This is a genomic window from Pontibacter rufus (assembly GCF_015694705.1).
GTDB classification, from domain to species: Bacteria; Bacteroidota; Bacteroidia; order Cytophagales; family Hymenobacteraceae; genus Pontibacter; species Pontibacter rufus.
The window spans coordinates 1-115,343 of sequence record NZ_JADQDR010000006.1; the positions used below are offsets into that span (position 1 = coordinate 1).

Here is a 115,343-nt window from a genome sequence, read left to right on the forward strand (position 1 = left end):
CTGCCCTTCTTTCGGAAAGCGGATGCAAAGGTACAACTTCCTCTTTATCCCGCAACACAAATTAAGAAAAATATTTTTCAGCTGCCCTGCCGGCCCAAGCGGGCTGCAAAACTACAAACTCCTGCGCCAAACACAAGCACAAGCCTTCAATTTATTTTTTCCCTCTCTGCCCGCTATCCCGCTAAACCCCGCCCCTGCTGAACCGGAATGCAAAAGTAACACTTATATGTCCGAGTGCAAGCAAGTATAAAAGAAATATTTTTTCAGCCTTTCAGTTGAATTTTATTTCCGAATACATGATAATACCCCCTTTCTATTAAGGCAGGCTACATTGTATTCCTTATACTCTATTCTCCTTATAATCTCGGTTTTTCAGACTCCCCTTCCTGCTAAAGGGGATGCAAAAGTAGCATCTGTTTCCGACTTTCAAAACAATTCCGGAAATTTTATTCCAATAATTTTCTCTTTAAAAAGAACAGGCTACCGCTTGCAAGCGGTAGCCTGTTCTACTGCTGCGTTTTATACTTCTATACTTCCATCTTTTCTCTGATGAGCGTGCTCTTCCTGTCAGGGCCAACAGATACGATGGTTACCGGCACCTGCAGGTGCTGCTCTAAAAAGCGAAGGTAATTCACAAAAGCCTCCGGTAAATCTTCTACTGTCTCTATCTGGTTGAGGTCAATTTTCCAGCCCGGCAGTTCCTCATAAACAGGCTCAATGATCTCGGTTTCCATGGCATGCGGCACCCTGTCTGTTATTTCGCCGGAAGCCAGTTTATACTTGGTGCATACTTTGATGGTGTCGAAGTCTGTCAGCACATCCGCTTTCATCATGTTAAGCTGGGTTACACTGTTCAGCATGATGCTATACTTCAGCGTTGGCAGGTCTATCCAGCCGCAACGACGCGGACGCCCGGTAGTAGAGCCGAATTCATTTCCAGCCTTTCTTATCTTCTCTCCTTCTTCATCCAGCAGTTCTGTCGGGAAAGGCCCGCTGCCTACACGGGTACAGTAGGCTTTAAAGATACCGTATACTTCACCAATATGATGCGGCGCTATTCCCAGTCCGGTACAAGCTCCTGCTACCAATGTAGTAGAAGATGTTACAAACGGATAGGTACCAAAATCAACATCCAGCAACGAACCCTGTGCACCCTCTGCCAGTATGCGCTTGCCGGCGGCAAGGGCATCGTTAATCATGTACTCACTATCCACCAATTTCAGGGTACGCAGGTATGCCACGGCATCAAAGAACACCTGCTCCTGATCGCCAAGCTCCAGGGTCTGCCCATAATATTCCACGGTTTTGCGGTGGCGGTCCAATAATTTATGGTAGCGGTCTTCAAAATCTTCGGCCAGTATATCTCCTACCCGCAGGCCGACGCGGCCAATTTTATCCTGGTAAGTTGGCCCGATGCCTTTTAGTGTAGAGCCTATTTTACCGCTTCCGAGCGCCTCCTCCGACACGCGATCCAGCACTTTGTGCGACGGAAGTATAAGCGATGCTTTTTTAGAGATAAACAGGTTTCTGGCAGCATCTACGCCTCTTGCCTGCAGTTTCTCCATCTCGGCACGGAACACAATGGGGTCCAGCACAACGCCGTTGCCAATGATGTTCTGAATATGCGGATGGAAAATACCGGATGGGATTTGGTGGAGGACGTGCTTGGTGCCTTCAAACTCCAAAGTATGCCCGGCGTTGGGGCCGCCCTGAAAACGTGCTACAATGTCATAGGTTGGCGCGAGCACGTCTACGATTTTACCTTTGCCTTCGTCGCCCCACTGCAGGCCTATTAATATATCAACTGCCATGTATGTTTTAATAAATTGATTTCTTTGAGAATTGCGCTGCTTAATACCCTGATTATGCACAAAGCATAAAATCCTGAACTATCAAGCCACTATTCTTAAAGTCTGATTCCGAAATAAGTAATCGCTTTTACGCCCAAATGTAGCAATATTATTAATCAGGATTAAAAATCTGAGGAGAAACTTGAATTCGGATTGATTAGGTAAGTTATCGAAGCAGACGTGTAATCGAAAATACTACGTGTTCAATAGCTCCCTGGTGGCTGGCTGTCACTTTCCTTTCTATCAGAGATCTGTTCAGAATAAATATTTTATGCAAGCGCAGGTAGCTCTTGTAAGGCAAAGGTGGTCCATCAAAATCTCCTTCATTGAGCTCAAGCGACAGCGAATCACCTTTATTTACGTGCGTGATCATCATCAGCAAATAATCACCTGTTTTATTGACCATGTGATTGGAGATGATTAAAGCCGGCCGTACTTTCGTCCTGGATAAGTCGGTGAAGGGAAAAGGCACCCAAACAATATCGCCCTGCTGATAATTAAGAGAGACATTAATATCAGCATCTTCTATCTCAGCCATAGCAGCTATGATTGAGAGGTAGAATCTTCAGCCGATTTGGTTTCCTTGTAGTATTGGTCCCAAACTGAATCTTCCTCGCTATCCCATTCTTCAGCCAGTGACGGTTGAGACATGAGTGTTACTTCATCAACAGTATAAGGAATTTGGGTTTCAACATTAGGTTTATGTACCTGATTATACTTATTGCCTGTTACGTCGATACGCTCCCTCTTCTCCTCAACATCCTTCTCAACAATTGACTTTACAATATCTATATGCTGAAGAATGTGTTTCAATGTATGGTAATCCTGATCCTCAACTATGATTTCTAACTTTCTCATAATTTGAATGTATGTTTTAGCCGAAGCGGTGTTAGAATTTATCCGATGACCAGAAAGAGGTTGTTTATAATTACCGCCGCTTAGACAGATGATAGCATGATCTCCGGAACGCTAATAAATTGACTCTTTCAAAAACTGCGCGGCAAATTCATCGTTTTCTGCAACAGTGAAAATAGCGTTCAGCTTGGTAACAATCAGAAGTTTGCGGATGTGGTCGGATGGTTTGATGAGTACCAGTTCGCCACCCTTGTTGCGGAACTTGGTGAGCACCGACACCAGCACACCCATACCACCGCTGTCGATGAAGCGCGCATCCGAAAGATCAATGGCACACAGCTGCACGTTGGTACGTTGTGCGTTGTCCACCTCCTCCATCATTGCCTGCGTATCGGCGCCTGCTATCAGGTCGCCTTGCAGCCGGATAAACAGGATATCATCCTTCAGTTCTGCCTGATATTTCATGTTGCTGTTCTAGTGTGGCCTTTTTAGCGCGGCAGTCGCCGCAGATACCGTACAGGTTAAGCGAATGATGCAAGATATGAAAATTCAGCAAGTCGCCTACCATAGTTTGGATGGTATGAATGCGCGGATCGCAGAACTCCACCACCTTGTGGCACTCGGTACAGATTACATGGTCGTGCTGGCGGTAGCCGTATGATTTTTCGTACTGTGCCAGGTTGCGGCCAAACTGGTGCTTGCTCACCAAATCGTTTTCTACCAGCAAATCCAGGGTGTTGTACACCGTGGCGCGGCTCACCTGGTAGTTCTTGTTTTTCATGCTGATGTAAAGCGATTCCACATCAAAGTGGCCGTCGCGGGAGTAGATCTCCTCCAGAATAGCATAGCGCTCCGGCGTTTTACGCAGGCCCTTGCTCTCTAAGTAAGCCGTAAAGATCTTCTTTACTTCCCCAAACTTAACTTCATTTAATGCCATAGTTACTATCTTAGTATAAGATGAGCGCGCTCTTACTCAAAGCGCTCCACGGTAAGTATACCGGGTACTTTGCCCATCCGCTGAATCAGCTTGTCCAAATGATTGGTGTCGTTGACGAACACCATGATGTTGCCCTCAAAAATTCCGTCGTTCGAGTCGATGGTAATAGAGCGCATATTTACCTTCAAACTCGTAGAGATGGCTTTTGTTAAATCATTTACCAATCCCATCCGGTCGGTGCCTTTTATGTGGATACCTGCCAGAAAAGCCAGCTCCTTCTGATCTGTCCACTTGGCGCGCACAATGCGGTTGCCATAGTTGGACATAAGCTCGATGCCACGCTTGCAGTTGGTGCGGTGGATTTCGATATCCTCATCGCCTGTCTCAAAACCAAACACATCATCGCCAGGTATAGGATTGCAGCATTCCGCCACTTTATAGTTCATGTTAGAGGACTTCTCACCTATCACCAGCATATCCGGGTTCACGCCACGTATCTTCTGCACCTCTTTGTCAAAGAGCTTGGGCTCCAGCATTGAGTTGGTTTTATCAGAAGCTGCAGTAAAAATCACTTCTTTGATGTGTTTGCTATCGATGTAGCCGGTAGCTATCCTGAAGTATAAATCCTGCAGCGCCGGCACATTAAAGAAAGCCATCAGTTTGTTCAGGTTCGCCTGGGTGCACGGAATATTCAGCTGTGCCAGGCGGCGGTCAAGTATAGCTTTGCCCTGTTCTGCCTTTGTCTTGCGTTCCTCGCGCAGGGCATCTTTTATACCTGTACGTGCTTTGGATGTAACGACATACTGCAGCCACTCCTCGTTCGGCTTCTGCTTCTGCGAAGTCAGGATTTCTACCTGATCCCCGTTTTTGAGGCGATAGCTGAGCGGCACCAGCTTCTGGTTTACCTTGGCCCCGAGGCACTGCAACCCAATATGGGTATGAATCTCAAAGGCAAAATCCAGGGCGGTGGCTTTATCGGGAAGTATAATCAGCTCGCCTTTGGGAGTAAAAACGAACACCTCCTCCACAAACAGGTTCTTGCGGAATTCGTCCATAAACTCCAGGGCGTTGCCGGTGTTGTTTTCCAGCATGTCGCGCACCTTGTTTATCCACTGCTCCAGCCCTGATTCGCTGCCCGCCACACCACCGGCTTTATACTTCCAGTGGGCGGCATAGCCCCGCTCGGCAATTTCATCCATGCGCTTGGTGCGTATCTGCACCTCTACCCACTGGCCCGATTTACTCATCACAGTGGTATGCAGCGATTCGTAACCATTGGCTTTGGGTGTGTTTACCCAATCGCGCAGGCGGTCGGGGTTGGGCTGATAGAAGTCTGTTATAATAGAGTATACCTGCCAGCAGGCGGCTTTCTCGTTTTCCAGGGGCACATCCAGTATAATCCGGATCGCGAACAGGTCGTATACTTCATCAAACGTAATGTTCTGTTTCCTGATTTTTTTCAGGATAGAGTAAATGGATTTCGGCCTGCCTTTAATCGCAAATTTAAATCCGTGCCTGCGTAGTTCCTCTTCTATCGGCGCCGTAAAATCTTTGATAAACTTGCTGCGGGCGGCGCGTGTCTGCCGGATTTTGTTTGAGATATCTTTGTACGTGTCGGTATCGGTATACTTCAGGTATAGATCTTCCAGCTCCGATTTAATGGCGTACAAACCCAGGCGGTGAGCCAGTGGGGCATACAGGTACATGGTTTCGGAAGCAATTTTGAGCTGCTTGTGGCGCGGCATGCTATCCAGTGTACGCATGTTGTGCAGGCGGTCGGCCAGTTTGATAAGTATAACGCGCACATCGTCTGAGAGCGTGAGCAGCATTTTGCGGAAGTTCTCGGCCTGCTGCGACGAACCGTAGTCGAACACGCCCGATATTTTGGTGAGTCCTTCGATGATGAGCGCCACGCTCGGCCCGAACTCACGCTCGATATCGGTTATCTCCATTTCCGTATCCTCCACCACGTCGTGCAGCAGCGCCGCTACAATAGAGGTGGTGCCGAGGCCAATCTCTTCCACGGCAATCTGCGCCACGGCCAGCGGGTGCAGAATGTAAGGTTCCCCGGATTTGCGGCGCATGTCTTTGTGCGCTTCCAGCGAAGTATTAAAGGCTTTTTTGATGATCTTAGGATCGTTGTCCTGCAAAAAAGGCTTGGCGTACCTGAGTAATCTGCGGTAATGTCTTAAGATTTCTTTGCGTTCTGCTTCCGGATCAATCATAACTCTCATGCTATGCATTTGCCTGTACCAGATTGCCGCTTACGGGCATCTATAAGTATAATAAGGCTGTGGCGTTATAAGTTTCAAATATAACGGAATATTAGGCTGCAACCAACGCGCCGCCACAAGCCCACATCAGCGATTATATATAATTAAAGCTATAGGCATGTTTGGGCCGCTATTGCCTTAAGGTATAAATTTTTGTCTTTTTTTGGCTTGGGTCTTGTATTTAAAGATATGCTGCGTAAATTTGCACCGTCGTTTAAAAGCGCGCATGCGGATGTGGCGAAATTGGTAGACGCACTAGACTTAGGATCTAGCGCTGCAAGGCATGGGGGTTCGAGTCCCTCCATCCGCACCCGAACAAACCCTCAACAACTTTGTTGGGGGTTTGTTTTTACCAGATGTTCCAACTAAAAATTTTTAAGCCTTGAATATTACATTAAACCAAACCGACAGCACCAACGCACAACTGAAAGTGGTGCTGGAAGAGGCAGATTACGCTCCGAAAGTAGATCAGCAGGTAAAAGAATATAGCAAAAAAGCCCAGATCAAAGGCTTCAGACCTGGCAAAGTACCGGCTGGCCTGGTAAAGAAAATGTATGGGAAGAGCATCCTGGTAGAGCAAATCAACAAAACACTGCAGGAGGAAATCACCAAGTATATCCGCGAAAACGATGTAAAACTGCTGGGTGAACCACTTCCGGAGCCTAACCAGAACAACATTGACTGGGATAACCAGAAAGAATTTGAATTTACCTACCAGGTAGGCCTGCTGCCGGATTTCAACCTTCCGCTGGATAAAAGCGTAGAGGGATACACCGTAGAGCTGGACCAGAATACGATTGACGAGGCTTACGAAAACCTGAAACGCCAGTTCGGCAAAACCACGAACCCGGAAACATCTGAAGCCGGCGACTTTATTTATGGCGACCTGAAGCAGGTGGAGGGCGATGTGGAAGTGAAGACGCTTATCCCGACGACGCGCGTGGTAGAAGGCCAGGACAAATTTGTTGGCGTGAAAGCCGGTGATACCATCCGCTTCGACATACGTAAAACCTTTGGCGACGACAATGCTGCCCTGGCCCATGTAACCGGCCTGAGCAAAGACGACGCCGCCAACCTGAACGGGGAATTTGACTTTGCAGTAGAAAAGATAAACCGCACAGAGCCGGCTGAGCTGGACCAGGAGCTTTTTGATAAGCTTTTCGGCAAAGATGAGGTGCATTCGGCAGAAGAGTTTGACGCCAAAGTGCGCGAGACCATTGAAGAGAACTACAAGACTGAGGCCGAGAACCTGCTGAACCGTAACATTATCGACTCGCTGGTGGACAACCTGGATGCGGAATTGCCAACCGAGTTCTTTAAGCGCTGGCTGCTGGTAACCAACGAAGGCCGTTTAACTGCCGAGCAAATCGACGAAAACTTTGACAAGTATGTGCGCGAGCTGAAGTGGTCGATGATCAAGAACAAGCTGGTGGCTGACAACGAGCTGAAAGTAAGCAACGAGGAAGTAGTAGAAGCTACCAAGCAGAAGATGCTGGCCCAGTTTAACATGCCGGAGATTCCGGAAGAGCTGGCAGAAAGTATGAACAGCTACGCCCAGCAGCACCTGAACCAGGACAATGGCCGTAACTACATACAGGAATATGAGCAATTGCTCGCTGAGAAAGTGCTTGCAAAACTTAAAGAGCAGATAACTGTTGTAGATAAGAAAATAACAGCTGAGGACTTCAGAAATATGTCGTTTTAGTATAAGCGCATATAAAATACAATCTTACAAAAAGTCCTTTTTATAAAAGGACTTTTTTATTTTTGAATAAACCGTAAACCTAAACAAGATATGTTTAACAAAGACGAGTTCCGGAAATTTGCCGTAAAAGGCCAGGGCATGAGCAGCCTGGGCGTAGATCAGTATCTCCATCATGTGGAAAGCAAGGCCATGCATACCATCGAAAGCATGACACGCTCTGTAATTGAGGAACGCCCCACCAACTTCCGTGAGATTGACGTGTTTTCGCGCCTGATCATGGACCGCATCATTTTCCTGGGCACACAGGTAGATGACTTTATTGCTAATATTATTACTGCGCAGCTGCTCTTCCTGGAGTCGGCTGACGCCAAGAAGGACATCCTGCTGTACATCAACAGCCCCGGCGGTTCGGTGTATGCCGGCCTGGGTATTTATGATACCATGCAGTACGTAAGCCCGGATGTGGCTACCATCTGTACCGGCCTGGCCGCCTCGATGGGTGCGGTGCTGCTGGCTGGTGGCGCTGCCAACAAGCGCTCGGCCCTGCCCCACGCCCGCGTTATGATTCACCAGCCGATGGGCGGTGCGCAAGGCCAGGCCTCTGATATCGAAATCACTGCACGCGAGATTCTCAAGCTGAAGAAAGAATTGTACGAGATTCTGGCGCAGCACTCCGGCAAAACCTACCAGGAAGTATACGATAACTCTGACCGCGACTATTGGATGAAAGCTGAGGAAGCGAAAGAGTATGGCCTGATAGACGAAGTGCTGGTTCGCAAAGCGTAGCCGTATAACGACTAAACAGCAAAGCCCGTATTGGTAATACCAGTACGGGCTTTTTTGCACTTTTCTCACAACTTCATATCACAAACAAGCCCCATTACAGTAAAAGTTAAAAAAACTAAAAAAAATTATCAACAGGTAGTTGTGGATATATACTTGCTATAAACTGCTATATAACAGACACATACGCAAAAATATAAAAATATTTATTTTAGAATCTTTATACTTCTTTTAGCGCTATATCACCATTTGCGAAAAAAAAAATATACCTATAAAGTCTTTCAGTTTTGTATCTTTGTCCCATGCAATGGTTTAAGTAGCCGGAGCTGTCCAGTTTCAATTACTTTATATGGCTGAAATTACCTGCTCATTTTGCGGAAAGAACAAAAAGGATGTATCGGTGATGATCTCCGGTATCAATGCACACATCTGTGACCGTTGTATCGGGCAGGCGCAGCAAATCCTCAACGAGGAGAATAAAATACGCGCTAACAGCCGTACACCGAAGTTTAACCTGATGAAACCCAAGGAGATGAAAGCTTATCTCGACCAGTTTGTGGTGGGCCAGGATCAGGCAAAAAAGGTGATGTCGGTGGCGGTGTATAACCATTACAAGCGCCTAATGCAGCGCACCAACGAAGATGATGTGGTAATTGAGAAGTCCAACATCATTATGGTGGGCGAAACGGGCACGGGCAAAACATACCTGGCGCGTATGATGGCGGGTATTCTGCAGGTGCCGTTCTGTATAGCTGATGCCACTGTGCTAACCGAAGCCGGTTATGTGGGCGAGGATGTGGAAAGTATACTTACCCGCCTGCTGCAGGCTGCCGATTACAATGTAGAATCTGCCGAACGCGGCATTGTATACATTGATGAGATTGACAAAATTGCCCGTAAAAGCGACAATCCGTCTATAACCCGCGATGTGAGTGGTGAAGGTGTGCAGCAGGCTTTGCTGAAGTTGCTGGAAGGTACTGTAGTAAACGTGCCACCGCAGGGCGGACGCAAGCACCCGGAGCAGAAAATGATTACGGTAAACACTGAGAATATCCTCTTTATCTGCGGCGGCGCTTTTGTCGGCATCGACAGGGTAATCAAAAACCGCCTGAACACGCGCCCTATCGGCTTCTCTAAGTCGAAGATGGATGAAGTGGAAGAACAGGAGAATTTCCTGAACTACATAACAGCACAGGATTTGAAAAACTTCGGCCTGATACCAGAACTTATCGGCCGCCTGCCGGTACTCACCCACCTGGACCCACTGGACAAAGAAACCCTGCGTCAGATCCTACTGGAACCCAAGAACTCTATTGTGAAGCAGTACAAGCGCCTTTTTGAGATGGAAAACATTTCGCTTTCCTTTGATGATGACGCCCTGGATTACATTGTAGAAAAAGCATCGGAGTATAAGTTGGGTGCCCGCGGCCTGCGTTCTATCTGCGAAGGCATTATGACCGATGCCATGTTCGAGCTGCCGTCTGATGATGCAGGTGCCCAGGAACTGGTGATTACCGGCGACTACGCCCGCAAGAAATTCGACAAATCCACGCTGAAGCAGCTGCGCGTTGCCTGAGAAGTATAAAGCAAGTATACCATATATAAACAGAAAGCCCCGGCAAATGCCGGGGCTTTCTGTTTATACTTACCCGCTGCCGCAAGTTTGAGTGCAGCGATAATTTATCGTTTTTCATGAGGCAAGTTATCAACTTGCGCGTATTCATAGTATAATTTACGCAAGATAAAACTTGCGGCCATTTACAACCACATTGCCCTATCGCTAAACTTGCGGCATAAAAAATCTTTCTATCCTTCTTGCAGATACTTGACCATCAGTTCGGCAGCACGCTCGGCTGTTCTGTAGTTTCCTATTTTGCTGCGCACCAGGGCATATCCTTCTTTCTGCTTCTGTATAAAGTGTTTGTCGAATAGTATCTCTTTCAACTCATGGACGATCTTCTTAGGAGTGAAATCCTCCTGAATCAATTCTACCACGACGGGCTTGTCCGCAATTAAATTTACAAGCGAGATATAGGGCACTTTAATTACCATTTTGGCGATAGCATAGGAAATGGCGCTGGTTTTATAGCATACTACCTGCGGCACCCCAAACAGGGCTGTCTCGAGGGTGGCGGTGCCGGATGTTACCAGCGCAGCTTTGGCATGTGCAAGCAGGTCGTAGGTTTGGTCGTATACTATCTTGATGTTCGGGTCTTTGTTATACTGCTCGTAATAGGCTGCGGAGAAATTGGAAACGCCTGCCACCACAAACTGGTAATCGCGGAATGAGGGTAGTACGCGCAACATCACATGCAGCATATTTTCTATCTCCTGCTTGCGGCTGCCCGGCAGTATGGCAATAATGGGCTTGTTGTTGTAAAGTTTGTTCCGGGATCTGAAGTCGGTGCTGGCTACGTGATCTGTTACCGAATCGTTCACCGGGTTACCTACATAATCCACTTTATAGTTAAAGCGGCTGTAAAATTCCTCCTCAAAAGGCATGATCACGAACATCCTATCCACATGCTTTTTGATGTTGTTGGCACGTCCCTGATTCCAGGCCCAGAGTTTAGGGGAGATGTAATAAAACACTTTCAGCCCACGGGCTTTGGCGAAACGGGCGATGCGCATGTTAAAGCCAGCATAATCTACCAGAACCACCACATCCGGCTTCCAGCGCTGGATATCGGCCTTACAAGCCTTAATAAAGCCAAGAATTTTGGGCAGATTACTTACTACTTCGGCAAAGCCCATAAAGGCCATGTCCTGGTAATGCTGCACCAACTCCATACCCGCAGCCTGCATCATATCGCCGCCCCACCCGCGTATGTCCGCTTCAGGATCTTGTACCCGCAGCTGCTTTATCAGGTTGGAAGCATGTAAATCGCCGGAACGCTCACCGGCTATAACATAGTATTTCATGGAGATGTTGTGCTTTTAGAGCTGCCGGTGCAGGCAAAAGTATAAGCGGCTTACCGCAACCAATTGCTGCTTACTCGCCGAAATACTCTACGTAGTTGCGGGGGGTTTCGTATAGTTTAAGGCTATGCAAGGCAGCATTTTTATCTGAAATCTCAGCAATACGCGGCGCCAGTATTTTCCAGAACTCAATTACCAGGTTTTCTGTACTAGCCATCTTGTCTTCCATAAACGCGACATCCAGGTTCAGGTTTTTGTGGTCTACCTTGTCGATAACGTGCGTGCGGATAAGCGTGCTGAGCTTTTTGAGGTCGATTACAAACCCGGTGTCCGGATCAGGCTTCCCTTTCACGGTTACAATCAGATCGTAGTTGTGGCCGTGCCAGTTGGCATTGGCACAGGGCCCGAAAACCTCCTTGTTCTTAGCCAGCGACCAGTTTGGGTTGTGCAGTTTGTGGGCTGCGTTAAAGTGCTCTAACCTGCTTACGTAAATCATGCTAACCTCTGAAGTTGTAATTTTTTCTGAACAGCAAATATACAAAGAAAGGAACACCAAAGAACGAAGTAATGATTCCAATTGGTAATCCGGCAGGCGGATAAATCAGGCGGGAGAGCAAATCGCAGAGCAGCATAAAAAAACCGCCGATAAATGCGCAGAACAGCAGGTTCCAGCGGCCTGTAGTACCCATCAACCCGCGCGCTACATGCGGTATGATTAAGCCAACAAAACCAATCGGTCCCGACGTGGCTACCGCAAAACCTGTTACTACAGATATGGTAGCAAGTATAATCCAGCGGGTGCGCGCTACCCGTACGCCCAGCGCCTGCGCCCGTTCCGCGCCCAGCAAAAGTATGTTAAGTTGCTTCTGGTAAAAAGCAAACAGCAGTAACGCCAGCAGCAGCGCCGTTGCCGGGTAAGGCAATAAATCCCAACTGGCGCGCTCAAAGCTGCCCATCGACCAGAAAATAACAGCCTTTAACTTACCTTCGGAGTCGGACAAAAAAGTGAGCAAACCCACGATGGCGGTTCCGAGAGAACTAATAGCAATGCCGGCCAGCAGCAGTTGCGCCGGAATAAGCTGCCGCTTGCGGTAACCCAGCATTACCACTACCAGCGTAACGATGAAAGCACCAGCCAGCGCGAAAACGGGCGGCATATAAATTCCGGCCAACGTCATCGGCACAAAGCCAAAGAAAACAATTACCGCTCCCAAGGAGGCACCGGAAGCGGTACCGAGCAGGTATGGGTCAGCCAGGCCGTTGTTTACCATCGCCTGCATCAGGTATCCGCAAAAAGCCAGCGAAGCGCCTACCACCAGCGCCAGCAACAGCCGTGGCAGCCGCAGATGTATGATGGCAAAATGCGTGGTGTTATCGGCATTGTAATGAAGAAATGCATTGGCAATCGTAGCCGCATCAGACTCAAAAGACCCCACCTGTAAGCCCAGCAGTAAAATTATCAGGACCAGCAGCAAGGCAAGTATAAAGTATGCAGCCTGCCTCATGGGTATAAAAACCGCTCCAGTTCCAGTATGGATTCTACCACGCGCGGACCCGGGCGCTCCAACAGGTTCCCGGTTGGTTCATAGAGTCGTTTATTTTGATAAGCCTTGATTCTGCGCAATTCCGGGTAGAGGCTGAAGAACTTTTCCTCGAAAACTTCAGGCGAATCGCCCAGCAGCACATCCGGGTTCAACTTCAGAATATACTCGCGCGTCAGGGCGGGGTAAGGCTGTTCAAAGACTTCCTGCACCGCGTTTTCCGCTCCCAGAATGTGCAACTTGTCCGTAAAAATCGTATTCTGCCCGTACACGTAAATCGGGTCCTTCCACGTAATAGCCAGCACGCGCTGCGGATCTTTCTCCTGCTGATGGCGCTTCCGGATTACAGCCACTTGCTCCCGCAGCGAATCGGCCAGATGCTGCGCCTGCTGCTCCCGGCCCATTATCCGCCCGATGTCTTCGAGGCCGGAGAAAATATCTTCCACCTTTTCATACTTCTGATAGTATACCGGTATGTTCAGCTCCTGGAGCCGGGCTGCCACATCGAGCGGCGTGATGCCTTCTATCGTAAAAATTATATCAGGCTTCAGGCGCAGCACCTGCTCGTAATCTACCGGATAATTGTTTACGACAGGCTTGCCCAAAGCGGCAGCCGGGTAGTCATCGTTCTGCGTACGGCCTACGATATTGGCTGTATCTACCACAGCAAACAGCATTTCCGTCATAGATGAGGCCAGCGCCATCACCCGCTTTGGCGGTTCTGACAGGCGGATTTCCCGGCCTAAATCGTCGTGCAGTACTATCTTACTCTGTCCTGCTTTTTTCTCATGGCTGCAGGCCGCTAAAAGCAACACCAAGAAAAGACACAGCAGGCAAAGGCTTCTGAAGTATGATTTTGTTTTTTCTTTCAACGTATAGCAATGGCAGCGCTGCACAAGGCAGTCCGGCACCGGATTATTTTCGTAAATTTAGCGTAATTTACGTTACAGGCTTTAAAACTAAACTATGATTGTAGTAACCGGCGCCGCAGGCTTTATTGCCAGTTGCCTTGTAGGCAGGCTAAACGAGGATAATTTTAATGACATTGTGGTGGTGGACAATTTTTCTGTCGCCAAAAAAGAAAAAAACTTAGAGGGCAAAAAGATAAAGGAGTTCGTGGATCGCGATAACTTTTTCGATTGGCTGGATGAAAACTACGAAGGCGTGGAATTCATTTTCCACCTGGGCGCACGCACCGACACCACCGAGACAAACCGGGATGTGCTCGACCTGCTGAATCTCAACTACTCCAAAAAAGTATGGAATGCCTGCTGCGAATACCAAATTCCATTGGTATACGCCTCTTCAGCGGCTACCTACGGCGCAGGCACGCTGGGCTATGATGATGATGAAAGCATCATTCCGCTCTTGCAACCGCTTAACCCGTATGGCCGGTCAAAAAATGATTTCGATATCTGGGCGCTGGAGCAAACGGCAAAGCCTTTCTTCTGGGCCGGCCTCAAGTTTTTTAATGTGTATGGCCCTAACGAGTACCACAAAGGAAAAATGGCTTCCGTAATTTTCCATGCTTACAACCAGATTATGGAAAAAGGCCGGCTGGCGCTGTTCCGCTCCCACAATCCGGAGTATGCCGACGGCGAACAGATGCGCGATTTTATTTATGTAAAAGATGTGCTGGAAGTATGTATGTTTCTGATGCACCACCGCAAGAATTCCGGCATCTATAACTTAGGCACAGGCGAAGCCCGCACTTTTATGGCGCTGGCCCTGAACACCTTTGATGCCATGAACGCAGAAGCCAACATCGACTTTATAGACATGCCCCTGACCATCCGCGACAATTACCAGTATTTTACCGAAGCCAACATGCAAAAGCTGCGTTCTATCGGCTATGATAAACCTTTTTATACTTTAGAAGAAGGCGTAAAAGACTATGTGCAGAATTACCTGATGACAGGCAGGCAGCACTAAGTATAAAGTAGAAAATATAAAGTATAAACCCGGTAGGTTCTAAAACCTACCGGGTTTTGCTATTTTTATCTACAATACTAAAACAGCACCGACACCTGTGTACGGCCGGTGTGCACGGCGCCTATGCCATTGGCTTTGCGGCCGTCGTAGTTAAAAGAAAGATTCAGGCCGTTGCTCAGGCGCTGTTGCAGGTTCAGCGACCACGTCATGTTGTTGCCGGGACGTAGCGCGTTCAGTATTTCATAGCCTACATAGGAGTTCATGTCGCCGTCAAAAGCAATGTTTACATAGCGGATATTGCCTGACATAGTGCGTTTGTTTACCTGGCTTAGCTTGGTTTCCAGCCCGAGCTCATGAAAGATGCCTTGCTGCTGGTTATCTGAAGCAGCCAGCACATCCTGCCGGACAGCGAATTGGTACGTACCGGTAAAGCGCAGCTTTGTATTCGGCTGATAAGCCAACTCCGGGGTCAGTTGTTTTGTTTCGATTCTAAAGTTTTTCGAATCAAGAAAGTTAGACTGGTTTTCCCGCACGTTCAGCTCTGAAATTAGTTGTGCACTCAGCACCTCGTTCAGGTTCAGGCGGCCAGTTAAAGTATGGCTGCCTACAATGCGTGTTTCGGTGCCGTTGGCGAGCAACGATTTCTGCTGGTTTTGCTGGAAAGTATACTCTACACCATAGTTGGGATTGCTGCGATTGAAGTATACCGTATTGCGCAGCGACTTAGCCAGTGAAATCAACGACGCATCCTCAAAGCTATCGCTAAAAGGATTGAAGCGGCTTGCCAGGTTATTGTCTGTTGTTTTCTTGTCGATGCTGACAAAGGTAAGTATGGAAAAACGCGATGCAAAGGCCTTCATTCCCGGCTTGCTATGCCAGCTGCGGGGTGTATTGGTAGTCAGGCGGTACGTGAAGTTATTTGTATAGGCATTCACGTATTCGTCGGTGGGCAGGAATATTTTGATGTAGCGCCGCTGGTCTGTGGTTTGCGCCTCCAGGTAATCGTTCAAGTTGTTGGGGTCGCCGCCCTCGCGCAGGTAATGCGTGCCCTGCCCCGGCAGTGTTTCCCGGAAAATAAAGATCTTCTTCAACTCCCGTCCCGTCCCCACCGCATAACTCAACTCCGACCGGAAAGCGCCATCCAGAACGCCCGTGCTCCAGTCTACGCGCGACTGTATGGTTTCCTCCTGTTTGCCATTTGCCAGTTTCAGCTTTCGATAGGTTGCCTGTAGCGCAAGCCTGTTTTCCGGGTTAAACTCAGTTTCCATCAGCGCATTGTAGGTCTGACCAATTTCCGGCAAGCCCATATGCCCGTCGATCGTAGGCTGCCAGTCGGTGCGGTAGCTGTAGTCTGCCCGGAAGCGTGTGCGGGTTGTGTCGCTGCTCTCCACATACAGTAAGTGCTCCTCAAAATACTGCGCAGAGCCAATCACCGAATCCGAACCAAGCGCCGTAATCTTATTCTTATCAAAGCGGTACGTATAGCCCGGCGAGAATTTGCCAAAGTTATACTTCGCCCCCACATCCCCACGATACCACGTAGATTGCCGCTGCGGCTGCTCGCTATCCAGCATAAAAAAGTGGCTCAACAGTTCTAACCGGCCCAGCTGTTTCAGTACATCAACATAATGCTGCACACCATCCACCTGCCCGGCACGGTAGCGGCGGCTAACACGATAGTTGTACAGATTGGCCGCATCTTTCGCAGCTCCTACTGAAAAGTTAAAAATGTGATCGTCGGCTTTGGCTTCGGTATTGGTCAAACTCCAGTCGCGGTCAAATTCAATGGGGCGGTAACGGTCTATCGATGTGAAATTTTCATCCGTATACTCATAGTTCAGCACACTGTTCAGCCGATAGGATTTCAGAAAGGGCAGCAGTTTGTCCTGTACCGTATAGCCGACGCGCACCGCTTTGCCATTATCATCCTGCGCATCTAAGTCAGAAAAGCGATTAACATCGTTTTGTGAACTTGCTCCTTCCACGTAAAAGTTAATACCTTTCTGCAGCTCGTAGTTAGCACCCAGGTTCATCATCTGCTTCTTTTTAGGCGTTGGCAGCACGCGGACCGGTGCATAATTTCCCTGCGGAACGCCGTTGAGGGGCGCCACCCACATGTATACGCGCCCGTTAATGGCACTTGTTGATACCACGTAATCGCCGCGCCCCTGCCCTACTTCCGAGAAACGCATGTTGTAAAAAGCGGAATCCGGGCTGGTTGTGTATACATAAATGGCAGCCATACTTTGCCCGTTGTTGTAGCTGGTATCGCGGCGGGCGTACAGCACCTGGCTTGCATCATAGGGCACCTGTTCGGCACCAGAGGTTACGGCCAATTGCAGGCTGTCGCCTATACTTGCCAGCAGGCGTTTTTCCGAATCGCCCAGGTCCAGGTTCAGCAGGCTGTTGGGGTTATCCGATTCGTTGTAGTAATTGGCGTACACGTTCAGTTTGCCGAGCTGCTGGTAATGGCTCAGGTGATAAATGCCGCGGCTATAGTTCTGGTCCGAATATTCGAAATCGACTTTGATGCGTGTATTTTTGGTGATGACGTGGCGGGTGGTAAAAGTAATCTCGGCCTGATTGTAGTCTATCACATAATCATAGTCGTAGCCACGCATTAGCAATTTACCATCCAGAAATACGCGTTCCGAGTTGGCCAGCACAATGATGAAGCGCTCGTTGTTTGGCCCGGTGAGGCGGTAAGGGCCCAGCACGCCTTCCTGTGTTTGCAGGGTTTGCGAAGCGAATTTTCCTTTTGAAACAGAGGCCGCCACTGTCGTGATTCCCTCCCGCTCCGGCGATTTTCCATTGGTAAATTCAAAAGCGCCGCCCTGCACATTTTTGTAGAACTGCATAAAGTATGACGGCCGGTTGCGCAGCACCACATCTCCTGCCGTGAGCTGCCAGAGCCGGTGTTTGAGCGTGATGTATACTTTGTCGAACTCCTGCAGTTGCTGCGTGTTGCCCTCCGGCTGAAACGGGATATTCTGGTCTGTAATGGCGGCGGTTATACTGATGTCGTCGGTTAATTTACCATCTAACTGTAAATTTAAGGCGGAGTTCACGAATACGTTCTGCGTGTTGCCAAACGAAATACCGCGCGAAATGCTGCCCGTTTTGTTCAGGCCCGGCGTCCGGAAAATCTCCTCTTTGGTGGTTAGGTCCTCCTGGTAGAAATTTTTCTGAAAAGAACTCATCTCCAGTTTGGCCACATCGCGCTTAAAAGCTGGTTTGGTGAGGTTAAGCGGCAACACCCTGAAACATACTAGCACCGAATCCGGCAACGGCATCATTGTCCCTAAAGAATCTATCGCTACCGAATCGGGGGCCGGAAATTGCGTTAACCTAAACTCGTTTGTGGTATAGTTGTAATCAAAAGCGAATTGTTCCTTGCGGGGATGCGAAAACGTTACCGATTCAGGCACCAGTGTAAGCGAATCGAGCGCCTGCGGCTCTGCGCGCACACGCAACCAACGGCAGCGCTGGTTGTTCAGCGGCTGTTGCGCCAACAGCGGCATACTGAACAAATGCAGCGTCAGGAGCAAGTATAAGCCCCGCCTGTTCATACTACGGCCAGCGGCAAAGAAATATAAAACGTGGTGCCCTTCCCTTCCGCCGACTCAAACCAAATGCGGCCTCCTGCATTTTCAATTCCTCGTTTGGCTACTGCCAGGCCAATGCCGGAGCCGGTATACTTGGTGCTGAAGTTTGGAATAAACACTTTACCGCGTATTTCCGCCGGAATGCCGCTGCCATTGTCGCTGATAGAAATCAGTACGGCATTTTTTGCCTCTTCTACCTGCAATGTTACTTTCAGGTGCGGTTTCCGGCTGGCTGGCACTGCTTGTATGGCATTCAGCAGGAGGTTATTAAACGTGCGCACCAGCAGGCTTTCATCTGCCATTACAATCACTGCCTCATCTGGTATCGTGGTTGTCAGTACCGCCGTGGCCGGGTCGTTGTGCAGATCAACGGCTTTTTGCAATGCCGCCGCCACATCCATCAACTCTGATTTGGGTTCAGGCATGGAAGTAAAGCTGGAAAAAGAGGTAGCGATATCGCTTAGGATGTTGATTTGCGTAATGAGCGTGTGCGCTATTTTACTGATAAGCTGTTCTGTATTCGGTTTTTTCTCAGCGATGGCTTTTTGCAGGTACTGTAGCGAGAGCTTCATCGGTGTGAGCGGGTTCTTGATTTCGTGGGCCACCTGCCGGGCCATCTCTCGCCAGGCGGCCTCCTTCTCCTGCATCGCCAGGTCCACCTTGTTCTGCTCCAATGTCAGCAGCATGCGGTTATACTCATTTACCAGCATGCCGATTTCGTCCGCGCCTTCGTAAGCCAGCATTTCATTTTTGCCTGTTAGCGAGGTGCGCTTCAGTTTGCCGGCCAGCATACGCAACGGCACTGTCAGCGCCCGCGAGGCGAAGAATGTCAGTGCCATAAAAAAGATAAACATCACCGTAAAGATGTTCATGGTGGTCGTGATAAGCTCAATCAGCTTCAGATCGAGTTGCTTTTCGGAATCAAAGAATGGAATACCGATAAATCCTTCCAATTCGCCGGGGTTACGTTCGGAGCGCAGTGGCAGGTATACAGCATTAAACCGGAGGTTACCGGCCTGCTCCTCCAGCAACACCCGCAGCGCCTGCCGCTCCGACAAGGCCGCAAAAGCTTCCGGGTTTATCAGTTTGGATAGCAACCCCGCCTCAAAAATGAGCGGCTGGCTCGTAATCTGCAACCTGCCATTCGGGTCGTATAGGTTTATGTCTGCTTCCGAAATAGAAGCCACTTCCTCCACCTTCTCTTTCAGTTCGTCCTTCTCCAGTTTGCCATCGAGCAGCTTGCCCAGGTTTTCCTGTATGGCCTCTCCGCGCTGCTCATAGGTGTTCATCAAATCTTTTTTGTATGAGGCTGTTACCAAACCCGCTGTGGTGATGCTTACCAGCAACAGCGGCAGCAGAATACCAAAGTTGAGAAATATCTGGATTTTAGTGCTGAAGTTAGGGCTGAACTCCTGAATGCGGCGGTGCTGCAGCAACAGGTATAAAAAGCCACAGCCTATCAGGCCTGCAACGAATACCAGAAACAGGAACGAGAAATTAGAAAGCACCTCACGCCCGCCATACTTTTCGGTAGTGATGATCAGGGTTTGCCCGTTTTCTCCTCTGACGCCCAAATGATGGTAGCCTCCCTCGCTGGTTCCCTGCTGGAACAGTTCGGGCTTTGTCACTAATTTCCTGTTAAAGTTGGTTGCATAATCATACTCGCCTTCGCTGTAGCGAAGCTTGGTGCCATCGTAAATAGCATAGCTGAGCATGTCCATCCAATAAGGCTCATTATCCTGATGATCTACCAGAAGCTCCGGTACCACGCTGTTGGGCAACAGCTTTTTTAGCGTAAGCTGCAACACAATTGTACCTTTCTGTACATTGTTTATCGGTACTTCAATCAGTTTCAGGTAAATGCGTGCGTTGAGGCGGGTAGGATCTTTTATCAGGAAAAGGTTATGCCGTTCGGTACGTGTTTGTGGGTTGTCATACTTCCGGCGCAGTTCCTGCAGGGTGGCTGCGGTGGTGTCGGCACTTTCCAGGGTTCTGCCCCGGCTATCAAAAAGCAGCACGCTGGTTTCATACTTGTCGAAGTAATTACGCAGGTATTGCCTCGTGATTTTCCGCTTGATAAAGTCTGCATCAACATAGGGGCCCATCATTTTCATCTGTATCAGGGCATCCGCCGCAATGCTGTCGGCCACATGCTCTATCAGGTATTCTCCCAGCACATCATTGTCTTTCAGCAGCTTATAAGCAAAATCCTGCTTGTACATTTTCAGCTCGCTCTGGTAATGATTGTAAAGGGCGAAAGCTCCCGTCAGGGCACTGATAATCATCACCAGAAAAAAGAACAGGTAGGTGCGGTACGGCGAATTAATGGTATGGCGGTGCTGTGCCGACAACACGATGAGGAACCAGAACAGGGAGCCCAGCAACATTACCGGCAGTAATGGTGAAGCATAAATGGCAGCGAAGAGTATCATTATACCGGCAACCAGGCCAAGCAACTGGTAAGGCCATTGCCCTGCTTCGCGCTGCAGGAGCACCCATAACACGGTAGCCAGCATGTAGGTAAACATACCCAGCGCTATAGTGTGCAGCAGCATCACGCCGTAAATAATAACTTTATACTTTGTAAACGTAAGCGACTGGCTCACATCCAGCACCAGTGGCGAGTTGTGATACACGCCGAAGTAAAACCGGTACAACACCACCAGCAGCAGGTAAAAGCTCACAAAGCACCCCAGCTGCAGCCAGCGATTGTTCGCCGCCGGCAGTTGTTTGAGGTGTGCAAGAACATTATTTTTCCGGAAAAGATATAATCCGCACCCAGCTGTGGTAGCCAGCAACAGCATGTTGAGGGCCAAATCGCCTATGGAGGGCGACCAGAAGGATGCTGCATAGAGTTTCGGATCAAACAACGCCGTTTCGGCAATGGAGAAGGGCAGGTTGAGCAACAATAGCGCTACCCTGAAGCAGATCAGCAGGCTGAGCAGCACGGCCACTCCTTTGTTATACTGCCTGCGCCGCAAAAAATGCCTGCTTAAAACTACGCTGAAAAGCACAAACAAGACAGTACCCAGCGTGAGCAGCCCGAATTGCAGCATCTCGGTACCCGACTGGTTTTTGCCTGCTTTAAAATCAATAGCAAACAGAAAGTGGTTCTGGCGGGAGTATACCTGCGGCAGCCCGGCCCGTGGCTCCAGCACCAGGCGCAAATCCGCCTGCTCAAAAATCTGTTGATACAGCTTTGGGGTGAGATAATTGTTGGTGATACTATAGTTTACCTGCAGCGGAATGTAAACATAGATGGAATAGTAGGGCGTCTGATGAGGCACCACGATAAAGGCGCCATACTTGTTACTGACAACTGCTGGCTGGTGGTAACTACCGGCTAAGTCAAGTTCCGGTATAATGGTGTGGTTAGACCAGAAGATGAGGCGCTTGCCTTTGTAGATAAAGGTGGGATAATGCGTCTGTTGCAACAGATCGGAGAAAGAAACGGTATGCTCTTTTAGCTGGCGGCCTATTCTTTTGGCTTCGGCGCTGGCTTTGTCAATACAATGCTGTGTTCGCTGTGCTATTTGTTCTGCTCTGGCTGTATTATCAGCATAACCGGGCTTGGAAATGAGATTGAAGTGAAGCGCGGCTGTGGCTGCAAAACACAGGAGCGCAGCAAATAAAATTACAATAAGGGCTATCTTCCGGTTCAAATCAGGTTCTTTTATCCACCAATTTAAGCAAAACGCAAGATAACCACCAGAATTTCAGCTCCGGATTAGCGCTTGCTGTCGACCGGGTTATACTTTATCCCTCCAAAGAAATAGAGCATCAGAATACGCGCATACCGAAACAGCACAGGCGTAGAAAGAACGATGATGGTGGTTACCACCGCCAGGTATACCCACATAGGCGGATCGTTTGCCAGGTAGAAGAGCAAAATTCCGGCCACGAGTACAATGCCTACTGAAAAACCGTAGCTGATGTACATGGCTCCCCAGAAAAAGCCAACCTCCACTTCGTAATACAGGCCGCATACAGGGCAACTCTCATACATGTGATCAAACCTGCGCAGGTTCCAGGCAGCATGCGTAAACACCTCTCCTTGACGGCAACGCGGGCAACGACATTGAAGTATAGCTACTACCGTAGAGCGGTTGCTCATGCTTTCTTCTTATGGTTGCTTCTATACCACAAAAAGCCAACAATGCCAATCAGCACGTAGGGCGCCACCATCAGGTACAGAATGCCCGTGTTCAGGCCTGTGCCCACCTGGTTATCTGATTCCTCATGACCCTTTCCGGCATTGGATTCTACCGTTGCCTGGCACATGGCGCACTGGCTGTAAGCATCTGTGGTCTGAAATGTCAGTACAAATACGGTGGCAAGTACAAAAATAAATTTATTAAGTAGCTTCATCTTTTGTTAAACATTTAAAGTAGCCAACAGGTTTCAGGCATAGTATGGCGAGATGAGCAGGTATACGAGTACGCCGGTAACTGCCACGTAGAGCCATATCGGGAAAGTCCAGCGGGAGATGCGGCGATGGCGCACCAACTGATCCGTGATGCCGTAGTATACCGACAGCAGCACCAGCGGCACAATCACTACGGCCAGTACAATATGTGTGAGTAGTATAAAATAGTAAACATACTTCAGCAGCCCTTCCCCGCCATACAGCGTCCTTTCGCCCAGCAGGTGGTACACCACATACGACACCAGAAAAACTGCCGACAAACCGAAAGCCGTCAGCATAGAAGCACGGTGCACTTTGATATTTCCCCTTCTGATATTCACGTAACCTGTCACCAGTACTATAGCTGTCAGGAAATTAACAGACGCATAAAAAGGAGGCAGAAAGGACACATCAACTTTAGCCCCTCCATCTTTGGGTATAAAAAACAGAAGCGCAATCAGCACCGGAATAACGACAGAGAGCGCTGCAATCAGGGTCAGGAACTTACGTTCTCTGGCCGGCGTAATCTTATTTGCTTTTACTGTATTCATCAAGCAGCACGTTTATTTCCATTATCAGCCTGTCTATTTCGCCAGTGTCGGTACCATCATAAATTCCGCGTACATGATGGACTCTGTCCACCAGCATAACTTTCCCGCTGTAAACTGGCGCTTTGGGCGCCATTGGTAACGAAAACCCTTCGCTGGCCAGGCGGTATATCTTTTCGCGGGAGCCGGTTAAAAATAGCCATTGCGCAGGCTTTGCACCATACTGAGTAGCATACTTCTGCAGCACTTCCAAAGAATCCGGGTCCGGCTCAATCGTGAAGGATGCAATCCTGACCTGTGGTTTATTTTCAAAAGTTTCCTGCACGCGCATCAGTTGCGAGGCCACCTGCCGGCAAACGGATGAGCAGTTTGTATTGAAGAAGCTTGCTACATACAGTCCGTTACCTGCCAGCTCCTGCTGCGTTACAACTTCTCCTTTCAGGTTGGTCAGCTGAAAGTCGGGAACACGACTGAATACGGTATCTCCCTTTGCTGTGCGGACCACTTCACCGGCCTGGTTGTATTCCGGCAAATAGGTTCTCAAGGTGAAATGCTGTTCGCCGAAAATAACGACAAATGCAAAAAAAAGAAGAGGCACTAATAACAGCGTTGCCAGTATTAGTGCCTTGAGGTTCTTCATGTAAGGATAGTTTATCTATTTGAAGTAGTTGGTGACTGATTCGAAGTAATAACTTCCTTCAGAAATCAGGGCTACCATCAGCCACGTTATAAGCGCCATCGGAAGAAGGATTGTCCAGATCAGGGACTTGGTTTCATGCTTCAAATGCATGAATTCTCCTACAATGTAAAATGCTTTAAGTATGGTAAGAATAATAAAAATAGAGTTTCTTACAGTACTGGCCTCCATGGTAAAAGCAATCACGAACTCAAGTGCCGTAATGGCTACCAGTATAATAAAAGTCCGCCAGATGGCTTTCGTTTGTGGCTTTGGAACCTCTCCTGTATGCTCAAAATCGTGTGCGTGATCAGTATGCATGGCCATAGTGTTGCTATTTTGTTTAACCCTTTGTATTGCGTTTTTACTTTTATAGTTTACGAAACAAACGGCTCAGGTTTTAAAATCTTTATTAAATCAGATAGAAGAAAGTAAATACAAATACCCATACCAGGTCTACAAAGTGCCAGTAAAGGCCCACTTTTTCTACCATCTCGTAATGACCGCGTTTCTGGTAAGTGCCATTCACCGTATTTATAAACATAATGATCAGCAGGATAACACCGGAAAATACGTGTGTACCGTGGAAGCCTGTAATGAAAAAGAACAGGTCGGCAAACAAAGGCGGGCCATACTGGTTTATTGTTAAATTAGCGCCAAATATATGCGTTCCGTTAGACAAAATCATGCCCTCCTCTGTACCGGATATAAAGTGAGACCATTCCAATGCCTGGCAACCCAGGAAGGTACTTCCAAACAATATTGTCCACAACAACCACTTCTGCACATCGTTCTTATCCATACGATGACCGGCTTCTACGGCAAGCACCATGGTTACAGAGCTTAGGATCAGAATCATGGTCATTAATGCCACAAAAGCCAGAGGCAGGTCTAAGCCATGAAATCCGGGGAAAGCATTAAAAACCTTCTCCGGGATGGGCCACCATTCCTGCGAAAAGGTGAATGCTTCCGGTGTGCCTGTATATGGCAGGTTTTTGTGGCGCGACAGACCATAAACAATAAGGAATGAACCAAACGTAAACGCATCCGACAGCAGGAAAAACCACATCATGAGTTTTCCATAGCTCGCTTTGAATGGCTCGTTACCGCCATCCCATGTGCCTGTGTTTGGCTTTTCCAGCGTAGTTGAAGTAGACATAGTTTATATAATGATAAAAGCGTGTTTAGTGATTAAGCAATAAGAAGAAGTACAAATATAGCCAAAGTCCTCCTAAAAAGTGCCAGTATATGGTACATAACTGTATACGCAGCATTTTCTTAGAGTGTATCTTATACCTCAGGCTCGAGGCCAGCACAATCAGTAAAAAAATCAGGCCGGTAATAATATGGAAGCCATGCACTCCCGTCAGCACATAAATAAACGAGCCGGCAGGATTTGCGCCTGAACCACCAAAATAGATGTTGTTTTGCACCAAATCGCCCCAGGCATACCATTGCCCTATCAAAAAGGCAGTACCGAGCCCGACCGTCAGGAGGAGCATCATTTTAAGCGTACCCAGGTTATTCTTTTTTGCTGAGAAATAAGCCAACTGCATTGTTATACTGCTCAGCACGATAATAGCACTGTTCAAGGCCAGGATAGACGGTAAATCAAACTCCAGCCAGTTTCCCTCCGCACGTCTTACTATGTAGGCGCTTGTGAAGGCTGCAAACATCATAATAATACTAATAATAATCAACCAAAGGGCAAATTTTAACGGGTGCACACCGGCTGCGTCGTTGGCATCCTCATTAATTTTGGCAACCATACTCATATATTTACTTTATCTAAAACAAAAGCTATCTGCACAATCGGCAGGTATAAAAAAGAACCGAACATGATGGTCATAGCTGCTTTTTTAGAACAGGTACGCATCAGGTAAAATGTTTGCGCCAGAAACAGCACCCCGCATACTACCGCAATAAGCGCTGATGTGGGCCCCGTCATGCCAAACTGCAACGGGAGCAGGCTCAGGGGAATCAGCAGCAACGTATAAATCATTATCTGGATAGCTGTTTTCAGGTTTTTGCCACCGGCCATCGGCAGCATCTTAAAGCCTGCTTTCTTATAATCATCATCCAGCACCCAGGCAATAGCCCAAAAGTGCGGAAACTGCCATATAAATTGTATTCCGAACAATATCCATGCCTCTACTCCTATTACACCAGTAGCAGCAACCCAACCAATCAGGGGTGGCAAGCCGCCGGGAATAGCGCCGATAAAGACGCAAATCGGGCTCACGCGCTTCATCGGCGTATAAACGAAGCCATAAAGAATGAGCGAAACAAGCGAGAGCACTGCCGTGAGCACGTTAAAGCACAGGGCAAGTATAGCCAGCCCCGCTATACCCAGCAACACACAGTAAACGATAGCTTCTGTTATGGAGACCTGACCTGCTGGCAGCGGGCGTTTGGCTGTACGCTTCATCAGCTTATCCAAATCGCGCTCCAGTACCTGGTTGATGATATTTGCCGAACCTGTAACCAGCAAACCACCCAGCATCACCAGGAAAATATTCAGGTAGCTGGCATTAGTCTGGCCTAACACATACCCGATGGCACTCGAAAAAGCAACTACTAAGCTTAATCTGAACTTCAAAAGTTTAAAATACGCTGCCGCTTTATGTACCATAAAACTTAGTGGCAGTAGCGATTCCGATTGTTGCGTTAACATTAATGAGAAATTACCACCGACTTATTAAATGCCTTTTGTGAGGCATAATGATTTATAATCAATAACTGAAACTGCACGCCAAACAGCAATGCTGCTACAGTTAAATGTACGGGCTGCAGCACTGGCGGGATAGCAAAATAAGCCATGATGATGCCTGCCAGTATCTCCATGCCTACCAGCACCAGCATCAGGCTCGCCAGTTTAGATATACTATGATCCTGCAACTTATAGATGAGAAAAGCCAGGTATACGTGCAGTCCCAATATCACAATAGAAAAGGACCGATGGATGTAAAAATCCATTCCGAGCTTATCTATCCATAGATCTCTGTTTGCCCCATTCAGGTTATAAGCTATTAGATCTACCTGCTCGCGCACCTGTGTTCCCAACAGAATCTGCCCGAAAGTTAAAATGGCTACCACCCATAACAGACGCTGCACCTTGGGTGAGTAGCTGAAGTGCTTTATCAGCTGCTCCTTACCGGCTCTGGCTACTGCATATTGCAGCAGGGCCACCAGTATCAGCGCCAGCGCCATGTGTATGGTAACCGTTACTGGCAACAGATTAGTAGAAACGACAATGGAACCCAGCCACCCCTGCAATATTACAAGTATAAAACAGGCTAGCGCGATAAAGAAAATAGCGCCATCTGCTTTGAGGAATGGATAAGCATAAACCAGCGTCAGGAAAATAAAGATGCCGATAAGAACTCCTACCAGCCTGTTTATGTATTCAATCCAGGTTTTAGTCGGGTTAAATGCTGTTTCCAGGTATTGGCTTGGGTGTGAAAAGATAGCTGCAGAAACCTTCTCAAACCCCAAATTATGCAGGCTTGCCGCTAACCGCTGGTTCTTTTCTATACGCTTCTGCTTATAAACCTCCAGGTAATCAGCAGGTAATTGCGAGACATCAGTCGGAGGAACCCAGTTGCCAAAGCACCTGGGCCAGTCGGGACAACCCATGCCGGACCCGGTGCTTCGCACGATTCCTCCTACCAATATCAAAAAGTATACTGCAATAACGGTCAGTATGCCGATATTCTTGAATCTTTTTACCTGGAAAGGTTTAATAGCCATGCCCAGCTTATTCTAAGTCTCTCTCCTGCGGCATATTAGACGATTGCGTCTGGGAGAAAGGAACTGTTTGCGGAATATAGTCTTCTGGCGCACCCGGCTTGCTATAGTCGTATGGCCACCTGTATACTGTTGGAAGCGGTCCCGGCCAGTTACCATGACCCGGAAGCACCGGAGTAGTCCACTCAAGCGTGTTGGAGTGCCATGGGTTCTCGGTTGCCCGGCGCCCTCTCAGAATACTGTAAATAAAGTTGAACAGGAAGATGAATTGTGCTGAAAACCCAATTATTGCCGCAAGGCTGATAAAAGTGTTCAGGTCTGTAAACGTGTTGAATGATTCAAAACCTGTCCAAGCATAATAGCGTCTTGGGAAACCGGCAATACCAATATAGTGCATCGGCATGAACACCAGGTATACCGCAATAAATGTCATCCAGAAATGCACGGCACCTAATTTTTCATCCATCATACGGCCAAACATTTTCGGGAACCAGTGGTATACGCCTGTAAACATACCGAAGAAAGCCGCCGCACCCATTACTAGGTGAAAGTGAGCTACTACAAAGTATGTATCATGCAGTTGAATATCCAGTGCAGAGTTACCGAGTATAATACCTGTCAATCCACCGGAAATAAACAACGATACGAAGCCTACTGCGAACAGCATGGCCGTAGTGAAACGGATATTTCCTCTCCACAGCGTAGCAAGCCAGTTAAAGACTTTTACCGCAGACGGCACCGCAATAATCAGCGTCAGGAACATGAAAACTGAGCCCAGGAACGGGTTCATACCTGTAACGAACATGTGGTGCGCCCATACTACGAAAGACAGCACAGAGATGCCCAACAAAGAGCCGATCATGGCACGGTAACCGAAAATAGGCTTGCGCGAGTTAGTTGCAATTACTTCTGATACAATTCCGAAAGCCGGCAGAATAACAATGTATACTTCCGGGTGCCCCAGGAACCAGAACAAGTGCTGGAACAGGATTGGGGTACCACCAGAGTGAGCAAGTGCTTCTCCAGCAATGTATATGTCTGATAAGAAAAAGCTGGTACCGAAGCTACGGTCAAAAATCAACAGCAGGGCAGCAGAAAACAGTACCGGGAAAGACAATACACCTAATATTGCTGTGAGCAGCAACGCCCATATTGTAAGCGGCAGCTTCGTCATCGACATACCTCTTGTCCGCAGGTTGATAACGGTTGTAATATAGTTAATACCTGCCAGCAACTGCGATACAATAAAGAGAGCCATGCTTATCAGCCACAGTGTCATACCTGTGCCCGATCCTTTTATAGCCTGCGGAAGAGCACTAAGTGGCGGATATACTGTCCAGCCACCGGCAGCTGGACCTGTTTCGATAAATAAAGAGGAAAGCATGATAATGCTGGCCAGGAAAAAAATCCAGAAAGATAGCATATTCATGAACCCTGATGCCATATCACGGGCGCCAATCTGCAGCGGAATTAAAAAGTTTGCAAATGTTCCGCTCAGGCCAGCTGTCAGCACGAAAAATATCATAATGGTACCGTGCATGGTTACCATAGCCAGGTAAAATTCCGGATCTATTTTACCGTTTGTTACCCAGCCCCCCAGAATCGGCTCCAGGAAAGTATAGGTTGCTTCGGGCCATCCCAGCTGCATGCGGAACAGGATAGACAGGAAACCACCTATAAAGGCCCACATAATTCCCATAAACAGGAATTGTTTGGCAATTACTTTATGATCCTGGCTGAAAATATACTTTTCGAAAAAATTCTGGTGGTGATGTTCTTCATGCTCCTCATGTGCATGATGTACATCTGTATTGATAGATAGATCTGTACTTGCCATTTCTAGGTATTTAAATGCTACAACGCTGTTTTAACTTCTTCTGCTTTACCTTCAGCTCTTTTCTCAAGAGCTAATTGCTTTTTAGCACCATCAGAGAATTTAGCCAGTAAGTCCGGGTTTTGCTCCACAAAAGGCTTTTGTTCTGCCTTCCATTTTTCATAATCTTCCGGCTCATCTACAACCACGACCATGCGCATGGCAAAATGGCCTCGGCCACAGACCTCTGTACAGGCCAGTTCATAGATAAAATCCGGGTTTCCGGTTTCAGTCCGCATCTCTTCTGTTGTTTTGGTCGGCACAAACCAGAACTTGGTTGGCATACCAGGCACTGCATCCATTTTCAGGCGGAACTGCGGCATAAACACACTATGGATAACGTCTCTGGCTCTAATCTTGAACAATACGGGCTTGCCTTTGGGCACATGCAGTTCCAGTGCCGTAAAGTCGTCCATAGAGTTTTTATCGCTGAAGTCTATGCCAAATTCATTAACAGCATCTATCAGCGTATACTTGGCCACTCCTAACTTGCCATCTGCACCCGGGTAGCGGATCATCCAGTTAAACTGTTTTCCCATTACTTCAATCACTTCAGCATTCTCAGGAGAAGCACTGGTGATTTTAGTCCAGGTTTTCCAGCCACCAAACACCAGCAAGGCCATTACTATAGCAGGAATCATCGTCCAGACAATTTCCAGCTTGTTGTTATGCGGGTAATAGTACGCGCGCTTGTCGTCGCGGTGCTGATACCGGTAAGCATAGAAAAACAGCAGCACCTGCGTAATGACAAACACAATGCCGATGATGATCATTGTGGTCCAGAATAGGCTGTCAGTCCACTCGCCATGCACCGAAGCGATAGGCTGGTTCATATCATCCCAGGAGGCACTGAACGACCAGATAAAAGCGGCTCCTCCCAGTATAAGGAAGAGCAACATCAAGGTACTATTTACACGATTACTGGTTTTGGTAGTACCGGCCGCCCGCTCAGAAGAACCTCTGAAGATAGAAGCCAATGTACCTATCCTAAACAGCAGGAACAGGATAACCAGTAATAAGAAAATGGATAAACCTATAGCGAATGCAATCATTATATAAAGTTTTTAGTAAGATCCCTAAACATGATGGTGAACACTCTCTTCCAGGAATGGGTGGTTAACCGGCACAAGTGAAGCTTTGGTTAATCCTCTGGTGAACACCAGTAAGAATACTCCCAGGAAAACGAGCGCAGTACCAAACTCAATAAATCCGAATCCTGATTCTGCACGTAATGTGCTCGGCATCATCATCAGGTAAAAATCCAGCCAATGCCCCGCAAGAACAGCTATACTTACAATCTTCAGCATAATCATCTGCCGTTTTGCATCCCTTGTCATGAGAACAAGAAATGGGAAAGCAAAGTTTATTATCAGATTCAGAAAGAATATCGCTTTGTAGTGACCATTGTTGCCCCCCAGGCGATCGATGAAATAGAGCGCTTCTTCCGGAATGTTGGCATACCAGTAAAGCAGGAACTGCGCAAACCAGATGTATGTCCAGAAGATAGAGAAGGCAAAAACAAATTTACCCAAGTCGTGCAGGTGGTTGGCATTTACCAGATGAAGGTAGCCATTCTGTTTCAGGATTATAACGGCTAATGTAGTAGCAGCAAGAGCGGTAACAAACCAGCTCGAAAACACATACCAGCCAAACATGGTCGAGAACCAATGCGTGTCCATCGACATCACCCAATCCCAGGCAGAAGTAGAAGAACTGATACCGTAAATCACCAGGAAAGCGCCCGACAACACAATGTTTTTGTCGTAGTAGGTAGTACCGCCATACATGTCTTCGTTAATAGAGTTTTTTCTCAGCAGCCTGGCAAAAAGTATCCAGAGACCGAAGTAGATTATCATGCGGATAAGGAAGAAGGTAAAATTGAGATACCCCTGCTTTCCTGCTATTATCGGATCATACTCCGGGCCTCCCACTTCATATAACCCTTCGTGGGTCCAGTGGAAGATGTCATGACGCCCTATCAGAAACAACAGCAGCATCACAATACCACCTATCGGCAGGTAATAGGCCAGTGCTTCCGGTATTCGCTTAACTAATACATACCATCCGCCATAGGCCACATAGTGCACAGCAACAATAAATACCGCCGTTACAGCTATACCTGAAAAGTAGACATTATTCAACCACAGGTTCACGATCAGGCGCTTGCTCCAGCTTACTACATCATGCGCTTCACCATGGCCTTCTCCATGACCGGCTCCACCGCCTATGGCCATAAATATTATTCCGGCTATAAGCATTACTACACCTATAGCTATCATTAAGAAAAACCTGTTGTTTGTTTTTCTGGAAATGATGAGTCTTTCTTCTGTCATTATCCTTATATCTTATGCCTTAGACTTACTTGTTAGGAGTTTCGGAAGCAGGAGTTCCGGTTACCGGATTGTCCGTGATAGCCTCTCCTCCGGCTTCGTTTTCTGCCTGTTCATCCGCAGATACCGCTACATCGGTGATGCCTTGCTGCAGTTGCTGTACATACATTACAATTTTCCAACGCTCGGTCGGGTTCACCTGCGTGGCATAATAAGGCATCCGGCCTCTGCCTTTTGTAATAACATGGAAAATGTGCCCTGCCGGCAATGAAGCCACACGGCCCGCTGTAAAAGAAGGCACCCCTTTAAACTTGACGCCTACCAGGCCCTGGCCGTCACCTTGCTCTCCGTGGCATGGTGTACAGAAGCGCGAGTACAGCACTTTACCCTGTGCCAGGTTTTCTTCTGTCTGGGCGAGCGGGTTCGTCAGTTCCACACCTGCCACTTCTGCGGTATCCACAGACAAGTATAAGTTATATCCTTCCATGCCGCGTGCTACCGTGCCTTTGGCCGGTTGCCGCATGTTCATGCCGTACGGGTTAAACGGGTTCGGCTTTATCTGAGAATAAGGATCCAGGGCAATAGAATAATACATGTCCGGGGCGTAATCCAAACCCGGCTCCTTTTCATTGCCACAGGCAATAAGGGATGCAGCAGTAAAAAGAAAAGCGGATGCTTTGAGTCCTAGTTTCGAAAATCGTTTCATTATTTTACAACCTCCTTCTCATTAACCTCAATTGCGCCACTGGAGCGAAGCAGGTTATTTAGCGCTTTCATATCTGTAACACCTTCTTTTACTTCGATTGCCATTACAAACTTGTCGTCTGTAGAGCGTTTATCGAATACGTTTACCCGGAATGTCGGTATCATTCTTTCTACTATAAAGAAGGTCCATACCATGCCGAAGGCAGAAAACAGCACTGTAAGCTCAAACGTAATCGGGATAAAAGACGGCAGCGCAATGTGCGGCTTACCGCCAATAATCATCGGCCAGTCGAAGCCCATCATCCAGATCATCATCCAGAGTGCGAAGCTCATGCCGCACAGTCCGAAAATAAAGGCTGCAATTGGCAAACGTGAGCGTTTAATACCTAATACATCATCGATACCATGTACCGGGTAAGGCGAGAACACATCGTATATTTTAGTACCGGCAGCCCGGATTTTTTCGATGGCATCCAGCAGGATATCCTCGTCATCGTAGATCCCTAGAATGTATTTCTTATTCATTGCTGTGCGTTGTATTTGTGTTCGAATCCGTTGCAGCGCCATGTATGACGTTTGCCTGTGGGTGATGCCCGTGGTGCGTTACGCCCGAAGATGACTTGAGAATAGCTTTTACCTCGGCCATGTTGATAACAGGGAAGAACTTCACAAAGAGGAAGAATAAGGTAAAGAACAGTCCGAAGGTACCCACATACACGCCAACGTCAATCCAGGTTGGGTAAAACATGGCCCACGAAGATGGCAGGTAATCCCTGTGCAACGAAATTACAATAATTACGAAGCGCTCGAACCACATACCAATGTTCACGAAGATGGAAATGATGAAGGTCAGCACCAGGCTTCTTCTGATTTTCCTGATCCAGAACAGCTGCGGTGTTACCACATTACAGGTCATCATCGTCCAGTAAGCCCACCAGTAAGGGCCTGTGGCACGGTTGATGAATTCGTACTGCTCATAAGTAACGCCCGAGTACCAGGCGATAAAGAACTCTGTCGTATAGGCGATACCTACAATCGACCCCGTGGTCATGATAATCTTGTTCATGGACTCCACGTGCCCTACCGTAATGTAGTCCTCCAGCTTAAACACCACGCGCGTAATTAGCATTAGGGTAAGCACCATGGCAAAACCCGAGAAGATGGCACCGGCCACAAAGTATGGCGGGAAGATTGTTGTGTGCCAGCCCGGAATAACTGAGGTGGCAAAGTCCATAGATACAATGGTATGCACCGAAAGTACGAGCGGCGTAGCGACACCAGCCAGAATCAACGATACAGTTTCATACCGGGACCATGATTTTGCTGAACCTGTCCAGCCAAGCGACAGAAAGGAATAAGCCCTTCTGGCAATCGGGCCGGTAGCACGGTCACGGATGGTGGCAAAATCCGGCACAAGGCCAATATACCAGAACACCAGCGACACCGAGAAGTAGGTTGATATAGCAAACACGTCCCAGAGCAGCGGTGAGTTAAAGTTTACCCAAAGGGAGCCGAAGGTATTTGGCAACGGAAGCACCCAATATGCCAGCCAGGGGCGGCCCATGTGCAGTACCGGGAACATGGCGGCACAGATTACAGCGAAAATTGTCATCGCCTCAGCTGCACGGTTAATAGAGCTGCGCCATTTCTGACGGAAAAGCAGCAGTACGGCTGAGATAAGCGTACCGGCGTGGCCGATACCTACCCACCACACAAAGTTGGTGATATCCCATGCCCAGCCAACGGTCTTATTCAGGCCCCACTCGCCAATACCGAACCACAGGGTACGGTATACGGAATAAAAGAAAATAGCCAATCCAATTAAGGCGACACCGAAGGCAGCCGCCCATCGCGGGTTGGGCGCTGCCTCCACTTGCCTGCAGACATCTTCAGTGATGTCGTGGTATGTTTTACCCCCCGTTACCAGAGGCTCTCTTATCGGAGATGTATGCTGCATAACGCTATATTATTTAAGCTAAGTTTCTAATTTTTGTCAGGTACGTTACGTTTGGCTGAACGTTGAGCTCTTCCAGCACATGGAAGGCGCGTTCACCCTGTTCGCGGGCCAGTGTTTTTGAAATCTGGCTTTCCGGATCCAGCATATCTCCGAAGATAAGGGCGTTGGTCGGGCATGACTGCGCGCAGGCAGTTACAACTTCGCCATCTTTGGTTCTTCTGTTTTCCCGCTTTGCCTCCAGCTTACCCAACTGTATACGCTGCACACAGAAGCTGCATTTCTCCATTACGCCTCTGGCACGCACCACCACATCCGGGTTCAGCACCATTTTACCGAGATCAGTCTGCATCGTTGTGTTGATGTTAACAAACTTCTCGTTGTTAGGATAAGCGAACCAGTTAAAGCGACGAACTTTATAAGGGCAGTTGTTAGCACAGTAGCGGGTACCTACGCAGCGGTTGTACGCCATCTGGTTCAGGCCCTCAGAGCTGTGCATAGTTGCAGCAACCGGACAAACTGTTTCGCAGGGAGCGTGGTTACAGTGCTGGCAGAACATCGGCTGGTAGATAACGGACGGGTTATCCGCCGGGTCTTCCATTTTGTCGTAGCGCTCCACCACTCCCAAATCCTTGGTTTCCATATCCACATTACTGCTGTAGTACCTGTCGATACGCATCCAGTGCATTTCGCGGCGGTTCAGCACTTCTGCTTTTCCTACCACCGGAATATTGTTTTCTGCCTGGCAGCTGATAACGCATGCGTTACACCCGATGCAGGAGTTCAGGTCAACCACCATTCCCCAGTGATGATCCTTATACTCGTAGTCGTCCCACAGCGAGATAGTGGCGGGCTTGGCAGGACCTTCATGCGTGGCTATACGCACATACTCTGTTACTGATTTTGGTTCCTCCTTATACTTCGCCAGGGTACTCTCCTGTACTATCAGGCGGCCCATAATGGTATGGTGGGTCTGCGTTTGCGCAATTTCAATAACGGCATCTGTCTTCTCCAGCTTAACAGGGCCGGTAAAGAACACCGTGTTATCTACTACAGTAGCAACCGGGTAAGCATTGGCCCCCACACCTATGGCCACAGGCATAGACTCCAGTTTTCGGCCATACCCTACAGCAATCGCCACTGTTCCGGGCGCCTGACCTGGCTGCACCAGCGCGGGCAACTCTATTACGCCGCCGTTTGGCATCGTAACCTTCAGCACATCGCCCTGCACTACCTGCATCTCTTCGGCCATACTGCGTGGCATGGCCACATAGTTGCCCCAGGTTGCCTTTGAGATAGGATCCGGCATTTCCTGCAGCCATGGGTTGTTCGACATGTCGCCAGTACCGACGGCCTTCTCGTACAACACGGCTTCAATGCCGGTTGGCTTGATTACCTTGATTACAGGAGCTGCGGGAGCGACATTGGTGTTAACCAGCAACATGCTGGTGCCATTTTCCAGCACACCATCATGCACCGTATGCTCCCAGAACTCGTTAAAATCACCTGTCGCGACTTTTCGCCAGTTATTGCGGATGTACTCGTAAAAATCTGTGTTGCTTCCACTCCAGATCAGGAGGCTTTCCTGCATCTGGCGGGTAGTAAAGATAGGATTGATGGCTGGCTGAGACAGGCTCAGGTAGCCTTTTTTCGGTTCAAAGTCATTCCATGATTCCAGATAGTGGTTATCCGGCAATACATACTCTACCAGGGCAGCTGTTTCATCTACTCTGTCGGCAAATGAAAGTGTAAAGTTCACTTTTTTGATGCCGCTGGCTACTTTCTCTGAAAGCGGATGATCATACACGGGGTTGGCATTATAAAAGAGCACCGCTCCTACACTGCCTGCATTCATTTCGTTGATCAGGCGGATCATCTGCGGATCATTGCCCTGCTTGGTATAGTATGGCGCCGCCACATCAATGGTAGTGCCTTCGGCACCGAGTGCGCGGTTTATAGCGGTTACCATGGCCTGTGTGCCTGGGTCGTTGGAGCCGGCTACCACAAGCGCTTTGCCCCTGTTTGCCTGTAGCTCCTTGATTGCCGCAGTCACAGCAGCAGCGTTTGAGATAGAAGCGGCAGAAGAACCCCCACCTGTTACGGCATTATAGATGGCTGTGATAACGGCAGCCTCTTCAGACGGTTTAATGGGCACGCGCACATCGGCGTTTGCCCCCGTCATGGAGAAGCGCGTTTCGAACTGGTAATGACGCGACATCGTCGGGTTTTCTGACGACACTTTTCTCGTCTGGATGTATTGCTTGGCAAACGGAATCGGCGCAACCCAACTTCCCAGGAAGTCGGCGCCTATACTTACAATAACATTTGCCTTGCTGAAATCATATCCCGGAATCACGCCACCGTTGGCACTCAGCAAGCCCCAGGACGAATTAGCATCGTACATTACGTGCTCGAAGTTGGCAAAGCGGGAGCCAAATTCATTGATCAGTTGCTTGGTAGACGGACTGATAATGGTAGAAGAAACAAAAGCTACTTTCCCGTTCACTTTGCCCAGGCGCGACATGATCTCCTTGTCTACTTTTGTCCAATCGGCCTCATTGTTCTTAATCAGCGGGTAACGCAGCCTGTTGTTGTCGTACAAACCCAGCAACGAAGCCTGCGCCCTCGGGCTGGTGCCGTAGGACGTTAAAGAAGACAGGTTGTTGGGTTCTATTTTGATTGGGCGGCCTACCTGTGTCTTTACCAGAATGCTGTTGTAGTCGCCATTCTGAAAGAAAGTAGAAGCATACCAGTTGGGCACGCCCGGCTCTACGTCTACAGGTTTGTTAAGATAGGGGATAGCCTTTCTGACCGGCGCCTCGCATGAAGCCAGCGACACGGCAGCCATACTAAAGCCCAGCAGTTTCAGGAAGTCTCTGCGGTGGGTTTTTCCGGTGGCAGGCGTTCCTTCAGCATTGGATTCGCTAACCGGCAGGAATTCTGGAAACTCGTTATGCGCATGTTTCTCGAATTCGGGAGCGTTTTCCAACTCCTCAATTCCCTTCCAGTATTTTATTCTGTCTTGCATATTATATTTAAGAAAACTCGAATACTTAAATTGTCAATAGAATTAATAGTGGCACTTGGCACACTCGGTACCACCATTTGAAGCCACTGTGAAGGCACCTGAGCTTCCCATGTCGTGCAGCTTCACCAGGTTGTCGTAGTAAGCATTACCTTTTGTATTCAATGGCGTCTCACGGTGACAGTTAATACACCAGCCCATAGTAAGCGGAGAGTACTGGTACACGACATCCATTTCCTGGATAGGGCCATGGCAGGTCTGGCACTCAATGCCGCCTACCTGCGTGTGCTGCGAGTGGTTAAAGTATGCCAGGTCAGGCAGATTGTGGATGCGCACCCACTGAATAGGCTCGTTACGCTCCACCGCTCTGTAGATTTTCTGAATCTCAGGCGATTCCGTTTTAATCTGACTGTGGCAGTTCATACAAATATTGACGGAAGGAATACTGGCGCTCTTGCTCTTGTACACCGTGGTGTGGCAGTAGTTACAGTTAATCTGGTTGTCGCCGGCATGTATTTTGTGAGAGAAGGCAATAGGCTGGGTTGGCTTATACCCCTGCGAAACACCAATACCCATCAGGGAGTCCCATCCTAAATCCAGCAGCACGACTATAAAGATTAATCCTACCAGCACACGAACAGGCGTGGACTTATATATTTTAGAGAAGTCGAAGCGCTGGTTAACAACTTCGTTATCATACTCGTTGAGTTGGCGGTTCTTATTGAGGTAGTTCTTCAGCAGCGAGGTAATCAGCAACAGCGTCACTACCAGCACAATCAGCACCACAATCAACACCACCAGCACGATGTCCAGGTACGGCCCTATCGCTCCGATGGCATCTGTACCAATGTTCTCTCCAGGCTCGGTTCCGGGCACGCCCCCAACAGTAGTTGGCACGGCAGCCGATGTAGAAGCTCCCTGCCCTGATTCGAGGTAAGCCAAGATAGAGCTGATTTCATCGTCCGTGAAAGGGAAAGAAGGCATAGCCTGCTTGTTAAACTTCTCGTAGATAGCTACCGCTTCTGCGTCACCGGACTGGATGAGGGCCTGCGAATTGTGTATCCATTTATGCAGCCAGGCATCGCTATGGCGATCCGTTACGCCCTGCAATCCAGGACCAACTATAACATCGCTACCGGCAGAGTGGCAAACAGCACAGTTGTTTTTAAACAAAGCAGCTCCCGCATCTATCACGGCTGGATCAGCGGCTGCTGCATCTCCCGCAGCTGCTGCACCTTGTGTAGCACCTGGCTCTACTCCTTTCGCTGCAACATCTGCCTGTTCACTTGCTCCCTGGGCATTAGCGCCAAAAGAAACAGTGAGTGCCAGCAAAAAGGCAACGACAATTTTGTGTTTGGTTCTAAGTATACAGCTAATCATAGCCTGGGTTACTTGTGTTGAGTTATGGTGAAAATCCTTTATGGGCACAAATCTACTGTGCGAATTCCATTAATCAAACATAATAAGTTTATTTTTGGACACACCACGAAACCCTCCTCTTTATACTTATAATAAATGCCAAAAACCTGCTTAGGATAAAAATTAAGTAGTTTTATTTAGAATTATTTTAAATAGATAACAGCCGGATATCATCTTCTTCTCTTTTATAAATACAAACTCCTGCCCGATAGGTACAAAGCAGGATGAACCAGACGACTTTATACTTCATGCACTTTGCCCGGCTTACATTGTTTAAGTAATATCATGGATAAGTGCAGATTTCCGGATGATGGCCGTACACACTATATAATATAGACATAACATGGACGCCTTTACAGCCGGATAAAGCAGGCCAAAGCTATAAGGCAGGTACAGCGGTATGACACTATAAAAGAGCGAAGTATACCAGAAGCTATACTTGCTTTTGCCAAATATCTGTCTTAAATTTGCAACCTTATTCAAAAACTATAATTAATTCTTAGTCGAACCGAATGGAATTGAGAAATTACGAAACGATCTTCATCATGACCCCGTTGCTGAACGACGGTCAGATGCAGGAAACGGTCGAGAAGTTCAAGCAGGTGCTTAAGGAAAATGGCGCCGACATTATTCACGATGAAAACTGGGGCCTCCGTAAGCTGGCTTACCCAATCCAGAAAAAATCAACTGGATTCTACCACCTCATCGAGTTTAAAGCGCCCACTACTGTTGTGGATGTACTTGAGTTGGCTTATCGCCGTGATGAAAAAATCGTCCGCTTTCTGACTACTGCCTTGGATAAGCACGCCGTGGCTTACAATGAGCGCAGAAGAAACGGAGAGTTTAAATCACAAGCTAAAAAAGAGGAGGTAAAAGCAGCATGAGCTTAGTAAACGAAAGAGTACACAAGCAAGACAACCGTCAGAAATACTGCCGTTTCAAAAAGAGCGGTATCAAGTATATTGACTACAAGGATGGCAACTTCCTGCTGAAGTTCGTGAACGAGCAGGGCAAAATCCTTCCAAGGAGATTAACAGGCACCAGCCTGAAGTTTCAGCGTAAAGTATCTCAGGCTGTTGCGCGCGCGCGTCACCTGGCTATTTTGCCTTATGTTGCGGATTCTTTAAAATAAGGAGGAACAGATAATGGAAATCATACTTAAAGATGACGTAAAAGGCCTGGGCTACAAAAACGATATCGTAAATGTAAAGCCAGGTTATGGCCGCAATTACCTGCTGCCGCAGGGACTGGCGGTTATCGCTGACAAATCAAGCAAAAAAGTGGTGGCCGAGAACATCCGCCAGGCAGCACACAAAGCAGAGAAAGTAAAGAACGACGCGCAGGATCTGGCCAACAGCATCGGCGGCACCGTACTTGAAATTCCTGCCAAAGTGGGTGAAACCGGTAAGATATTCGGTTCTGTAACTACCCTGCAGCTGTCTGATGCCCTGAAGGCAAAAGGCTTTGATGTAGACCGCAAGCGTATTTCATTTGACCAGGACGTGAAAACTGCCGGCGAATATACCGCTACCATCAACCTGCATAAAGAAGTGAAGCACCAGCTTCGCTTTAACGTGGTGGCTGAATAAGCACGACTCTCTCGCAAGAGATATTACTACCCAACAGCGCCCTGCCCGAAAAGCAGGGCGTTTGTGTTCCTACTGTTTGCCACACACCTTCGCGCGGGCAGGTCGCGACCTGCCCGCGCGAAGGCTGGGTTATAAAACATTGCAGTAAGTATAGCAATTGGCCACTATCTGAAAGTATAAACTGCCATTTGAAGTATGGAAATCCTGTTTTGATTTAATTTGAATAGTCTTTCACGAGAAATCATCCCCTACCCCCTTCAAAGGGGGACACTCGTATAAATCCTGTTCATCCTCGAATCCCGTAAATCCTGATTCAGACAGCCCATGTACAATTCGGATAGGTCGCGACCTGTCCCTACGAAGGAGATGATGCAGTTAAACCCAGGTATAACCGAAGTATAAACGATGTTCCGAACCGAAGTACCCGTAGCCGGCACAAACCTTAACCTCTCGCTGCAGGACAAAGTCCTAACCATCGGCTCCTGCTTTGCAGACGTGATTGGCGCGAAACTGTATCAAAACAAGGTTAAGGTGTTGGTGAATCCGTTCGGAACCATTTTTAACCCGCTTTCGGTATGCCGCTTGCTGGCGGCAGGCTGTGGCGTGAGCTATAACTTTGAAGAGCACCTGGTGCAGAATAATGGCATCTGGCACGCCTACGACCTGCATTCCTCCTTGTCTTCTCCGGACAAACAAACCTTACTGAACCAGATAGGCGAGCGGCTACAGCAAACAAAGCAACAATTGCAACAGGCGAAGCTGCTCATCATTACGCTCGGCACGGCCGTCGCTTACAAACTTAAAAGCACCAGCGAGGTAGTAGCCAATTGCCACAAGCTGCCCGCCCGCAACTTCGATAGGATATTGCTTCCAGTAGCAGAAATGCAGTCGGCCTTTGAGCAGGTGTACGCGCAACTGAGAGCGATAAACCCGGATATAAACGTGCTGCTCACCGTAAGCCCCGTGCGCCACCTGAAAGAGACGCTGGAGACGAACAGCGTAAGCAAAGCGCTGTTACGTGTGCTGTGTCATCAACTGACAGAAGCCCACGACAATGTGCTATACTTCCCGGCCTACGAAATCATGCTGGATGACCTTCGCGACTACCGTTTCTACAAACCCGACATGCTGCACCCCACCGAAGTAGCTGAGGATTATATCTGGCAGAAGTTTGTGCAGGCCTACTATACGCCGGATTTTCAGGAATATATACTTGCCTGGGATAAAATGCAACGCGCCCTCCGGCACCGCTCCTTCCACCCGCAATCCGAAGCACACCAGAAGTTCCTGAAAAACACCCTGCAGCAACTTGAGCAACTGGCCAGCAAGCATAAAATTGATGTTTCGGAAGAAGCACGCATGCTGCACCGGCAGCAAGTATAAATGCTGGTTTATACTTGCCATCCAAACACCTCTTCCTAATTTGCCCGTAGAACAGCAAAAAGAAAGGGAATTCCGCATTTTGGCTACAGGGCAAACCCTTTAGCCATGTGCACATTACGACACTCCACTGTTCGAGCGTTCAGCGAGTGGAGGTAGGAGCCCTCGATTTGGAGGGTCCCCGATATGCATCGGGATGCTCCACTTGATTCTTTTGCACTCCCCTCCTTTTTTCAAGGAGGGGTGCCGCAGGCGGGGTGGTTTATCTCATCAAGGAGAAAAGTGAGGCCCAGCCGACGAGGCGAAAACCTATTCAGCGCCTTGTAGTTGAAGTATAAAGTTTACGTCTATTCCGAACTAACAAAGTATAGCATCAGCAACCTATGAACAGCGATAAAACCCCAAACCGCCTCATCCATGAAAGCAGCCCTTACCTGCTGCAGCACGCCTATAACCCCGTAGACTGGCACCCCTGGGGCGAGGAAGCACTGCAAAAAGCAAAACAGGAACAGAAGCCCATTCTGGTAAGCATTGGCTATGCCGCCTGCCACTGGTGCCACGTGATGGAGCATCAGTCATTTGAGAAGGAAGAGATAGCGGCTGTGATGAACAAGCATTTTGTGTGCATCAAAGTAGACCGTGAGGAGCGCCCCGATGTGGATGCCGTGTACATGGACGCGGTGCACGCGATGGGGCTGCAGGGCGGCTGGCCGCTGAATGTGTTTCTGAATTCGGATGCCAAACCTTTTTACGGCGGTACCTACTTTCCGCCAAAGCAATGGGTGGGCCTGCTGCAGAACATCGCGGAAGCTTATGAAAAAAACCGGGCGGAGTTGGACGGCTCGGCAGAGCAGTTTGCCGAGCACCTCAACCGCAGCGAACTGGCCAAGTATGGCCTGAACCAGAGCAACTACCATGTGCGCGAAGATGATTTCCGGTTGATGGGCTACAACCTGAGCACCCGCTTCGACAAAGAAAAAGGCGGCCTGGGGCAGGCGCCCAAATTCCCGATGCCCACCAATTATATGTTCCTGCTGCGCTATTACCACCACACCAGCGACCATACCGCTCTGAATCAGGTACACCTCACACTGCGCGAAATGGCCTACGGTGGCATTTACGACCAGGTGGGCGGCGGCTTTGCCCGCTACTCCGTAGACGCCGACTGGCTGGTGCCTCACTTCGAGAAAATGCTCTACGACAACAGCCAGCTGGTAAGCCTCTATTCCGAAGCCTACCAAGCTACCCGCGAAACCTTGTACCACGAGGTAGTCTATGAAACTATTGCTTTTGTAGAGCGGGAACTGATGAGCGATGAAGGCGGCTTTTACTCGTCGCTGGATGCTGACAGCGAAGGTGAGGAAGGCAAGTTTTATACCTTCACCAAAGAAGAATTGCAGGATATACTCGGCGATGAAGAGCCCCTTTTCTCCAAGTATTACAACGTTACCGCTGTGGGCAACTTTGAGCATGAGCGCAACATCCTCCACCGCCGCATTTCCGACGAAAAATTTGCACAGGAAAACGAACTGGAGTTGGACGTACTGCAGGAGATGGCGCAAGGCTGGAAAGAGAGAATCATGGACGTGCGCGCCAACCGCATCCGCCCCGGGCTGGACGATAAAATCCTGACTTCGTGGAACGCGCTGATGCTGAAAGGCCTGGCCGATGCCTATTATACGTTTGGCAACAAGCACTTCCTGGAACTGGCCCTGCGCAACGCTAATTTTATACTTACCAGGCTTAAGCAAGGCGAGAAGCTCTACCACAACTATAAAAAGGGCAAGGCCACCATCGACGGCTTCCTGGAAGATTATGCCTTGCTCATCCGTGCCTTCACCAGGCTTTACGAAGTAACATTTGATGAAAAATGGCTGCAGGAGGCTAAAAACCTGACGGATTATACTTTAGCGCACTTCTTTGACGAAGCTGAAAGTATGTTCTTTTTTACAGACAATAGTTCCGAAAAGCTCATCGCCCGCAAAAAGGAAATCTTCGACAACGTGGTGCCTTCTTCCAACTCCGTGATGGCCACCAACCTGCATTTCCTGGGTTTATACTTTGATGAGGAACGGTATACTTCTTTGTCGGATGAAATGCTGAGCAAGGTAAAGGATTTAGTCGTGAAAGAGCCGTCGCATTTAAGCAACTGGGCCATGCTATACTTCTACAAGCTCACACCCACCGCCGAAGTCGCCATTGTGGGTGAAGAAGCCCCGGAGATGCGCTCCGAACTCAGCGCCTTTTTCCTGCCCAACATGCTTTTGCTGGGCAGCAATGGAAAGAACGGTGCTACGACCAACATCCCGCTGCTGGAAGATAAAATTACCCTCCAAGGCAAAACCACGGTATACGTGTGCTACAACAAAACCTGCCAGCTGCCCGTGCATACCGCCGCCGATGCCCTGCTGCAGCTACAAAATAAAGAACAGCAGGATAGCAAGTTCCCGGCGCTATAGGGACAGGTCGCAACCTGTTCTTACAAGCTCTTCTACCGCAAGTTTGAGCGCAGCGGCAACTTGTGGTAGATATGAAGCCAGTTTATAACTGGCGAAAGTATAGCTGCGAAGATTGGCAGCTATACTTCCATCAAGCGCTATTTAATGCAGCATAGCCCCGCAATTAGTAATCCACGCAAGTTACAAACTGGCCTCATGAAAAGCCACAAGTTGCCGCTGCACTTAAACTTGCGGCAGAGAAACTTTTAGCAACCTCCTCCCCCTTTCACCTCTCCCGCTAATTGCTTAACTTGTAGCACAAACCAAGTTAAATCACCCTTTCAATGAACAAGCGTACTTACCTGAGTATGTTTCTGGCGGCAGCGCTGGCCCTCCCTTTCAGCGCGGCCCATGCCCAGGACAAAAAAGAAACACCCAAGTGGAAAGTGGAAGATGCCCACGGTCCGCAGAAAGACGTCACCATCACCACCGACGAAGGCACCTGGATGAGCGTGGACGTGAGCCCGGACGGCAAGGAAATCGTGTTCGACATGCTCGGCGATATTTACCTGATGCCTATCACCGGCGGAAAAGCAAAGCTGCTCACCGGCGGCCGCGCCTTTGACGTACAACCCCGTTTTAGTCCCGATGGCAAACTCATTTCCTTTACTTCGGATAGAGCAGGTGGCGATAACATCTGGGTGATGAACCACGACGGCTCCAGTCCGCGCCAGGTAACCAACGAGAATTTCCGGTTACTAAATAATGCTGTCTGGACGCCCGATGGCCAATACCTGATTGCCCGCAAGCACTTTACCGGCACCCGCTCACTGGGCGCAGGCGAAATGTGGATGTACCATATTTCCGGGGGCAGCGGCGTGCAGCTCACCAAGCGCAAAAACGACCAGCAGGACGCCGGCGAGCCCTTTGTATCGCCGGATGGCAAGTATGTGTACTTCTCCGAAGACATGAGCGGCGGCAATACCTTTGAGTATAACAAAGACCCGAACGGCCAGATTTACGTGATTCGTCGCGTGGACCGCAACACCGGCGAAATTGACAATGAAGTAACCGGAACCGGCGGTGCCGTGCGCCCTACTATCTCGCACGATGGAAAACGGCTGGCTTTTGTGCGCCGCGTGCGTACCAAATCGGTGCTGTTTCTGCATGATTTAAAGACCGGCGAAGAATGGCCGATTTACGACAAGCTGAACCACGACCAGCAGGAAGCCTGGGCGATTTTCGGCGTATACCCCAACTTCTCCTGGACGCCCGACGACAAGAGCATCGTGTTCTGGGCCGGCGGCAAAATCAACAAAGTGGATGTGGCGACGCAAAAAGCAACCGTTATTCCCTTTGAGGCCACCGCTACGCACCACATCACACAGGCCGTGCGCCACGATTTCAGCAAAGAAGGCATCTCTCCAAAGCAATTCAAAGCCAAAGCTATTCGCCATGCAGTTACCTCGCCGGATGGCAAAACGCTGGTGTTTAACGCAGCGGGTTACATCTATAAAAAGGAACTACCCAACGGCAAGCCCGAGCGCCTTACCAAAGGCCAGGATTTCGAATTCTACCCGGCTTTCTCACCTGATGGTAAGTCTATCGTGTACTCTACCTGGGACGATGAGAATTATGGTGCTTTAATGAAACTCGACCTCCGCAAGAAGAACCCGAAACCAGAGAAGCTGACCACTGAGAAAGGGTTTTACGTGGAACCGTCGTTCTCGCCCAACGGCAAGTATATCGTGTATAAAAAGGACAGGGGCAACAACCACATGGGCTATGCTTTTGGCAAAGATGCCGGCATTTACTATATGGCGGCGGATGGCAGCAAAGCAACGCTTGTAACAGAGCACGGCTCTACCCCACTCTTCAACGCCACCTCCGACCGCATTTTCTACACAGGCTCGGAAGGCGACAAGACTGCTTTTAAAAGTATAAACCTGCAGGGCAAGGAAGAAATCACACACTATACTTCTAAGTATACCACCGAATTCCACCCAAGCCCGGACAACAAGTGGCTGGCCTTTGTGGAGTTGTTCAATGGTTATATTGCCCCGCTTACAGCCAATGGTGCTGGTCTTGATTTGAGCGCCGAAACCAAAGCCGTGCCCGTAGCCCGCTTCACCCGCGACGCCGGCACCAGCATTGGCTGGTCTGCAGACAGCAAAAAGATACACTGGGTACTGGGCGACGAATACTTCACCAACGACCTGAAAGACCGCTTCAAGTTTGTGGCAGGTGCACCCGACGAACTGCCAGCCACCGATACGACAGGTATAAAAATCGGCCTGGTGCTGCAAACTGATGTGCCGGAGGGCAAAGTAGCTTTTACCAACGCCCGCATCATCACGATGAAAGGCGATGAAGTGATTGAAAACGGTACTATTGTAGTAGACGGCAACCGTATTGTGGCGGTGGGTAAAGGTATAGCAGTGCCGAAGGATGCCAAAGTGATCGACGCCGCCGGCAAAACCATCATGCCCGGCTTTGTGGACGTACATTCGCACATGGGCACCTTCCGCAACGGCATGAGCCCGAAGAAACAGTGGGCTTATTTTACCAACCTGGCTTACGGTGTTACGACAACGCACGACCCTTCTTCCACTACCGAAATGGTGTTCAGCCAGTCGGAAGCTGTAAAATCAGGAGTTATGGTAGGGCCGCGCATTTTCTCTACCGGTACGGTTTTGTATGGTGCCGATGGTGATTTTAAAGCCGTTATCAACAGTGAAGAAGACGCGATGTCGCACCTGCGCCGCATCCAGGCTGCCGGCGGTTTTTCGGTGAAGAGCTACAACCAGCCCCGCCGCGAGCAGCGCCAGCAGGTCATTGAAGCCGCCCGCGCTCTGGATATGACTGTGGTGCCGGAAGGCGGCTCGACCTTCTTCCATAACATGACGATGGTAATGGACGGCCACTCCGGCGTGGAGCACAACATTCCGATTGCCCCGGTCTATAAGGACGTAATTGAGTTCTGGAGCGCCAGCAACACTGGCTATACCCCTACTTTGATCGTAAACTATGGCGGCAATTCCGGCGAGAATTACTGGTACCAGCATACCAAGGTATGGGAAAAAGAGCGCCTGCTGCGCTTTACGCCCCGCTCCGTTATCGACAGCCGCTCGCGCCGTGTGGTGCAGTCGCCGGACGAGGAGTATGAAGGCGGCTACATTGCCACTTCCAAAGCAGCAAAAGCCCTGAACGATGCGGGCGTAAAAGTAAACCTGGGTGCCCACGGGCAGCTGCAGGGCTTGGGTGCACACTGGGAACTCTGGATGTTGCAGCAAGGCGGCATGACGAACATGGAGGCCCTCCGCGCCGCTACGCTGAACGGGGCGCAGTACCTGGGCATGGGCAGCGACATCGGCTCGCTGGAAACAGGCAAACTGGCTGATTTAATTGTGCTGGACAAGAACCCGCTGGAGAACATCCAGAATTCCGAGAGCGTGAAGTATACCATGGTAAACGGCCGCTTGTATGACTCCGAAACCATGGCCGAAATCGGCAACTATAACCACAAGCCAGGCAAATTCTTTTGGGAGAACAGCAAAACAGGCTCCTCCTTCGACTGGCACGAGGAAACTGAAGCTGCCGGGTTGATCTGTGATTAAACAGTAAGTATAAATAAAAAAACAAAGGCTACTTCTGCTTAGCGGAAGTAGCCTTTGTTTTTTTATTCTCTCCGGCGCAAGCGTCCGCTTGTGCCAACGATGCAAGAAGGGATTCCAGCTTCCCCTACTACAAGAGCAAGCCGCAAGCGGATGCTTGCGCCAGGAAAAGGAAATTGTGCTGAACCTGAACTGAAAGTCTGAAAATTTGCTCTCATGTACCAGCACAAGTGATGCTTTGCTTCTCACCTGCGCTAGTGAAGGTAATTTATACTTTAAAAATCCTGTGTTCTGATACTTGTATCCTTACCTACAGCGATTTACTCTTCGAAGCTACTAAAGTAACACAAAGCCCCATAAAAGCGATGATGCAGTACGACACCCGCAAACTGGTGGCGCCCGCGACAAGACCTATCAGCGGCGGACCAAGCAGAAAACCCAGGAAGCCAATCGTGGAAACCGCTGCCAGTGCTGCGCCTGCAGACATGACCTTCGTTTTTCCGGCTGCGCTATACACCAGGGGCACTACCGACGATACGCCTGCCCCCACCAGCAGGAAACCAACAGTAGCCGTTATAATGTTCGGAAAAGCAACCGCCAGCAGCAAGCCCGAAGCTGTCAATATGCCGCTGCCTTGCAAAATGGTTTTCATACCGAAACGGCTCGTGAACCAATCGGCTACAAAGCGTCCGGAAGCCATGGTACACATAAAAGCCGTATAACCCAGGCCCACCCATGCATTCTCTGCCAGCACCACCTTTTTGAAGTATACGCCGCTCCAGTCGAACATAGCGCCTTCGCAGATAAGGGAACAAAAGGCAATGAGCCCCAGGTTTAGCAATGATTTATCCGGCATAACAAAAACAGGCTGCTTTTTATCTGCGTCGATATCTTCGGGAAGTATAAACCGGAACGCAGCCACAGCAGTTATAGCCGACACCACGGCAATTAATGTGAAATGCTGCTGCGGCAACACGTTTTCGCCAATCATCAGCGTACCCACCGCAGCGCCGGTAAAAGCCGCCAGGCTCCACAATCCGTGAAAAGAGGCCATAATCGAACGCTGGTATAACGCCTCCACGCCCACTGCCTGTGTATTGATGCCAATGTTTACCAGGTTACCTGCTATACCAAACAAAAAAAGGCCTGCCACCAACTGCATCCTGGTGGCTGCCATGCCCAGCGTTACAAGAACAAGTGCATAGAGCAACACCGCCACCGTTACCACCTTCCGGCTCCCCGTTCTGGCAATTATCCATCCCGAAAAAGGAAGCGACAGCATCTGCCCCGCCGGTAAAGCAAACAGCACCAGTCCCAAAGCCGCCTCCGACAACCCCAGCTTCTGTTGAATGGTAGGGATACGCGCTCCCCAGCTGGCAAAGCATAACCCCTGCAAAAAGAAAACTACCCCGACAGCTATCCGATGGACCCTTTTGGGGAGCGTTGTATTTAAAACGTAAGAAGAAGACATGAATAAGGCATACGAAATTTACAAGACACCGGCCCGGCATCAACAGCAAAGCGCCAGCGCAGGATTAATAAACCAATGTAAGTATAAATCAGGGCTGTTGCTCTGCAAAAGAACTTAGCAGCGGTAGCAAAGCCCCTGTTTCAAGCCGCCAGGCCTACTTTCAGGACGGCAAAATCAGCACCTATACTTATTATAAATTAAACTTATTTCTACTCCTGCACTGCTGCGAGCACGCGTTTGATCAGCTCGTTGGGATTGCCATAGTGCCAGCGCCATACCAGCACAATGTCATGTTCCGGATCTACCCAGATAGTGTTGGGACCGGCACCCAGCGCAGCGTAGCTCGTGGTGGGCGCATCTGGCCAAGCTTTGCCTTCGGTGTTCAGCCACCACAGGTAGCCGTAGTCCGGGCCAACCGGGCCGCGGCTACCTGTCGCTTTTGTCACCCATTCCGCCGGCACCAGTTGCTTGTCTTTCCAGCGGCCATTGCGCAGATACAGGTATCCGAACCGGGCTTCGTCGCGGGCACTTATCCAAAGGCCGCCGCCCCAGCGCGTGCCGCCACTCACCGAAGGCATTTCTTTGCCATTTATACTTACCTTGGAATTATAATAAGGCACCCAGCGCCAGGTGCCGGAAGCGCCAATGGGGTCCATAATTTCATCTTCCAGCACCTCCGGCAGCGGCTTTTCCCATAAACGCAACAGCGACAAAGCCAGGCGGTTAATGCGCACATCGTTGTACTCGTAGTAGGTGCCGGGCTCCTGCAGTTCGCGCGGCTTGCGCTCGCCCTTGCCAAAAGCCTCATGCCCGATAAAGTTGCTGTTCTTGCCCCACAGTTCGCCTTCCCACTCGCTCGTTTGCCGCGCGTGGTCTTCCCACGTTATCTTGCTGTTATGAGCTGAGTCGTAGCCGCCGTCGTGCACATATTTGGCTACCGGGTCGGTTATACTTTGGATCATGCCGCGCGCTATGGTCAGGCCAAGTATGGTAGACAAAAAACTTTTTGCTACACTGTAAGTCGGGTCTACGGCTTTGGTATCGCCCCACTCAGCTACGATGTAACCATCTTTCAGAATAATGCCGTTGGTGCCGGCCCTGTCGTTGGGAATAGGGCCGAGCAGTTTGCCGAAGATCTCTTCCTGTGTCGAGAAATCCTTTTCCATTTGCGTGGTTTCCTGGGTTTTCGCCCATTCCACGGCTTGTTGCAGTTTGGCTGCATCCAGGCCCAGCTGCTCCGGCTGCCTGTGCTCCCAGTTATCGCCTTTGCCAGGGTAGTATACTTTGGTTGCTACCGGGTTATTTTGTGTTGCTGTTCCGGCATTTGTTTGCGGCTGCTGCCGGCACGCCACCAGGCTGAGTGCCAGGCAGAGCGTGGTAATGATGTATCGAATCATACTTGCTTGTTTTCGCTACCAAGCTACTAAAAAATAAGCTGCATTTTTACCTGCCTCCAAACAAAGCACAGCAGCAGCGGGTAAAAAGATATACTCAAATTAAATTTATTATTGATGTTACAGATAAAAGTATATTCGGATTATGTTTGCCCCTACTGCTTTCTGGGTGAAGTGGTGCTGGAGCGGGCGCTGCAAGGTATGGAAGATAAAGTAGCCATAGAGTGGATGCCGTATGAGCTGCGCCCTTATCCTACGCCAACGCTCAAGCCTGAAGAAGACTACCTGCAAAGCACCTGGCAAAGCTCCGTGTACCCCATGGCGCAGCAACTTGACATACCCATTGTGCTGCCCAACGTATCGCCACAGCCGCACACGCACCTCGCTTTTGAAGGATACCAGTATGCCCGAGAGCAGGGCCTGGGCGAACAGTATACGCATCGTATGTTCACCGCTTTTTTTCAGGAAGAGCAGGACATCGGCAACACAGACGTACTGGCCAGGCTGGCAGCAGAAGTTGGCCTGGATGAAGCTGAATTCAGGAATGCGCTCCAGACAGGCAAGTATAAGCAGGCACACCTGGATGCCCTGAAATCAGCTTATGAAGATGTAAACGTAACTGCCGTCCCCACCTTTATCATTGGAAATAAAAAAGTGCTTGGCTTATTGCGCGCAGATGATTTGCGCAGGCTCATTGCGCAGGAGCTGAACGCTTTGGATGATTAGCTTATACTATAAAAGGAAGTAACGTTGCAAAACGCCACTTCCTTTTATAGTATAAGCTACTTTACCTCGTCTGCGCAGCTTGTTTATAGTTATCGGGATTTCCGCTGAGGCCATCTATAAATCCTCGTTTTAGTATCCTGCCAGGCAAAGGCTAATGCAATCAAAAACATGGCCAGCATACCCAGCAGGAAAAAGCAGATGTTACAAAGCATGTATACTATACTACGTACCGATGATTATCAGGTGCTTACCAGCCACGGCGTCTGCCACCAAACAAGCCTCCCAGTAAAGAACCTAGTCCGCCGGAACCCATACTGCCGTAGCCGCGCCTGCCGTTCAGGCCGCCAAGTATAGAAATAATAGAGCCTAGTCCGCCGCCATACCCCCGGCCGCCGTACATGCCTCCGCCCGTCATGCCGCCACCCAGTAAACCGCCGAGCAAACCGCCGCCCATACCCATGCCGCCGCCGTAATGCCTGCGCCCGCCGCTGAGCATACTTCCGATTACGAGTGGTGCCAGTACACCCAGTATGCCAGTTACCATGCCCGGTGAAATGCCTGCCTTTTTAAACATATCACCAAAGCCGCTTTTGTTCAGGAAAGATTGCGAAGTCGGATCTTCACCGTGCTGCCTGGCCTCGCCTGCCTTGTTCACAAACTCGTCCAGTATACTAAACTGGTTCTGGTCGATGCCCAGGTAATCGGCCATTTCTTCAATTTTTTTCTGCTCCTCCGCCGAATACTGCCCGTCTGCTTTGGCAAAGCTGATAATATCGGTTACAAAAGCGAAACGAAGCTGGCTGCCTTTCAGCACATCGAGGCACTTGCGCAGATCGATAACGGATGGGCTCTTTGCAATCTGTATCACCTCCTGCTGTACTTTGTCGGATAATTCGGCCGCTTCGCCCATTAGTTTCAGAAACTCGAGTTCTTCTTCCGATGCATGGCCGTCAGCAGAGGCCATGGTAGCCAGCGCCCCAAAATAAGCGCCTTTCTCCTCTTTGGTATAGTTTTTTAGTAAAGTTGTATGTTCCTGTTCCATGATGTCTGTTGATTAGTTGCCTCCTAATAACGTGCCATGGCGCAGCCGGGTTGGCTGCGCCATGGCACGTGTTAAAAACCTTCTTCAGGATCTTACTTTGTTATTTCGAGTGTTACCCGCCGGAAAGCAGGGTTAGCAGTACCGCCCGACTCCACTTCACCGGCATGTGCGGTCGTAATGCGCGTTGCGGCTATTCCCTGAGCTTTCATAAAATCAGCAACGGCCGCCGCTCTTTTGCGGCTTAGCACCATGTTATACTTCGCATCGCCTGTCTGATCAGTATAACCGGTTAGGTTCAGTTTCAGGTCCGGGTTAGCTTTAAGTAGGGCCGCCATAGCAAGCAGTTCGTCGTAACTTGCAGCAGGCACCGTTGAAGAATTTAACCCGAAGAACACGTTGGCTGTGCTGGCCACATCTGCTCTTACAGGTGTGGCGGCTTCTGCAGCATGCAACCTTTGCAGCTCACTTTCATAAAATCCCAGCCGGTGCATGATGCTGTCGTTCAGTTTTGCCTGTTGTTGCATGTACTGCAGCAGTTCTTCATCCACAACGGTTACGGGCGCACCTTGCTGCCGGCCCTGGCTGGTATCAACAGCTGTGGCTGCCTGAAGGGAATCAAGCCTGCTGCGGAGCTGGCGGTTATTTCTGTTTATTGCATCCAGTTCTCTTCTGTCCTGTTCGAGCAACAACACAGTATTTGGATCAACCTGGGAGGCACGGTTTCCATCCACCCTGATAGTTCGTGTGTCGGGCACATACACTGTACGGGGTCTCTCCTGTGTTATTCTTATCGGCTCCTGTACCCGTGTTTGTTCTACACGGGCACGCTCCCGTTGTTCAGCAGGCGTCAGCCGCCCTGCTGTATTATCGCGTGCGCGCTCCTCCCTTATTCCTGCTGCTTCATCCAGGGCGCGTTCCCGGGCATCCAATTCCCGCTCCCGCGCTTCCTGCTCCCGGTCTCTCACGTCCTGCTCCCGTTGCCTTACACTTCGCTCTCTTTCCCGTAACCTCATTTGCTGCTGCCGCAGGTTTCTGCTTGTCATGGTATCAGATAACATTTCAATAGCGGGAGCAAGCTGCGTAGTATCTGCCTCTACTATCTGCTCATCCTCTTCCGTTGCGCGTTCATCCGCTATGCGATAGGCCCTTTCTACATCGACAGTCCGCCTCATGCTATCTACATCAACAGAATCCGGCAGCTGTACAAGCTCCTTTTTACTGCGTAAGCCGGTAGTATCCTGCACCAGTTGCAGGCTGTCTATTTTTATTATCGGAATGGTGTCGTATACGGCGAGCCGATCAGTTGGTACCCGAAGCGTGTCCGGTACGGCGACGGGCTGTACCCGCCGGGCAGCCTCTACCAGGCTGTCTTCCGGAGATAAGGTATTGAGCTGCACTTTTCTGGGCTCCAGTTCCAGTATATAATCCAGCATACTTCTGCGGGCAGGCCTAGCCGGACCGGCAACAGGAGCGGGCGGCGGCAGGAAGCCTGCGTAAAGAACAGGCGCTTTGAAGGTAGACTTTTTAAACCCGAAACTGTAAGCCAGCGACAAACCGGTGTGCAGGATGGTGTTGTTATAGTCGTTTTGCTCCGGAGCAACTTCGGTAAGGTGCGCTTTTGTGTTATACACGGCTTCGGTATGCAGGTCGAGCTGCCATCTTTCCGCAAGCCTGAACTTCAGGCCTAAGCCAAATGGTACCACCTGCATCTGGTTTGTTTCGCGGCTGGCGCCGTTATAGTCTGTTTGCAGCGTACTCAGGCCGTATCCGCCAAAAAAGTAAGGCGACACAAAAGCCGAGGTGTTAAGCAGCCAGCCATTATCGGTATAAAAGTATAAGCGTACAGAAGCCATCCGGGCTTCTGTCGTAAAAGCTTCGCCTGCCTGCCCGAGGCCCCGTACATTTCCATAAGTAACACCTGCCGCCAGTCCTAACGTATTGCCCAGGCTCCTGCCGACTTCGAAACGGTATAACAAATTATCATAGGCTTTAAAGTAATCGTCGGTGTTTTTGGCGGTATTGTAATAATTGGCAATGCCGGTATAGCCTTTCAGCTGCCAGTTATACAAATCGTGCTGCGCGGCGGCACTCAGCCAGCCAAGCAGCAAAAGAACAGTTATACTAAGCTGCTTCATGACTAACGATTTAGGTTCAGCCACAGATTAACTTCGATGCTCAGCCCCACAAATGGCCTGACATACATTCTGTCGAAGTTAAGGTCTGAAATAGAGTTACCGCCCTGATCGTTTTGCAGCAAAGTAGCGCCCGCGTTGACACGTATAAAAGGCAGTGCCCGGTAGCCCAGCGCCAGAAAAATGGGGCGTTGTACCAGCGGCCCGGTAGCCACCGCATTCTCGCCAAATTTAAAGTTCTGCAGGAACACGCCCGTAGAGATGCTGGTTCGTTCCCAGAAAGCAGAAGAAAAAGGCGCTTTGCCAAACGGAATCGAAATGCCTACATACGGAGCAGTATCCGAGGAGAAGTTGTCTACATCGCCGGAGTAGTAAACGCCGCCGTAGCCGGCATTGATGGCGATAACGTTCTTGGTTTTCTCGGTGGCATAATCCGCCATCTTTTTGGTGTCGGTCAGCACGTATAGCTGCCTTCCCACATACTGCGCCACCTCCTGGCTCACCATTGTTTTAAGCGCCTCCAACTGCTCCTGCGCATAACGCAGCCGTAAGGTTTTAGCATCCTCCTTTTCTCTGGAGAAAACATTGAAGCGGGCTTTGCTAAGCCTTAAATCTTCAATCTGATCCAGCTTTTCAAGTATAATATCAGAAAAGCCGCTGAAATCGGTGTTAAGCTGGTTCCGGTAGAGTAAAAGTCCCTGATTTACAATAGCATTCATGTCGCTGCGCATAATCCTGGGGTGTTTCCGCAGTTCGATGCTGCTTCGGTTTACCTGGTACGACTGGTCGATGTATGCCCACAAAGCGGCGTCGAGCTGCTGTAAAAGCTGTTGCTGTTGCCGGGTAGGAACTTTAGAATAATAGTTCAGCACGAACGTATACTCCTCGTTGCCCCGCAAAGGCTGGTTTACAGGAACTGTAAATATGTTTCTGCGGCCCGATAGCTGTTCTGTCCAGCCATTCTGGTAGAGCGGTTTTTCGTCTGTGTCGGCAGAAGCATATACTTTTACCACCACCATACCAATGCGGGGAGGCACATCGCCTGTAATGATAAATTTGCTTTCGGCAGGCAGGGGTTGCCCATCGTTGAAATAGGCCCGCTCATAATTAAACATAACAGTTTTGTACTGAGCAACTACAGGCAGGCTACTTATCAGAAAGACGGCAAGCAGGTAAAATTTTAATTTCATAGCTTTAGTTAAATAGTGATTGGTTTTGGTTCAGGACAGGTTCGCTCGCTGCTATACTTATCCGGTTTTCATGACACTTGAAGTAAACAGGGCAACTATTATTAATGTTTAATACTCTGAACAGAGATTATTGTTCTACCTTTTTATTGATTATCAATACTTTATAAATACAATTTATAGAATATAAAAACTACCCGGGCCGGCAGCAAGCTTTTTATGTGCGGAACGGGGGAGCTTTTTGCAAAGTAGTTTTTTGTACTGAAGGCCTATAGCAGACACGTTTTACCTGCTGCAGCGATAATAGCCCAGCCAAATAAATTACAACTCAGTCACCTTCTGGTTATAGGATACTTTTATACTTTAAATTAACCCGCTAAACCACACGTTCACCTCACAGGTGGCGTAAACCAGTGACATACGTTTGCAGCATGACCACCGAAGCGGACTGAGGAAAAGAATTTATACTCTCATGAAAATGACCGGTGATCAGCGCTTTGCCAGCCGCTGATCTGAAGTGCTGACGGATGGCATAACGCTGGCTGGCGATTAGCGGGGTTGCTTACCACTATAAAACAGAAAGAGCCAGGCATTTTACCTGGCTCTTTCTGTTTCAAAGGATGGATTTGTTACTGTTTCAGCATCTTAAAGGAATTATGCAGGTCGCCCATTTGGGTATGTATAAAATACATGCCTTGCGGCAGATGCGCATCCAGCATCAGTTTCCCGGGATTAGCTCCTGGCTGCACGGATATTTTGCGCTGCAGCAGCTGCCTTCCCAATGCGTTGGTTACCGTGACAATAACGGTTCCTGCCCGCGCTGCTTCAATATCGAGGTTAATTTCGCTGCTGAAGGGATTAGGGTATACCTGCACCCGGTTGGCTGCAGCTCCGAAGTTTACTGTTTTGGGGCCGAAGTAGGCGGTAGTGCCATCCACGTCTACCTGCCTGAGACGGTAATAGCGGGTACCTTGCTTGCCTCTTTCCCTGTCTGTGAAAGTGTAAAGCTGCTCTACCGCGGCGTTGCCGTTTTTGCTTTCTACAAAGCCCAGGCTTGTGTAGCTCAAACCGTCTGTAGACATCTCCACAAAAAAGCCTTTGTTGTTTTCCTCCTGCGCCGTCGCCCACTCCAGCACCACGTTGCTGCCTTGTTTGCTGGCCTGCAGGTATATGATTTCGACAGGGAGAACAATCAATTCTGATTCGATTGTATATGCCCCTGTTGTTGCACTTAAGTTTGTGTAGCAGTTATTTGTATATATAGGTGTAATGTCGCATCTTACCTGTAGTAAAGTTGTAGGCACTGAAGTTATTTCTAATGTTTTAAATCTTCCGGTTTGATTATCTATAGGCACAAGTTTCCATTTGTCCTCACCGCTGCCCCCTTCGTTGGTATACCATTGATATGATCCTACATTTCCATTCTCTATGATATTGGAATCCACAGTAAATTTGCCGGCCTTTCCAGCTATAGGATTTTCCGGGTCAGATTTTATGCTTCCTATAGACTTAGCAACCGGATTAACCTTAAGAATAATCTCAGCAGGTGTAGAAGTATAACCATCGTTGGTAGCTGTAAACCTAACGGTTACACTTCCGGTACCAAATACATGAACCTTCGGTGTAGTAGTAGTAGGATAATCTATATCTACTCTTGTTATTCCACTGCCTTCTTCATAGAATGCTTCCCATTTTAATATACCATTTGCAGCATTCTTGGTACTACCAGTAAGGGCAAATTCAACAGACTCATTTACATTCGGATTACCACATTGATTTTCTCCGGGATTCACCTTCTCTATTGTTGCTTCAGGCAATGCCTTAATATAAGCTGCAACGTCAGATCTGATGCTACTTTCGCACCCGGCGGTGCTAACAGTAGCTACATAGTATGTTGTAGTTGGTTGAGTTAATTTAGGGGTATCATAAACAGCAGCAGTTGCACCGGCAATAGGTTCTGCAGTAGTATTAGAGACATACCAAGGGTAGCTGCCTCCTTCAGGTGCTCCGGAAGCTGCCCATTGAACAGAACCAGGGCCGTAGCGAGTGACTGCAGTCGTAGCAGGTTCCTTCGGCAAAGGATAAATTTCTAAACCAAGACTTGACATAGCTGCAGATTTGTCTCCACATCCGTTTACAGCCGTTACTGTTATGTTTCTGTTTCCGCTTGCAGCATCATTAAAATCAACCGTAATTTCGTTGGTTTTATCACCAGTAATGATTGAGGCACCTTCAGGCAATGTCCATTCATAAGTATAGGAAGCATCTCCTGCAGCAACCGAATATACCACGCCACCAGCACCGTAACAAACTTGCGTTGGCCCGTCGATTTCACCTGGATCTGCTGTTGCTTCACAGTCCCCCCCGCTCTGAGCTGAGACCTCCGTAAAAATACACATCAAAACCACCAGCAGCATCCCTGTAACAAACCACGACAAACATTTGCCAGGTATGGGTGAAAGCAAGTGGGTAATCCTTTTATTCATAATCGGCAGTAGCAGCATTAAGGGTTAAAGATATCGGGTTCGGCCGGGAGGCATCAGAGCTTGCTCTGCTGGCACCACAAAGGGCTAACAAAATCTAAGAATGTTTTCATACAGGCATTACAAATCCCTGTTGCATTTAAGGAAGCAGCTTTATCCAGCAGGTAATCCAGCCAGGTTTATGGCTACAACTACCAGTAAATGAAAAGCAGAAACAAATCATTGCTACACAGCTATTTGATTCTACTTTGTACCCGAAGTATGGCATTAAAAGACATATTCAGGTATTTTCATCTTACCTAATATCTAATTTAGCATTGCAATTATACTATAAAATTCACTAATAGTTCTTAATTATAGAACCCTATTTATAAATTATTGTTTCTTTTATATTTTTATGCGAAAGCTAAAACACTGAAGTTACAACCAGGAACCGGCTGTATATGTAAGCCCGTTTTTGCCGGTGCCGGCAATCCTTTTGCTCACGTGTAAAATTTTCAGGAAGGTGCGTAGCCGGGAGTTATATTACCGCAACATGGGATGTGTTTGCAACTTATGCTGCCTCCGGAAGTGGGTTGCACCTTTAGCGGGAAGGCCTTTTCTGGTGGCATTAAAGTAACAGAGCGCTATTGCCGCGCATTCGTTCACACCTAAGATTATACTGCAGGACGAGCTTTAAATTCTGTACCCGTCAGGCCCACTGCATATTATACTTCAGTTCTATACTATACCCTAATCTGGTCGGGATAAGCTACGCTCGTAACAAAGACGGAATAGTTGCTGTTGCCACATGTTGGCGGGTATTCTGGAGGGCCACTGCATAATCTTATAAAACACTCTACCGCCACTGCTGACACACGACGCCTGGTGGCTACTTGCCTGTACTACTTAAATCCTGTTTAAATATTTTCTATCAATACCTTTCCGCCCTGGCAATAAGATAATTTTTTTTATCCAATGGTTCTTCATAAGACAATTTATTGTATGTTTGTTAAAGCTTGATGGAACATATTGCTTTGTAAAGCACAAATTTACTTATAACAAAAGCAAGTATAACAAAGGCTTGAAAGGCTCAAAAACTATATTGTTAAAGTATAATTCCAAAGCCTCTAAGTTGTATAGCGCCAGACAGCTGCAGGCGGAAATTTTATACAAAGAATATGTGCTGCAACAGCCGGGTTTTATCGCCTTCGGCTAGAATGCCCGGAGCCGTGAAGCATCAGTTTGCAAGATAGTTGAGAGAAATGAGAAGAATTTTACTGGGAGCCATACTTTGCTTGATAACTGCTGTTGCTGCGCTGGCACAGCAGCGGCCACAATACAGCCAATATGTGCAGAATAATTACCTGACTAACCCGGCTGTTGGCGGCATTGAGAGCTATACAGATTTTCGCCTTGGCTACAGAACGCAGTGGGCAGGACTGGAGGGCGCACCTACCAGCTTTTATGCCACGCTACACGGATCGCTGGGTAATAACGGAATCGGGTCCTCCAACTCCAGCCGCGGAGGCTTTTCGAAGCAGAACAGGTACAAGCGCGCTGTACCGCACCACGGCGTGGGGATGCTGGCCATGGTGGACAAGGCCGGGCTCCTGCGCACCTCTACCCTTAACCTGAGCTACTCGTACCACCTGCCTCTGAACCGCTATCTTACGCTCGCCAGCGGCATTTCCAGTGGTATCACCCAATTTGCTTTGAACACACAAAACGCTGCTGTCTTTGATCCGGGTGACCCATACTTGTCCGGAGCGGTGCAGAATGCGACGAAAGCAGATCTGGCGCTTGGCTTCTGGCTTTACAGCCCGGACTTTTATGTGGGCGTATCGGGCGGGCAGCTGCTGCGCAACGGCAGCGACTTTGCGCAGGGCGGCACCATCAGTCAGCCGCACCTGCGCCAGCAGCCACACTTTTATGGCACCGCGGGGCTGCGCCTGCCACTCAGCAGCGACCTGTCTGTTGTTCCGTCTGTGATGGTGAAAGCCACGGAGTCAGCTGCGCCTGCTATAGACTTTAACCTGCGGGCCTTGTATCTGCAGCGCATATGGGGCGGCGTATCTTACCGGCACCACGATGCAATGGCCGTAATGGCAGGCATAAACGTGAGTACGCTGCTGGACATTGGCTATTCTTATGACCTCTCCACCTCCAGCATGAACCAGGTAAGCGCCGGCAGCCACGAAGTAGTGGTTGGCTTTAAGCTCAACAACCGCCGCAAAGTTATCTGCCCTACCTGGGTATGGTAAGTATGGATGGCAGCTGTCTGTAACTACATGCGTTTGATTTCGCGCCCCTCAAAGCAGGTTCACACCACTCCCGGATTATACTTTATCTTATCCGGGCTTTCTTTACGTGCAAAACTGCAGTTCATCAGAAACTCAATAAAACCATAAGCAACTAGTAAACAGCCCGCTTACCCCCTGTTCTGTTCGACAATCTGATCCACAATAATTAAATGGCTAAAACATTAATTTATACTAAGTATATGTTTGAAAATAAGCTATTTTATGTAAAATTGCCTTATCTGTCACCATACATATAAGTTAATTAAACAATCTAATTTAATCCTGTCTTATTCCCAATGCCAGGATGCTGAATAAATATTTTATTAGTACAGTACAATTATTTAAAACAAATTAAACTATCTTCTTTTTCTAACATGATTGCACCATTCGGGGACACAAAGGAGATAAACAACCATAGCTTATACATGCGGTTATTTTTACCCCTGCTTTTCATTTTCATTTTCCTCGGCGCATCTGTTGGGAAAGTTTTTGCCCAGGGTTGCCAGACGCCAACTGTTACCCTGCCGGCTGATATGAGTTATTGTGGCTCCCAGACAATTGCCTTCAGCAGCACAAATTCAGCCCATAAGCCATCTTATTCCGGTACTATCACGGCCTACAGCTGGTCGGTTGACGGTGTTGTGAAAGCAACTGACAGCAATCCGTCCTTCAGCTTTCCGGAGGGCCGTACTTACCAGGTAAGTATCACCGTAACCAGTAGCTGCGGGACTGCTACCGATACGCAGGTGATTACTGTAGATGCACGCCCCAAAGCGCCGGTGGTTGAGAATGGCGGTATGTGTACCGGATCAGCAGGTACGCTGTGGGTAACCAGCCCCAATCCTGACTTGATATACAAGTGGTATAATGTAGCCTCAGGTGGCACGCCACTGGTATGGGGCGATACTTATACCACCACCGTGACCGGCACTTATTACGTCGAAGCAAGTACACGGGGGGGCTGCACCAGTTCTACCCGCACCATGGCGACGCTCACAGCCTCATCTCCCACGGGCAGCGGAGGCGCCCTTAGCGTCGGCACACAACAGATATGCAGCGGCGATTCTCCAGGCCAGATATCAGGCAATGCCCCCAACTCGAGCTTTATGACGTACCAATGGTACCAGAGCACTACCGGAGCTGATACGGACTTTTTCCCTATTTTATCTGCCAGAAACAAAGACTATACCCCAGCCTCTTTATCCCAGACTACCTGGTTTAAGAGAATTGCCTATAATAACTATTGCGGTGAAGAGTCTAATGTTCTTAAAATAACAGTAATTCCTCGTCCGATATTACCTGTTGTGGGAGATGTGGTTATTTGTTATGGCTCACAGGCCTCTTTCAGGGTTGCCAATGCAGATATAAATACTGTTTACAAGTGGTATGCCACTGCCACCAGTACCACGGTCATCGGCACTGGGCCTACCTATACTACGGCGCAGAACCTGACGGCCAATACCAGCTTTTTTGTAGAGGCCTCTACTACTTCAAACAGCATCTGTACCACCACCACAGCGCGGGTGGAAGCAAGAGCAACGGTAACCCCGCCGATTACCAACAATACAATTTCAGCAGACCAGGCGCTGTGCAGCGGGGGCACACCGGCGCCTTTAACAGGTTCTGCGCCGCAGGGTGCCGGCGGAAGCTATACGTACCAGTGGCAGCGCAGCGAGAATGGTTCTGATTTTATAGATATAGCCGGTGCCAATGCCAGGGATTTTGCCCCGGGGCAGCTCTCCACTACAACCTGGTACCGCCGCAAAGTCACATCGGCCAGTTCATGCCCGGAGGTAATAAGTAACACCATCCGTATCGGTGTATCGCCATTGCCTGTGTCCATCAATATAACAGAACCGGTAACTTCCTGTGCCGGCTCGGGTACCACTATTACTATCACCAATGCCGACCCTGCCGCCTATACTTACCGCTGGTATGATGTAGCCACAGGAGGAAGCATTTTAAGTACCGGCAGCTCTTTCCCGACAGGCCCGCTTACCTCCGATAAAACTTATTATGTAGAGGCCACCACCGCAGCAGGCTGTATCTCAAACCGCCGACCTGTTACGGTTACGGTTACTAACATTCCTGCCAAACCCGTGGCAAACGGTGTTGTGGTATGTGCAGGCAGCAGCGCCACACTGGTAGTTAACCCCACCGATGCCACCCTCTTCTACAGGTGGTACAACAGCGCAGGAACGCTGCTTGCTACCGGCAGCAACTATGTTACCGGCCCTGTTTCAGCAAACACTACCTTTTATGTTGAAGCCGTAACCAAGGCATCGCCGGGTTGTACAAGCCCGAAAGAAGCTGTAACTGTAACGGTTCTGCAGCCAATCAGCAATAATACTATTACTGGCAACCAGGCACTATGCTATGGCGAAACACCCGCCGCGTTGGTGGGGAGTATACCGCAAGGCGGCGGAGGCGGCTATACTTACCAGTGGCAGTACAGCGAAGACGGCACTTTATTTACGGACATTGCCGGCGCGACAGGCAGAGATTATGCCCCCGGCGCACTTTCTACCACTACCTGGTACCGCCGGCGTGTAAGCGCCACAGGCACCTGCTCCCCCATACTTAGCAGCGCAATTAAAATTGAGGTAAACCAGTTGCCTTCTGCACCCGATGTTCCGGGTACAACTATCTGCACAGGCACAAAAGCCACCTTACAGGTAACATCTCCAGACGCCAACTTAACTTATAAATGGTACACGGTGGCCACAGGCGGCACAGCTGTGGCCGCAGATGTTACCAGCTTCACGACCGACATACTTACTTCAGACAAAACATACTATATTGAAGCAGTAAGCGGATTTGGCTGCATAAGCGCTGCCCGCACCCCGGTAACTGTTACGGTTGTACAACTGCCGCCGGTACCGGTTGCAGATAATGTAACTATATGCGCCGGCGGCACGGCAACGCTTTCAGTGCTGTCTCCTGCTTCAGGGCTGACGTACCAGTGGTTTGATGCGGCCCAAGGCGGCACTTTACTGGCCACCGGCACCAGCATAACCACCAAACCACTTACAGCCGGCACTACCTACTATGTGCAGGCAGCAACCAGTACCGGTTGTGCAAGCCCCATGCGTAAGGCCGTTGCAGTAACCGTAATACCCCTGCCAGCTATACCGGACGTGGCAGGAGCCACCATCTGCTCGGGAAGCAGCACTACTTTGTATGTCAACAACCCGGAACCGGGAGTTACTTACAGGTGGTACAGCGGCAGCACCCTGCTGGCAACAGGCACCTCCTTCCCTACCGGCAATTTGTCTTCAGGCGCCTCATATTATGTAGATGCTGTAACAGATAATGCCACTGCCTGCGCCAGCCCGGACCGCAGAACGGTGGTTGTAAATGTTATTCCGCCTATTACCAACAACACAGTTACAGCAAGTCAAACTATTTGCAGCGGCAGCACACCGGCAACACTTAGCGGTACTACACCTGCAGGCGGCAGCGGCACGCTTACTTACCAGTGGGAAAAGAGCGAGGATGGGGTTAACTTCACAAGTATAGCAGGCGCCATTAATGCAGCTTATACGCCCGGCACCCTCACCACCACTACCTGGTACAGAAGGCGCGTGAAAGGAGAAAACACATGTCCGGAAAATATCAGCGCAGCGGTGCAGATTACGGTGAATGCACTTCCTGCCACTCCTATTGCTGATAGCAAAACAATCTGTACCGGCACTCCGGCTACGCTCAGCGTAAATGCGCCTGCTGCCGGGCTTACGTACAAGTGGTATAGCGACGCTACAGGTGGGAGAATTCTAAGTGCTACGCCTTCCTTCACCACCGGTAACCTCGACGCCAACACCACTTTTTATGTAGAGGCCACCAACGCTTCAGGCTGCACCAGTGCCCGCACGCCGGTAACCGTAACCATGCGGGACTTACCCGAAATGCCGGCAGCGGAAAGCAAAACTGTTTGCGCCGGACAGAATACGACCTTGTCCGTTACGTCGCCCAGCAGTGCCGTTACTTATAAATGGTATGATGCCGATGGACGGCTGCTTTCCAGTGTGCCTTCATTGAACCTGACGAACTTACAGGCCACCACTACTTATTACCTGGAAGCCGTTTATACTTCCAACCCCGCCTGCGCCAGCGCCAGAAGAGAAGTAACCGTAACAGTAACGCCACTCCCGAACCTGCCAGCGGTAAGCGATATTACCATTTGCTCCGGCACCAAGGGTGTACTGCAGGTACAGAATGCTTCCCCTGACCTCACCTACAAGTGGTATACCACTGCCTCCGGCGGCAGCGCCATTTTTGCCGGTCCGGTATTTGAAACGCCTGCTGCCTTAACCTCTGCCCGAACATACTATGTGGAAGCGTCTACTGCTTCTGGCTGCATAAGCGGCAGAAAGCCGGTAACGGTAAATGTCAGCCCGCTACCTGAAACACCTTTCGCTGCCAATGCGGAGATATGTGCGGGAGCATCTGCTTTGCTGGCTGTTTCGGATGCAGATGCATCCCTGACTTACCAATGGTATGCCACCAATACCGCAGCTACCCCCCTTGCTATCGGTCAGACTTTTCCAACCGGCCCTCTGCAGGCCACCACTACCTTTTATGTAGAAGCTATGACGGCGGCCGGCTGTGTAAGTGACTCGCGCAGTGCAGTAACCGTAAACGTTACGCCATTACCAGCCACGCCTAATGCCGATGACGCGATTACGTGTGCAGGCGGCTTCGCGGTGTTATCAGTTAAAAGCCCCAGTTCCTCGCTCCTGTACAAATGGTATAAAAATGATGGCACCTACCTGGCCACAGGCATCAATTACAATACAGGCACCCTGTATGATAATACAACCTATTACCTGGAAGCTGTAACAGACAACAGCACCGCGTGCGCCAGTGCCACCCGCAGAACAGTTACAGTTACGGTTACCCCGGTTATTACCAATAACACAATTTCATCCGGCCAAACCATCTGCAATGGCGACACACCTGCCACCATCAACGGCTCTATTCCTGCCGGCGGCGGTGCAAACTATGCTTATCAATGGGAAAAAAGTACCGATGGCAGCAACTTTACAGGTATAACCGGCGCCACCGGCCAGCACTACACGCCGGGTGCGCTCACCACCACTACCTGGTTCCGGCGAAGAGTGAGCGCCACGGGGCCTTGCGGGCCTGTTTACAGTGTGCCGGTTCAGATAACAGTAGTTGCCCCTCCGGCCACGCCGCTTAGCGATAACCAAACAATTTGTGCGGGCACCACAGCAACACTTTCTATCAGCAATGTTACTCCCGGCTATACGTACCGCTGGTACAGCACTGCCACTGGTGGCAACATCCTGGAGATTAATGATGCTTTTGAAACGCCTGAACTAAGCGCCACCACTACCTACTATGTAGAGGCAGTAAACGGAAACGACTGCGTGAGCCCGCGCAGAGCCGTAACGGTGTATGTAACAGCCAGGCCCGCCATCCCCTCCGTCGCCGACATATCTATTTGTGAGGGCCAGAGAGCTACACTTACTGTTTCTTCGTCCGTCCAAAACCTGGTTTACTCGTGGTATGATAACGCCGGTACTTTAGTGGGTACCGGTACCTCCTACACCACGCCTAACCCGCTCTTTGCCGGCACTACCTTTTATGTAGAGGCTGCTACCATTACCTCCCCATCGTGCGTGAGCGAGCGCAGAGCAGTGGCGGTTTCTGTGGCAGCCATGCCAGCTATGCCGGAAGCAGCGGATGTAACAGTTTGTGCCGGCAGCACCGCTAACCTGGCAGTGCGCGTCATAGACCCCGCCATCACTTACAAGTGGTATACCACAGCGGCAGGCGGAACATCTGTGGCAGAGAGCCCCAACTTCACCACTTCAGCCCTTACCTCCAACAGAACCTATTATGTGGAGGCTGTAACGGCGGCAGGCTGTACCAGTGCCAGAGCCGCAGTTACCGTGTCTGTTACGCCTTTACCGGCCACGCCTTCTGCCGCCAATGCTTCTATTTGTGCAGGCGCCACGGCTTCGCTTACAGTAACAGATGCGGATGATAACCTGGTCTACAATTGGTATGATGCCGCTGAAGACGGTAACCTGCTGGCTACAGGCACCACCTTTACGACAAACTCCCTGCAAAACAGCGTCACGTATTACCTGGAAGCCGCCACAGCAACCGGTTGTGCCAGCATCACCCGCAGCGCCGTTACTGTAAACGTAACCCCTCTGCCGGCCACACCGAAAGTTAACAACCAGACAATATGCGCAGGCGGAAACGTAACCTTGTGGGTAACCAACCAGGTGCCGGGCATCGTGTATAAATGGTACGACAACACAGGAACCTACCTGGCCACAGGCAACTCTTATACGATTGATAAGCTGGATGTCAGCACCGCGTATTACGTGGAAGCTGTTACGAGCACCGGCACTGCCTGCACAAGCGCCTCACGCAAAATGGTGCTGGTAACCGTTGTCCTTCCTGTTGCAAACAACAGCATTGGCACTGCACAAAGTGTTTGCACAGGCGCCGTACCTGCCCCCCTTACCGGCACTGTACCTACAGGCGGCAACGGCAATTATACTTACCTGTGGGAGCGCAGCACCGACGGCATCAACTTTAACACCATTGGGGGAGCCATAGAACGTAATTTCTCGCCGGGAGCGCTTTCGGTAGATACCTGGTACAGGCGAAAAGTAAATGCGGCAGGCACATGCCAGCCAAGTATAAGCAATAGTGTTAAAATTTCCGTAAATCCCCTGCCAGCCACACCGCTTGCAGACAATGTGGCCATCTGCGCAGGAAGCACCGCTACGCTAAGTATAAAAAATGTTAATACAGCTGATACCTACCGCTGGTATAACGTGCCCACCGAAGGAAATATCCTGGCAACGGGCACTTCTTTCCCTACCGGTATACTGGATGCAAGCGCTACTTTTTATGTGGAGGCGGTAAATGCCACCGGCTGCATCAGCGCCAGAAAAGCTGTAACAGTTACCGTTACGCCGCTTCCGGAAGCTCCTGTAGTGGCAGACAAAACCATTTGTGCGGGCGGACAGACAACACTCACTGTTTCAGGGCAAAGCGCCGGCATGACTTACCGCTGGTATAATGGTAACGGCCAGTTTATTGCTTCAGGCTCTTCTTTCCCGACGGGAGTTTTGAGCAACAGCACCGTTTATTATGTAGAGGCAGCTATGGTGGCTGCGCCATCCTGCGTGAGTGCACGCAGCACCGTTACAGTAAACGTTACCCCACTGCCGGCCACACCGTTAGCCGGGGACGTAACGATTTGTGCGGGCACCACAGCAAAGCTGGCAGTAACAGACATTAACCCCGACCTGATATACCAATGGTATACATCAGCTACAGGGGGCACACCTGTCAGCATTGGTTCTGCTTATACTACAACAGCTCTGAGCTCCAGCGCTACTTACTTTGTGGAAGCCGTGACGGCCGCGGGCTGCACCAGCGCTACACGCAAAGCGGTAGTTGTAAACGTGACGCAGACACCCGCCATGCCCGTGGTGGCAGGCAGTACAATCTGCGCCGGCACGAGCACCACGCTGGCTGTAATGGCGCCGGACACTGCGCTGGCTTACAACTGGTACGACAACAGCGGAACGCTGCTGGCAACTGGCACGTCCTTCCTGACGGGGAACCTGAACAGCAGCACTACTTTTTATGTTGAGGCATCTTCAAAATCAACTTCGGGCTGCACGAGTACCCGCAAGGCAGTTACGGTAAACGTAACGCCGCTCCCGGCCACTCCCGCGGTGGATGACGTGACCATCTGTGCCGACGGCACGGCTACCCTTACAGTGATTAACGCAGCCCCTTCCGTAGAATATTACTGGTATGATGACAGCGAAACATTACTAAGCACGGGCACCTCCTTCACGACGCCAACCCTCACATCGGGCACAACCTACTACGTGGAAGCGGTAACGACCAACGGCTGCGCCAGCCTAACCAGGGAAGCCGTTACGGTAAACGTCACGCAGTCCATCACAAATAATATCATCAGCGCCGCGCAAACCATCTGCTACGGCGACACACCTGCTACACTAAGCGGCCTGCAGCCTGCCGGCGGACAGGGCAGCTATAGTTACCAGTGGGAGAAGAGCGAGGACGGCCTGAATTTTACAAGTATAGCAGGAGCCACGTCAGCAAGCTACTCCCCTGGCATGCTCACCACCGATATCTGGTTCCGAAGAAACGTAAGCACTGCCGGCCCTTGTGCAGCAAGTATGAGCAACGTCATCAGGATTACCGTGAGTCCGTTGCCGCCAGCGCCGGTGGCCAGCAATGCCATTGTCTGCGCCGGCAGCACCGCCACGCTAAGTATAAACAATGCTGTTGCCGGCTATACTTACCGCTGGTACAGCGTAGCTACCGGAGGCAACATTCTGAGAACCGCCACCACTTACACCACCGATGAACTGCAGGCAAACACAACTTACTATGTAGAAGCGGTAACCGGGGGCGGCTGTGTCAGTCCCCGCAGGGCCGTTACGGTAACTGTTACGCCTGTACCGGGTGCGCCGCTTGTAGCAGATAAAACAATTTGCGTGGGCGGGCGGGCAGTGCTGTCAGTCAGCGCTGCAGACCAGTCTCTGGTTTACAGATGGTACAACAGCGATGGCGATTTGGTGGCTACAGGCGCAACCTATACGACAGAAACACTGAACAACAGCGCTACCTATTATGCAGAAGCCGCTACTGTCTCTACGCCGGAATGCGTAAGCGCCCGCAGTGCTGTTCGCGTTACCGTTACGCCACTGCCGGCCATACCTGTGGTAGCTGATGCCAGTGTATGCGCCGGTGAAGCTGCAGTGCTGACTATTCAAATAATTGACCCAGCGGTCACGTACAAATGGTATACTTCCGCAACGGGCGGCACTGCTGTAGCGACAGGCACCTCTTACAATACGGGCACTCTGACATCAGGCAGAACATACTACGTGGAAGCGGCCACAGCATCCGGCTGCGCCAGCCCGAGAGCAAGTATACGCGTGGATGTTACCCCGCTTCCTGCCACGCCTGCCGCAGCCAATGCGGCTGTTTGCGCCGGCCAAACCGCTACGCTAGCTGTTTCCGGGCCCGATACAAACCTCTCCTACAGGTGGTATGATGCGGCCACTGACGGCAACTTATTAGCTACCGGCGATACCTACACCACCGGCGCGCTATCCGCCAGCGCAACATACTTTGTGGAGGCCGTAACGGCTACCGGATGCGCCAGCAATACCCGCAAAGCCGTAACCGTAAATGTAACTCCGCTACCCGCCGCCCCGGAGGCCGATAATGTAACTATCTGTGCGGGAAGCAGCACAACTTTGTGGGTGAAAAACCAGGAACCCAATATGGTTTACAACTGGTATAACGGCAGCGCGCTGGCAGGCACGGGCATATCTTTTACAACCGGAAACCTGAGCAACAGCACCACTTACTACCTGGAAGCGGTAACAAACAACAGTACTGCCTGCGCCAGTGCTTCCCGCAGCGCTGTAGTGGTAACCGTTACGCCTGCCCTTGCCAACAACTTCATTAATGCCAGTCAGAGCATTTGCAGCGGCAGCACACCAGCCACCCTCACAGGCTCTTTGCCAAATGGCGGCGGCGGCAACTACAGTTACCAGTGGGAACGCAGCGAAGATGGCATCAACTTTACAGCCATCGCCAATGCCACGAATCAGAATTATACTCCAAACGCGCTCAATATCACCACCTGGTTCAGAAGAAAAGTAAGAGCAGCAGGTCCCTGCGCCGAAAGTATAAGCAGCGCCGTGCAGATTACCACCACACCTATACCGGCTATGCCGGCTGCCGATGATGTAACTGTCTGTGAAGGCACCACGGCCACCCTAAGTATAAAAGACGCGAATACAGCTTATACTTATCGCTGGTATACAACACCGGTTGGAGGAAGCGCTGTGTTTGCCAATACCTCTTATACCACCCCTCCGCTGGAAAGCACCACCACCTTTTATGTGGAGGCGGTAAACGCTACCGGCTGTATAAGTCCGAGGAGAGCTCTAACTGTTTCGGTGAGGCCCTTGCCGGATGCGCCTATGGCTGCGGACCAGAACATTTGCGCCGGCGAGAAGGCTACATTGGCGGTTTCTAATCAGCTGCCCGGCCTGACTTATAGCTGGTACAACGGCAACGGCGATTTGCTGGCCACAGGCACCACTTTCACAACGCCGCAACCACTGAACAGCAACACCACTTTCTATGTAGAGGCATCTTCGTCTGCTACGCCAAGCTGCACAAGCAGCCGCACCGCCGTAGCAGTAAACGTTGCCGCCCGCCCGGCCACACCCCTTGCAGACGATGTAAGTATCTGTGCCGGCAGCGCTGCCAGTCTTGCTGTAAAAGGCGTTATCCCGGGCTTAACTTATAAGTGGTATACCGTGGCTACAGGCGGGCTGCCCGTTTATACCGGCTCTAACTACAGCACGGCAGCCCTTACGACCGGCCGAACTTATTATGTGGAAGCGGCAACGGCCTCCGGCTGTACCAGCGTATCCCGCAAAGCGGTGGTTGTTTCCGTTATCCAGCCACCGGCCGCCCCAACAGCAGCCGACAAGACTATCTGCGCCGGGCAACAGGTAACCTTAACCGTTTCTAATCCGGATGCTTCGCTGCTGTACCAATGGTACGACCAAAGCGGCGCGCCACTCGCAACCGGAAATACGTATACCACAACCACCGCACCGGCGGCAAGCACCACATTTTATGTAGCGGCAGCTACCCTGACATCACCAAGCTGCACCGGTCCGCGCGAAGCGGTAGCGGTAACCGTAACGCCATTGCCTGAGACGCCGGAAGTGGAAGAAGCAACCGTTTGTGCCGGCTCTACTGCTACCCTGTGGATAAGCAATGTGATGCCTTCTACCATATACAAATGGTACGACGAAAGCGATGTGCTGCAGGGAACAGGCCCGTCCTTTACCACGCCTGCACTCGCCACGGGTACCACTTACTTTGTAGCCGCTGAAACAGCAAATGGTTGTGCCAGCACCACCCGCCAGACAGTTACTGTAAATGTAGTGCAGCCCATCACCAACAACGTAATAAGTGCGGCGCAAATGGTTTGCTACGGCGGCTCGCCGGCCATGCTGACAGGCTCACAACCTCTTGGCGGAAACCTTAACTATACTTACCAGTGGGAAAGCAGCGAGGATGGCACCAATTTTAGAAGTATAGCCAATGCCACGGGCAAAGATTATACGCCCGGCGCGCTCACAGCCACTACCTGGTTCAGGAGGAGCGTATCGGCTGGCAACACCTGTACTGCCAATACCAGCAAGCCCGTAAGCATTACAGTGGTACCATTGCCGGCCATGCCATTTGTTGGCAACACAACAGTTTGTGCCGGGGTCAATGCAGTACTTACGGTTACCTCGCCCAACACAGACCTGACGTACCGCTGGTATGCCACAGCCACAGGCGGGGGTAGTATCGCTACCGGCGATTCCTTTACGGCCACATCGGTAGCGGGTACCACTACCTATTTTGTGGAGGCTGTAAACGCCAGCGGCTGCAACAGTGCGCGCAGAGCCGTTACAGTATATGTTGTTCCGCTTCCGGAGGCTCCGCAGGCAGCCGATAAAAGCATCTGCGCCGGCGAACTGACAACACTTTCTGTTATATCCCCGGATGCCGGACTGCTATACAACTGGTATGATGCAAACGGGGTGCTACAGCAAACAGGCTCCTCTTTCACCACGCCAACACTGAACAGGACAACGTTATACTACGTGGAGGCTGTTACCACCGAACAGTCCTGCCCCGGCCCGCGCAAAGCTGTCAGGGTAAATGTTACGCAACAGCCGGCCACGCCGCTGGTAGATAATGTAACCGTTTGTGCCGGAAGCGCGGCAAGTATGACCGTGAAGAATTACGACCCTGCGCTGACGTACAAGTGGTACATTGCAGCGGCAGGAGGCGTCGTGATGGCAACCGGCCCGACATTCAACACCACAAATCTTACCTCCGGCAGGATATACTATGTAGAGGCGGCCACAGCTACCGGTTGTCTCAGCGCCCGCACAGCGGTTACCGTGGATGTTACACCGCTTCCGGCTTTGCCTGTGGTAAGCAACCAGACCATTTGCGCCGGCGAAACAGCCACCTTTACTGTGGCAGATGAAAATGCCGGGCTGGCCTACAGGTGGTATGATGCCCCGCTGGGCGGCACGCTGCTGGCAACCGGCAACACCTTTACCACCGGCAACCTGAACAGAAGCAGTACTTATTATGTAGAGACCGCCACATCGGGGGGCTGTGTAAGTCCATCGCGAAAGCCTGTTGTCGTTACCGTATCGCCCCTGCCTGCAGCGCCAGCTGTAGAGAACGCCAGCATCTGCTCCGGCGAGTCGGTAACGCTATGGGTGAAGAATCCTGACCCGGCCCTGGAGTACAAGTGGTACAGCGATGCTGCTGCCACAGACCAGGTTGGTTCCGGCATCTCTTATACTTCGCCGCCTATACTTGCCAATCAGCATTACTTTGTAAGCGCTGTGAATTCGAATAACTGCGCCAGCCCTACCATGAAGCAGGTAGATGTAACGGTTATCAGCAAGCCCGGCGCTCCGCTCGTGGAAGATGCAATTGTCTGTGCAGGCGGTAATGCCATGCTGTCAGTTTCTACCCCGGACCCCACCGTTGTATACAAGTGGTATAATATAAATGGTACGCTGCTGCACACCGGCACAACTTATACTACGGAGGCGCTTACATCCAACACCACTTATACTGTGACGGCCTATGCAGCTGCCAGCCAGACATGTGCCAGCGCCAGCCAGGCTGTAACCGTTACCGTTATACCTGCCATCACCGATAACGAGATTAGCGAAGACCAGGCGATTTGCTACAACAGCGCGCCTGCCAAGCTTACGGGTACGTTCCCGGCGGGAGGCGGCACTAACCTGCTTTACCAGTGGGAGCGCAGCCCGGACGGCGTGAACTTTACAGGTATAACAGGCGCTAATGCACAGGATTATACTTCGGGTGCCCTGACGGCTACTACCTGGTTCAGAAGAAAAGTAAAAACAGCAGGCCCCTGCCCTGAAAGCATCAGCAATGTGGTAAAAATAACTGTTTCGCCCTTGCCCAATGCACCTCTGGCCGACAATGTAACCACCTGCGCAGGCAGCAGCGCCATACTTACGGTAAGAAGTGCGCAGTCCGGCCTGACGTATAGCTGGTATGATGCCCCTATCGGAGGGACTTTCCTGGGCACAGGCATTTCGTATACCACCGATGCGCTCACCGTAAACAGCACTTTTTATGTAGAAGCCACGAACACATCGGGCTGCACCAGCAGCTCGCGCCGGGCGGTATCTGTTTCTGTCGTGTCGGCGGTGGGCAACAACATTATCCGCGATGTGCCGCCTGTCTGCTACGGCGAAACGCCTGGGAAGCTGACGGGCACCCCGCCAACCGGCACCGGCAACGGCTATACTTACCAGTGGCAGCGCAGCGACAATGGCGTGAAGTTCCTGGATATTCCGGGAGCCACCGCACAGAATTATACGCCAACCGAAGCCTATACCAAAACTACCTGGTTCAGAAGAAAAGTGGTAGCCACCGGCCCCTGCCCGGAAAGTTACAGCAACTTGGTGAAGCTGGAGGTCGTGCCGCTGCCTCTTACGCCGGTTGCAGCTTCTGTGGAGGTTTGCCCCGGCTCTTCGGCCACTTTGTCGGCCACGGCTGCCAACGGCGAAACGCTGGAATGGTACGACGCGCCGACGGGCGGCAACCTGCTGCACCAGGGAAATACGTTCACCACGCCGGCCCTGAACACTTCTGCCGTATACTTTGTGCAGGCAGTAAACAGCACCGGTTGCATCAGTTCCGAACGCCGTGAGGTGAAAGCAGATGTAGTAGTGCCCCAGGCAATAGTAAGCGGAGATGCAACTATCTTCTACGGCAAGGCAGTGAAGATTTCGGCTGAAGGCGGCGTTTCGTACAAATGGTCTCCGGAAACGGGCCTGTCAGACCCGACAAGCGCCAGCCCGATGGCCAGCCCGAAGGAGACGACTACGTACACCGTAACGGTAACAACAGCGGGCGGCTGTACGGCCACCAACCAGCTGACTGTTACGGTATCGCCGAAGGTAGAACCGGCAAACGCCATAACACCTAACGGCGACGGCTACAACGATGTGTTCCAAATCAAAAACCTGGAGGCCTACGAGAATTGTACTGTTCAGATTTTCAGCCGCTGGGGCGAGCTGGTATTTGAGTCGCGGGGCTATGCCACGCCCTGGGATGGCACCAAAAAGGGCCAGCCGCTGCCAGTGGGCGCTTACTACTACATTATCCATCTCAACAGCACAGAGCCTCCCATCTCAGGAAGTGTAACCCTGGTGAAGTAACGCTACTTATACTACAACACAGAAAGAGGCCCGCATCTGGCGGGCCTCTTTCCTTTTAAGGATGCACCGGAGACAAAACCAGCCATGGTGTAAGAAAGTATAAACCCTTATCTTTGCCTCTTCAACAGCATAAACCACCCGCGCATGAGTGCCAGAAGTTTCGAACTACTGATAGAAGCAGCCTACCACCCCGAGCAGCCGCACCTCTTTGAAGGCGGCCCGGCCTCTGTCTACGAACAACTGGAAAAAGCCTTCAAAGCATCCCGTTTAAAGGGTGATAAACCAACGGAAGAACTGGGCTACCGCTTTGAAATGGTCCGGCTCGGTATGGCCATTGCCTTCGTGAAAGCCTTTACACGCCTGTCGGGCAATGAAAAGAGCCGGGAAGCGCTGGAAGTGCTGCAGGAAGCCTTGAAAGCTAAAAGCACGCGGGAAATAGATAAAATCATCCAGAAGAAAATCGAAAGCTTTGACCACCTGTACCATGAGATTTTCGTGAACGAACAGCGTGAGCAAATCCTTGCCCTGTTTGAGCAGACGCTGGACGCCGGTACCAAAGAAGAGCTGGACGAGCTGATACTGGAAGGACTGGAAGTGTTGCAACAAGTGGACTGGGAAGCTGCTGCACAGGATGAGGACGACGATGAACTCCCCCACCTGGACGAAGACTTCCTCAAAAACCTCTAAAATAATTCCGAGTTCCGAGTTCCGAATTCCTGCACTCGTAATTCGTAACTCGGAACTCGGAACTCATGAAGTATGATTGACCCCAAGAAGCTGACGATAAAGGATTTTGTATACGAGCTGCCGGACGAACGGATTGCCAAGTTTCCGTTGCCCGAACGCGACCAGTCGAAACTGCTGCTGTACCGCCAGGGGCAGCTAACGGATAACGTTTTCACCGACTTACCACAGCTGTTACCACCGGATACCTTACTTGTTTTTAACGATACCAAGGTAGTGCAGGCGCGTTTGCTGTTCCAGAAAGAAACGGGCGGCACGGTAGAAATTTTTTGCCTGGAGCCCGTAGCCCCGCACCGCGAAGTACAACTGGCCATGCAGCAAACGGGCAGCTGCACCTGGAAATGCCTGGTAGGCAACAACAAGCGCTGGAAGAGCGGGCCAGTGAAGTTATACTTTGAAGGCGGTGTGCTGCAGGCTGAACGCGAGGCACAACAGGATGGTCATTTTCTCATCCGGTTTACGTGGGAGCCTGCGGAACTTACCTTTGCCGAGGTGCTGGAACAATGTGGCAAACTGCCGCTGCCGCCTTACCTCCACCGTGAACTCACCCCCGACGACCATACCCGCTACCAGACCATTTATGCCAGCCAGCAGGGCGCCGTAGCCGCTCCTACCGCCGGTCTGCATTTCACTGATAAGGTGATGGAAAAGCTGCAGCAGCAAAGTATAGCCACCGCTTACCTGACGCTGCATGTGGGCGCCGGCACTTTTAAACCAGTAAAAGCGGATGTGATGGAGGCGCATGAAATGCATGCCGAGCAGTTATACATCAGCAAGTCCATACTGGAGCAACTCCTGGCCCACCTTGGCAGGCCGGTTATACCTGTCGGCACGACCAGTATGCGCTCCCTGGAAAGTCTTTATTGGTTGGGCGCGAGGGTGCTGCAAGAGCCGCAGCTGCCTGTGCAGGATCTGCACGTAACGCAATGGCAGCCTTATGAAAGTATAAACCCACCCACTCCTGCTGCGGCATTGCAGGCGCTACTGCACTACATGGCACAGCAAGGCACCTGTTACCTGCACGCCAGCACGCAAATTATTATTGCGCCGGGCTATACTTTCCGCATCTGCAGTGGCCTGGTTACCAACTTTCATCAACCGGAGAGTACGCTGCTGCTGCTGGTGTCCGCCTTGATCGGGGACGATTGGCGCGAAGTATACCGCCACGCGCTGGATAACGGCTATCGTTTCCTGAGCTATGGCGACAGTTCGCTGCTGCTTCCGTAAGGTATAACGATGAGCGTGACTCAGGTATAGAAAGGCGCATTGATACACTTACATCAAGTATAAAAGCCAGCCCCGCAAAGTATGCGAAGCTGGCTTTTATACTTTTGAGGCCGCTGAAATCAGCACATCCTCAAATCTCTATATCCATTATAAACCGTGTTGTGAAATCAGGTATACGAGCGAAGCCATACCTGCAGCGCCCAACTGCATTTCGCGGCGGTTTACATTCTCGAACACATCGATAGGCGTATGGTGATAATCGAAATAGCGCTGCGAATCCGGCATGTAACCAATCAGCGTTACGTTTTTCTGGCCTTTCAGCGGGCCAATATCGGCGCCTCCGTGGCCGTGACCAAAATCCCGCAGGCCGTAAGGAGCGAGCAGCGGCTTCCAGGCAGCTACTTTTGCCAGTTGTGCATCGGTGCCCTCTACTTCAAAGCCGCGCGGCGTAAATCCGCCGGCATCTGATTCGATAGCGGCCACGTGTGTTTCGTTGTTCTGCTTGGCCAGTTCTGCATACTTTGTGCCGCCGCGCAGGCCGTTTTCTTCGTTCATAAACATCACGGCACGAATGGTACGCTTCGGCTTAATACCTAAATCTTTTATCAGGCGCAGCACTTCTATAGACTGCACGCAACCGGTACCGTCATCATGCGCGCCTTCGGCCAAATCCCACGAATCGAGGTGGCCGCCCACTACAATAATTTCATCCGGCTTTTCGGAGCCCTTTATTTCGCCGATAACGTTGTATGATTTCACGTCCGGCAGCGTCTCGCAGGTCATGCGCATGTGGAACTTCAGCTTCGGATCGTTCTTCAGCAGGCTACTCAGCAATTCGGCACCGTTGGTACTGATGGCTGCCGCCGGAATTTTCGTCACATCCTCCTTATAGCGTGTGCCGCCGGTATGCGGCACATCCTGCAACTCGCTGGCCATAGAGCGCACGATAACGCCCACCGCACCCAGCTTAGCCGCTGCCACAGGGCCACCGCCCCGCTGATCCACCGCGCCGCTATAGGCGTCCATAGTATAAATTAATGTATTATCGAAGGGACGGTTGAAGAAAACAATTTTGCCTTTTACGTTCTTTTTGCCCAGTTTCTCCAGCTCTTCAAAGCTTTTTACTTCCACCACCTCAGCGCTCAGCCCCTGTTTGCCGGTACCTACTGAGCCGCCCAGCGCGCAAATCGGCACTTCCACAGCGCCTCTTTCCTTAGAGTTATAGATCTGGCCTACTTCCTTGTCGCCACGCACCCAATGAGGCACCATCACTTCCTGCACATACACGCGGTCCAAGCCCATAGTGTCCATTACCTGGCGACTCCACTCCACGGCAGCAGCGGCCTGCGGAGAGCCGGCAAGGCGGCCACCGATATTCTTGGTAAGAAACCGCAGGTTGTTGTAGCTGTCGTAGCTGGTTAGGGCGTTGTCGTAAATTTTCCGGATAATGGTTGAGTCGGCAGGTGCATTTTGCTGTGCAGCAACCGGTAGAACCACAAGAGTTGCCGCTGCTACCAGCAGGTTGCGCACTTTCAGATTAATTAGCATGTAGTATTAAGGTTTACCATTTAGGTTTGAGAGGTAATTTTTCGCGGCCTTAAGGTAAGTATTTTTGCTTTAGGATGTAAAAGTTTAAACACGCTTTGCGAAGCAAAACAGTCATGTGTGCCTTTTAACCTGCTTTGCGGTGGTTATCCAACAAAAAAGGTCAGAAAGCCATACTATAACTCTCTAACGCTTTAACTCCTTAACTTTCTAACTTTTATCACTTAAGATTTATCAGCTTGTCCAAGTTCTGCTTGTTAACAGTGAGCAGACCGACTTCGGGCAGGCGGCTGGTAAGTTCGCGCCAGTTGCTGTCTTTTCTGTATACTTCCCGGAGCAGCTTGGCGGCCTCTTCTACCTGTCCGTTGTTGGCCAGCGTAATGGCATGCCAGTATTTCATTTCCTGGTTATTCGGAAACATCTTTTCGGCGGCGCCATATTCCTGCATGGCCTGCTGCATCTGCCCTTTCTCCACAGCCAGGTCGCCGTTGTTCATGTGCTGGTAAGCGCGGTAGGTTTTCAGCAGACGACCTAGTTCCTGCAGCGGGTGCTCGCTGTCGTCCACCCGCAGGTCGATGATGCGATCTTCCCAGGGCTGGTCAGATCCCTGTCCTTTTACCACCACCAGCGCTGCCGACTGCTGTCCGCGAATATCGCCGCCTGCTTCCTGCCCGGCCTGCAGCGCCAGCATCACACGCTCGGCCAGCGGCTGTCCGTCGCTTTTCTCGAAGGCTTTGGCCATAGCCGGCCATACTTTGTCGGTCAGCATCATGTTGGCCTGCACCGAAAAGTTTTTGCCCGTAATATCGCCGGCATACCGGATGCATTGTTTGCCTGTATGCACGGCCACGCGGCCTTTTGCATCCAGTATAGCCACCTGGCGCACTTCGCGTCCTTCGTCACCGGCCAGCAATATTGCCAGGGCTTCTTCCGGTGTCTTGCCTTCTTTCAGCAGCGCCAGTCCTTTTGGCCCGAAGGATTTATTCGTGAACGACTGGGTGGCCACCACGCCTACCCCCGCCTCTGCCCAGGGCACGGCAGTACCCACCGAAAACCAGTGGCTCTGCACGCCCACGGCCATTTCACCGGTTGCCGGATCACGGGCCACAATAGAGAAGGTGTGCGCCAGCGGCTCCGAAGCCTTATAAACCTGTGCCTTTGCCATGCCCGTTGCGGCCATCCATAAAGCTCCCATTGTTAGTAGAATATTTCTGAATTTATGCATATAGTGCCGTTCTGTAGTTTTTGTTCTGAAACCTAAAATTTTATGTATGATGCAAAAGTACTTTTGGCCGGTATGCATTCCTGTTTTATACTTCTGCCATTAACCCGCCTGCTATCAACCACCCTGGTTTAATCGTAAACAGCAGCGCTGTTAAAAATATAAAATGGCCTGGTGCATACTTCTTTAATCGCTTTTATATCTGAATTCCGGTACCTTTATCTCTTCTTAACTTAACAAATGTAAACGCCCGGGTAGCAATTGCCAAACTTTATGGCTACAACCCCTGTCGGAAATTAAAGTATACTTAAAAGCAAATACTTAAGCACTACACTGGAAGATTACCTCCGCCCGGAAATAACCCTGACACCAATGAAAAATACCACACACGAAAAAAAGCTCGGCCGCATGGCCATGCTGATAGACGGCGACAATGCCCAGCCCAGCCTGATTGTGAAGCTGCTGGCGGAGGCTGGCAAGTATGGCGCGCCCACCATCCGGCGCATCTACGGCGACTGGACCACCTCGCAGATGAACGGCTGGAAAGACTGCCTGAACAACCACGCCATACAGCCGATACAGCAGTTCCGTTACACCATAGGCAAAAACGCCACCGACAGCGCCCTCATCATCGACGCCATGGATTTGCTGCACTCGGGCCTGGTAGACGGCTTTTGCATTATATCATCCGACAGCGATTATACGCGGCTGGCTACCCGCATACGGGAAGAAGGCATTTTCGTGATGGGCATCGGCCAGCGCAAAACACCCAAACCTTTTGTAAATGCCTGCAACATCTTCATCTTCACCGAAAACCTGACCGACGACATTGATGACAATAAGATTGCGGCTGCAGCCAAAGAAAGCGGAAACGACAGTGGGCAGCAGCGCCCAAATCCGGTACCGCTCCTGAAGGAAGCCTTTGTGATGTCGGCGGACGAGGATGGCTGGGCACACCTGGGCACCATGGGCGTCAGCCTGCGCCAGCTCGACCCCAGCTTTGATCCGCGCACGTTCGGCTACAGCCAGCTCTCGCAGCTCATCAAAGCCAACAAAGATACTTTCACCATCCGGCAGGAAGACGACAAAGGCCCTTCGGCGGTATATGTGCGGCGCACGACCAAACGCAGCAGCGGCAGAACAACGCGAAAAAGCCCGCCAAAAAAGGAAACAAACAAAGTATAGGTTTGCCTAAACACCGCCCTGCTCCAATCCAGAGCGGCTAGGCCGGCGTATGAAGTATAAACTGTATATGCTACCTCGCGCCATACTTTATACTTTGCTGCTTTTCGGTAGTCTTTCCTTTACTTTGTGCAAAGACAATGATGCTACTATGGCTAACACACCATCACCTGCCGCAGCCACAAAGTATACTTACCTGGCGCTCGGCGATTCCTACACCATTGGCGAAGGGGTGCCGGAAACAGATCAGTGGGGCATGCAGTTAGCGGAACTGCTCCGCCACAAAGGAATTGATATAAGCAACCCCACCACCATTGCCCGCACCGGCTGGACGACCTCCGAACTGGCCGGTGCTATCGAAGCTGCCAACCTGAATAAAACCTATGATCTGGTGTCGCTGCTGATTGGCGTGAACAACCAGTACCGGGGCCAGCGTACAGCTACCTACCGTACCGAATTTAAGGAGTTGCTGCAGATGTCTGTCAGATTTGCCAAAGGCGATCCGGCACACGTTATCGTGCTGTCTGTACCGGATTGGGGCGTAACGCCATTTGCGCAGGGCCGCGACCGCCAGCACATTGCCACAGAGATAGACGCTTTTAACGCCATAGCCGAAGAAGAAGCGCAAAAAGCCGGTATTCCTTTTATCAACATCACCCCGCTTACCCGCAAGTATGGCAACGACACGGCTTACCTGGCCCCCGACGGCCTGCACTATTCCGGCAAAATGCATCGAGAATGGGCATTATCAGCTTTGCCTGAAGCCGGAAAAGTACTGAAGTAAAGTAAGTATAACCGGCAATTTTCAGCTGCCTCTCTGCTGCAGATATGCAGTTAGTAGTGCCTTGTCCAGGTAAGTCATACCTTGTGGAACACCGCTTTTTCAGAACCCTTTATCATCGCGGAACTACAGTTTCTGAAACCCCTCTTCTGCCCCCGCAGTAAGAGGTAATAGCATGTGCAGGAAAATGTGTCGTGCCTGCAGCACCTGTTTGGGCATAAAGCTGGCAAAAGCGAAAGCAAACATTCCCAATATGACATATTGGCATAATTAGTACCGGAAAAAGGCCCTGGCACAAGGCTTGTTATACTACAGGCAACAGAAAAACGAAATAGAAACCGATAAATAAAACTATAAAAATGGCAAAGATAATAGGTATTGACTTAGGTACTACCAACTCCTGCGTTGCCGTAATGGAGGGCAACGAGCCAGTGGTTATACCAAACAGCGAAGGCCGCAGAACAACACCGTCCATTGTTGCTTTTTTGGATAATGGAAACGGTGAGCGCAAAGTAGGTGATCCGGCCAAGCGCCAGGCGATCACAAACCCCCACAACACCATAGCTTCTATCAAGCGATTTATGGGGCATAGCTACAGCGAGGTAGAAAACGAAGCGCAGCATGTGTCTTACAAAGTGGTGCCGGGCAACAACAACACGGTACGCGTAAAAATCGGAGATCGCGAGTATACGCCGCAGGAAATTTCTGCGATGATTCTTCAGAAAATGAAGGCCACGGCAGAAGATTACCTGGGCACTACCGTAACCGAAGCGGTTATTACCGTTCCGGCTTACTTTAACGATGCACAGCGCCAGGCTACCAAAGAAGCTGGCCAGATTGCCGGACTTGAAGTGAAGCGTATCATCAACGAGCCGACAGCAGCAGCGCTTGCTTATGGTCTCGATAAAAAACACAAGGATCAGAAAATCGCGGTATTCGACTTAGGTGGCGGTACTTTCGATATTTCCATACTTGAGCTGGGCGATGGCGTGTTTGAAGTACTCTCTACCAACGGTGATACGCACCTGGGTGGTGATGACTTTGACCAGGTAATCATTAAATGGCTGGCCGATGAGTTTAAAGCTGACGAAGGCATTGACCTGCGCAAAGACCCCATGGCGTTGCAGCGTTTGAAAGAAGCTGCTGAAAAAGCTAAAATCGAGCTCTCCAGCTCCAACGAAACAGAAATTAACCTGCCATACATTATGCCGGTTGATGGTGTGCCGAAACACCTGGTACGCAAACTCACCCGTGCTAAGTTCGAGCAGCTGTCTGACGACCTGATTCGCCGATCTATGGAGCCGTGCAAGCAGGCCCTGAAAGATGCAGGACTTTCTACTTCAGACATTGACGAAGTGATTCTGGTAGGTGGATCTACCCGTATCCCGAAAGTGCAGGAAGAAGTGGAGAAGTTCTTCGGCAAAAAGCCATCTAAAGGTGTAAACCCGGATGAGGTAGTAGCGATTGGTGCTGCCATTCAGGGTGGTGTATTAACCGGTGAAGTAAAAGACGTCCTCCTGCTGGACGTAACCCCGCTTTCGCTGGGTATTGAAACTATGGGTGGCGTGATGACCAAACTGATTGAGTCTAACACAACCATCCCGACCAAAAAGTCTGAGACATTCTCTACCGCTTCGGACAACCAGCCTTCTGTGGAGATTCACGTGCTGCAGGGCGAGCGCCCTATGGCCAAGGATAACCGTACCATCGGCCGCTTCCACCTGGCTGATATTCCGCCTGCACCACGTGGTGTTCCGCAAATTGAGGTTATCTTCGATATCGACGCCAACGGTATCCTGCATGTAACCGCCAAAGACAAAGCGACAGGCAAAGAGCAGAAAATCCGTATCGAGGCCTCTTCCGGCTTAACAGAGCAGGAAATTGAGAAGATGCGCCGCGAAGCAGAAGCCAACGCTGAGTCTGATAAGAAAGCGAAGGAAGAAATTGAGAAGCTGAACGCAGCCGACTCCATGATCTTCCAGACAGAGAAGCAACTCAAAGAATATGGCGACAAGCTATCAGGCGGTAACAAATCCAACATCGAGAATGCGTTGGGTGAATTAAGAACAGCGCACGGTGCCAAGGATATTGCTGGCATCGACCGGGCCATCGAAAACCTGAACAACGCCTGGAGCGCTGCCTCACAGGAAATGTATGCAGCCACTCAGGGTGCACCGGGCGGCGATGGTCAGGCAAACGGCCAGGCCGGCGGCAACGGCGCACAAGGCGCTACAGCCGATAGCGGCGGCGTAACCGACGTAGATTACGAAGAAGTAGACGGCAGCAAATAAGCCGCCAAAGTATAAATCAGATAAAATCCCCTGCTGAGCTTTCAGCAGGGGATTTTTTTCATAATACTTAATACAATCTATACCGCAGCCTGCAATATTATAGTTAAGCGCTTAAAGACAGCCAAAGCATTTGATACCATTTTTTCCTTTGATGAAGTATAACTTTTTAGAAGAAAGATAGGTAAACGGCTATGCCCGAACTAAAAAACATGGCACTAAGTTTTATCGGTCTTCCGTTAAACTGTGAAGAAAACAACGAAAGAATTATTATAATTTTACTTTCTCATGCATCTGCTGGTGTGATTTTTTTCATCGGTATTACTTCAATCCGGATTTTATACATCGTTCTTTTATAGAATACTACACATTCATTTGTAAAATACATTTATGCCTGAAAGCAAAAAAGGGTGGGATTGGGAAATAACAAGCAAAACGAGCTACTGGGGCTGGAGCATGCGCGAAATATGGTCGTACCGGCACCTGCTGGGCAGCCTGGTGCGTCGCGATTTCCTGCTCAGCTACCAGCAAACCGTGCTTGGCCCCCTCTGGATACTGCTGCAACCCCTCCTGACACTGGTTACGTATGTGCTGGTGTTCGGAAAGCTGGTGGGCGTTTCGACGGGCAACCTGCCACCGGTGCTGTTTTACTTTTCAGGTATTGTGCTATGGAGCCTGTTCAGCGACAGCTTTGGCGGCACATCCAATACCTTCCGCGATAATGCCCAAGTATTCAGCAAAGTATACTTCCCGCGGCTGATAGTACCCCTGGCTGTAACCAGCACACAGTTCTTTCGCTTCTTCATACAGTTTGTCATGCTGTTGCTGCTGATTGGCTACTACTGGGCATTTCAGGATCTGCCATCACCTTTTTCACTTATTACGCTGGCTTTTCCATTCGCGGTTATTTGCACGGCAGGCATTGGATTGGGCCTGGGGCTTCTTTTTTCCGTAATTACCGCCAAATACCGTGACATAGCTGGCACCGTAACGCTGGGCATCAGGCTGTTTATGTACTTAACCCCTGTAATTTACCCGCTTGAGTCGTTACCGGAAAAATACCGCTGGATGGTACAGCTAAACCCGCTTACGCCGCTCTTCGAGCTGAACCGCTTATCTTTATTGGGCGAGGGTACCGTAACAGCCGGACAGTTGCTGTACAGCATAATATTTATGATCGTGGTGCTGTCCGGAGCCATGCTCGTATTTAATAAACAAAGTGATAAGCTGATTGATGTAGTTTAAAGAGGGTATGGGAGACGTTGTAATAGAAGTAGAGAATTTATCGAAGCTGTATCGCCTGGGTACGATTGGTACCGGTTCGTTGCGCCAGGATTTGCAGCGGTGGTGGACTACCTCCGTGCTGAAGCAGGAAGACCCTTTTTTCCAGGCACACGGCACAGAGGCGCTGGCTGCTAACAAGCAGAGTATACTGGCTTTGCAGAACATCAATTTTAAAGTAAATCAGGGCGAGGTGCTGGGCATTATCGGCAGTAATGGTTCCGGCAAATCTACCCTGCTGAAAATAATTTCGAGGATTGTGCGGCCCACCAAAGGTGCTGTGCGGGGCAGAGGCTCGGTAAGTAGTTTGCTGGAAGTAGGCACCGGTTTTCATAAGGAGCTGACCGGGCGCGAAAACGTCTATATCAGCGGGTATATACTGGGGATGAGCAAATCCGAAATACGGGAAAAGTTTGATGAGATAGTTGCCTTCTCCGGCGTTGAAGCCTTTATTGACACACCTGTTAAACGTTACTCTTCCGGCATGTATGTGCGCCTGGCCTTTGCTGTGGCGGCGCATCTGGAGCCCGACATCCTGATTGTGGACGAGGTGCTGGCCGTAGGCGATGCTGACTTCCAGAAAAAGTGCCTGGGCAAAATGCGGGAAACGTCACAAACCGATGGCCGCACCATCCTGTTTGTGAGCCATAGCATGCAGGCCATAAACAACCTCTGCGATAAAGCGCTGTGGCTGAACCAGGGCAAAATGATGGAGCTGGGTGAGGTATCCTCTGTGGTGAACAAGTACATAATGGGAATACAGCAGTTCAAACTAAAGCAGGAATGGTCTACGCCGGCAGAAGCGCCCGGCAACGATTTTATCCGCTTTAAATCAGTGGAACTGGTGCCGCAGCTCAGCACCCCAGATGCGCCGCTGGACATCCGGACGCCTCTTACGGTTAAGTTTCAGTTTTGGAACATGACCGATGATGTCCTGCTTAGTACCAGTCTCCTCCTGTTTTCTTACGGCGGGGAATGTATTTTTGACGTACTCTCTCCCGCCTCACGCTGCGACAAAGGACTGGTGGAAGGCGAATGTAATATTCCGGGCAACTTCCTCAACGATGGTTCTTATTACTTTTCTATTATAGTAGTGAAAGATACTTCGGTAGAACTTTATAATTATGAGGAATGTCTTTCGGTTGATGTAGAGGATTACCGCGAGAACATCCAGTGGTATGGCAAATGGTGGGGAGCTGTACGGCCAAAGTTCCCTTTCCGGCTGCATCAAAAAGAAATGGCTTTTCAGCAGTAAGCATACAGCGCCTCCTAAAATGGTTACGTATTGTTATTTATACTTGTACAACAAAGCCTGTAGCACCGTAATATGGTAGCAGAATTATCAAGGCTCCTGGTTTATACTTTAATTGCATCAGTTAAAAACAGGAGATGCGATAAGGCAAATACTAAATAATTATCAATGCTGAATAGTTCAGATTTAACTTCTTGGCCGGATTTTGTTAAGGCAGATTACATAGTATAATTACTGTTCATGAAGGCACACGCTCCTTACCTTATCACGCACATAGACCTAAGCAGGCAACAGGCGCCACCCGTGCTTGATCTGGCAGAGAACGGCTATTATCTGGTGTTCTGGTGGAAAGAAATTGCGCTCGGGCATGTATTCCTGCCGCCAGGCAGGCAGCTTACTTCAAAGCAATATTACAGCAAGCTGGCAGCGGCTATCCGGCCGGCCATTAAGTTTTATACAAAGGGCCGCGAGGCGAAAGGCGACTGGAAGCAATGGCTCCCTGGCAGGGATATTGCGGCATGGACCACCTGGATGGCTGATATCTTTACCAGCGCCCTTCCCGGACAACTGCCCGCCAAAGTTCCTGTTTCCGTTATTATCTGCACCCGCAACAGGGCTGATCAGTTACAGCGCTGCCTTACGCTTTTAACCTCAACGACCAGCCAGCCAGAGCAAATCATTGTGGTTGACAACGCGCCTGCTCCCGGGGACAACTCTACTTTAAAGGTGGTGCAACAGTTTAACAGTGTAACTTATGTTAAAGAACCCCATTTAGGACTCGACATTGCCCGGAATACCGGCATCTTATATGCCAAATCACCTATAATAGCGTATGTGGATGACGATGTGGTGGTACATCCTTTATGGCTTTACAGGGTATGGGAAACTTTCCGGGATCCGGCTGTTGCAGCTATGACAGGGCTCGTTATTGCATCAGAACTAGAAACTGAGGCGCAGTATATTTTTGAGAAGTTCTGGAGCTTTAACCGCGGCTACGCAGATAAAACTTACGACAGCAAGTACTTTAAAGCAACCCTGGCGAAAGGTCCGCCGGTATGGGAAATTGGTGCAGGGGCCAACATGGCATTTCGCAAAGATGTTTTCGAAGAAGTAGGCTTCTTTAATGAATTGCTGGATGTGGGGGCTGCCGGCTGTAATGGAGACTCGGAGATGTGGTACCGGATACTGGCAGCCGGCCATACTATCAAGTATAATCCCCGGGCCATAGTTTTCCACCAGCATCGCAAAGAAATGAAAGGGCTTAAGAAGCAGATCTTCTACTATATGCGCGGTGCTACAGCAGCAGCCCTCATACAGCAGAAACAAAATCCTAAGGCTGGTTACAGGCGATACATTCTTTGGTTGGTGCCAGTTGACTACGGGCGGCTGATAGTAAAAGGATTTCCCGGATATCATTCCCGTTATAGCACGTTGTGGGCAGAGATTGGTGGATTACTGTCTGGGCTGGCCTTCTATTTAAGAAAAAGAAAGCAACACCCACACGCAATACGCTAAGTATGGATGCATCGCTCCAGACAGATTTTCCGCTGATCTCCGTTATCATTCCGTGCTACAACCAGGGTGCTTATCTGCCTGAAGCCTTTGCCAGCATCCGGCAACAGGCGTATCCTGCTGTTGAGATAATTGTTGTGGACGACGGCTCAACGGACAACACCAGAGAAGTAACCGAAAAAAATACCGGGGTAAAGTACGTGTACCAGCCTAACCAGGGGCCGTCAGCCGCCCGAAACCTGGGCATCCGGCATGCCAAAGGAGAAATGCTGGTTTTCCTGGATGCTGACGACTGGCTCCTGCCGGGCGCCCTGCAAACCAATGCGCGTTATTTGCAGCAAAACGAAAAGCTCGCCTTTGTATCCGGTGCGCACGACAAGGTTTTTGTGGAGGATGGCCTGGTGAAGGAAGAGGTGCGGGAGGTAACCACCAACCACTATTGCGAATTGCTGCAGGGCAACTATATTGGTATGCTTGCAACGGTAATGTACAGGCGCTGGGTTTTTGATGTGCTGCAGTATGATGTTTCACTCAGATCCTGCGAAGACTATGACCTATACCTGAATATTGCGCGGGAATATCCGGTGGCCCACCATACGTACAAAGTTGCCGCTTATCGTTTGCATACTTCCAATGCCTCTGCTAACATACCCGTAATGCTGGCCGCGGGGCTGCAGGTGCTGGATCGGCAGCAAAACCGTTTAAGAACGCCCACCGAAAAACAGGCTTACAAAAAAGGCCATGCCATCTGGAAAGCCTACTATACAAAAGAACTGTATCAGAAGCTGCTGCACAAAAAAGCGCGTGCATCTGAGCAAGTATATCTCACATTATTAAAACATCACCCAAGCTTATTCTTTAAATATATGGCCAAACGCAATGCCTCTGCAATAAAATCAGTAATAAAAAGAAACATGCCTGCCTTTGGCTTAAGATGGATGCAGCAACTGGGGCTGTACAAGCCCCGTGTGCCTGCTGTGGGTAATGTAGATTTAGGTGACTTTAACCGTGCCTCGCCTTTCAGCACCGATTTCGGCTATGATCGCGGCGGCCCGGTAGACCGCTACTACATCGAAAACTTTTTACGGGAAGAGCAGGCAAGTATAAAAGGCCGTGCCCTCGAAATCGGTGATAACGAGTATACATTGCTGTTCGGAGGCGATAAGATTACGCAAAGCGATATCCTGCACGTGGATGCCAGCAACCCGAAAGCCACTTTTGTCGGCGACATCAGCGATGCGCCGCACCTGCCGTCCAACACCTTCGATGCCATTGTACTTACCCAGACGCTGCACCTGATCTATGATTTTAAAGGCGCACTGGAAACCTGCCACCGCATACTTAAGCCGGGCGGCACCTTGTTGATCACAGTGCCCGGCCTTACTCCTATCGACCACGGTGAGTGGAAAAAAACCTGGTATTGGGCTTTTACCGACAAGGCGATGTGCCGCCTGATGGCCGATGCCTTCCCGCAGGGCGCGGTAGAGGTAAACAGCTATGGCAACGTGTATGCCGCCACCACCTTTTTGTATGGCATGGGTTTGCCGGAGGTTTCTATAGCCAAGCTCGACCAGCACGATCCACATTTTCAGGTAACGATTACAGTAAAAGCAGTGAAAGCCTCTGCCGCATGAAAAACCGGTTGCGCTATCTTATAAAAAAGTATTTTGAGCGCCGCGCGGTCGTGCTTATGTACCATCGTGTGGCCGTTCCGGAAGCTGACATGTGGAAGATTGCCGTAAGCCCCGAAAACTTTGAACAGCATTTGCAGGTGCTCCGAAAGACAAAAAACGTCATCTCTCTGCAAGATTTGGTTGAAGACGTCAGAAAGGGTAAAATCCGGAAAAATAGTATCGCCCTTACCTTCGACGATGGCTATATGGATAACTTCCTGGTAGCCAAACCGCTGCTGGAGAAGTATAAGCTGCCTGCCACTTTCTTTATAGCCTCCGGTAATATTGGGGCGTCAGCTGAATTTTGGTGGGATGAACTGGAACAGCTCATTTTATTTACAGAGCACTTACCGCGCCACTTTGCTTTGGAGATAAATGGGAACAGCATTGTATCCGATCTGGAGCAGGAGGCCCATCTTTCTGAATCACTCCGGCAGCTGAACAGCCGCTGGGATGCCTGTGAGGAAGCGCCGCCCTCCCGCCGTTGTGCCCTGTATTACGAGCTTTGGCGATGTCTGAAGCCGCTTCCGGAAGCTATACAGCAGGAATCACTGCAACGCATCAGGGCATGGACAGGTGTTCCAAAATCAGTCCGGGCGGATTGTTTAAGTATGACGAAGGCACAGTTGCAGGAACTGAGTAGAAACAAGCTGTTTTCTGTGGAGGCGCACACGGTGTCGCACCCTGCACTGGCTTTCCACGACCGGCTTTATCAAGCGGATGAGTTGCTGCGCAATCTACAATACCTTGAAGAAACAACCGGCTACAGACCATCTCTGCTGGCATACCCTTACGGCAACTACAACGAAGAAACGATGGCGCTGGCAGCTGCAAGCGGCTTTACGGCAGCCTTCACTACAGAGGAGAGGCCGATCACAAAACATGCATTGCTGTACCGCCTCGGTAGGGTGCAGGTCAAAAACTGCGCTGCACCGGCATTTACGGCACTCATCAACCAATGGAAATAAATAGTGGTAAGGCACGTACATGGCCTTACCACTATTTATTTATGTCGTGATTGCTTTTAACTATAATGATTACCGAAATGCGAAAACTAAAGTTTAACGTTTTCCTTTGGCTGAGCTAAGTGGCTGTCCGGCTGCGGCTGCAAAAGCGCCGGCCTGGCTGGTTCCGGTTCCTGCACCTTCAACGCCTCCTTTTTAGCGGAATTATACACGAAGAAGCGCTTAAGTTTATTGATTGGTTTCTCCAGCAGGTACCAGGAAGCGGAGGCAAGTATAATAGACAGTCCCAGATAAATTAAAAAGCTCACCAAAGGCTGCTTGAGAAAGTCCGCAATACTCGAAACATTTATACCTATAAAAGTATGTCTGCCTGCGGTAAGCTTGGCAAACACTTTCCAAAAGGCAACTACCGCAAAAATATGATACAGATAAATGCCATAGCTTATTTTGCCTAGGTAAAGCACAACCGGATGCTCCAGCATTCTGCCAAACATGTTCTTATACCCTATGTTTGCTCCCTCGAGGATGAACATGGCAAATAACGATACAAATACCCGATCAACTACGATAGAGATAGCCGGATTACCTAGAAACAGGGTGATAATCCAGATGGGCAGTGCGATGAAAAACACTTTTTTCCAGAGATAGCTGATGCTGTTTCCATAGTAATGCTGGTAAGCCAGCAGCGCCCCAAAGCCAAAGCCGTCCAGGCAGGTAGGTGTGAGCACAAGCAACGTTACTTCCTGCGTTGCCGGAGAATCCAGCATACCGAATATCACAGCTCTGGAAATAATGCCACAGGCTATAATCAGAAACAGCATTTTTGGTAAATGCCTGTTAGGCGTCAGCAGAATGAGCCACGGCCAAAAAAGGTAAAATTGTTCTTCTACCGCTAATGTCCACAGGTGCGCTGTTAGTTCGCCCCACTCCTGATCAAAGAAGATCTGATAATTAGACAGGTATAGGAAAAAGGTAGCAGAATTTTCGCGCACATATGTTGCTGATGGAATAAACAACAAAATAAAGATATAGAAATAATAAGCGGGAAAAATGCGGAGTGTACGGCGCGATAAAAAAACAGCTCCTATTTTAAGTTTGCTATAGCCTGCTGCCAGACCACGCTCTTTGCCAACCAACAGAATTTTAGTGATGAGATAGCTGCTAAGCACAAAAAAGAAAACCAACAGCACCCCAATATCCAGCACACGGCCAATCATCTGATGCGTGGGCAAAAAATGGTAAAATAAGACAGTAAGCACTGCGCCAAACCTTAACCCGTCTAACTGGGGTCTGTATGCTATAACGGTAGAAGGTTTTGTGTGGGGTAAAGTAGGCATAAAAGGTAATGTTCTGGGTAAGTTAAGCAGGCTCTTTGGTAATCACGTTTTACTTAAACAGATTATATAAGTTTAAATATTATAACAATATTTGCCATTAATTAAATAAAATGAGGTATAAACATACATGTTTAATAGCGAAAAAGCGAGTTGCCATTTCATATTTACAAGCAGGCTAAAAGGCGTAACAGTAGCCTGGTTCTAAGACGCACCAAAGCAGGAAGGTGATAGATGCTCTGCATGTAAGTAACAGGTCAAAATAAATGATAGATTTTAAGCATCTTATCGCGCAGTATAAAAACCTGATAATCAGGTATGAGAAAAAACCGTTGTGCCCGGTGTCTTGATACTTATATCCTTTTGCTCAGGTTTAAGGAGCAGCAAAATATAAATTTGATCTCATTCCTGCACCAAACATATATCTTTTCTGATTATTTCACGTTATAATCATCTTATTATATATATTACATGCATTATATTCCTTCTTCCCCTCCTGTTATCAAGCCTGTTCCCGCCGGCCAGGATCGGCCGCTTTGGTCGGTTATGATTCCTGTATACAATTGCAGCCAGTATTTACCCGAAACCCTGGAAAGCGTACTGCAACAGGCGCCGTCGGCAGAGCACATGCAGATAGAAGTTGTGGACGATGCCAGTACAGACACCGATGTGGCAGCATTGGTAGAACGCATCGGGAAAGGCAGGATTAAGTATTACAGGCAGCCGCAGAACGTAGGGAGCCTCAGCAACTTTGAAACCTGCATTAACCGCTCCCGCGGTGAACTGGTACATCTTCTGCACGGCGACGACAAAGTAAAACCCGGATATTATGAAAAGATAGCAAAGCTGTTTCATACTTATCCAGAAGCAGGCGCCGCCTTTTGCAGGTTTGATACGGTAAATGAAGTAGGCAAAGTGCTTAACCGCATTCAGCCTGAAAGGCAGGAAGACGGATTGCTCAGCAACTGGCTCATCCGCATAGGTGAACAGCAGCGGATACAATACGCAGCTATATCCGTGCGCCGCGAAGTATACGAAAAACTGGGTGCGTTTTACAACATAACCTATGGCGAAGACTGGGAAATGTGGGTGCGCATTGCGAGGCATTACGCTGTTGCCTATACACCCGAGGTACTGGCCGAATACCGCAGGCATAATACTTCTATTTCAGGACAAATGTTTTTGACAGCAAGGTATCTGCAGCAGTTAACCAAAGCCATGGAAATGGTGCAGGAGCATTTGCCGGCAGATCAGCGGAAAACCGTTATCCGGAAATCCAGAGAGCATTATGCGTACTATGGCCTTATAGTTGCCCGGCGGCTGTGGAAAAAAACAAATAATTATGCATCTGTGCAGGTAAATATAAAAGAGGCGTTGCGCATGCACCAGAGTTTTGGGCTCTATAAAGAAATTTCCTGGCTGTATATGAGGATGTATAGCAAATTACCTTTGCTGTATCTGAGAGACAAACTCTTCAGGTAAAGGCAGCAGGCACAGGCAAAATCAGTAGTACTCCTCTAAATACCGCAGTACGGCTTTCTCTGTTTTAGCGTGTAAAATCCTGGCGCCTGACAATGCAGGAAAAATAGAGGAAAACTCATTGAAATAATGCTCTACGCCACGTTTCGAGAAGATGATGTTCGTACCGCCAAAGTAGCTTGCCAATGCCGCCGTGCCGCCGTGCACCGATATAAAATGGCTGCAGTTGGCATACAGGAGTAATTGCAGATGATTAAAGCTGTTGACGGTGGCTTTGTGTTGGGCATACAGATCGTCCATCACAATAACCTCCGGGTGCTCCTGCCGCATGCGGGCATGCTCTTTTAAATCCAGGATTTCGCTGTTATCCTCCACTATCTGTCCGGAGGATGGCCTGTTATAGACAATCTGATATTTATCTTTGTAGGTAGTTATAATCTGATTAAGCGTGGCATAATCCAGATAATTGATTGGAGCACCATCCCACTCTATATTATACTTGTTGGCAATGATTAAAAGGGGCTTGTCAAACCTGAACCGATCATTCTGATAATGCTCCTTTAAAGGAACCCGCGCCCATTTACTAAAAGAAAATGTATTGCAGTGCGTCATGTTCGGCACATCGTAAGAGGCACTAAGCGGGCGCCACAAGCGCACATCATACTTTTCCTCGTGGTTTTCGCTGAAGAAGTATAAATCTTTGGTATTCTTGCAGGAGATTGTTTTCAGAAGTGTGCCGTTCAGATGGTGCCAATAAGCAAATGGCAGTACAAAGGTCAGTTCCTGCTGGAATTCCTGCTGAAATTCTATTACTTTATACTTCTTCTTATCAAAGTAATCTTTGCCGATAAATCCCAGCTGATTTAACCGGCTATAATAATTATCTCTGATATACTTGCGCAGAATTACGTGCATAGAAGGGTATTTCACTGCCGTAAACACATGCAACATCCCTAAAAACAACCTCCGCATACAAGCACTGCTTTTGTTTACTATAGTTAAAATGTTCCGGCTGCCTAAGAAGGGTTAAAAACCATACTTACCTTTAGTCTGATAAAGCTAAAAGCAGCTTTGAAATGAACCGTACCCATTTACTCCGACCAGCGCTTTAAGGTTTTCAAATCTTATCTATTTACATCTTTTAGCATCTATGAGTATAGATGCTAAAAGATGTAAATAGGAGCAGGCTGTCCGAACCTGAGGCCACCTGACCTGGTTTAGGTGTTATTCCAAATCTCTGTCGCCACGTTTCAGCTCTTCCGCCGAACGCATTACCTTGTCTTTTAAGCTGGTTTTATACTTCTCCAGTTTATCGGCCACAGCAGCATTGGTTGTTCCCAGAATTTGCGCCGCCAGCAAGCCGGCATTCAGCGCACCGTTCAGCGCAACGGTTGCCACCGGTATACCTCCAGGCATCTGAAGTATGGACAGCACAGAATCCCAACCGTCTATAGAGTTGCCTGACTTTACCGGCACACCAATTACGGGCAGCGTGGTGAGCGCTGCCACCATGCCCGGCAGATGCGCCGCGCCGCCGGCACCGGCAATAATTACCTTTAGCCCCTTTTTACGGGCATTTTCAGCATATTCTATCATGCGGTGCGGGGTGCGGTGCGCCGACACAATGGTCAGTTCAAAGGGCACGCCCAGATTTTCAAGAATCTCCGCAGCGGCTTCCATCACTCTCAGATCAGACTGGCTGCCCATGATGATGCCTACCAGCGGTTGTGTGTTTGTCGTTTCGTCGTCCATACTTTATGCTTTTACTTTAATTACGTCTTTAACAGTGGCAGCGCGTTGCTGCGCCTCTTCTATTGTTTGCCCCAATACGGTGATATGTCCCATTTTGCGTGCTGGCCGGGTATATTTTTTGCCATACAGATGAATGTATACACCCGGTACTGCCAGCGCCTCCTGTAAGCCTTCGTACTTTGCCTCGCCATCATAGCCCGGCTCGCCCAGCAGGTTCAGCATTACGGCAGCACTTTGTATTTCAGTGGAACCGAGCGGCAGGTTCAGTATAGCGCGCAGATGCTGTTCATACTGCGACGTATAGTTGGCTTTGATGGTATGATGGCCACTGTTATGCGGGCGCGGCGCTACTTCATTTACCAGGATTTGCCCATCTTTGGTTACAAACATCTCTACGGCAAGTATGCCCGTCATGCCAAAAGCCTCTATCACGCGGGTAGCAATCTCAATGGCATGGCGCTGCAGTTTGTAAGATAAGTCAGCGGGTGCGAAAAGCGAATCTACCAGGTTGTGCTCCGGATGAAAACGCAGCTCTACCACCGGAAAAGCCATTACTTCGCCGCCGCTATTGCGGGCCACAATAACCGATATTTCTTTCTCAAAATCTACCAGCTTCTCCAGCACAGAGGGTTCTTCAAAAGCTTTGCTCATCTCTGTTTCACCGGATAAGCGCATTACGCCACGGCCATCGTATCCTTCACGGCGCAACTTCTGAAAGGCGGGCAGAAAGGCTGTGTTTTGTTGCAGCGCCTGTTTATCCTTCAAAAGTATAAAGTCTGAAGTAGGAACAGAGTGCTCCCGAAAGAACATCTTCTGCAGGCCTTTGTCCTGAATGGTGCGCACCGTGCGGGCATCCGGATACACGCGTACACCTTCCTGCTCCAGTTGCTCCAGCGCATCAGCGTTTACGTGTTCTATTTCAATGGTCAGGATGTCGCAGCTTTTGCCGAAGTTATACACGGTATCGTAATCGCGGAAGCTGCCTACACAAAACTCATTGCATATATCTTTGCACGGCGCATTTTCGTCCGGATCCAACACCAGCGTGTAAAGGTTAAAATCGAGTGCGGACTGCAGCAGCATACGGCCCAGTTGTCCGCCGCCCAGTATGCCCAGCTTTACTTCTCCTTGCATATTTTTAGAGTGATTGTTTCTCAAAAATACGTATTATGTGCGGAGACGAAAGACAAAAGAACAAACACCTGTACCCTGCCCCGGCACAACGGCCTCTACTTATATGATAATCAAAAGATTATACTTGTACAACAGATTAATTAATCCGCTGAATTCATTTTCTGATGATTTCATAAATCTCCCCGGCGCTGATTTATCATCCGCCACCTATACTTCAGCAACTGTTAAGCTTGTGCCTTGTAGTTCCGGCAGGCTTGGGCGTTTCGCTACTTTTAACAAGCCAGGTACAAAGCTTTTAATTTAATGATTTTTATACTTCAGGCATCGCCTGGTTTGTGCTGTCTCGTTCTGCCCGGCGCTGTCGCAGCGGCACTTTTATACTTCAGCAAATTGCATTTATACCTTACGCAGCGATCCTTTACGCTACAGCGGTTTTTGTTTTGCACGGCAAAAGAACTAATTTTAAAGCGCTATCTTTCTATACCGCACCCTTCTACATGGAAATTATACTGGCCACTTTTACTGCACTTTTTTCTGTTGTAAACCCTTTTGGTGCTATGCCCGTGTTTCTGACACTAACGCAGGACGACACCCGGGAGCACCGCAACCAACAGGCGCTGAAGGCCTGCCTGTACATGGTCGGTATTCTGGCCGTATTTTTCCTGGCTGGCCAATATGTATTGAATTTCTTCGGTATCCGCATCCACGACCTGCGCATAGCCGGTGGCCTGATGATTATGCGTGCCGGTTTCGACTTGCTGGCGCCGGGCGCAAATAAGAAAAAGATTTCGCCGGATGTGGTGGAAGAGGGTCAGCTGAAAGAGGACATTTCGTTTACGCCGCTGGCTATGCCGATGCTCTCCGGCCCTGGCGCTATTGCCGTCAGCATTGGTCTGTTTACCACCTCCCTCTCCTATTTCGATATGGTAATGATTCTGGTTGGTATTGTATTGCTGGCCATTGTAAGTTTCGTTATTCTGCGCTTTTCGTACCAGCTGATGCGCTACATGGGCAAAGGCGGTTTGGCGGCGCTCTCGCGCATTATGGGTTTCATTGTGCTCTCTATCGGCGTTAACTTTATCGTATCGGCACTAACGGCTTTGTTCTTTACGGAGCGGTAAAGTATAATGTGCCAATTGTTTAATGTGCTATTGATCGAATTGTCTGATTACTGAATAGTTAAATTGTTGATGCTACAGAGAGCAGTATGAAGTAAGTTTATTTTTAAATTGCCTCGGCTACAAATCTACTTAGCACATTAGCGCATTAAACAATTAGCACATTAATTTCTGTATCTTTGCGCCATGCAACTGAAAAATGATTTGCTGATACGCGCTGCAAAAGGCGAACCGGTAGAACGCACCCCTGTCTGGCTGATGCGCCAGGCCGGACGTATTCTTCCGGAATACAGAGTTGTGCGCGAAAGCCTGAGCGGCTTTAAAGAACTGGTGGAAACGCCCGAGCTGGCCGCCGAAGTTACTATTCAGCCGGTAGATATACTGGATGTGGATGCAGCCATTATCTTTTCGGATATACTGGTAGTGCCCGAAGCCATGGGCTGCACCTATGAAATGATAGAAAAGCGCGGGCCGACTTTCCCGAAAACCATCCGCAGCGAAGCAGACCTGAAACACCTGCGCGTGGCCGACCCGCACGAGCACCTGCACTATGTGCTGGATGCCATCAGGCTCACCAAAAGAGCGCTGAACGGACGTGTGCCGCTGATTGGTTTTGCCGGTGCCCCCTGGACCATCCTGGCCTATATGGTGGAAGGCAGCGGCTCCAAAACATTCTCGCAGGCGCGCGGCATGTTGTATACCAATCCGAGGCTGGCACACCAGTTGCTGCGCATGATCACTGATACCACCATCGCTTATCTGCAGGCGCAGGTAGAGGCTGGCGCCAACCTGATTCAAATATTCGACTCCTGGGCAGGTATATTATCGCCGGCACAGTACCGTACGTTTGCGCTTCCCTACATCTCCGAGATATGCAACGCCATCCGTAACGTACCGGTAACCGTGTTTGCCAAGGGTGCTTTTTTTGCCCTGGAAGATTTTGCCCGGCTAAACTGCGAAACCATTGGCCTGGACTGGAACATGGAGCCTTCAAAAGTCCGCCAGCAAGTTGGCCCCGATAAAACGTTGCAAGGCAACATGGACCCCTGCCTGCTTTATAGTTCTTTTGAAACAATTCAGCACGAAACCATTAAGATGCTGAAAGAGTTCGGCCCTCAGCGCCACATCGCCAATCTCGGCCACGGCGTATACCCCGACACCGATCCGGAAAAAGTAAAATGCTTTGTGCAGACGGTAAAGGAGTATGGCAGCATTGTTAATAGTTAGGGAGTTAGGGAGTTAAAAAGCTAGAGAGTTAAAAATTTGTGAGTTTTCTGTTAACTCTTTAACTTTCTAACCCTCTAACTTTTTAACTCTACAAATCTCTCGGTTTTACCCGACCACCAGGTGCGTTTCGGGATATTTATGTGCCACGTAGGAGGCCTTGGTGCTCAGAGCCAGGGCCAGCGTGAGGGTACCTACCCGGCCAAGATACATGGAAAGTATAATGACCAGCTTGCCCACATCCGACAAACCAGCCGTTATACCGGTGCTTAACCCCACCGTAGCAAATGCTGAAACCTGTTCCATTGCCAGCTTGATGATATCGTACTGCGCATCTGAAATAGAAAGTATAAACAGGAAGGTAATATTAAGTATGGCCGCAAATGCAAATACAGAAAAAGCTTTGTAGGCCACCGCATGCGGTATAGTTCGGTGCCCAATCTCCAGGTGGCGCTTGTTGCGGATGGTGGTCCATACGGCCAGCAGGATAACCGTAAAGGTAGTGGTTTTAATACCTCCCGCTGTGGAGCCCGGCGAACCTCCAATAAACATCAGAAAAATAAACAGCAACATGGTAGGTACGCTCAACTCCGAAATCTCAACCGTATTAAACCCAGCCGTGCGGGTGGTAACAGACTGAAAGAAGGAGGTAACCAGGGCCTCAGCCAGGTTCAGTTCAGAAAGGGTATTGTAATATTCCAGCAGGAAAAAGCCCACTGTTCCGAATACCAGCAAAGCCGCCGTGGTATAAACCGCAACCCGGGTCAGCATTTTCCAGTTCTTCCAGGGCATTTCCATGCGCTCACGCATCGCCTTGGGCGAGAACAGATCCACAATGGTCGGGAAGCCAAGGCCGCCAAAGATAATCAGCATGGCAATAACCAGGTGCAGCACATAGGCATACCGCACAGGCTCTGTGTATAGCCCCTGCGGATAAAGTGAGAAGCCGGCGTTGCAGAATGCAGAAACGGCATGAAAGATGGAGAAAAAAATCTTACTGCCCAGGTTAACAAAGTGCGTTTCGGGCCCCCAGGTCAGGAACACGGCAAAGGCACCGATTCCTTCAATGGCAAGGGTTAGAAAGATCAGGTTCCGCAGCATCCCTTTGGAAGAGAACAGCGTTTCACCCTCTAAGAGTTGGTGCATGGCTACGTGCTGTTTGATGCCCACACCCTGCCGCATCAGAGAGGCAAAAAAAGTGGCAAAGGTCAGAATACCCAAGCCACCCATCTGAATGAGCAGCAGCAGCACCACCTGTCCCGAAAAGGTGAAGTAGGTGCCGGGATCTACCACAGCCAGTCCCGTAACACAGCCGGCACTGGTAGCCATAAACAAAGCATCCAGAAAGCGCATCCCTTCCGGGGCGTTTGTCATTTTAGGCAGCATAAACAGCCCTGCTCCGCCAAAAATCAAAAGAACAAAACTCAGGATAAACGCTATCGATGGCTTTAGCTGGATGGTTTTCAGGTGTATCCTCGTTTCCAGCAGTTCCACTACCAGCAGCACCAACATGTACAGCGACACCAGGACCCGGTAAAACTCCACTGATAAAGGGATGCCGATGTTGTCGAAAACAGTATAAACAACAGGAAAACCGAGCACATAGGTACAGAATTCGTTGAGGAAGATGATGCTCAGCAACATCCCTTCAAACCAGGTGCGCCTCAGAAATTTGATTCGCTCAAATGCGTAAAGTATGCGAACCAGGTATATCAGAACAAAAACAGCCAGTATAGCATCTATGACATAGTAAAGCAGTTGCAGCCTGTATTGGTTTTTCTCTACACCATGGGCATACAACAGCAAGCCCACTGCCAGAACAGCAAGCACATAAGCTGTACGGCGCATGATAGCATACGCCAGCAGCTTACTGTCATATAAATGCCTGTTAAGCGATTCTGTGTTCATGGGCTTCTAATAGCCTGATGCGGCGGGCTTCCTCCAGGAGGCACTGTTTGTCTATAGGCACTACCCCTACCTGCTCGCATACCAGGCCGCCGCCGAGATTGCTGAGCCCTGCCATAAAAGGCAGCGAGGTGTTGAGGGCCATGCAAAGAGCGGCGATGCTAATCACCGTATCGCCGGCTCCGGATACATCGGAAATAGACCTGCGGTGCGCGGCGATGTACGTTTTATCGGCACCGTCAGCAACAAATACACCCCGTTCTGACAGCGTTACCAGCACCCGGCCTGTTTGCAACCGTTCCTGAAGCGTAGCCACAGCCTCCTCAAAAGCTGGCAGGTTATCATCTGCAAAATCCAGCTTCAGGCCTTCTTTCAGCTCCTTCAGGTTCGGTTTAAACAAGGTACAGCCGGTATAACTCAGAAAATTCTTTTTCTTTGGGTCGATAACAGAAGGGATGCCGCGCGCATTGGCCAGCGCCAGAAAACGCCGGATATTCTGCTCTGAGAAAACGCCTTTATCATAGTCTTCAAAAATCACCACGTCTGCCTTGTCCAGTAGTTTTATATAGTGCTGCTCCAATTGGCGCTCCTCCTCTGCTGTCAGGTTATGCTCTACCTCAGAGTCGATGCGCAGCAACTGCTGGGCGCCGGCCAAAATACGCTGTTTAATGGTGGTTACCCGATCAGGGCTTTGCACAATGCCTTCTGCAGACAGCCCTTTCTCCGCCATCAGGCGCACATAATCGGCGCCGTCCTGATCGTTGCCGATGACAGAGCAAAGCAGCGGCGTTGCTCCCAACGCCTGCACATTCAGTGCTACGTTGGCAGCGCCGCCCAGCCGCTGTTCGCGCTTCAGCACATTTACGATAGGCACCGGTGCCTCCGGCGAAATGCGCGTTGACTTGCCCCAGAGGTAAGAATCAATCATCACATCGCCCACCACCAGCACGCGCAATTTGCCGAAGCCCGAAAATATATCTTCCAGACGCGTAACCTGATTCATTATTGAAGCTTTGCCAGGCTGCTTTTGATGCGATGCAGCGCTTCCTCAAGCTTTTCGTCGGTGATAGCGTAGGAGAAGCGGATGCTTTGTGGTGCACCAAAAGCCTCGCCGCTTACGAGCGCCACGTGTGCATCCGTGAGCAGGTACATGCTTAGGTCGTCAGCTGAGTTAATGACTTTGTCATCATAGCGCTTGCCAAAGTAGTAACTCACATCCGGGAAAACATAAAAAGCGCCGTCCGGCACACTGGTTTTAAAGCCCGGAATTTCCGCCATCAGCGCCAACACCAAATCGCGGCGGCGGCGGTAGGCTTCCGTCATTTCCAGTGCAGATTCCTTCCCTCCCTGCAGGGCAGCTGTGGCCGCTTTCTGGGCGATAGAGCAGGTGCCGGAAGTAATCTGGCTTTGCATTTTATCACAGGCAGCGGCAATGTCTTTGTGCGCGGCCAGGTAGCCCACGCGCCAGCCCGTCATGGCATAGCCCTTTGAAAAGCCGTTTACTGTAATCACGCGATCCTTGATAAAATCGAATGCAGCTAAACTTGCATGCTGACCTTCAAAGTTAATATATTCGTAAATCTCGTCGGCAATTACGTATACCTGCGGATGCTTTTGCAGCACCCTGGCTATTGCCAGCAGTTCCTCTTCATTAAACACTGCTCCGGTCGGGTTGCAGGGCGAGGAATACATCACCAGTTTGGTGTTGGAGGTGATCGCGTTCTCCAGTTGATCTGCCGTTATTTTATAATCATTCTCCAGGCTTCCCTGTACCGGCACCGGCACACCTTCGGCCAGCTTTACAATCTCCTCGTAAGATACCCAATACGGCGAAACGATGATAACCTCATCACCGGGGTTTACCAGGCACATTACCGCGTTGGCTATACTTTGCTTGGCACCCGTAGAAACCACAATGTTTTCAGGTTTATAATCGAGGTTGTTGTCGCGCTTGAATTTATCAACTATCGCCTGGCGCAGTTCCGGGTAACCGGGCACCGGCGTATAGAAAGTAAATCCATCGTCGATGGCTTTCTTGGCTGCATCTTTAATATACTGCGGCGTCTGGAAATCAGGCTCTCCAAAGCTCAGGTTGATCATGTCATATCCTTGCGCGGTCAGTTCGCGGGCTTTTTTAGCCATGGCGATCGTTTGTGATTCTGCCAGCGCAGTTATCCTGTCGGATAGTACAGGGCGCTTTTCGTTTGTCTCGTACATGTGACTTATGGTTAAGCGGGCAATTTAATCATAAAGCCAGAGACTTGCCACTTACAAAGCAGGATTATCACATACAGCCTATAAAGGTGTTATTAAATGTGTGTTTTTCAGAAACTGGCTGAGGAGCAAAACCCTACCAGAGGCTGGCAGGACAAAACACTTTACGCAGGTTAAAAAGCCGCATGCCTACCATCACCTCATGGCTGCTGCCGCCAAAACCCTGAAGGTCACGCAGGCCGGTATCGTAGGCATACCCCACATCAAAAACATGATTCAGGGTAACACCCCCGAGCACAGCAAAACTCCCGTTCTCGCGGTAAGATCCGCCTACCCACATGCGGTTGTCATACATGGCGCGCAGGTTGTAATCGATAGAGCCGGGCAAGGGCTGCAGCCACATACCCATTAAAGACGGAATAAGGCTTAACCTGTCGGAAACATCAAACTTATAGGCTGCCGTTACAAAGTAATGCTCATACTGATGATTCCTTTCTTCGATCATATCATCATAATTAACCGAATTGGCAAGCAGCTGTGCACCCGAGATACCAAGGTAAAAGTTGCTGCTATACAGCCACATTCCCACAGAAAGGTTTGGCTTCACTGCATTCCAGGCTACATTGGCCTGGTCTGAGGCATCGTAAAATGTAAGTTCATTGGCGCTCAGCTTTTGCTGGATAATACCTGCCGAAGCGCCCGCCGCCAGCTTCACTTCCTCGCTCAGCAGCAGGTGGTAGGCATAAGATACGCTGGCCTCCGTTCTGGAGAACGCGCCAACCTCGTCGTGCATCACCAGCAAACCTACCCCATGGTGTGGCTTGGGCCGTATCATCCGGTTCTGGCTTGGCGTACTGAATGAAGGTGTTGTTTTAGCTTTTAGGGCCCTCTTGGCAACCGAGCTGTAACCGATAGGACCATGTACACTCACATAGTAAGTGGAAGGAGAACCGTCGGCGCCGGAAAACTGCTGGCGGCTTCCTATCTTCACGTCTGTGTACTCTTCTATGCCTGCAATAGCGGGGTTCAGGAGGAAGTTGTTGGTATTGTAAAGGCTGTACTGCGGCTTTTGCTGCCCCATCGCCCCCAACGACCAAATCATTCCCAAAATAAAAGGTAAAACTGCTTTCATTAGCATTTAATTCATACTGTATAAACCGAGAAAAGAAAGTATAGCAAATGGGTACTCACCGGTTTGCTTTTAACATGACACTCTTGTGCAGCAGGCCCGCTATTGAACCACATTCAGGTAACCCGTAAGCTGCCTTTTGCTTGGAAGCGTAAATATGTAGAAGTAAGCGCCCACAGGCACAAGGTTACCCCTGTAAGTGCCGTTCCAGTCATTCTGGTAGCTGTCGTTCTGGTAAATCTTGTTACCCCAGCGGTTAAAGACCTCCAGCTTCACCCCCGGGAACTCCAGGATATTGCCTATCTGCCAGGTATCGTTTACGCCATCTCCATTCGGAGAAAAGGCATTCGGAATATCAAGCGTCTTTTCTACCAGCACTACCACATGCGCTGTGTCCTGGCAGCCTGCCTGGTTTGTTACCGTAAGCCTGTAGGTAGTGGTTTCTCTCGGGCTGGCCACCGGATTTGCGATGTTCGGATCACTCAGGTCTGTAGCGGGCTCCCATGTATAAGATGTGCCGCCGCTTCCCTGCAGTGTAACGCTCTGCCCCTCTTCAATTACCAGGGTTTCGCCGGCGTCTGCATCCGGAAAAGGAAGTATTAAAGCTGCCACCGGCACTTTTTCGCTCTCGCACCCATCCTGCACAACAGATACATAGTATGTTTTGGATACTTTCAGCTTAGGCGTTACAAAAGTGCCCCCTGTGGCATTCGGAATCGGGAAATCGCTTGCCGAGGATTCATACCAGCGATAGCCGTTGCTGCTTCCGCCTGCTGCTTTCAGTGTAAGGCTGGCCGGCTCGCAGGAGCCGCTTCCCTGCACTACAGGTGGCATAACGAATTCCTTTATCACCACTTTTACAGAATTTGAAGAGGCCTTGGAACCGCAGGTATTCCGAACTTCCAGAGTGTAGGCACCACTCTGTTTTGCATAAAAGATACTGTCTGTTGCACCGGAAATGGCTTTCCCGTTCTTTTTCCACTGGTACATCAAACCCGCCAGCGACGGGCCTTTCAGTATAACTCTTTCGCCGTGGCAAACCGTGGAAGCGCCGGAAACCGTAATAATGGGTGCAGCAGGAACTGTTTCGATGATAGCCGCCACAGGCACACGGGCGCTTTCGCAGCTGCCATTGCTGGCGGTTACATAATAAGTAGTTGTGGCGCTTAGCGCAGGGGTTACGAATGTTTCGTTTACGGCGCCCGTAATGGCTGTTTCTCCTTTTTCGCTTGTATACCACTGATACATGCCGTTGGCCACACCTTTTGCCGTAAGCGTGATGCGTGAATTGGTACATCCCCTGCCATCAGTAACCGCTGGTGCCTCCGGCGCGGGCATTACGGTAACCGCTACCTGGTTCGAACTGGAATAAACGCCACAGGCATTCATTAAATCCACACTATACTGCCCCTCCTCCTTAATAACCTGCTCTGGCTGTCCGTCGCCAAACGGAATGCCGTTTTTCTTCCATACATAAGTGGCATGCGGCACCACAGGCGCGCTGAAGGTGATGCTGTCGCCCTCACAGAAGCTAAGCGGTTTGTCAGAAGTTATGGCAAAGGCAGGAATGGGATGATCGATAATGAACTCAACCGGCTTCTTGCTGTAAGCCGCGCCGCAGGAATTAGACTCCATAAGCGAATAAACGCCTGGCTCCGTAACCGTAATGCTGGTAACAGCGCCTTTTATGATGGTCTTTCCGTCTTTTCGCCAGAAATAGCTGGTACCCTCAATATAAGGCACTGATAAAGTTACGCTTCCGCTTTCACAGACGGCCGTTGGCCCTGACACCTGGATAACGGGGGATATTAATTTATCATTTACGATTACTTTTATTTTGTTGGAAATGCCCACACATCCGTTTTCGTCCGTCACTTCCACAAAGTATGTTCCGGCACCGGTAACATTGATGGAGGTGCTGATGGTGTTGCCGTTGCTCCACTCGTAAGTATAGCCTTCTGCTATCGTAGCATCCAGAATCGCACTGCCTCCCTTGCATATAAATATCTCTGTGGCATCAGAAGCGAAGGGTGCCGTGGGCTTAATAACGGGCATAACCGCAGGGGTACATGCAGCCGGAGAGGAGATAGAGTTAGAACCAGTAGATCGCTGCGCCCTTACTTGCCCGGTAACCATAAGCAGGCCGAGCCATAAGACAAACAACAGCTTGTGAGGAAAACGTGTATTTGTAAAGGGTGGCATAAGGTAAAAGCAACAGTAAATAGCAGTATATATAATAACTATTTAAGATTTATAATATTTATATGTCCTAATACTTAGATTTTATAAAAAAGTTTAGACAAACAGGTAAATTGTACAACTGCTAACACTTTATGCTTTGAGAAGCAGACATAAACAGCTTCATAAAAAGTATGAAACATCCCTCAGAGGCTTTACAAGAGGGATTTTAATTTATTTGGGGGGAGATGCAAGTACAGCAATTTGTACAAACAAACTGAAAAACTGCTCAAACGACAGCCTCTTATAACAGTATAGCTCAGATAAAAGCGACAGAGTAGTCCTATACCTGAGCACCGGAATTACCTTCAGGGAAACAAAAAAAGCCCAGGCAGTGCCTGGGCTTTTCATTCCTTACCAGGGCCAGAAGAGCCCCTGTTATACTTCTTATACTTTCCCGTAAACCGTTCGCTCTACAATGCTACGGCCCAGCGTAATCTCGTCGGTATACTCCAGTTCACCGCCTACCGGCACGCCACGGGCAATGCTCGTAATGCGCACCTTGTTATCGCGCAGCTTGCGCGTCAGGTAAAAAGCGGTGGTATCCCCTTCCATGGTAGGGCTGATGGCCAGCAGTATTTCCTTTACTTCTGAGTTCGGCAGTCGTTCCAGCAGCGAATCTATATGCAGGTCGGAGGGGCCTACTCCTTCCAGCGGCGAAATAACGCCGCCCAATACATGGTACAACCCTTTGTACTGTCCTGTGTTTTCAATGGCAATTACATCGCGGATATCGCTTACCACACACAACAGACTGCGATCGCGAAGCGGGTTGGTGCAGATACTGCATACTTCGGTATCCGAGATGTTGTGGCATTCGCGGCAGTGCTTCACCTCAGCGCGCATTTTCACCAGCGCCTCCGCCAGCAAAAACGATTCTTCTGATTCCTCCTTCAGCAAATGCAGCACCAGGCGCAAGGCCGTTTTTCTTCCGATACCGGGGAGCTTGGCGAGTTCTTCCACGGCATTCTCAATCAGCTTCGATGGAAAATCCATTAATCTCCTCCCTTGTTACTCAATGTTGGCAGAAAGCGATTTGTCGTGCAGGGCCGTGCACTTGCCTTCCAGTTCCTCGTACGAGCCAACTTTTACCGTGCATTTGCCTTTGTAATGAATCAGCATGGTACACTGTTCTGCCTGCTCCGCCGTGTGGCCGCATACCTTAATAAGGGTGTCGATCACGTGGTCAAAAGTATTTACCTCATCGTTGTATACGACCAGGTTACGCAGATCAGTGCTCTCTTCGAGCACGGCCACGTCTTCTTTATGTAAAATTTCTGTATCCCAGTTCATGGCACAAAATTACGAAAAAATAAGCATTTCAGGAAGCGGCAGGGCAAGTATAAAAGTGCCCGGCCTTCCTGCTCCTTCCGGACAGAAGTATGGATTATAACAAACCCGGCAGGTGCATAATTCCGCTTAAAGCCTATAAACCGGCCGAAATAAGTAATTCCCCATCAATACGGATACTTTGTAAAGTGGCAGGCGCAGGGCAGCTCCGGTGATTTCGTGCATACAGCCGGTTCCGCAGGTGTAGCCGGATACCAGTAGTTAAAGCGAGATAACTTCCTCCGAATGCCTGTGAAGGCGCAAATAATCTGCCTTGCATTTGCCGTCAGTTTTTGAGGAGTTGAGGCAGCAACGAACAAATTATTTGACGATAACCTGTAAAACTTATACTTTTGTGTATGGCCGCCGCAAATGTAGCAGCCATACATACTCGTTGCCTGCCCGGCGGGTGGCTTAGCTATCAGACTTTTTATTATGAAGACGAAAGCCAGCGACTCCCTGTCCCGCCCCGACAAAAGAGCAGTTTGCAAAAAACCTGTATCGGATAGCAGCAACGATTTGTCGTACTGGCTTGCTCAGCCCCCGGCCGCGCGCCTTGCCGCTCTGGAGCAGTTGCGGGCCTTGTATAAACTTTTTACAGAAATGGAGCTGAACAATGATTTCCAGCATTTCATAGCGTTACTGAATTCCTGCCAGGCAAAGTATATCATAACAGGTGGCTTTGCTGTGGCCGTATATGGCTATCCCCGCTACACCGGCGACATTGATATCTGGGTAGATCCATCCCTTGAAAATGCATTTAAAGTACTGGCAGCCCTTCAGGCATTTGGCTACAACGAGCAGCAGGTAAACCTGCAGGATCTGACCACGCCCGATATTGTGGTGCAGCTGGGTTACCCGCCAAATCGCATTGATTTGGTTACCGGCCTAGCCGGCGTGGATTTCGACACCTGCTGGAACAACAAAGCAAGTTTGCCCTTCGGTGATGTGGCGGCCTATTTCATCAGTCTGAAAGACCTGAAGCGCAACAAAAAGGCATCTGCCCGCCAGCAGGATCTGCTGGATTTGGAAAACCTGCCGGACTAACCTATGCCCGTTATCTCATCTGCCTTCCGGTTGGCTGTTAAACAGCTGAGCGACAAAGAAAAAGAAGCCGTAATACTTAAAGCCGTACGCCGGGATGCCGAACTATATGATTTGCTTTCTTTTGAGTTGCTGGAAGAAGTAACCCTGGCTGATGTATACGCCCAGAGTACCGATACCATACAAGACCTGCTGCTGAACGCCAGCGGTCGCAGCCTGCCCAAAGCACTTACCAGAGCCCTGCGCAAAGCGCTTAAAGAAGTAGCCCGTTACAAGCGCATCACCAAAGATGCCAAAGGCGAAGTAGATCTGCAGCTTTATATCCTTAGCCTCATCTTCAACAATTTTACCGGCCACTTCGATAGTTACTATAAAGTCTTTTTCACCTCAACGGTGCGCCTGCTGCTGCGCACTATTCAGCTTATCCGGAAAAACCTGCACGAAGATTATCACCTGGAGTATAAGCCGCAACTGGATGATTTCCTGCACCAGGTACATAGCCGCAACAAGCCGCTGCCGGTAGCTTTGCCGGGCACTTTTGAGGTGGCGTAAACTGCTGGCACTACGAACGGCTACTTAACTTCCTGCACAGCCAACTCTTCCAGGTTGATGTCTGATACTTTCTCCAGTTTGCCGGCTTCGTAGGCGCTGTCATACTGCTCCAGCGGAATCTGTGTTTTAGAGGTGTAATTGATATAATCCTGAAAGCGGATACCGCCAACATTGCGCGGATTAACGGCTACCCGGAAACGGGAACCCTGGTCGCCATTGTCTTCTCTGAAAGTATAGGCCAGGTAATCCATGGTATGCTGTTGCTGATGAAACCAGTACATGTAAGTGTCTTCGTGATCTTCGCCGCCGCCCTGTTGTGCAAACGTAACCCGCACTTTATAGTATGGCTCGCCTTTTATGGTTGCCTCGCCTGCATATGCTTTCTGCACCGCATCGTCATTCAAAAAATACGGCAGCAGCGCAAAGTATATTACTGAATTAACGGATGCCGAATAGGCTGCCTTCCTGTCCTCAGGCAACGTTACTTCCGCATCGTTTATAGTTCTGCTGAAACCGCTGTTGCGCAGCACATCGTGCACGTGCTGGCCGGTAGAGTCGGTGAAAGTGCGGCTGTAGACAAAGGCGCCACCATCGCGCAGGGCGCGGTATTGCCGGTCGCGGAACCGGAACGAAACGATGCTGTGGTCATACTTTTTGCCGCCATGCGCCCGTATGGCCGCATCCACTATTTGCTGTGCGTTGGGCTCCCCGCCCCCGCTGCACCCAGCCAGCAACAGAAAAAAGACGACACAGATAACAGGTAAAAGGCCGGAGCAGTATGCGGGATTTTTCATCTTTCAGAAGTATAAAGTAACGGACTGATGCACAAGGTTTGAAGTATAAATCCAAAGATAGGCAATAAGCCCAAAACCGCACAGGCTAAGGTTAAAACCAAAACCGCTCCGGCCTGTTGCCAAGCCGGAGCGGAAATTGAAAGAAAGGAAAAGTGTTTAGGTGAAGTATCGGGCAACTAATCAGCGCGTTATACCATAAACAGCCAGATGCACCGATACTTAGTATGTTTACTGCTTTGCAGTTACGTTAAGTGATACCACGAAATCATCATAGATGGCTTTGTCGCCCAGGCTGCCGAAAAAGCTTTCAGAGCCGTAGCGCACATCATACTTGGCGCGGTTTATAGTTACATCGGCTTTCGCGGTGGCTACCCCGTTTTTTACGGTTACTGTTGCCGGAAAAGTAATAGGGTTTGTATTGCCTTTGATGGTCAGGTTGCCGGTTACTGTATAGTTTGGCTGGCCGGCCGCAGCGTTGGCAACAGGTTTGGCACTTGTTATTTTGAAAGTAGCTGTCGGAAACTTTTCTACTCCGAAGAAATCATCAGACTTCAGGTGGGTGATCAGCTTTGTTTTATACTCCTCGTCTTTGATGTCAGTGTTTGCGATAGAGCCCATGTCAATCACAAATTCACCGCCGGTAAGTTTATTGCCAGCAACGTTAAGTGCGCCGCTCTGTAATTTAATGTTGCCGAAATGCTCTCCGGTTACTTTTTTGGCATGCCATTTCAGTTCGCTTTTATCGGCTACAACGCTGTATACTTTTCCTTTGGCAGGAGCGGAAACCTCAGTTTTGGCAGCTTCAGCAGCATCATGCTTTGTATTACCGGCATAAGCTGTAAAAAACAGGGCGCCAACCAATGAAGCGAGAATAGTGAATTTTTTCATTTCTGTAATTAAATAAATTGTATGTTGATTGTTGTTTTACTCTTTGTTGCGGATCTTGTCCAGCAGGCGGTTTAATTCATGCGCCTCCTGCTCTGATAAATTCTTAATGCCGGTTTTTGTACCGCCTTCCAGGCCATCCATCTCTTTCAGCAGCGCAAGTGCTTTTTCCGTAATCAGCACATCTACGGTGCGGCGGTCTTCGGGACATTGCTTGCGTGTTACCAGTCCTTTTGCCTCCAGTTTGTCCACAATGCGCGAGGCGTTGGATGTTTTATCCAGCATCCGCTCAATCAGCAGGCTAATGGTTGCCGGCTTAGGGTACTGCCCCCGCAAAATGCGCAGAATATTGTATTGCGGTAAAGTAAGCCCGAAAGGTTTAAACAAAGCCGCCTGCGCCTGTTGCAACCAGCCCGAAGTATAAACCAGGTTGATGTAAGCCTTCTGGTACTTGCTTTTAAAGTTACTTTGCTTTATTTCGTCCTCTATCTTCATAGTTTGGCGCATGGTGTTACAAATGTATGTATATACATTTAATGTACAAACATATTAACGTTTATTTTTTTCAGAAAGTTTCAAAATTGCAGTCTTTCATACCTGATAGCCAGGCTATTTGTTTAATTCAGTTGCTTCTATAACTTGCCTGTAAAGCTTCCAGGCAGCATTGAACCCTGTTTTATACTATGCATGGGCTTCTGTGCCTCGCCCATACCAGTATAGTTTAATCTACTTCAGGTATAGCTTCCCTTCTTCTTCACGTACCAGCCCGAAAGGTTCTTTTTCTATTATCATAAAGGTATCCAGGTCGGCAAAATCAAAAGCCTGGCTCAGCTGCATCGCCGACCAGATGCCCAGTGTCGTTTCCACCATACAGCCAATCATGGTCATCAGGTGATGCTGCCGGGCCTGTTGCAACAAGCGTACCGCATTTAAATAGCCGCCTGCTTTCATCAGCTTTATGTTGATGCCATGAAACTGCTCCCGCAGCAACTCAAAATCGGCATCATCGGTCACCGACTCGTCAGCCACCAGCGGCACCGGGCTGATGGGCTTGATATGTGCATACGCCGCTGCGCACGAAACCGGCATGGGTTGCTCCACAAACAGCACCCGTTCCCGGTCGAGCTGCGCCAGAAATGCCAGTAGTTCTTCCGGCTCCTGCCAGCTCTCGTTGCCGTCTACTACAACTGGTTTCTGCGTTACGCGCAGCACCTCGCGTACCAAGTCTTCGGCTCCCTCGCGGTTAACTTTTACTTTCAGGCTGCCGAAGCGGGTTAGGCCGTGCTGCTTTATAAACTCCTGTACCTGATCGGGCTCCATTATGGGCAGTGTAAAACAGGTAGCCTGCGGCTTCGGCGTTTCCTGGCCCAGCAGCTGGTGCACGGCTATACCCTTATGCTGGCAAAAATAATGCAGGTACGCCGACTCTACAGCAAAGCGCAGGGCATTGGCAGGCGGATATTCCTGCAGCAGTTGCAGCAGGTCTTCCATACTTTTCACATCCGATATGCCGGCAGCCAGCAGTACCTGGTACTGTTGCAGGAGTAATTCGGGCGTTTCGCCATAGCGTATATTAGGGGCAGCCTCGCCAAAGCCGCTGAACGTGCCATCCGACACCTGCACCAGAAAATTAAGTTTTTCGTCGGTAGCATTGCGGGCAATTTTCCAGGTATACTTCAGTTTGAGGTGCAGGGCTTCTATGTGCCATTTTAACATAAATCCGGTAATTTTATTTTGATGATTCGGGTGCGGTTAAGTTGCGTAATTCTTCCAAAAGAACCTAGTGCCGGTTTGATACCTTGTGCAGCACCGGGCTGCGGCCAAAGCGCCTCCCTGCTCTGGTAATTTTGCCGGTGTGCGCTAAAAACTTATATTTGCTAAGGTTTTAGCGCTGTGCCTCGTCTGCTCTGCCGGTACTTTCAGGATAAACGGGCACTTTGTCCTTTAAAACTTAAACGGGGTTGCTGTTGTTTGTTGCATCTCCTACACGCAATTTATATGAAGAAAAAGTCTTTTCTACCGCTTGTCACGCTCGTTTGCATTACCATTGCCGCGCTTTTAAGTGTGCTGGATCATTATGCCATACTTGCTGTTTCGGACGATGTGCTGCGCGTGGTGCGCTGGGTTTGCATTGGCTTTTTGCTGGCTTATGGCGTGCAGAAGCGCTCGCTTACTACCTGGATCCTGGTTAGTATGGTGTTGGGCGCCGAGATTGGCTATGACTTTCCGGTGCTTGCCCAGGACCTGAGTGTGCTGAGCAAGGTGTTCCTCAAAATGATAAAAACCATCATTGCCCCGCTTATCTTCGCTACGCTGGTGGTTGGCATTGCCGGCCATTCCAACCTCAAACAGGTGGGCAGCATGGGCTGGAAAGCTATTTTATACTTTGAGGTGGTTACGACAATGGCCCTTTTTATCGGACTGGCGGCCATCAACATCAGCAAAGCCGGTGAGGGCATCGATCCGGCGCTGGCTGCCGGCCACGAAGAAATTGTAGCGCCCCCGGAGCAAACGGTATCAGACATTATCCTACACGTATTTCCCGAGAACATAGCCAAATCAGTGGTCGAAGGGCAGGTGCTGCAAATTGTAATTTTCAGCGTGGTATTTGCTATCGGCCTCATTATGGTGCGCGAGGACAAACGCAAGCCGATGCTCGATTTCTGTGAGAGCCTCTCCGAAACCATGTTTAAGTTCACCAACATCGTCATGTACTTTGCCCCGGTAGGCGTGGGCGCCGCCATTGCCTATACCGTAGGGCACATGGGCTTTGGCATTCTGCTGAACCTGTTCCAGTTGCTGGCTACGCTCTACGTGTCGTTGATAGCATTTGCCCTGCTGGTGCTGTTGCCGGTGGCGCTGATTGCCCGGGTACCTGTAAAGCGGTTTATCAAAGCTGTTTCGGGACCTGTATCCATTGCTTTTGCCACCACCAGTTCTGAGGCCGCCCTGCCGCGCGCCATGGAAGAAATGGAAAAACTGGGCGTGCCGCGCCGCATTGTGGCTTTTGTGATGCCTACCGGCTACAGCTTTAACCTCGATGGCACGACTTTATACTTATCGCTTGCTTCGGTGTTTGTGGCCCAGGCCGCTGGTATCAACATGACATGGGAACAGCAGCTGGTAATGGTCTTTACGCTCATGCTGACCAGCAAAGGTGTAGCCGGTGTGCCGCGTGCCTCGCTGGTGATACTGCTCGGCACCGTGGCCTCTTTCAACCTGCCGGTGTGGCCGGTATTTGCCATTCTCGGTATCGATGAGCTGATGGACATGGCCCGCACTTCCATCAACGTAACCGGCAACTGCCTGGCCACGGCCGTAGTAGCCCGCTGGGAAGGCGAGTTTCATCCTGAGCTAACAACAGAGGAAACAGATTTCTCAAACCCTGAGTTGTTTGATGAGGCGGCGAAGCCAGAAGACAAACCAGCCAAGGTGGTGTAAATTCCTCCCTTCTTCAAGTATAAAAGCAACGGCCTGGCAAAAATGTCAAGCCGTTGCTTTTTATACCCCAGCTACTTTAGGTTGTTTTAATTCTTTTGATTCAGGTGATTTCCATGATGAATTTTCCTGGCACGGATTAATACCTGCGCCGGAATAGCTTTAGCAGCATCAAGGATTCAGACAGGGACACAAATTGGCCAAACCCGCTATTTATACTTATATTTAAGCATTAATATCAGCCTTTCGGGGCGATACGAGCCAAATTAACCAAACACAGATTCATGAAAAATAAATTTGTAGCCTCGCTGCTGCTGTGCTTTTCCCTTGCTGTGGCTGTGGCCCAGGACAGTCCGGGCAAAAAGATTCTGCCCTACCCCATCTCCCAGCACAAGCTCGACAATGGCCTGAATGTAGTAACCGTGCCTTATAACAGTCCCGGGCTTGCCTCTTTATACATTGTGGTGCGGGCAGGTTCGCGCGATGAAACCGAAAAAGGCAAAACCGGTTTCGCGCACTTTTTTGAGCACATGATGTTCCGGGGCACCGATAAATACTCGAAAGAGGAATATGGCGACATCATGAAAGCCATGGGCGCCTCGGCCAATGCCAACACCTCGCTGGATCGCACCATGTACTATATGACCGGCAATGCTGACATGCTCGACAAGATGTTTGAGATTGAAGCCGATCGTTTCCAGCACCTCAAGTATAGCGAACATGATTTTAAGACAGAAGCCGGCGCCGTGAAAGGCGAGTATACCAAAAACTCCGCCAGCCCCTACCAGCAGCTTTACGAAAAAGTAGCCGGCACGGCCTTCAACAAGCATACGTACGCGCATACCACCATGGGCTTTTTTGAGGATGTGGTGGACATGCCCAACCAGTACGACTATTCCCTCACCTTTTTCGATCGGTTTTACCGCCCCGAGTACACGAC

General features: G+C 49.8%; 83 protein-coding genes and 1 tRNA gene (1 of these 84 running past the window's edge). 32 read left to right on the plus strand and 52 right to left on the minus strand.

The features are described from left to right. Positions 1–250: hypothetical protein (locus tag I2I11_RS21280; protein WP_230680098.1), on the plus strand; the 250-nt coding region annotated here is incomplete at its 5' end. Positions 251–527: 277 nt separating this feature from the next. Here I2I11_RS21280 and I2I11_RS11170 read toward each other — a convergent pair. From I2I11_RS11170 to I2I11_RS11195, 6 genes are all read right to left on the minus strand, one after another. After that, positions 528–1,811, minus strand: a complete 1,284-nt coding sequence (locus I2I11_RS11170) for an adenylosuccinate synthase (protein ID WP_196267799.1) — start codon at positions 1,809–1,811, stop codon at positions 528–530. 205 nt (positions 1,812–2,016) lie between these two features. After that, a complete protein-coding gene (locus tag I2I11_RS11175; RefSeq protein ID WP_196267800.1) occupies positions 2,017–2,388 on the minus strand; it encodes a type II toxin-antitoxin system PemK/MazF family toxin in 372 nt (123 codons plus the stop codon). A gap of 5 nt (positions 2,389–2,393) precedes the next feature. Next, entirely contained in the window at positions 2,394–2,708 is a 315-nt protein-coding gene (locus I2I11_RS11180; protein WP_196267801.1) for a hypothetical protein, read from the minus strand. A 111-nt stretch (positions 2,709–2,819) separates the two neighbouring features. Beyond that, positions 2,820–3,170 (minus strand): STAS domain-containing protein, encoded by a 351-nt coding sequence (locus I2I11_RS11185; protein ID WP_196267802.1) that lies wholly within the window; start codon positions 3,168–3,170, stop codon positions 2,820–2,822. Beyond that, a complete protein-coding gene (locus I2I11_RS11190; RefSeq protein ID WP_196267803.1) occupies positions 3,142–3,642 on the minus strand; it encodes a Fur family transcriptional regulator in 501 nt (166 codons plus the stop codon). Before I2I11_RS11190 ends, I2I11_RS11185 begins: the two co-directional genes overlap by 29 nt. Positions 3,643–3,674: 32 nt before the next feature. After that, positions 3,675–5,876 (minus strand): RelA/SpoT family protein, encoded by a 2,202-nt coding sequence (locus I2I11_RS11195; RefSeq protein ID WP_230680100.1) that lies wholly within the window; start codon positions 5,874–5,876, stop codon positions 3,675–3,677. Between the two features lie 267 nt (positions 5,877–6,143). On the opposite strand from I2I11_RS11195, the gene I2I11_RS11200 reads away from it, so the two are divergent. The 4 genes from I2I11_RS11200 to clpX all read left to right on the plus strand — a co-directional run bounded on the left by I2I11_RS11200 (position 6,144) and on the right by clpX (position 9,979). Next, positions 6,144–6,225: transfer RNA gene (locus I2I11_RS11200), tRNA-Leu, on the plus strand. A 72-nt stretch (positions 6,226–6,297) separates the two neighbouring features. Beyond that, positions 6,298–7,620 carry a trigger factor gene (gene tig, locus I2I11_RS11205; protein WP_196267804.1) on the plus strand — a complete coding sequence of 441 codons (1,323 nt, stop codon included), beginning with the start codon at positions 6,298–6,300 and terminating at the stop codon, positions 7,618–7,620. A gap of 90 nt (positions 7,621–7,710) precedes the next feature. Then, positions 7,711–8,406, plus strand: coding sequence for a ClpP family protease (locus tag I2I11_RS11210; protein WP_230680101.1), 696 nt, complete (start codon positions 7,711–7,713; stop codon positions 8,404–8,406). A 346-nt stretch (positions 8,407–8,752) separates the two neighbouring features. After that, positions 8,753–9,979 carry an ATP-dependent Clp protease ATP-binding subunit ClpX gene (gene clpX / locus I2I11_RS11215; RefSeq protein ID WP_196267805.1) on the plus strand — a complete coding sequence of 409 codons (1,227 nt, stop codon included), beginning with the start codon at positions 8,753–8,755 and terminating at the stop codon, positions 9,977–9,979. A gap of 230 nt (positions 9,980–10,209) precedes the next feature. Here the strand turns inward: clpX and lpxB are convergent, their stop codons facing one another. The 4 genes from lpxB to I2I11_RS11235 form a co-directional block, all read right to left on the minus strand. Continuing rightward, complete coding sequence (lpxB, locus tag I2I11_RS11220) at positions 10,210–11,325, minus strand: lipid-A-disaccharide synthase (protein WP_196267806.1); 1,116 nt, start codon at positions 11,323–11,325, stop codon at positions 10,210–10,212. 70 nt (positions 11,326–11,395) lie between these two features. Beyond that, positions 11,396–11,818 carry a 6-pyruvoyl trahydropterin synthase family protein gene (locus I2I11_RS11225; RefSeq protein ID WP_196267807.1) on the minus strand — a complete coding sequence of 141 codons (423 nt, stop codon included), beginning with the start codon at positions 11,816–11,818 and terminating at the stop codon, positions 11,396–11,398. Between the two features lies 1 nt (position 11,819). Continuing rightward, complete coding sequence (locus I2I11_RS11230) at positions 11,820–12,827, minus strand: FecCD family ABC transporter permease (RefSeq protein ID WP_196267808.1); 1,008 nt, start codon at positions 12,825–12,827, stop codon at positions 11,820–11,822. Beyond that, positions 12,824–13,735: an ABC transporter substrate-binding protein gene (locus tag I2I11_RS11235; protein ID WP_230680103.1), complete on the minus strand. Its 912-nt coding sequence runs from the start codon at positions 13,733–13,735 to the stop codon at positions 12,824–12,826. The genes I2I11_RS11230 and I2I11_RS11235 overlap by 4 nt, the downstream gene beginning before the upstream one ends. Before the next feature lie 94 nt (positions 13,736–13,829). On the opposite strand from I2I11_RS11235, the gene rfaD reads away from it, so the two are divergent. Continuing rightward, positions 13,830–14,795, plus strand: coding sequence for an ADP-glyceromanno-heptose 6-epimerase (rfaD, locus tag I2I11_RS11240; RefSeq protein ID WP_196267809.1), 966 nt, complete (start codon positions 13,830–13,832; stop codon positions 14,793–14,795). A 77-nt stretch (positions 14,796–14,872) separates the two neighbouring features. On the opposite strand, the gene I2I11_RS11245 is transcribed toward rfaD, so the two are convergent. From I2I11_RS11245 to I2I11_RS11335, 19 genes are all read right to left on the minus strand, one after another. Beyond that, entirely contained in the window at positions 14,873–18,364 is a 3,492-nt protein-coding gene (locus tag I2I11_RS11245) for a hypothetical protein (RefSeq protein ID WP_196267810.1), read from the minus strand. After that, positions 18,361–22,062: a sensor histidine kinase gene (locus I2I11_RS11250; RefSeq protein WP_230680106.1), complete on the minus strand. Its 3,702-nt coding sequence runs from the start codon at positions 22,060–22,062 to the stop codon at positions 18,361–18,363. The genes I2I11_RS11245 and I2I11_RS11250 overlap by 4 nt, the downstream gene beginning before the upstream one ends. A 65-nt stretch (positions 22,063–22,127) precedes the next feature. Continuing rightward, complete coding sequence (locus I2I11_RS11255; RefSeq protein ID WP_230680109.1) at positions 22,128–22,514, minus strand: DUF983 domain-containing protein; 387 nt, start codon at positions 22,512–22,514, stop codon at positions 22,128–22,130. Beyond that, positions 22,511–22,768 (minus strand): hypothetical protein, encoded by a 258-nt coding sequence (locus I2I11_RS11260; protein ID WP_196267811.1) that lies wholly within the window; start codon positions 22,766–22,768, stop codon positions 22,511–22,513. The genes I2I11_RS11255 and I2I11_RS11260 overlap by 4 nt, the downstream gene beginning before the upstream one ends. Before the next feature lie 33 nt (positions 22,769–22,801). Further along, positions 22,802–23,356: a DUF420 domain-containing protein gene (locus I2I11_RS11265; protein ID WP_196267812.1), complete on the minus strand. Its 555-nt coding sequence runs from the start codon at positions 23,354–23,356 to the stop codon at positions 22,802–22,804. Then, positions 23,334–23,993: an SCO family protein gene (locus I2I11_RS11270; protein WP_196267813.1), complete on the minus strand. Its 660-nt coding sequence runs from the start codon at positions 23,991–23,993 to the stop codon at positions 23,334–23,336. The genes I2I11_RS11265 and I2I11_RS11270 overlap by 23 nt, the downstream gene beginning before the upstream one ends. A 15-nt stretch (positions 23,994–24,008) precedes the next feature. Further along, a complete protein-coding gene (locus I2I11_RS11275; protein WP_196267814.1) occupies positions 24,009–24,356 on the minus strand; it encodes a cytochrome C oxidase subunit IV family protein in 348 nt (115 codons plus the stop codon). A gap of 85 nt (positions 24,357–24,441) precedes the next feature. Continuing rightward, positions 24,442–25,188 carry a cytochrome c oxidase subunit 3 gene (locus I2I11_RS11280; protein ID WP_196267815.1) on the minus strand — a complete coding sequence of 249 codons (747 nt, stop codon included), beginning with the start codon at positions 25,186–25,188 and terminating at the stop codon, positions 24,442–24,444. A gap of 25 nt (positions 25,189–25,213) precedes the next feature. Then, entirely contained in the window at positions 25,214–25,804 is a 591-nt protein-coding gene (locus tag I2I11_RS11285; RefSeq protein ID WP_370582968.1) for a cytochrome c oxidase subunit 3, read from the minus strand. Continuing rightward, a complete protein-coding gene (cyoE, locus tag I2I11_RS11290; protein WP_196267817.1) occupies positions 25,801–26,703 on the minus strand; it encodes a heme o synthase in 903 nt (300 codons plus the stop codon). Before cyoE ends, I2I11_RS11285 begins: the two co-directional genes overlap by 4 nt. Continuing rightward, positions 26,703–27,779: a COX15/CtaA family protein gene (locus I2I11_RS11295; protein ID WP_196267818.1), complete on the minus strand. Its 1,077-nt coding sequence runs from the start codon at positions 27,777–27,779 to the stop codon at positions 26,703–26,705. The genes cyoE and I2I11_RS11295 overlap by 1 nt, the downstream gene beginning before the upstream one ends. A 7-nt stretch (positions 27,780–27,786) precedes the next feature. Next, positions 27,787–29,613 (minus strand): cytochrome c oxidase subunit I, encoded by a 1,827-nt coding sequence (locus I2I11_RS11300; protein WP_196267819.1) that lies wholly within the window; start codon positions 29,611–29,613, stop codon positions 27,787–27,789. 17 nt (positions 29,614–29,630) lie between these two features. Continuing rightward, entirely contained in the window at positions 29,631–30,701 is a 1,071-nt protein-coding gene (locus tag I2I11_RS11305; protein WP_196267820.1) for a cytochrome c oxidase subunit II, read from the minus strand. 24 nt (positions 30,702–30,725) lie between these two features. Next, on the minus strand, positions 30,726–31,982 hold the full coding sequence (locus tag I2I11_RS11310; protein WP_196267821.1) for a quinol:cytochrome C oxidoreductase: 1,257 nt from the start codon (positions 31,980–31,982) through the stop codon (positions 30,726–30,728). Between the two features lie 25 nt (positions 31,983–32,007). Further along, positions 32,008–32,685: a c-type cytochrome gene (locus I2I11_RS11315; RefSeq protein WP_196267822.1), complete on the minus strand. Its 678-nt coding sequence runs from the start codon at positions 32,683–32,685 to the stop codon at positions 32,008–32,010. Then, a complete protein-coding gene (locus I2I11_RS11320; protein WP_196267823.1) occupies positions 32,685–33,209 on the minus strand; it encodes a DUF3341 domain-containing protein in 525 nt (174 codons plus the stop codon). The genes I2I11_RS11315 and I2I11_RS11320 overlap by 1 nt, the downstream gene beginning before the upstream one ends. After that, positions 33,202–34,641: an NrfD/PsrC family molybdoenzyme membrane anchor subunit gene (gene nrfD, locus I2I11_RS11325; RefSeq protein ID WP_196267824.1), complete on the minus strand. Its 1,440-nt coding sequence runs from the start codon at positions 34,639–34,641 to the stop codon at positions 33,202–33,204. The genes I2I11_RS11320 and nrfD overlap by 8 nt, the downstream gene beginning before the upstream one ends. Before the next feature lie 13 nt (positions 34,642–34,654). Then, positions 34,655–37,666 (minus strand): TAT-variant-translocated molybdopterin oxidoreductase, encoded by a 3,012-nt coding sequence (locus I2I11_RS11330; protein WP_196267825.1) that lies wholly within the window; start codon positions 37,664–37,666, stop codon positions 34,655–34,657. Between the two features lie 42 nt (positions 37,667–37,708). After that, positions 37,709–39,043 carry a c-type cytochrome gene (locus I2I11_RS11335; RefSeq protein ID WP_196267826.1) on the minus strand — a complete coding sequence of 445 codons (1,335 nt, stop codon included), beginning with the start codon at positions 39,041–39,043 and terminating at the stop codon, positions 37,709–37,711. 551 nt (positions 39,044–39,594) lie between these two features. On the opposite strand from I2I11_RS11335, the gene rpsF reads away from it, so the two are divergent. The 6 genes from rpsF to I2I11_RS11365 all read left to right on the plus strand — a co-directional run bounded on the left by rpsF (position 39,595) and on the right by I2I11_RS11365 (position 48,106). Then, positions 39,595–39,966, plus strand: a complete 372-nt coding sequence (rpsF, locus tag I2I11_RS11340; protein ID WP_196267827.1) for a 30S ribosomal protein S6 — start codon at positions 39,595–39,597, stop codon at positions 39,964–39,966. Beyond that, entirely contained in the window at positions 39,963–40,214 is a 252-nt protein-coding gene (gene rpsR / locus I2I11_RS11345; RefSeq protein WP_196267828.1) for a 30S ribosomal protein S18, read from the plus strand. Before rpsF ends, rpsR begins: the two co-directional genes overlap by 4 nt. Before the next feature lie 13 nt (positions 40,215–40,227). Further along, positions 40,228–40,671 (plus strand): 50S ribosomal protein L9, encoded by a 444-nt coding sequence (gene rplI, locus I2I11_RS11350; protein ID WP_196267829.1) that lies wholly within the window; start codon positions 40,228–40,230, stop codon positions 40,669–40,671. A gap of 405 nt (positions 40,672–41,076) precedes the next feature. Then, entirely contained in the window at positions 41,077–42,054 is a 978-nt protein-coding gene (locus I2I11_RS11355) for a GSCFA domain-containing protein (protein ID WP_196267830.1), read from the plus strand. 380 nt (positions 42,055–42,434) lie between these two features. Then, positions 42,435–44,510, plus strand: coding sequence for a thioredoxin domain-containing protein (locus I2I11_RS11360; RefSeq protein WP_196267831.1), 2,076 nt, complete (start codon positions 42,435–42,437; stop codon positions 44,508–44,510). A 323-nt stretch (positions 44,511–44,833) separates the two neighbouring features. Beyond that, positions 44,834–48,106, plus strand: coding sequence for an amidohydrolase family protein (locus tag I2I11_RS11365; protein WP_230680112.1), 3,273 nt, complete (start codon positions 44,834–44,836; stop codon positions 48,104–48,106). 307 nt (positions 48,107–48,413) lie between these two features. Here I2I11_RS11365 and I2I11_RS11370 read toward each other — a convergent pair whose 3' ends face one another. Continuing rightward, on the minus strand, positions 48,414–49,574 hold the full coding sequence (locus tag I2I11_RS11370; RefSeq protein ID WP_196267832.1) for an MFS transporter: 1,161 nt from the start codon (positions 49,572–49,574) through the stop codon (positions 48,414–48,416). Positions 49,575–49,783: 209 nt separating this feature from the next. Beyond that, positions 49,784–50,971: a serine hydrolase domain-containing protein gene (locus I2I11_RS11375; protein WP_196267833.1), complete on the minus strand. Its 1,188-nt coding sequence runs from the start codon at positions 50,969–50,971 to the stop codon at positions 49,784–49,786. Positions 50,972–51,085: 114 nt separating this feature from the next. Between I2I11_RS11375 and I2I11_RS11380 the strand changes: the two genes are divergently transcribed. Further along, on the plus strand, positions 51,086–51,694 hold the full coding sequence (locus I2I11_RS11380) for a DsbA family oxidoreductase (RefSeq protein WP_196267834.1): 609 nt from the start codon (positions 51,086–51,088) through the stop codon (positions 51,692–51,694). Between the two features lie 247 nt (positions 51,695–51,941). Here the strand turns inward: I2I11_RS11380 and I2I11_RS11385 are convergent, their stop codons facing one another. The 4 genes from I2I11_RS11385 to I2I11_RS11400 form a co-directional block, all read right to left on the minus strand. Then, a complete protein-coding gene (locus I2I11_RS11385; protein WP_196267835.1) occupies positions 51,942–52,736 on the minus strand; it encodes a tellurite resistance TerB family protein in 795 nt (264 codons plus the stop codon). Between the two features lie 92 nt (positions 52,737–52,828). Next, entirely contained in the window at positions 52,829–54,871 is a 2,043-nt protein-coding gene (locus I2I11_RS11390) for an OmpA family protein (RefSeq protein WP_196267836.1), read from the minus strand. Between the two features lie 2 nt (positions 54,872–54,873). Then, positions 54,874–56,058 carry a hypothetical protein gene (locus I2I11_RS11395; RefSeq protein WP_196267837.1) on the minus strand — a complete coding sequence of 395 codons (1,185 nt, stop codon included), beginning with the start codon at positions 56,056–56,058 and terminating at the stop codon, positions 54,874–54,876. Between the two features lie 626 nt (positions 56,059–56,684). Beyond that, positions 56,685–58,559, minus strand: a complete 1,875-nt coding sequence (locus I2I11_RS11400; protein ID WP_196267838.1) for an Ig-like domain-containing protein — start codon at positions 58,557–58,559, stop codon at positions 56,685–56,687. 1,223 nt (positions 58,560–59,782) lie between these two features. Here I2I11_RS11400 and I2I11_RS11405 point away from each other — a divergent pair. The 4 genes from I2I11_RS11405 (at position 59,783) to I2I11_RS11420 (ending at position 77,133) form a co-directional block, all read left to right on the plus strand. Next, a complete protein-coding gene (locus I2I11_RS11405) occupies positions 59,783–60,781 on the plus strand; it encodes a PorP/SprF family type IX secretion system membrane protein (protein ID WP_196267839.1) in 999 nt (332 codons plus the stop codon). 464 nt (positions 60,782–61,245) lie between these two features. After that, positions 61,246–75,162, plus strand: a complete 13,917-nt coding sequence (locus I2I11_RS11410) for an Ig-like domain-containing protein (RefSeq protein WP_196267840.1) — start codon at positions 61,246–61,248, stop codon at positions 75,160–75,162. 144 nt (positions 75,163–75,306) lie between these two features. Next, on the plus strand, positions 75,307–75,849 hold the full coding sequence (locus I2I11_RS11415; RefSeq protein ID WP_196267841.1) for a hypothetical protein: 543 nt from the start codon (positions 75,307–75,309) through the stop codon (positions 75,847–75,849). A 72-nt stretch (positions 75,850–75,921) separates the two neighbouring features. After that, positions 75,922–77,133, plus strand: a complete 1,212-nt coding sequence (locus tag I2I11_RS11420) for an S-adenosylmethionine:tRNA ribosyltransferase-isomerase (protein ID WP_196267842.1) — start codon at positions 75,922–75,924, stop codon at positions 77,131–77,133. Positions 77,134–77,280: 147 nt separating this feature from the next. On the opposite strand, the gene I2I11_RS11425 is transcribed toward I2I11_RS11420, so the two are convergent. Then, entirely contained in the window at positions 77,281–78,681 is a 1,401-nt protein-coding gene (locus I2I11_RS11425; protein ID WP_196267843.1) for a M28 family peptidase, read from the minus strand. Positions 78,682–78,898: 217 nt separating this feature from the next. Further along, the gene (locus tag I2I11_RS11430) at positions 78,899–79,873 is read right to left on the minus strand and encodes a DUF1028 domain-containing protein (RefSeq protein ID WP_196267844.1); all 975 of its coding nucleotides are present in this window, start codon (positions 79,871–79,873) and stop codon (positions 78,899–78,901) included. Between the two features lie 399 nt (positions 79,874–80,272). Between I2I11_RS11430 and I2I11_RS11435 the strand changes: the two genes are divergently transcribed. The 8 genes from I2I11_RS11435 to I2I11_RS11470 all read left to right on the plus strand — a co-directional run bounded on the left by I2I11_RS11435 (position 80,273) and on the right by I2I11_RS11470 (position 90,837). After that, the gene (locus tag I2I11_RS11435) at positions 80,273–81,085 is read left to right on the plus strand and encodes an NYN domain-containing protein (protein WP_196267845.1); all 813 of its coding nucleotides are present in this window, start codon (positions 80,273–80,275) and stop codon (positions 81,083–81,085) included. A 148-nt stretch (positions 81,086–81,233) separates the two neighbouring features. After that, the gene (locus I2I11_RS11440) at positions 81,234–81,866 is read left to right on the plus strand and encodes an SGNH/GDSL hydrolase family protein (RefSeq protein ID WP_196267846.1); all 633 of its coding nucleotides are present in this window, start codon (positions 81,234–81,236) and stop codon (positions 81,864–81,866) included. 356 nt (positions 81,867–82,222) lie between these two features. Further along, positions 82,223–84,154 (plus strand): molecular chaperone DnaK, encoded by a 1,932-nt coding sequence (gene dnaK / locus I2I11_RS11445; protein ID WP_196267847.1) that lies wholly within the window; start codon positions 82,223–82,225, stop codon positions 84,152–84,154. Positions 84,155–84,541: 387 nt separating this feature from the next. Then, entirely contained in the window at positions 84,542–85,396 is an 855-nt protein-coding gene (locus tag I2I11_RS11450) for an ABC transporter permease (protein WP_196267848.1), read from the plus strand. Between the two features lie 7 nt (positions 85,397–85,403). Further along, positions 85,404–86,687 carry an ABC transporter ATP-binding protein gene (locus I2I11_RS11455; RefSeq protein ID WP_196267849.1) on the plus strand — a complete coding sequence of 428 codons (1,284 nt, stop codon included), beginning with the start codon at positions 85,404–85,406 and terminating at the stop codon, positions 86,685–86,687. 237 nt (positions 86,688–86,924) lie between these two features. Continuing rightward, positions 86,925–88,199, plus strand: a complete 1,275-nt coding sequence (locus I2I11_RS11460) for a glycosyltransferase family 2 protein (RefSeq protein WP_196267850.1) — start codon at positions 86,925–86,927, stop codon at positions 88,197–88,199. 2 nt (positions 88,200–88,201) lie between these two features. Further along, positions 88,202–89,830 carry a glycosyltransferase gene (locus tag I2I11_RS11465; RefSeq protein WP_196267851.1) on the plus strand — a complete coding sequence of 543 codons (1,629 nt, stop codon included), beginning with the start codon at positions 88,202–88,204 and terminating at the stop codon, positions 89,828–89,830. Next, complete coding sequence (locus I2I11_RS11470) at positions 89,827–90,837, plus strand: polysaccharide deacetylase family protein (RefSeq protein ID WP_196267852.1); 1,011 nt, start codon at positions 89,827–89,829, stop codon at positions 90,835–90,837. Before I2I11_RS11465 ends, I2I11_RS11470 begins: the two co-directional genes overlap by 4 nt. Positions 90,838–90,923: 86 nt before the next feature. Here the strand turns inward: I2I11_RS11470 and I2I11_RS11475 are convergent, their stop codons facing one another. Beyond that, positions 90,924–92,171 (minus strand): acyltransferase family protein, encoded by a 1,248-nt coding sequence (locus tag I2I11_RS11475; RefSeq protein WP_255531377.1) that lies wholly within the window; start codon positions 92,169–92,171, stop codon positions 90,924–90,926. 468 nt (positions 92,172–92,639) lie between these two features. Here I2I11_RS11475 and I2I11_RS11480 point away from each other — a divergent pair, with 468 nt between their 5' ends. Further along, a complete protein-coding gene (locus tag I2I11_RS11480) occupies positions 92,640–93,650 on the plus strand; it encodes a glycosyltransferase family 2 protein (RefSeq protein WP_230680116.1) in 1,011 nt (336 codons plus the stop codon). 21 nt (positions 93,651–93,671) lie between these two features. Here I2I11_RS11480 and I2I11_RS11485 read toward each other — a convergent pair whose 3' ends face one another. From I2I11_RS11485 to I2I11_RS11495, 3 genes are all read right to left on the minus strand, one after another. After that, positions 93,672–94,562, minus strand: a complete 891-nt coding sequence (locus tag I2I11_RS11485) for a hypothetical protein (RefSeq protein ID WP_230680119.1) — start codon at positions 94,560–94,562, stop codon at positions 93,672–93,674. 309 nt (positions 94,563–94,871) lie between these two features. Next, entirely contained in the window at positions 94,872–95,399 is a 528-nt protein-coding gene (gene purE, locus I2I11_RS11490; RefSeq protein WP_196267855.1) for a 5-(carboxyamino)imidazole ribonucleotide mutase, read from the minus strand. Between the two features lie 3 nt (positions 95,400–95,402). Continuing rightward, complete coding sequence (locus I2I11_RS11495; RefSeq protein WP_196267856.1) at positions 95,403–96,533, minus strand: 5-(carboxyamino)imidazole ribonucleotide synthase; 1,131 nt, start codon at positions 96,531–96,533, stop codon at positions 95,403–95,405. Positions 96,534–97,030: 497 nt separating this feature from the next. On the opposite strand from I2I11_RS11495, the gene I2I11_RS11500 reads away from it, so the two are divergent. Together I2I11_RS11500 and hemE are read left to right on the plus strand one after the other, a co-directional pair. Beyond that, positions 97,031–97,654, plus strand: a complete 624-nt coding sequence (locus I2I11_RS11500) for a MarC family NAAT transporter (RefSeq protein ID WP_196267857.1) — start codon at positions 97,031–97,033, stop codon at positions 97,652–97,654. Between the two features lie 183 nt (positions 97,655–97,837). Continuing rightward, the gene (gene hemE / locus I2I11_RS11505) at positions 97,838–98,878 is read left to right on the plus strand and encodes a uroporphyrinogen decarboxylase (protein ID WP_196267858.1); all 1,041 of its coding nucleotides are present in this window, start codon (positions 97,838–97,840) and stop codon (positions 98,876–98,878) included. A gap of 105 nt (positions 98,879–98,983) precedes the next feature. Here the strand turns inward: hemE and I2I11_RS11510 are convergent, their stop codons facing one another. From I2I11_RS11510 to I2I11_RS11540, 7 genes are all read right to left on the minus strand, one after another. Further along, positions 98,984–100,783 (minus strand): TrkH family potassium uptake protein, encoded by a 1,800-nt coding sequence (locus I2I11_RS11510; RefSeq protein ID WP_196267859.1) that lies wholly within the window; start codon positions 100,781–100,783, stop codon positions 98,984–98,986. Next, positions 100,764–101,783 carry a bifunctional heptose 7-phosphate kinase/heptose 1-phosphate adenyltransferase gene (locus tag I2I11_RS11515; RefSeq protein ID WP_196267860.1) on the minus strand — a complete coding sequence of 340 codons (1,020 nt, stop codon included), beginning with the start codon at positions 101,781–101,783 and terminating at the stop codon, positions 100,764–100,766. Before I2I11_RS11515 ends, I2I11_RS11510 begins: the two co-directional genes overlap by 20 nt. Next, on the minus strand, positions 101,783–102,997 hold the full coding sequence (locus I2I11_RS11520; RefSeq protein ID WP_196267861.1) for a pyridoxal phosphate-dependent aminotransferase: 1,215 nt from the start codon (positions 102,995–102,997) through the stop codon (positions 101,783–101,785). Before I2I11_RS11520 ends, I2I11_RS11515 begins: the two co-directional genes overlap by 1 nt. 133 nt (positions 102,998–103,130) lie before the next feature. Beyond that, complete coding sequence (locus I2I11_RS11525) at positions 103,131–104,126, minus strand: PorP/SprF family type IX secretion system membrane protein (protein ID WP_196267862.1); 996 nt, start codon at positions 104,124–104,126, stop codon at positions 103,131–103,133. 99 nt (positions 104,127–104,225) lie between these two features. Continuing rightward, positions 104,226–106,178: a gliding motility-associated C-terminal domain-containing protein gene (locus tag I2I11_RS11530; protein ID WP_196267863.1), complete on the minus strand. Its 1,953-nt coding sequence runs from the start codon at positions 106,176–106,178 to the stop codon at positions 104,226–104,228. A gap of 570 nt (positions 106,179–106,748) precedes the next feature. Continuing rightward, on the minus strand, positions 106,749–107,357 hold the full coding sequence (recR, locus tag I2I11_RS11535; protein WP_196267864.1) for a recombination mediator RecR: 609 nt from the start codon (positions 107,355–107,357) through the stop codon (positions 106,749–106,751). A gap of 15 nt (positions 107,358–107,372) precedes the next feature. Further along, positions 107,373–107,654, minus strand: coding sequence for an ATP-dependent Clp protease adaptor ClpS (locus I2I11_RS11540; protein WP_196267865.1), 282 nt, complete (start codon positions 107,652–107,654; stop codon positions 107,373–107,375). Positions 107,655–108,125: 471 nt separating this feature from the next. Here I2I11_RS11540 and I2I11_RS11545 point away from each other — a divergent pair, with 471 nt between their 5' ends. Next, positions 108,126–108,737, plus strand: a complete 612-nt coding sequence (locus tag I2I11_RS11545) for a nucleotidyltransferase domain-containing protein (RefSeq protein ID WP_230680122.1) — start codon at positions 108,126–108,128, stop codon at positions 108,735–108,737. Between the two features lie 3 nt (positions 108,738–108,740). Beyond that, the gene (locus I2I11_RS11550; RefSeq protein WP_196267866.1) at positions 108,741–109,286 is read left to right on the plus strand and encodes a hypothetical protein; all 546 of its coding nucleotides are present in this window, start codon (positions 108,741–108,743) and stop codon (positions 109,284–109,286) included. A gap of 20 nt (positions 109,287–109,306) precedes the next feature. Here I2I11_RS11550 and I2I11_RS11555 read toward each other — a convergent pair whose 3' ends face one another. The 4 genes from I2I11_RS11555 to I2I11_RS11570 form a co-directional block, all read right to left on the minus strand. Further along, entirely contained in the window at positions 109,307–110,080 is a 774-nt protein-coding gene (locus tag I2I11_RS11555; protein ID WP_196267867.1) for a DUF6503 family protein, read from the minus strand. A gap of 228 nt (positions 110,081–110,308) precedes the next feature. Continuing rightward, complete coding sequence (locus tag I2I11_RS11560; RefSeq protein ID WP_196267868.1) at positions 110,309–110,968, minus strand: YceI family protein; 660 nt, start codon at positions 110,966–110,968, stop codon at positions 110,309–110,311. Between the two features lie 36 nt (positions 110,969–111,004). After that, entirely contained in the window at positions 111,005–111,460 is a 456-nt protein-coding gene (locus I2I11_RS11565; protein WP_196267869.1) for a MarR family winged helix-turn-helix transcriptional regulator, read from the minus strand. A 231-nt stretch (positions 111,461–111,691) separates the two neighbouring features. Further along, entirely contained in the window at positions 111,692–112,681 is a 990-nt protein-coding gene (locus I2I11_RS11570; RefSeq protein ID WP_196267870.1) for a dipeptide epimerase, read from the minus strand. A 282-nt stretch (positions 112,682–112,963) separates the two neighbouring features. Between I2I11_RS11570 and I2I11_RS11575 the strand changes: the two genes are divergently transcribed. Together I2I11_RS11575 and I2I11_RS11580 are read left to right on the plus strand one after the other, a co-directional pair. Beyond that, positions 112,964–114,406: a dicarboxylate/amino acid:cation symporter gene (locus I2I11_RS11575; RefSeq protein ID WP_196267871.1), complete on the plus strand. Its 1,443-nt coding sequence runs from the start codon at positions 112,964–112,966 to the stop codon at positions 114,404–114,406. A gap of 281 nt (positions 114,407–114,687) precedes the next feature. Next, positions 114,688–115,343, plus strand: the start of a protein-coding gene (locus tag I2I11_RS11580; RefSeq protein WP_196267872.1) for a M16 family metallopeptidase. It continues 697 nt past the right edge of the window; 656 of the gene's 1,353 nt are visible here — the first part of the coding sequence; it begins with the start codon at positions 114,688–114,690; the stop codon falls past the right edge of the window.

Coding starts and splice junctions, on each gene's coding strand:
- I2I11_RS11170 (WP_196267799.1), bottom strand. CDS start 1,811: ATGGCAGTTGATATATTAATAGGCCTGCAGTGGGGCGACGAAGGCAAA.
- I2I11_RS11175 (WP_196267800.1), bottom strand. CDS start 2,388: ATGGCTGAGATAGAAGATGCTGATATTAATGTCTCTCTTAATTATCAG.
- I2I11_RS11180 (WP_196267801.1), bottom strand. CDS start 2,708: ATGAGAAAGTTAGAAATCATAGTTGAGGATCAGGATTACCATACATTG.
- I2I11_RS11185 (WP_196267802.1), bottom strand. CDS start 3,170: ATGAAATATCAGGCAGAACTGAAGGATGATATCCTGTTTATCCGGCTG.
- I2I11_RS11190 (WP_196267803.1), bottom strand. CDS start 3,642: ATGGCATTAAATGAAGTTAAGTTTGGGGAAGTAAAGAAGATCTTTACG.
- I2I11_RS11195 (WP_230680100.1), bottom strand. CDS start 5,876: ATGAGAGTTATGATTGATCCGGAAGCAGAACGCAAAGAAATCTTAAGA.
- I2I11_RS11210 (WP_230680101.1), top strand. CDS start 7,711: ATGTTTAACAAAGACGAGTTCCGGAAATTTGCCGTAAAAGGCCAGGGC.
- clpX (WP_196267805.1), top strand. CDS start 8,753: ATGGCTGAAATTACCTGCTCATTTTGCGGAAAGAACAAAAAGGATGTA.
- lpxB (WP_196267806.1), bottom strand. CDS start 11,325: ATGAAATACTATGTTATAGCCGGTGAGCGTTCCGGCGATTTACATGCT.
- I2I11_RS11225 (WP_196267807.1), bottom strand. CDS start 11,818: ATGATTTACGTAAGCAGGTTAGAGCACTTTAACGCAGCCCACAAACTG.
- I2I11_RS11230 (WP_196267808.1), bottom strand. CDS start 12,827: ATGAGGCAGGCTGCATACTTTATACTTGCCTTGCTGCTGGTCCTGATA.
- rfaD (WP_196267809.1), top strand. CDS start 13,830: ATGATTGTAGTAACCGGCGCCGCAGGCTTTATTGCCAGTTGCCTTGTA.
- I2I11_RS11245 (WP_196267810.1), bottom strand. CDS start 18,364: ATGAACAGGCGGGGCTTATACTTGCTCCTGACGCTGCATTTGTTCAGT.
- I2I11_RS11255 (WP_230680109.1), bottom strand. CDS start 22,514: ATGAGCAACCGCTCTACGGTAGTAGCTATACTTCAATGTCGTTGCCCG.
- I2I11_RS11260 (WP_196267811.1), bottom strand. CDS start 22,768: ATGAAGCTACTTAATAAATTTATTTTTGTACTTGCCACCGTATTTGTA.
- I2I11_RS11265 (WP_196267812.1), bottom strand. CDS start 23,356: ATGAATACAGTAAAAGCAAATAAGATTACGCCGGCCAGAGAACGTAAG.
- I2I11_RS11270 (WP_196267813.1), bottom strand. CDS start 23,993: ATGAAGAACCTCAAGGCACTAATACTGGCAACGCTGTTATTAGTGCCT.
- I2I11_RS11275 (WP_196267814.1), bottom strand. CDS start 24,356: ATGGCCATGCATACTGATCACGCACACGATTTTGAGCATACAGGAGAG.
- I2I11_RS11280 (WP_196267815.1), bottom strand. CDS start 25,188: ATGTCTACTTCAACTACGCTGGAAAAGCCAAACACAGGCACATGGGAT.
- I2I11_RS11285 (WP_370582968.1), bottom strand. CDS start 25,804: ATGAGTATGGTTGCCAAAATTAATGAGGATGCCAACGACGCAGCCGGT.
- cyoE (WP_196267817.1), bottom strand. CDS start 26,703: ATGTTAACGCAACAATCGGAATCGCTACTGCCACTAAGTTTTATGGTA.
- I2I11_RS11295 (WP_196267818.1), bottom strand. CDS start 27,779: ATGGCTATTAAACCTTTCCAGGTAAAAAGATTCAAGAATATCGGCATA.
- I2I11_RS11300 (WP_196267819.1), bottom strand. CDS start 29,613: ATGGCAAGTACAGATCTATCTATCAATACAGATGTACATCATGCACAT.
- I2I11_RS11305 (WP_196267820.1), bottom strand. CDS start 30,701: ATGATTGCATTCGCTATAGGTTTATCCATTTTCTTATTACTGGTTATC.
- I2I11_RS11310 (WP_196267821.1), bottom strand. CDS start 31,982: ATGACAGAAGAAAGACTCATCATTTCCAGAAAAACAAACAACAGGTTT.
- I2I11_RS11315 (WP_196267822.1), bottom strand. CDS start 32,685: ATGAAACGATTTTCGAAACTAGGACTCAAAGCATCCGCTTTTCTTTTT.
- I2I11_RS11320 (WP_196267823.1), bottom strand. CDS start 33,209: ATGAATAAGAAATACATTCTAGGGATCTACGATGACGAGGATATCCTG.
- nrfD (WP_196267824.1), bottom strand. CDS start 34,641: ATGCAGCATACATCTCCGATAAGAGAGCCTCTGGTAACGGGGGGTAAA.
- I2I11_RS11330 (WP_196267825.1), bottom strand. CDS start 37,666: ATGCAAGACAGAATAAAATACTGGAAGGGAATTGAGGAGTTGGAAAAC.
- I2I11_RS11335 (WP_196267826.1), bottom strand. CDS start 39,043: ATGATTAGCTGTATACTTAGAACCAAACACAAAATTGTCGTTGCCTTT.
- rpsF (WP_196267827.1), top strand. CDS start 39,595: ATGGAATTGAGAAATTACGAAACGATCTTCATCATGACCCCGTTGCTG.
- rpsR (WP_196267828.1), top strand. CDS start 39,963: ATGAGCTTAGTAAACGAAAGAGTACACAAGCAAGACAACCGTCAGAAA.
- rplI (WP_196267829.1), top strand. CDS start 40,228: ATGGAAATCATACTTAAAGATGACGTAAAAGGCCTGGGCTACAAAAAC.
- I2I11_RS11355 (WP_196267830.1), top strand. CDS start 41,077: ATGTTCCGAACCGAAGTACCCGTAGCCGGCACAAACCTTAACCTCTCG.
- I2I11_RS11360 (WP_196267831.1), top strand. CDS start 42,435: ATGAACAGCGATAAAACCCCAAACCGCCTCATCCATGAAAGCAGCCCT.
- I2I11_RS11365 (WP_230680112.1), top strand. CDS start 44,834: ATGAACAAGCGTACTTACCTGAGTATGTTTCTGGCGGCAGCGCTGGCC.
- I2I11_RS11370 (WP_196267832.1), bottom strand. CDS start 49,574: ATGTCTTCTTCTTACGTTTTAAATACAACGCTCCCCAAAAGGGTCCAT.
- I2I11_RS11375 (WP_196267833.1), bottom strand. CDS start 50,971: ATGATTCGATACATCATTACCACGCTCTGCCTGGCACTCAGCCTGGTG.
- I2I11_RS11380 (WP_196267834.1), top strand. CDS start 51,086: ATGTTACAGATAAAAGTATATTCGGATTATGTTTGCCCCTACTGCTTT.
- I2I11_RS11385 (WP_196267835.1), bottom strand. CDS start 52,736: ATGGAACAGGAACATACAACTTTACTAAAAAACTATACCAAAGAGGAG.
- I2I11_RS11390 (WP_196267836.1), bottom strand. CDS start 54,871: ATGAAGCAGCTTAGTATAACTGTTCTTTTGCTGCTTGGCTGGCTGAGT.
- I2I11_RS11395 (WP_196267837.1), bottom strand. CDS start 56,058: ATGAAATTAAAATTTTACCTGCTTGCCGTCTTTCTGATAAGTAGCCTG.
- I2I11_RS11400 (WP_196267838.1), bottom strand. CDS start 58,559: ATGCTGCTACTGCCGATTATGAATAAAAGGATTACCCACTTGCTTTCA.
- I2I11_RS11405 (WP_196267839.1), top strand. CDS start 59,783: ATGAGAAGAATTTTACTGGGAGCCATACTTTGCTTGATAACTGCTGTT.
- I2I11_RS11410 (WP_196267840.1), top strand. CDS start 61,246: ATGCGGTTATTTTTACCCCTGCTTTTCATTTTCATTTTCCTCGGCGCA.
- I2I11_RS11415 (WP_196267841.1), top strand. CDS start 75,307: ATGAGTGCCAGAAGTTTCGAACTACTGATAGAAGCAGCCTACCACCCC.
- I2I11_RS11420 (WP_196267842.1), top strand. CDS start 75,922: ATGATTGACCCCAAGAAGCTGACGATAAAGGATTTTGTATACGAGCTG.
- I2I11_RS11425 (WP_196267843.1), bottom strand. CDS start 78,681: ATGCTAATTAATCTGAAAGTGCGCAACCTGCTGGTAGCAGCGGCAACT.
- I2I11_RS11430 (WP_196267844.1), bottom strand. CDS start 79,873: ATGGGAGCTTTATGGATGGCCGCAACGGGCATGGCAAAGGCACAGGTT.
- I2I11_RS11435 (WP_196267845.1), top strand. CDS start 80,273: ATGAAAAATACCACACACGAAAAAAAGCTCGGCCGCATGGCCATGCTG.
- I2I11_RS11440 (WP_196267846.1), top strand. CDS start 81,234: ATGGCTAACACACCATCACCTGCCGCAGCCACAAAGTATACTTACCTG.
- dnaK (WP_196267847.1), top strand. CDS start 82,223: ATGGCAAAGATAATAGGTATTGACTTAGGTACTACCAACTCCTGCGTT.
- I2I11_RS11450 (WP_196267848.1), top strand. CDS start 84,542: ATGCCTGAAAGCAAAAAAGGGTGGGATTGGGAAATAACAAGCAAAACG.
- I2I11_RS11455 (WP_196267849.1), top strand. CDS start 85,404: ATGGGAGACGTTGTAATAGAAGTAGAGAATTTATCGAAGCTGTATCGC.
- I2I11_RS11460 (WP_196267850.1), top strand. CDS start 86,925: ATGAAGGCACACGCTCCTTACCTTATCACGCACATAGACCTAAGCAGG.
- I2I11_RS11465 (WP_196267851.1), top strand. CDS start 88,202: ATGGATGCATCGCTCCAGACAGATTTTCCGCTGATCTCCGTTATCATT.
- I2I11_RS11470 (WP_196267852.1), top strand. CDS start 89,827: ATGAAAAACCGGTTGCGCTATCTTATAAAAAAGTATTTTGAGCGCCGC.
- I2I11_RS11475 (WP_255531377.1), bottom strand. CDS start 92,171: ATGCCTACTTTACCCCACACAAAACCTTCTACCGTTATAGCATACAGA.
- I2I11_RS11480 (WP_230680116.1), top strand. CDS start 92,640: ATGCATTATATTCCTTCTTCCCCTCCTGTTATCAAGCCTGTTCCCGCC.
- I2I11_RS11485 (WP_230680119.1), bottom strand. CDS start 94,562: ATGCACGTAATTCTGCGCAAGTATATCAGAGATAATTATTATAGCCGG.
- purE (WP_196267855.1), bottom strand. CDS start 95,399: ATGGACGACGAAACGACAAACACACAACCGCTGGTAGGCATCATCATG.
- I2I11_RS11495 (WP_196267856.1), bottom strand. CDS start 96,533: ATGCAAGGAGAAGTAAAGCTGGGCATACTGGGCGGCGGACAACTGGGC.
- I2I11_RS11500 (WP_196267857.1), top strand. CDS start 97,031: ATGGAAATTATACTGGCCACTTTTACTGCACTTTTTTCTGTTGTAAAC.
- hemE (WP_196267858.1), top strand. CDS start 97,838: ATGCAACTGAAAAATGATTTGCTGATACGCGCTGCAAAAGGCGAACCG.
- I2I11_RS11510 (WP_196267859.1), bottom strand. CDS start 100,783: ATGAACACAGAATCGCTTAACAGGCATTTATATGACAGTAAGCTGCTG.
- I2I11_RS11515 (WP_196267860.1), bottom strand. CDS start 101,783: ATGAATCAGGTTACGCGTCTGGAAGATATATTTTCGGGCTTCGGCAAA.
- I2I11_RS11520 (WP_196267861.1), bottom strand. CDS start 102,997: ATGTACGAGACAAACGAAAAGCGCCCTGTACTATCCGACAGGATAACT.
- I2I11_RS11525 (WP_196267862.1), bottom strand. CDS start 104,126: ATGAAAGCAGTTTTACCTTTTATTTTGGGAATGATTTGGTCGTTGGGG.
- I2I11_RS11530 (WP_196267863.1), bottom strand. CDS start 106,178: ATGCCCGTTATTAAGCCCACGGCACCCTTCGCTTCTGATGCCACAGAG.
- recR (WP_196267864.1), bottom strand. CDS start 107,357: ATGGATTTTCCATCGAAGCTGATTGAGAATGCCGTGGAAGAACTCGCC.
- I2I11_RS11540 (WP_196267865.1), bottom strand. CDS start 107,654: ATGAACTGGGATACAGAAATTTTACATAAAGAAGACGTGGCCGTGCTC.
- I2I11_RS11545 (WP_230680122.1), top strand. CDS start 108,126: ATGAAGACGAAAGCCAGCGACTCCCTGTCCCGCCCCGACAAAAGAGCA.
- I2I11_RS11550 (WP_196267866.1), top strand. CDS start 108,741: ATGCCCGTTATCTCATCTGCCTTCCGGTTGGCTGTTAAACAGCTGAGC.
- I2I11_RS11555 (WP_196267867.1), bottom strand. CDS start 110,080: ATGAAAAATCCCGCATACTGCTCCGGCCTTTTACCTGTTATCTGTGTC.
- I2I11_RS11560 (WP_196267868.1), bottom strand. CDS start 110,968: ATGAAAAAATTCACTATTCTCGCTTCATTGGTTGGCGCCCTGTTTTTT.
- I2I11_RS11565 (WP_196267869.1), bottom strand. CDS start 111,460: ATGAAGATAGAGGACGAAATAAAGCAAAGTAACTTTAAAAGCAAGTAC.
- I2I11_RS11570 (WP_196267870.1), bottom strand. CDS start 112,681: ATGTTAAAATGGCACATAGAAGCCCTGCACCTCAAACTGAAGTATACC.
- I2I11_RS11575 (WP_196267871.1), top strand. CDS start 112,964: ATGAAGAAAAAGTCTTTTCTACCGCTTGTCACGCTCGTTTGCATTACC.